The sequence below is a fragment of the Streptomyces sp. NPDC004435 genome, from assembly GCF_042873895.1.
Lineage (GTDB): Bacteria > Actinomycetota > Actinomycetes > Streptomycetales > Streptomycetaceae > Streptomyces.
Window position 1 is genome coordinate 1 of record NZ_JBIAMB010000006.1, and the last position, 115,343, is coordinate 115,343.

The following is a 115,343-nucleotide window of genomic DNA, read 5'->3' on the forward strand; positions in this document are numbered from 1 at the left end:
ACGCCCGGTTACATTCCGAACCCGGAAGCTAAGCCTTTCAGCGCCGATGGTACTGCAGGGGGGACCCTGTGGGAGAGTAGGACGCCGCCGAACAACCCGCCCTTTTAGCTCAGTCGGTAGAGCGTCTCCATGGTAAGGAGAAGGTCAACGGTTCGATTCCGTTAAAGGGCTCAGAGAAAGAAGGCCCCCGCCTTGTGGCGGGGGCCTTCTTGCGTTTCCGTGGATCGAAAGGAAAGGAGGGAGGGCCGGCGCCTCCTCGCGGAGGCGCCGGCCCGTCCGGTGTCAGCTCGGGTCCGGCTCCCGCAGGCGCATCGTCAGGATGGCCATGTCGTCGGAGGCGGGGGCGTGGGCGAAGCGCTCCACGGCACGCAGGATACGGCCGCCGACAGCACCGGCCGTCAGGCCCGTACAGGTCCCGAGAGCGTCGGCGAGGCCGTCGTCGCCCAGCATGCGGGTGCCCTCACGGCGCTCGGTGACACCGTCCGTGACGCACAGGAGGACATCACCCGGGTCGAGCGTGAAAGTCTCCTCGTACAGCTCCAGATCCTCCATGACGCCCAGCAGGGGCTGGGGTTCGGCGGCAGGGGTGACCGTGCCGTCGGGGCGGAGGCGGAGCGGGAGAGGATGGCCGGCGCAGACGACCTTCAGGAGCGCCGAGCCGTCCGGCTGCGGGCGGAGCTCGCCGTACAGGAGGGTCAGGAAGCGGCTGCGGGCGCCCTCGTCGAGGATGGCCGCGTTCAGGCGCTCCAGGACGGCAGGGCCGCCGAAGCCCTCGCGGGCCAGCAGGCGCAAGGCGTGGCGGGCCAGGCCCGTGACGGCCGCGGCCTCCGGGCCCGTACCGCAGACGTCGCCGATGGCGAAGCCGTACACGTCGTCCCGGATGGGGAAGACGTCGTAGAAGTCTCCTCCCACCTCGTTGCCCTCGCCGGCCGCGCGGTAGATGACGTCCACCTCGACGCCCGGGATCTTGGGGAGCTCGGGCGGGAGGAGGCTGCGCTGGAGGGACTGGCTGATGGCGTTGCGCTCCGAGTACAGGCGCGCGTTGTCCAGGGCCAGGGCGGCCCGGCGCGAGAGGTCCTCGGCGAGCTCCAGGATCTCCTGGCGGAAGTGGTCCTCGGCCGGGCGGCCCAAGGTGAGCATGCCGATCACCCGGTTGCGGGCGACCAGAGGCAGGACGACCGTCTCGCCGGCCACCGCGCCCGCCGTGGCGAGCGCCGTGTCGATGCCGGAGGAGAGCGGACTGCCCAAGTGCTCCAGCTCGCGGGCCGAGGCGGTCAGCGCGGCCCGGTGGGCCGCGTCGCCCGGGGCCGTCCAGAGCCGGGCGCCGGGGGCCGGCACCGGGTCGGGCGGGGCGATGGAGAGGAGCAGGGCCTTCAGACCGTCGATGCGGTCCTCGTCCTCGTGGAGCACGTACGACAGGTACGGGTCCGAGGTCGGGTCGGCGATCGTGTAGACCGCGCACCAGGTGGCCAGGGTCGGGACCGTCATCTGGGCCATCAGGGCCAGCGTCTGGTCGCGGTCGAGAGTGCCGGCCAGCAGGTCGGACGCCTCGACGAGGAAGCTGAGGGACCCGCGGCGGAGCCGCTCCAGCTCGCCGAGGCGGGCCGACTCGACGGCCAGGGCGATCCGGTCGGCGGCGAACTGGAGACGGAGGGCCTCTTCGTTCGAGTAGCGGTTCGACGCCTCCGCGGCGACGCCGAGGGAACCGGTGAGACGGCCCTCGACCTTCAGCGGGACGGTGACGACCGAGCGCATGCCGGTGCCTTCGAGGAGCGGCACGGCGCCGGGGACGGCGGCCAGGTCCTCGTGGACGGCGGGCATGCGGGCGGAGCCGTAGCGGCTGGCGCCGGTCTCCACCGGGACGCGGGCGAAGCGCTGGCGGGCCGCCGGGAGCCCGGTGGTCGCCCGGACCTCCAGCTCCGTCTCGTCGTCGGTGGCCAGCAGGAGGAAGGCGGAGTCGCCGTCGAGCATGTCCCGGGCCCGCTCGACCGTGCGCTGGAGCAGACCGTCCAGGTCGTCCGGGGCGGGGGACCCGATGAAGACCTCGAAGGGGTCCGTGGCGCGGCTCTCCGCACCGGGGTCGGCGGCCGGGCGCTGCGGGGTCTGGAGGACGGCGCGCTCGTCCTCCCGCACCAGGAGGCAGACCGTGGACGGCTCGCCGGAGGCGTCCCGGACCCGCAGGTGGGAGGCGTACACGGGGATGACGCGGCCGTCGGCGCGGCGGAGCCCGTAGCTGCCCTCCCAGCGGGAGTGACGGAGGGCCTCGGCGAGGCCGGTGCCGATGCCGGGGGTGTGGGGCCAGGCGGCGAGGTCGCCCAGCGGCTTGCCGATGACGTGCTCGGAGGCGTACCCGAAGAGCTCCTCGGCGTCCTCGTTCCACGAGGTGATCGAGCCGCCCTGGTCGATCTGGACGACGGCGACGCGGACGCGGCTGTCGGTGACCGGGAGGAGGGCGTCCGGGAGGACCGGGCCGGCCGAGCGGGTGCCGACGGGGCGCTGGGGGAGGTCGAGGTGGAACCAGACGTGCTTGCGGGTGGGGGAGTAGTCGACTCCCCAGCGGTCGGCGAGGGCGGCGCACAGGAGCAGGCCGCGGCCGTTCTCCCGGTCCGGGCTCGCGATGCCGCGGCCGCTCTGGACGGGGATCTCACGCTCCGGATAGCGGTCGGCGACCTCGATGCGGATGCTGTCCTCGGAGCGCAGGCACAGGACGTCGGCGGCCGTGCCGGCGTGCACCACGGCGTTGGTGACCAGCTCGCTGGTGAGGACGACGGCGTCGTCCACGAGCTCCGGGTGGCCCCAGCCCTGGAGGGTGTCCCGGACGAAGGCCCGGGCGGCGGCGACGGACCGTCCGACGGGGTCGAAGGTGGCAGTCGCCCGCGCGGTGATCACAGCACTCCTCGTACGCGTCTCGACGCCCGGCTCTGCCATGCTCGGTCTGCCCCTCCCGCTGCCCGGTGGTCGTACACGCTCCACACCGCCCCCGCCGGGCGGACAGGGGCGGCTGGACAGCCGGATGCCAGGTTACTTACCTTCGCCGTCCCCGCGGATGCCGGTCTCCGCTGTTTCCGCCCTCCGGGGGTGGGGACGCTGTGCGAAGCTGCCGAACTGTTATCGCCTGGTTCGGTCGCGGTGAAACACTGGACATGCTTCGGCGGGAGCCGGAGCGGAACGGTCGACCCCTTTCGGGAGGGACACGGTGGACTCTGGCACGGCGGCGCGACGCGGCGGCGGCAGCGGCACGCGCGCGAGGGGCGGGCGTTCCCGTGGGGGGACGGTACAGGTGGACGCGGCCGCGCTGGAGCGGTTGCTGTCCGCGCTCGTGTCCATGCGCGACGGCAATCTGCGGAGGCGGCTGACCGTCTCCGGCGACGGGGTGATGGCCGAGATCGCGGCCGTCTTCAACGAGGTCGCGGACCGGCAGATGCACGTGACCGGCGAGCTGTCGCGGGTGCGGCGGGTCGTCGGCCGCGAGGGCAAGCTCTCCGAGCGTCTTGAGGCGGGGGCGACCGAGGGCGCCTGGGCGGCGGCGATCGAGGCGGCCAACGCGCTCGTCGACGACCTCGCGCGGCCGGTGTCCGAGGTGAGCCGGGTGCTGACGGCCGTCGCCGAGGGCGACCTCGAACAGCGGATGGACTTGCGTTCGGAGGGTTCGGACGGGACGGTCCGGCCGCTGCGCGGAGAGTTCCTGAAGGTCGCGCGTACCGTCAACCACCTCGTCGACCAGCTGTCGGTGTTCGCCTCCGAGGTCACCCGGGTCGCCGTCGAGGTGGGCACCGAGGGCATCCTCGGCGGGCAGGCGCACGTGCGGGGCGTGTCCGGGTCGTGGAAGGACCTCACGGACTCCGTCAACACGATGGCGAACCAGCTGACGGCGCAGGTGCGGGACATCGCGCTGGTGACGACGGCGGTGGCCAACGGCGACCTGTCGCAGAAGGTCACGGCGAACGTGGCCGGCGAGATGCTGTCGCTGAAGAACACCGTGAACACGATGGTGGACCAGCTGTCGTCGTTCTCGTCCGAGGTGACCCGGGTGGCCCGTGAGGTGGGCACCGAGGGCGAACTCGGCGGGCAGGCCGAGGTCGCCGGGGTGGCCGGCGTGTGGAAGGACCTGACCGATTCCGTCAACACGATGGCGGGCAACCTCACCAGCCAGGTGCGGGGGATCGCGGAGGTGACGACGGCGGTCGCCAACGGCGACCTGTCGCAGAAGGTCACCGTGAGCGCGCGCGGTGAGATCGCCCAACTCGCCGACACCATCAACCAGATGACCGAGACCCTGCGGACCTTCGCCGACGAGGTGACCCGGGTGTCGGGCGAGGTCGGCGCGGAGGGACTGCTCGGCGGGCAGGCGCAGGTGCCGGGCGCGGCGGGCACCTGGAAGGACCTGACGGACTCGGTCAACACCGTCTTCCGGAACATCACCACGCAGGTGCGGGACATCGCGCAGGTGACGACGGCGGTGGCCAACGGCGACCTGTCGCAGAAGGTCACGGTCGATGTCGCCGGCGAGATGCTGGAGCTGAAGAACACCGTCAACACGATGGTGGACCAGCTGTCGGCGTTCGGTTCCGAGGTGACCCGGGTGGCCCGGGAGGTCGGCGTCGAGGGCCGGCTCGGCGGGCAGGCCCAGGTGCAGGGCGCGGCCGGCACGTGGAAGGACCTCACCGACTCGGTGAACACGGCCTTCCGCAACCTGACCGGTCAGGTGCGGGACATCGCGCAGGTGACGACGGCGGTGGCCAACGGCGACCTGTCGCAGAAGGTCACCGTGGATGTCGCCGGCGAGATGCTGGAGCTGAAGAACACCGTCAACACGATGGTGTCGCAGCTGTCGTCCTTCGCCGACCAGGTCACGCGGATGGCGCGGGACGTGGGCACCGAGGGCCGGCTGGGCGGTCAGGCGCGGGTGGACGGGGTCTCCGGACGCTGGCGCGAGCTGACCGACTCGGTGAACTTCATGGCCGGCAACCTGACCTCGCAGGTGCGCCAGATCGCGCAGGTGACGACGGCCGTGGCGCGCGGCGACCTGTCGCAGAAGATCGACGTCGACGCCCGGGGCGAGATCCTGGAGCTGAAGAACACCATCAACACGATGGTCGACCAGCTCTCGGCCTTCGCCGACCAGGTGACCCGGGTGGCCCGGGAGGTGGGCACCGACGGCCGGCTGGGCGGTCAGGCACAGGTGCCGGGCGTCGCCGGTGTGTGGCGTGACCTGACCGACTCGGTGAACGGCATGGCCGGGAACCTGACGGCCCAGGTGCGGAACATCGCGCAGGTCGCCACGGCGGTCGCCCGGGGTGACCTGTCGCAGACCATCGACGTGGACGCCCGGGGCGAGATCCTGGAGCTGAAGAACACCCTCAACACGATGGTGGACCAGCTGTCCTCCTTCGCCGACCAGGTGACCCGGGTCGCCCGCGAGGTGGGTACGGAGGGCATCCTGGGCGGCCAGGCCGAGGTGCAGGGGGTCTCCGGCACCTGGAAGGACCTGACCCAGTCGGTGAACTTCATGGCGAACAACCTGACCTTCCAGGTCCGGAACATCGCCGAGGTCACGACCGCCGTCGCCCGCGGCGACCTGTCGAAGAAGATCACCGTCGACGCCAAGGGCGAGATCCTGGAACTCGTCACCACCGTCAACACGATGGTGGACCAGCTGTCCAACTTCGCCGACGAGGTGACCCGGGTGGCCCGCGAGGTGGGCACCGAGGGCATCCTCGGCGGGCAGGCCCGGGTGCGCGGGGTGACCGGCATCTGGAAGGACCTGAGCGACAACGTCAACCTGATGGCCAACAACCTGACCAGCCAGGTGCGGAACATCGCGCGCGTCTCCTCGGCGGTCGCCAACGGCGATCTGACGAAGAAGGTCACCGTCGAGGCCCGCGGCGAGGTCGCCGAGCTCGCCGAGACCGTCAACACGATGGTGACGACGCTGTCCTCGTTCGCCGACGAGGTGACCCGGGTGGCCCGCGAGGTGGGCACCGAGGGCATCCTCGGCGGGCAGGCGCGGGTGCCGGGCGGCTCGGGCACCTGGAAGGACCTCACCGACTCGGTGAACAGCATGGCCGACAACCTCACCGGCCAGGTGCGGCAGATCGCCGCGGTCACCACCGCCATCGCCAAGGGCGACCTCACCAAGAAGATCGACATCGAGGCCCGGGGCGAGATCCAGGAGCTGAAGAACACCATCAACACGATGGTCGACCAGCTGTCGAACTTCGCCGAGGAGGTCACCCGCGTCGCCCGCGAGGTGGGCACCGACGGGCAGCTCGGTGGTCAGGCCCGGGTCCGGGACGTCGAGGGCACCTGGAGCGACCTCACGCTCTCCGTGAACGAGATGGCGGGGAACCTCACCCGGCAGGTGCGGGCCATCGCGGCCGTCGCCACCGCGGTGACCCGCGGCGACCTCAACGTCAAGATCGACGGTGTGGACGCGGCCGGTGAGATCCAGGCGCTCCAGGAGAACATCAACACGATGATCGCCAACCTGCGCGACACCACCCTCGCCAACGACGAGCAGGACTGGCTCAAGTCCAACCTGGCCCGCATCTCCGGACTGATGCAGGGCCGCCGTGACCTCGACGACGTCGCCTCGCTCATCATGAGCGAGCTGACGCCGGTGGTCTCCGCACAGCACGGCGCCTTCTTCGTGGCGACCCCGATCGGCTCCGCCAACCACGACACCGAACTCGTCGGCGAGGGCGGAGGCTCGTACGAGCTGCGCATGCGCGGGAGCTACGGATACTCCGCCGGCTCCATGCCGACCTCCTTCCGCCCCGGCGAGACCCTCATCGGGACGGCGGCGGAGGAGAAGCGGACCATCCAGGTCAACGTGCCGCCGGGCTATCTCAAGATCTCGTCCGGGCTCGGCGAGGCATCGCCCGCGCACGTGATCGTGCTGCCGGTGCTCTTCGAGGGGAAGGTCCTCGGCGTCATCGAGCTGGCCTCCTTCCAGCCGTTCGCGCAGATCCAGCGGGACTTCCTCAACCAGATCGCCGAACTGATCGCGACCACGGTCAACACCATCAGCGTCAACACCAAGACCGAGGTGCTGCTCCAGCAGTCGCAGGAGCTGACCGAGCAGCTGAAGGAGCGGTCGGCGGAGCTGGAGCACCGGCAGAAGGAGCTCCAGAACTCCAACGCCGAGCTGGAGGACAAGGCCGAGCTGCTGGCCCGCCAGAACCGGGACATCGAGGTCAAGAACACCGAGATCGAGGAGGCCCGGCAGGTCCTGGAGGAGCGCGCCGAACAGCTCGCGGTCTCCATGCGCTACAAGTCGGAGTTCCTCGCCAACATGTCGCACGAGCTGCGCACCCCGCTCAACTCGCTGCTCATCCTGGCCAAGCTGCTCGCGGACAACGCGGAGACCAACCTCACCCCGAAGCAGGTCGAGTTCGCCGAGACCATCCACGGCGCCGGCTCCGACCTGCTCCAGCTGATCAACGACATCCTCGACCTGTCGAAGGTCGAGGCGGGCAAGATGGACGTCTCCCCGACCAGGATCGCCCTCGTCCAGCTCGTCGACTACGTGGAGGCGACCTTCCGGCCGCTCACCGCGGAGAAGGGACTGGACTTCTCGGTCCGCGTCTCGCCCGAACTGCCCGCCACGCTCCACACCGACGAGCAGCGGCTCCTCCAGGTGCTGCGCAACCTGCTGTCGAACGCGGTGAAGTTCACCGACTCCGGCGCGGTCGAGCTGGTGATCCGGCCGGCCGGGGCGGACGTGCCGCAGTCCATCCGGGAGCAGCTCCTGGAGGCCGGTTCGCTGCGGGACGCCGACGCAGATCTGATCGCCTTCTCGGTCACCGACACCGGCATCGGCATCGCGGCCAGCAAGATGCGGGTCATCTTCGAGGCGTTCAAGCAGGCCGACGGCACCACCAGCCGCAAGTACGGCGGTACGGGCCTCGGGCTGTCCATCAGCCGGGAGATCGCCCGCCTGCTCGGCGGCGAGATCTTCGCGGTGAGCGAGCCGGGCCGGGGCTCCACCTTCACCCTGTACCTGCCGCTGAACCCGACCGAGGTGCCGCCGCACGGGTACGGACAGGGCGAGACGGACACCCCGGGGCAGGAGGCCGACGCGGGGCCGGAGGGGTACGCCTTCCCGCACTTCCCGCCCGCTCCCGTACGGGGTGACGCGCGGTCGGGGGCCGGGGCGCTCTTCCGGCACCGGCGCAAGGCAGGGCCCGCGGCGGAGGCCCCGGACCAGGCGGGTGCGGCAGGTGCCCGGGGCGCCGTGCCCGGGCAGCCGGGTCCGCAGGGAGAGCCGGACACCCTCGCGGTGACCGCCGGCGCGGAGGCGGAGGAGGCCCCGGCGCCCCGCCGCACCTACTCCTTCTCCGGCGAGAAGGTCCTCATCGTCGACGACGACATCCGCAACGTCTTCGCGCTCACCAGCGTGCTGGAGCAGCACGGTCTCGCGGTGCTGTACGCGGAGAACGGGCGGGAGGGGATCGAGGTCCTGGAGCAGAACGACGATGTGACGGTCGTTCTGATGGACATCATGATGCCGGAGATGGACGGGTACGCGACGACGACCGCGATCCGGCGGATGCCGCAGTTCGCGGGGCTGCCGATCATCGCGCTCACCGCGAAGGCGATGAAGGGCGACCGGGAGAAGGCGATCGAGTCGGGCGCCTCCGACTACGTCACCAAGCCGGTCGACCCGGACTACCTGCTCTCCGTCATGGAGGAGTGGATGAGCGGCGCGTGACGGCCCGCCGTCCGGTGCCGGATCCCGCTCGGGTCGGGCACCGGACGGCGTACAGTCGCCGTCCGGGTGTGAGACCCGCCGCAACCGGGAACCTTCTGGACCCGCGCCCCGTTTCCGAACTGTGCACAGTGACATCACGGTGACAGGGTGTGGCGACGTGCGGGGTGCGGCTACGATGACCGGCACAAGGACGGACGGCGCCAGGAAGCCGTCCTCCGGGGCGGCGCCCGGTGCATCCCCCGGTTCCGGCAGCGGTTCCGGGATCCAGGGCGAGCCGTTGCCGGGGCGAGGAGGACGGGGCATGGTGCAGAAGGCCAAGATCCTCCTGGTCGATGACCGGCCGGAGAATCTGCTGGCGCTGGAGGCCATTCTCTCCGCGCTCGATCAGACGCTGGTGCGGGCATCGTCCGGGGAGGAAGCGCTCAAGGCGCTGCTGACGGACGACTTCGCGGTCATCCTGCTCGACGTCCAGATGCCCGGCATGGACGGCTTCGAGACCGCCGCGCACATCAAGCGCCGCGAGCGGACCCGGGACATCCCGATCATCTTCCTGACCGCGATCAACCACGGGCCGCACCACACCTTCCGCGGGTACGCGGCGGGCGCGGTCGACTACATCTCCAAGCCGTTCGACCCGTGGGTGCTGCGGGCGAAGGTCTCGGTCTTCGTCGAGCTCTACATGAAGAACTGCAAGCTGCGTGAGCAGGCGTCCCTGCTGCGGCTGCAGTTGGAGGGCGGCGGCGAGAGCGGCCAGGGCAAGGAGGCCGCGGGGCTGCTCGCGGAGCTGTCCGCCCGGCTCGCCGCCGTCGAGGAGCAGGCCGAGGCGCTGTCCAAGCAGCTCGACGACGAGTCCGCCGACGCGGCCGCCGTCGCGACCGCCGCCCACCTGGAGCGCAAGCTCACCGGGCTGCGCAGGGCGCTCGACGCGCTGGAGCCGGGTACCGGCGGAGCGCCCTCGCTGCCCGCGCAGGGCTGAGCAGCGCGAGCCGTCGCGGCGAGCTGCCGGGGCTGGGGTCCACGGGCCTTGCCGTAGGCGATCGGGATTGGGCTCCACGGGCCTTGCCGTCGGCGATCGGGGCTGCGCTTCACGCGCCTCGCCGCGGGTGGCCGGAGCGGGTGACCGGCCGTCAGCTCCGTGCCGGGGCAAGGGCGACACGTTCGGGTGAGGCGGACAGCCCGGCCGCTCACCGGTAACCTCAGCACCATGGCTTCACGTACGTCCGGCAAGGGTACTCAGGGCACCGCACCATCGCGCGCCGGCCGGACGACGGGCGCCGCGAAGAAGGCGGCGGCCAAGTCCACGGCGAAGTCCCCGGGCAAGCCGCCCGCGAAGAAGGCGGCGGCCAGGAAGACCGCGCCCGCCAAGCGGGCGCCCGCGAAGAAGACCGCGGCGAAGCGGCCCGCGCCCAAGCCGGCGCCGTCCCCGACCGGCGGCGTCTACAAGGTGGCGCGCGGCGCCGCGCACGGCGTCGGCGCGATGTTCCGGGGGATAGGACGCGGCGCCAAGGGGCTCGACCCCGCCCACCGCAAGGACGGGCTCGCCCTGCTGCTGCTCGCCGCCTCGCTGATCGTCGCGGCCGGCACCTGGTCCCACCTGGAGAACCCGGTCGGCGACCTCGTCGAGATGCTGGTCACCGGCGCGTTCGGCCGGCTCGACCTGCTGGTACCGCTGCTGCTCGGCGCCATCTCCTTCCGGCTCTTCTGCTATCCGGAGCGTCCCGAGGCCAACGGACGGATCGTCATCGGGCTCTCCGCCCTCGTCATCGGCGTCCTCGGCCAGGTCCACATCGCCTGCGGTTCGCCCGGCCGGGACGCCGGCTCCGCGGCGATGCAGGACGCGGGCGGCCTGATCGGCTGGGCCTCGTCCCAGCCTCTGGTCTTCATGACGGGGGAGGCACTGGCCGTCCCCCTCCTCGTGCTGCTCACCCTCTTCGGACTGCTCGTCGTCACCGCCACCCCCGTCAACGCGATCCCGCAGCGGCTGCGCGCCCTCGGCATCCGGCTCGGTCTCGTCGAACCCGTGGCGGAGGAGACTGCCGAGGAGTACGAGGACCGGGAGGCGTACGAGGACGACTGGCAGGAGGCGCCGCCGCGCGCCGCCCGCCCGGTCAGGCGCCGTACCGGCGGCCCGGCCGACCCGTACGACGTGGACCGGGCCGAAGCGGAGGCGCTAGAGCGGCGCGGGCGCGCCGCCCGGCCCCGAACGGCGGCGGCCGGCCAGGACCACGGCATGGACCCGGTCGACGTGGCCGCCGCGGCGGCCGCCGCGCTGGACGGCGCGGTGCTGAACGGCATGCCGCCGTCGCCGCTGGTCGCCGACCTGACCCGGGACGTGGCCGCCGAGCGGGCCGCGGCACTCGGCGAGGGGGCCGGCGGGGCGGCGGACGAGGCGAGCGGGCCCGTACCGCCCATGCCGAAGTCGCCGCCGAACGTGCCGACGGCGCGGGGCGGGGAGAAGCGTGCGGCGGGCGGGTCCGTACCGGATCTGACCAAGCCCGCGCCGGAGCCGACGGACCTGCCGCCCCGGGCCGAGCAGCTCCAGCTCGCCGGAGACATCACCTACTCGCTGCCGGCCCTGGACCTCCTGGAGCGGGGCGGGCCGGGCAAGACCCGGTCGGCCGCGAACGACGCCGTGGTCGACGCGCTGTCGAACGTCTTCACCGAGTTCAAGGTGGACGCCGCCGTCACCGGATTCACCCGGGGACCGACGGTCACCCGGTACGAGGTCGAGCTCGGGCCGGCCGTGAAGGTCGAGAAGATCACCGCGCTGACGAAGAACATCGCCTACGCGGTGGCCTCGCCGGACGTGCGGATCATCTCGCCGATCCCCGGCAAGTCCGCCGTCGGCATCGAGATCCCGAACAGCGACCGGGAGATGGTCAACCTCGGGGACGTGCTGCGGCTCGCGGACGCGGCCGGGGACGAGCACCCGATGCTGGTGGCGCTCGGCAAGGACGTCGAGGGCGGCTACGTGATGGCCAACCTGGCGAAGATGCCGCACGTGCTGGTGGCCGGCGCGACCGGCTCCGGCAAGTCGTCCTGCATCAACTGCCTGATCACCTCCGTGATGATAAGGGCGACCCCGGAGGACGTCCGGATGGTGCTCGTCGACCCCAAGCGGGTCGAGCTCACCGCCTACGAGGGCATTCCGCACCTGATCACCCCGATCATCACCAACCCCAAGCGGGCCGCGGAGGCCCTCCAGTGGGTGGTCCGCGAGATGGACCTGCGGTACGACGACCTGGCCGCCTTCGGCTTCCGGCACATCGACGACTTCAACCAGGCCATCCGCGACGGCAAGGTGCAGCTGCCGCCCGGCAGCGAGCGCGAGCTCAAGACCTACCCGTACCTCCTGGTGATCGTCGACGAGCTCGCGGACCTGATGATGGTCGCCCCCCGGGACGTCGAGGACGCCATCGTCCGCATCACCCAGCTGGCCCGCGCGGCCGGCATCCACCTGGTGCTCGCCACCCAGCGCCCGTCGGTGGACGTCGTCACCGGTCTGATCAAGGCGAACGTGCCGTCCCGGCTCGCCTTCGCGACCTCCTCGCTCGCCGACAGCCGGGTCATCCTCGACCAGCCCGGCGCCGAGAAGCTCATCGGCAAGGGCGACGGCCTGTTCCTGCCGATGGGCGCGAACAAGCCGACCCGCATGCAGGGCGCCTTCGTCACCGAGGCCGAGGTCGCGGCCGTCGTGCAGCACTGCAAGGACCAGATGACGCCGGTCTTCCGCGACGACGTCACCGTCGGCACCAAGCAGAAGAAGGAGATCGACGAGGAGATCGGCGACGACCTCGACCTGCTGTGCCAGGCGGCCGAGCTGGTCGTCTCGACGCAGTTCGGCTCGACCTCGATGCTCCAGCGGAAGCTGCGGGTGGGCTTCGCGAAGGCCGGGCGGCTGATGGACCTGATGGAGTCGCGGAACATCGTGGGCCCGAGCGAGGGGTCCAAGGCGAGGGACGTGCTCGTCAAGCCCGACGAGCTGGACGGGGTGCTCGCGGTGATCCGCGGCGAGTCGGAGGAGTGACCGGGCGGGAGGAGTGACCGGGCCGGAGGAGTGGAGCGGGCCGGAGGAGTGGAGCGGCCGGGGCGGGGTATCCGATCGAGACCTGGCCGAGACTCACTCGTAAGGGAACCGGGGGCAACCGTTTCCCCTGGCCGTACGTCAAGTTGGACGGAGGGACAGAAGGATGTCCCATCCTCGCGAAGTACAACCTCATGGCGTACAAACCGCACCCGCCCGGTTGCCCCACCCTTTCGTACCACCCATAGACTGAACGTCCAGCAGGTGGTTACACGCTCGAAAGGCGCTCTCGTGTCCATCGGCAACTCCCCCGAAGACGACCGGACGTTCCCGTCAGACGACCCGGAACCGATCGGTCGTACCCTCCAGCAGGCCCGCATCGCCGCCGGCCTCAGCGTCGAAGAGGTCAGCGCCTCCACCCGTGTCCGGATCCCGATCGTGCACGGCATCGAGGAGGACGACTTCTCCCGCTGCGGTGGCGACGTCTACGCGCGCGGTCACATCCGCACGCTCGCGCGTGCCGTCGGGCTCGATCCGGCGCCGCTGATCGAGCAGTACGACGCCGAGCACGGTGGCCGTCCCTCGCCCACCCCCGCCGCCCCGCTCTTCGAGGCGGAACGTATCCGCCCCGAGCCCCGGCGGCCCAACTGGACCGCGGCCATGGTCGCCGCGATCGTCGCCGTCGTCGGCTTCGTCGGCTTCACGATGTTCAACGGAGCCGAGGAGCCGAAGGGGACCACGGCCGCGGAGGGCGGTCCCGCGCCCGCCCCGGAGAAGGCGTCCTCCCCGGCCAAGCCCAAGCCGGTGAAGCCCGCCCCGAAGCCGACCGAGAGCGCCATCGCGGCGGTCCCGGCGGACAAGGTCACCATCCGGCTCAGCGCCGACGGCAAGAGCTGGATCTCGGCCAAGGCGTCCGACGGCAAGATGCTCTTCGACGGTTTCCTCCAGGAGGGCGACACGAAGACCTTCCAGGACGACGAGCAGGTCGACCTCGTCCTCGGCAACGCCGGCGCGATCGAGCTGTACGTGAACGGCAAGAAGGTCTCCGAGAAGTTCGAGGACGGCCAGGTGGAGCGGCTCAGCTACACCAAGGGCGACCCCACCGCCGGCTGAGACCGGTGTGACGGGCGCGTCCGCTGTGACCTCACGGTCACCGGCGCGTCCGGTGTGACCTCCGTCGCGCAGGTGAACCCTGGGCGACGGGGTCACGTCCGGGACGAAGTAGTCTTGAGCCCATGCCCGAACGCCGTACCGTCGCCCTTGTCACTCTCGGCTGCGCCCGTAACGAGGTGGACTCGGAGGAGCTCGCAGGCCGCTTGGCAGCGGACGGCTGGGAGCTCGTCGAGAACGCCGAGGAAGCGGACGTCGCCGTCGTCAACACCTGCGGCTTCGTCGAAGCCGCCAAGAAGGACTCCGTCGACGCCCTCCTCGAAGCCAATGATCTGAAGGACCACGGCCGCACCCAGGCCGTCGTCGCCGTCGGCTGTATGGCCGAGCGCTACGGCAAGGAGCTGGCCGAGGCCCTCCCCGAGGCCGACGGCGTACTCGGCTTCGACGACTACGCCGACATCTCCAACCGCCTCCAGACCATCCTCAACGGAGGCAGTGTCGAGGCGCACACCCCGCGTGACCGGCGCAAGCTGCTCCCGCTCTCCCCGGTCGACCGCCAGCAGGCCGCCGCAGAGGTCGCCCTCCCGGGCCACGGAGCCGCCGAGGAGCCGCAGAACGTCCCGGGCGACCTGCCCGAGGGCCTGGCCCCCGCCTCCGGCCCGCGCGCCCCGCTCCGCCGCCGTCTCGACCGCAGCCCCGTCGCCTCCGTGAAGCTGGCCTCCGGCTGCGACCGCCGCTGCTCCTTCTGCGCCATCCCGTCCTTCCGCGGCAGCTTCGTCTCCCGCCGGCCCTCGGACGTGCTCAACGAGACCCGCTGGCTCGCCGAGCAGGGCGTCAAGGAGATCATGCTGGTCTCCGAGAACAACACCTCGTACGGCAAGGACCTCGGCGACATCCGCCTCCTGGAGGGCCTGCTCCCCGAGCTCGCCGCCGTCGACGGCATCGAGCGCGTCCGGGTCAGCTACCTCCAGCCGGCCGAGATGCGCCCCGGCCTGATCGACGTGCTCACCTCCACCGACAAGGTCGTGCCCTACTTCGACCTGTCCTTCCAGCACAGCGCCCCGGACGTGCTGCGCGCCATGCGCCGCTTCGGCGACACCGACCGCTTCCTCGACCTGCTCGCCACCATCCGCGAGAAGGCTCCGACGGCCGGCGCCCGCTCCAACTTCATCGTCGGCTTCCCCGGCGAGACCGAGGCCGACTTCGCCGAGCTGGAACGCTTCATCACCCACGCCCGCCTCGACGCCATCGGCGTCTTCGGCTACTCCGACGAGGACGGCACCGAGGCCGCCACGTACGAGCACAAGCTCGACCAGGAGGTCGTGGACGCGCGGCTCGCCCACCTCTCCCGGCTCGCCGAGGAGCTCACCGCCCAGCGCGCGGAGGAGCGGATCGGCGAGATGCTGGAGGTACTGGTGGAGACCGAGGACGAGGAGGACGGCTGGATCGGCCGCGCCGCGCACCAGGCCCCGGAGACGGACGGGCAGGTCTACCTCGTCGACGGTGGTGGCGTGGGCCTCGACCTGGCCCCGGGCCGTATGGTCAGGGCGAAGGTCGTGAGCACCGAGGGCGTCGACCTCGTGGCGGAGTGCGCCGAGCTGCTGGGGGGCGACCCCCAGCCCCCCGTTGTCGAGGAGGTGGGCAGATGACCGGAGTCCCGGCATCCGCGACGGGCGGGACCGGAAGGCCCGCGCCCCGCGGCAAGCTGGGCGCGGCGGCCGTGAACCCCGTCAGCGTGTGGAACATCGCCAACATCCTCACCATGATCCGGCTCGTCCTCGTGCCGGCCTTCGTGGTGCTCCTGCTCCAGGACGGCGGGCACGACCCGGTCTGGCGGGCCTGGGCGTGGGCGGCGTTCGCCGTCGCCATGATCACGGACGTCTTCGACGGACATCTGGCCCGCACGTACAACCTGGTCACCGACTTCGGGAAGATCGCCGACCCCATCGCCGACAAGGCGATCATGGCGGCCGGCCTGATCTCCCTGTCGGCGCTGGGCGACCTGCCCTGGTGGGTGACGGCGGTGATCCTGGCGCGTGAGCTGGGGATCACGCTGATGCGCTTCTGGGTGATCCGGCACGGGGTCATCCCGGCCAGCCGCGGCGGCAAGATGAAGACGCTCGCCCAGGGCACGGCAGTCGGCATGTACGTGCTGATGCTCACCGGCCCGCTGGCGACGCTCCGCTTCTGGGTGATGACGGTGGCGGTCGTGCTGACCGTCGTCACCGGCCTGGATTATGTGCGACAGGCCGTCGTCCTGAGACGGCAGGGGCTCGCCGCCGAGCGAGCGGCCGCCCGCGCGGAGGCGTCGGCGCGATGAGCGCGGCGGCCGCCCGGGTCCTCGGTCTGCTCGCGGAGCGGGGCCAGACGCTGGCCGCCGCCGAGTCGCTGACCGGGGGACTCGTGGCCGCGGAGCTGACCGGGGTGCCGGGGGCGTCCCGCAGTTTCCTCGGCTCGGTGACGGCGTACGCGACGCCCCTCAAGCACGAGCTGCTGGGGGTGGAGGCCGGCCTGCTGAGGGAGCGCGGGGCGGTGGATCCCGAGGTCGCGGTGCAGATGGCACGGGGTGTACGGGACCGGCTGGGCGCCGACTGGGGAATGGCGACGACCGGGGTCGCGGGGCCCGACGCGCAGGACGGGCAGCCCGTCGGGACCGTCTACGTGGCGGTCGCGGGACCCTCCACGACAGGCGCCGCGGCGGGGAAAGTGGTGTCGTTGAGATTGAACGGCGACCGCGCGGACATTCGTAGAGAGAGTGTGCGGAGCGTACTGGAACTGCTCCACGCGGAACTCTCGGGAAATGCGCGGGCACAGGATACGGAACAGAACGGGGGGAATTGATGTTTGCAGCCCTGAGTGAACACGACATCGCTCCCCGCACGGCCGCGGCGCGAGGCGGTACGGTGGGGCGTGAAGGATGCGGCTACGCGGTCCGAGGAGGGAGCCACCGATGATTCTGCTCCGTCGCCTGCTGGGTGACGTGCTGCGTCGGCAGCGCCAGCGCCAGGGCCGTACTCTGCGCGAAGTCTCCTCGTCCGCCCGAGTCTCGCTCGGCTATCTCTCCGAGGTGGAGCGGGGGCAGAAGGAGGCTTCCTCCGAGCTGCTCTCCGCGATCTGCGACGCGCTGGACGTACGGATGTCCGAGCTCATGCGCGAAGTGAGCGACGAGCTGTCACTGGCCGAACTGGCCGAGTCGGCGGCTTCGAGCGAACCGGTGCCGACGCCGGTCCGTCCGATGCTCAATTCGGTGTCGGTGACGTCGGTGGCCGGTGTGCCCACCGAGCGGGTGACCATCAAGGCGCCCGCGGAGGCCGTGGACGTCGTCGCCGCCTGATTCCGAACGGGTCGAAGCCCCGGTCGGTGCCCCCTGTGGGGCGCCGGTCGGGGCTTCGTCGTGTCGGCCGTTCCGCAGGTGCGGCCGTTTGTTTGAGATGTCGGATTTCGGACAGGCGTGCCATGGTGGGGGATACGTACGACTGGTTGGAGATTCCGCATGTCTGTCGTGAAGAGCCCGTTGTCCGACGCCGACCTCAAGACGGTCGGCAGCGCTCTCCAGGGAGCCCTCGTCGACCTCGTCGACCTGGCGCTCGTCGCCAAGCAGGTGCACTGGAACGTCGTCGGACCGCGCTTCCGCTCCGTCCATCTGCAGCTGGACGAGGTGGTGGACACCGCCCGGCTGCACTCCGACACGGTGGCCGAGCGGGCCTCGGCACTCGGGGTCAACCCGGACGGACGAGCCGCGACGGTGGCCGCCGACAGCGCGATCGGGACGGTACCGGAGGGATGGATCAAGGACACGGAGGCGGTGCAGATCCTGGTGGCCTCGCTCGGCGCGGTCATCACCCGGATGCGCGAGCGCGTGGACGCCACCGGCGAGCCCGACCCGGTCAGCCAGGACATCCTGATCTCCCTCACGGCCGACCTCGAGAAGCACAGCTGGATGTTCCAGGCCGAGAGCGCCTAGGCGGCCGGCATGGCGATACGCGAGGCCGGGGGCGAGAGGATCTGCGGGGTGCGCGGGGGCGGACCCGGGGACGGGCGGGGTTCCGCCCGCGGGGCCGGTTCCGAGGGTGCGCGGTCCTTCGCGCGCGGGGGCGGTCCCGAGGGTGCGCGGTGCTCCGCGCGCGGGGGCGTCCGCCGGATCGTGCGCGGAGTGCGCGCCGGGACTGACACCGGTGCGCCCTCCCGCAGGGTGATCCGGCCGGTCTAGCGTCGAGCGCAGGAGGCGGCCATGGTATGGCGACGGGTTCCGCTGGTGACGCTCACGCTGATCGCGGTCGGGCTGGTGGCCGGGGGGCTCTGGTGGTGGGCGGTGCTGCGCCTGCTGCTGGTTCCGGGCGAGTCCGGAGCGGTCGAGGGGGCGATCGCCGCGGGCGGCTGGGGGCTGAGCCTGTTGCCGGTGCACGTGGCCGCCTCCTCGCGCCCGCCCGCCCGGCTCACCAGGGCATGGCGACGCCACCGTTCGGGCGCAGGATCTGGCCCGTCGTGAACGAGGAGGCGTCGCAGGCGAGGTGGAGGACCGCGTGGGCGACGTCGTCCGGTTCGCCGACCCTCCGCAGCGGGGAATGACGGACCATCGCGGCCTCGGCCTGCTCCTGGGCGGCCGGCTCGTGGCGGGCCGTCATGGGGGTGCGCACCCAGCCGGGGGCGACCGCGTTCACCCGGATGCCGTGCGGGCCCGCCTCGACCGCGAGCGTCTTGGTGAGCTGTACGACGGCCGCCTTCGCGACGCTGTAGCAGAGCAGCCCGGGGCCGGCGGTGTCCATCGCGCCCGAGGCCATGGTGACGATCGATCCCCGGGTGCCCGAGGCGATCATCGAGCGGGCCGCCTCCTGGCAGGCGTGGAGGACGCCCTTGAAGTTCACGGCGAGGACGCGGTCGAGGTCCTCCTCGCGGGTCTCCAGGACCGAGCTGGTGTGCATGATCCCGGCGACCGCCGCCATCACGTGGAGGGGGCCGGCCGCGTCCACGGCGGCGGCGAGCGCGGTCCGGTCGGTCACGTCGAGCGGGTGGACGCGGGCCGCGCCGCCGTCGCGGGCGATCAGGGCGGCCGTCTCCTTGAGGCCCGGTTCGTCGAGGTCCGCCAGGTGCAGGGTCGCGCCCGCCCGGGCGAGGAGGACCGCGCTCGCGCGGCCGATGCCGCTCGCGGCGCCCGTCACGAACGCGGTGCGGCCGGTGAGGTCGTACGCCGGGAGGCTCATGAGGGGACCGTACGACCCGATCTGACGGACCGTCAATCGGGTGGGAGGTCCGGGAGGTGGCGATTCCGGGAATCGCCGGGGGCGCTCCGTCGATCGCCGGGGGTGCCTTGCTGATCGTCGGCGGGGTGCTGACGATCGTCGGGGGTGCTCCGCTGATCGTCGGCAGGTCCCGGGTGATCGGCGGTGGGGCCAGGGTGATGGGTGGTGGGTCCCGGGTGATCGGCGGTGGGGCCGTGCTGGCAGCCCGGGCACCAGTACGTGACCCGGTCGCCCAGCTCCGCCTTGCGGACGGCGGCGCCGCAGCGCAGACAGGGGCGGCCCGCGCGGCCGTAGACGTGCAGCGGTGTGCGGGGGCGGCGGGTCGTCGTGGTGCGCCGGTCCGGATGGTCCTTGTTCGCCTCCAGGAGACGGCGGGCGGTCGCCACCAGGCGGGGCGGGACGTCGGGCGCGAGCTCACCGACCGGCAGCCACGGGGTGACGGCCGCGAGAAACGCCAGCTCCGACTTGTACACGTTCCCGATGCCGGCGAGGTTGCGCTGGTCGAGCAGGGCCTCGCCGAGGGGACGGGCCGGGTCGGCGAGGAGGCGGCGCACCGCCTCCTCCGGGTCCCAGTCCGGGCCGAGGAGGTCGGGGCCGAGATGGCCCACCGCGCCGGCCTCCTCGGAGGTACGGATCAGCTCCAGGACCGGGAGGCGGTAGCCGTACGCGGTGTAGCGGTCGTTCCCGAGGATGGCGCGGATCTGGTGCTCGGGGCCGCCGCGCGGGCGCTCCCCGGTCGCGTACACCCGCCACGCGCCGTCCATCCGCAGATGCGAGTGGAGGGTGAGCCCGCCGTCGATGCGGGTCAGGAGGTGCTTGCCGCGCGGGGTGACCTCCAGCACCGCCCGGCCGGTCAGGTCGGCGGTCGCGAAGCGGGGCACCCGCAGATCCGCACGGGTCAGCACCCGCCCGGCCAGCGCCTCGTGCAGCCGGCGGGCGGCCTGCCAGATCGTGTCTCCCTCGGGCATCGGCGGTCCTCCGCGCGGGTCAGGCCCTGAGGCGGAGGCCTCGGGGGGTGGCCACGAAGCCCGCCGTCTCCAGGGGGCGGGACAGCGGGGAGGTCAGGGCCGTCGCGCCGTTGATCCGCTCCACCGTGACCGTCCCCAGCGCACCCGCCCGGGCCGCGTCGGCCAGGGCTCCGGCCGCCGCTGCCAGGGCCGGATCGTCCGGCTCGGCCGGCCAGGACAGCACCGACTTGCCGCCGCGCTCCACGTACAGCGTCAGCTCGCCGTCGACCAGGACCACCAGCGCGCCCGCCTTCCGGCCCGGCTTGTGACCGGCGCCGGTGGGAGGCTCCGGCCATGGCAGCGCCGCCCCGTACGCGCTCGCCGGGTCGGCGGCGGCCAGGACCACCGCGCGCGGGCCCGCTCCCGCATCGGCGCCCCGGTCCCGGGCGGTTGCCGCCGCCCGCAGCCGGTCCACGGCCCCGTCCATCGCGAACTGGGCCGCTCCCAGCCCCTCCACCACATAGCCCCGCCGGGCCTGGCCGCTGTCCTCGAAGGCGGACAGGATCCGGTACACGGCCGAGAAACCGCCTTCCACCCCCTCGGCGGCGACGGCACCGCGGGTCACCACGCCGTGCCGGTCCAGCAGGGTGCGGGCGAGCGCGTGCGCCCGGTGGGTCGGCTCCGGCTCGGAGGGCGGCAGCAGCGCCCAGCGGCCCGAGACCGTCGGCGGACCCGAGCGGGATGCCGGACGGGTGGCGCCCAGCGTCCCGAACCGGCCGCGCGGCACCGTGCGGCGAGCCCGGTGCGCGGTGGAGCCGGCCGTGCGGCCCGATCCGAGGAGGGAGCGCAGCGGCGCCAGGGTGTCGTTGGTGAGCCGGCCCGACCAGGCCAGGTCCCACAGGGCGTCGGCGAGCTGCGGATCGGTGGCGTCCGGGTGGGTGGTGATCCGGACCTGATCGGCGATCTGGCGGAAGAACAGTCCGTACCCGCCGGAGAGGGCCGTCAGGACCGACTCGTGGAGCGCGGTGAGCTCCAGCGGGTGCGGCGGGGGCAGCAGCAGCGGGGCCGCGTCCGCCAGGTAGAGCGAGACCCAGCCGTCCTTGCCGGGCAGCGAGCCCGCCCCGGCCCAGACGACCTCGCCGGTGGTGGTCAGCTCGTCGAGCATCGCCGGCGAGTAGTCCCGGACCCGCGACGGCAGGACCAGCTTCTCCAGCGCCGAGGCCGGCACGGGCGCGCCCTGGAGCTGTTCCACCGCCCGGGCCAGCCCGTCGATCCCGCGCAGACTGCTGCCGCCGAGGTGCTGCCACTGGGGCAGGAAGGTGGCCAGCGCCGCCGGGGGCACCGGCTCCAGCTCGTGGCGCAGGGCTGCCAGGGAGCGGCGGCGCAGTCGGCGCAGGACGGCCGCGTCGCACCACTCCTGCCCGATGCCCGAGGGGTGGAACTCGCCCTGCACGACCCGGCCGGCCGCGGCGAGGCGCTGGAGGGCGCCGTCGGTGACGGCCGCGCCCAGACCGAAGCGAGCGGCGGCCTGCGAGGAGGTGAAGGGGCCGTGGGTGCGGGCGAACCGGGCGAGGAGGTCGCCGAGGGGATCCTTGACCGGCTCGGTGAACGCCTCGGGGACGCCGACCGGCAGCGCGGTGCCGAGCGCGTCCCGCAGCCGGCCCGCGTCCTCGATCGCCGCCCAGTGGTCGGCGCCCCCGATCCGCACCGCGATCGCCCGGCGGGACCGGGCCAGCTCGCGCGCCCAGTCCTCCTCGGCGCCGCGCGCGGCCAGCTCCGCGTCGGTCAGCGGACCGAGGACCCGCAGCAGGTCGGCGACGCCCTCGTGGTCCTTGATCCGCCGGTCCTCGGTGAGCCACTGGAGCTCCCGCTCCAGCTCCGTCAGCACCTCCGGGTCGAGCAGCTCGCGCAGCTCCGCCTGGCCCAGCAGCTCCGCGAGGAGCCGGGAGTCCAGTGAGAGCGCGGCCGCCCGGCGCTCGGCGAGCGGGGAGTCCCCCTCGTACAGGAACTGGGCCACGTATCCGAAGAGCAGCGAGCGGGCGAAGGGCGAGGGCTCGGGGGTGGTGACCTCGACGAGGCGGACCCGGCGGGCCTCGATGTCCCCCATCAGTTCGGTCAGACCGGGGACGTCGAAGACGTCCTGGAGGCATTCGCGGACGGCCTCCAGGACGATCGGGAACGAGCCGAACTCGCTCGCCACCTGAAGCAGCTGCGCGGCCCGCTGGCGCTGCTGCCACAGGGGGGTCCGCTTCCCGGGGTTCCGCTTCGGCAGCAGGAGGGCCCGGGCCGCGCACTCGCGGAACCGGGAGGCGAACAGCGCCGAGCCGCCGACCTGGTCGGTGACGATCTGCGCGACCTCGCCCTTGTCGAAGAGCGTGTCCGCCGCGCCGACCGGCGCCTGGTCGGCGTCGTACACCGTGTCCTGGTGGCGGCCCGGGTCGACCGGCTCGTGGTCCAGCAGGTCCAGCCCCATGTCGAGGCCCATCAGGTCGGCGTCCGGCAGCCGCAGCACGATGCCGTCGTCCGCGTGCATCACCTGCGCGTCCATGCCGTACCGCTCGGCGAGCCGGGCGCCCAGCGCCAGCGCCCACGGCGCGTGCACCTGCGCCCCGAACGGGGAGTGGACGACGACCCGCCAGTCGCCCAGCTCGTCACGGAACCGCTCCACCAGGATCGTCCGGTCGTCCGGCACGTGCCCGCACGCCTCGCGCTGCTCCCGCAGATACGAGAGGACGTTGTCCGCCGCCCAGGCGTCCAGGCCGGCCGTGATCAGCCGCAGCCGGGCGTCCTCCTCGCCGAGCGCCCCCAGCTCGCGCAGGAACGCGCCCACCGCGCGGCCCAGTTCGAGCGGCCGGCCCAGCTGGTCGCCCTTCCAGAACGGCAGCCGGCCCGGCACCCCGGGCGCGGGCGAGACGAGGACCCGGTCGCGGGTGATGTCCTCGATCCGCCAGGACGTGGTGCCCAGCGTGAAGACGTCGCCGACCCGCGACTCGTACACCATCTCCTCGTCGAGCTCGCCGACCCGGCCGCCGCCCTTCTTCGGGTCCGCGCCGGCCAGGAACACCCCGAACAGGCCCCGGTCCGGGATGGTGCCGCCGGAGGTGACCGCGAGCCGCTGCGCGCCCGGGCGGCCGGTGACCGTGCCCGCGACCCGGTCCCACACCACGCGCGGGCGCAGCTCGGCGAACGCGTCCGAGGGGTAGCGGCCCGCGAGCATGTCCAGCACGCCCGTGAAGGCCGATTCCGGCAGGGAGGCGAAGGGGGCCGCCCGGCGGACCACCGTCAGCAGGTCGTCCACCTGCCAGGTGTCGAGGGCGACCATCGCGACGAGCTGCTGCGCCAGCACGTCCAGCGGATTGGCGGGGATCCGCATCGACTCGATCGAGCCCGACCGCATCCGCTCGGTCACCACGGCCGCCTGCACCAGGTCGCCCCGGTACTTGGGGAACACCACGCCCGTGGAGACCGCGCCGACCTGATGGCCCGCGCGGCCCACGCGCTGGAGCCCGGAGGCCACCGAGGGCGGCGACTCGACCTGGACGACCAGGTCCACCGCGCCCATGTCGATGCCGAGCTCCAGGCTGGAGGTGGCGACCACCGCGGGCAGCCGTCCCGCTTTCAGGTCCTCCTCGACCTGGGCCCGCTGCTCCTTGGAGACCGAGCCGTGGTGGGCGCGGGCGAGCAGCGGCGGCGCGCCCTGGGCCGCGCCCGACTGGGCCATGATCTCGGCGGGCGGGGCACCCTCGGGGGCCGGCTCCCCGGTCGCCCGCTCGTAGGCGATCTCGTTGAGCCGGTTGCAGAGCCGCTCGGCGAGGCGCCGGGAGTTGGCGAAGACGATGGTGGAGCGGTGGGCCTGGACGAGGTCGGCGATCCGCTCCTCGACCTGGGGCCAGATCGAGGGCTTGTCCCCGCCGTCCTTGCCCTCGGAGGCGGGGGATCCCCCCAGCTCGCCCATGTCCTCCACGGGCACGACGACGGAGAGGTGGAACTCCTTGCCCGACGGCGGCTGCACGATCTCCACCTGGCGGCCGGGCGAGAGGAAGCGGGCGACCTCGTCGACCGGGCGGACCGTGGCCGACAGGCCGATCCGGCGCGCGGGGCGGGGCAGCAGTTCGTCGAGCCGCTCCAGGGTGAGGGCCAGATGCGCGCCGCGCTTGGTGCCGGCGACCGCGTGGACCTCGTCCAGGATGACCGTCTCCACACCGGCCAGCGCCTCCCGGGTGGCCGAGGTCAGCATGAGGAAGAGGGACTCGGGGGTGGTGATCAGGATGTCCGGCGGCTTGGTGGCGAGCGCGCGGCGCTCGGCGGCCGGGGTGTCGCCGGAGCGGATGCCGACCCGTACGTCCGGCTCGGGCAGCCCGAGCCGGACGGACTCCTGGCGGATGCCGGTCAGGGGTGAGCGGAGGTTCCGCTCGACGTCCACCGCGAGCGCCTTCAGCGGGGAGATGTAGAGCACTCGGCAGCGCTTCTTCGGGTCGGCCGGGGCGGGGGCGGACGCCAGCCGGTCGAGGGAGGCGAGGAAGGCGGCCAGGGTCTTGCCCGAGCCGGTCGGAGCCACGACGAGCACGTCGGAGCCCGCGCCGATGGCCCGCCAGGCGCCCTCCTGGGCGGCGGTCGGCGCGGTGAAGGCCCCGGTGAACCACCCGCGGGTGGCCGGGGAGAAGTCTTCGAGTGCGGACGTGACCATGTCCCCCATCGTGCACCCCGGCACCGACAACCGCCCGGACCTGTGGAAAACCGCGTCCTGTCCCGGCGCCGCCCGGGTCCCGGCCTGGCGTCGACCGCGTCGTGGCCTGGCGTCGGCCCCGCGTCGGCCTGGCGTCGGCCCCGCGTCGGCCTGGCGTCGACCCCGCGTCGGCCTGGCATCGACCGTCTCCGGGCCTGGAGGCGACCGGGTCCTGGCTCGGTGTCGACCGCGCGCCGATCTGGTGTCGGCCGCCTCCCGGCCTGGTGTCGGCCGCGTGCCGGCCCGGTGCTCCGGCGGCCCCCAGGCCCGTCCCGCCCCGGTTCGGCGCCGGAGCCCGTACCGAACCCGCCCCAGAAACGCCGTACCGGACCCGTACCGGACCTGCCCCAGCCCCGTACCGGACCTGCCCCAGCCCCGTACCGGACCTGCCCCGGCCCCGGCCCCGGCCCCGCCACTTTCCCGGCCGTTTCCGTCCCGCACCCGTCCTGACCTGTGGACACCCAGGTCGTCGCCCCGGCCGGGGGCGGCGCAGAATGGAGGCATGGCGAGGGGCGAGCGGGCACGGTACTGGCAGTACGCCGAGCTGCCGGGGGTGGATCTGCTGCACGCCCACTACATCGAGAAGACGTTCTCCCGGCACACCCACGAGAGCTTCGTCTACGCCGCCATCACGGAGGGCGTCGAGGCGTTCCACTACAAGAACGACCTCGTCCAGGCAGGGCCGGGACAGATCGCCCTGGTGAACCCGGACACCCCGCACACCGGGTACGCCGGCATACCCGAGGGCTGGACCTACCGCACGATCTACCCGGACGCGGAGCTGATCCGGTCCATCGCCGCCGACGTCCTCGCCGTCCGCGGCCCGGTCGGCTTCACCCAGCCCGTCGTCGACGACCCCTACGCGGCCCAGCTCGTCATCGGCGTGCACCGGGCCGCGGAGGAGGGCAACGCGCTCGCCGCGGACAGCCTGCTGCGCCTGGTCACCGCGCGGATGCTGCGCAGCCACGGCGGCAGTCTGCGCCCGCTCACACCCCGCAGCGCGGGCGCCAGGGACGCGGCACGCGCGCGTGCCGTCCTGGAGGAGCGGATGGCGGAGCCGCCCACCCTGGAGCGGCTCGCGGCCGATCTCGGCACCAGCCCGTTCGCCCTGCTGCGTGCTTTCCGCGCCGAGTACGGCATGCCGCCGCACACCTGGCTCACCGACGCGCGCGTGCGGCGGGCCCGGCGGCTGCTGGACGCCGGGACGCCGCCTGCCGAGGCGGCCGTCGCCGTCGGCTTCACGGACCAGCCCCACCTGAACCGGCACTTCACCCGCAGCGTCGGCGTCCCGCCCGGGGCCTACCAGCGCGCCCGGGGACCGGCCCGCAAGAACGTACAAGACGGGCCGCCGCCCGCTCCGTAACGTCGGTGGCGTGGCAGAACAGACAGCACACCCCGCCACGCGGGACATACGTCAAGACCCGCCCGCCGGCGTGGCCGGGAGCGGCGGGACCGGAGTCGGCGGCGCCCGGAGCGCCGAGCCCCGGAAGGCCGACTCGGCCGTGGTCAGGGACGCGCTCGGCGTCGGTATCGCCGTCGGGCTCTCCGGCTTCGCCTTCGGCGTGACCTCGGCGGGCGCCGGGCTGACCCTCCTCCAGACCTGCGTGCTCAGCCTGCTCGTCTTCACGGGCGCCTCGCAGTTCGCCCTCGTCGGCGCCCTCGCCGGCGGAGGGAACCCGTTCACCGCGGCCGCGGGCGCCTTCTTCCTGGGCACCCGCAACGCCTTCTACGGGCTGCGCCTCTCCCAGCTCCTCGCCCTGCCGAGGGCCGTGAAGCCCTTCGCCGCGCAGTGGGTCATCGACGAGACCACGGCCGTCGCGCTCGCGCAGCCGGACCGCCGCTCCGCCCGGATCGGCTTCACGGTCACCGGGCTCACCCTGTACGTCCTGTGGAACCTCACCACGCTGCTCGGGGCGCTCGGAGCCGAGGCCATCGGGGACACCGCGGCCTGGGGCCTCGACGCCGCCGGTCCCGCCGTCTTCCTCGCCCTGCTCGCGCCGATGCTGAAGACCGCGACGGAGCGCGCCACCGCCGGGATCGCCGTCGTCCTCGGCCTGGGCCTGCTGCCCGTCCTCCCGGCAGGCGTCCCCGTCCTCGTCGCGGCGCTCGCGGCCCCGGCCGTCCTCTGGTTCCAGGGGCGCCGGGCCCAGGAGCGGGCCAAGGACAAGGACGCAGACAAGGACGCAGACAAGGAGGCCGCCCGATGAACGCGCTGAACACCACCCAGGTCTGGATCGCGATCGGCCTCACCGTCGTCGGCTGCTACCTCGTCAAGCTGATCGGCCTGCTCGTGCCCGCCCAGACGCTGGAGCGTCCGCTGGTCCAACGGCTCGCCGCCCTCCTTCCGGTCGCCCTGCTCGCGGCGCTCACCGCCCAGCAGACCTTCGGCACGGGCACCGTCCTCACGCTCGACGCCCGGGCCGCCGGTGTCGCCGCCGCCGCGCTCGCGCTCGTCCTGCGCGCGCCCTTCCTGGTCGTGGTGGGAGCCGCCGTCGCCGTGACCGCGGGCGTACGGGCCCTGGGCGGCTGAACCGCAGGGCCCAGCACCCCGAATCCCGGTCCACGCGCGCGCGTGGACCCGGATCAGTCGTCCAGCGGACGCCCGTACGCCCGCAGGGTGCGCAGGGCCTCGATGGTGACGATCGGCCGCCACTCCAGCTCCGGGCCCGGCGCCCAGGCACGCCACCGGACGGGCCAGCCGCCGTCCTCGGCCTGCTCGGCCGCGAGGAAGTCCAGCGAGCCGGCCAGCTCCTCGTCCGTGAACCAGCCGCGGGCGAGCGAGTCCGGCACGCGCGCGTAGTCGTGCGGGTAGTGGTGCTCGCCGGGCGCGTACCCGTCGGCCACCGGGAACTCCTCCGGCCGGTCCGGGTCCAGCACGGCGAGCCGCTGCTCGCGCACCAGCCGCCCGAGCCGGTCGGCCGCCGCCTGGGCCCGCGACCGGTCCGGCGCCGAGTCGAGGAAGGCCACCGCCGCCTGCACCTCGTAGGGATGCGACTTCTCCAGCGACTCCACCGCCGCCCAGCAGAACTCGGTGGCCCGGAACAGCCAGGCGTGCCAGACCTGGTTTCGGTGGAGCGTCCCGACGACCGGGCCGGTCGACAGCAGCTCCCCGGGCGGGTCGTCCACCACCGGGACGAAGGGCGCGGACGGGTAGCCGCGCTGCGAGGGATGGATCGCCGGCAGCGCCCCCTCGTGCGTGGAGACCGCCGTCAGATACCGGCAGATCCGCTCCACCCGCAGCCCGCCGCAGCGGCCGATCGAGTCCAGGATCCGCAGCGCGTGGGCGGTGTGCAGCGGCTGGCTGACCGGACCCCGCAGGTCCGGTTCGAGTCCGTGGCCGTAGCCGCCGTCCTCGTCGAGGTACGCGGTCAGGGCGGCCTCCACCGGGTCCGCGCCGGCGCGGAGGAAGTGGTAGGCGAAACGGCGCTGTTCGAGCACACGGGCCGTCAGCCAGACGAACCGCTCGGCGCGGGCCAGCGGAGATCCGGGGGCCGCCGGGGGAGCGGGCGGCGAGGAGAGGGGTTTTTCGGCCATGTTCCGACCGTAGGGCGGAACAGCGCGGTGACAAGCCCCGGCGGGCGGGCTGCACTCTTGGGAGCGGGATACTGGGGTCATGCGGTTGACGATTTTCTGGGAGCGGATGGCCGATCACTTCGGCTCCGGGTACGCGGACTCCTTCGCGCGCGACCACGTCCTGTCCGAGCTGGGCGGCCGGACCGTGCGCGAGGCGCTGGACGCCGGCTGGGAGGCGAAGGACGTGTGGCGGGTGGTCTGCGCCGCCATGGACGTGCCCGCGGAGAAGCGTTGAGCGAGTCCGGCGGCAAGCGTTGAGCGAGTCCGGCGGCAAGCGTTGAGCGAGTCCGGCGGCAAGCGTTGAGCGCGCTCCGGCGACGAACGCCGGGCGCGCTCCGGAGGCGATGCGCCGGGGCCCGGACGGATTGTCCGCCGGGTGCGCGAGACTGACGGGGTGGCCCCGACTGACGACACCGAGAAGACCACCCAGAAGACCACCCGGAAGACACCGGCACCGCCCGCCGCGCCGGCAGCGGCGCCCGTCACCGCCCGGAGCGCGGCGCCCGAGGCGAGCGCGTCGCCCGTGCCCGCCGCGGACCCCGGCGGGCAGCCACCCTCCGGGGGCGTCGCGCCCACGGCGGCGGCCGGGGCGCGGATGCCGCGCTGGCTGCCGCGCGCGATGGTTCTCGCGCTCGCCCTCTACTCCTGTTTCCTTCTGGGCGACTGGGCCTTCCACCAACTCGTCGGCCTGCTCGTCAACATCCTCCTCGCCTTCTTCCTCGCGCTCGCCATCGAACCGGCCGTCGGCCGCATGGCGGCGCGCGGAATGCGCCGGGGGATCGCCACCTTTCTGGTCTTCTTCGGCGTCCTGGCCGTCGGCATCGGCTTCGTCGTGCTGCTCGGCTCGATGCTCGCCGGGCAGATCGTCGACATGGTCGAGAACTTCCCCAAGTACCTCGACTCGCTCATCAACTGGATCAACGAGACCTTCCGCACCGAGCTCTCCCGGGTCGAGGTCCAGGACAACATCCTCAAGTCGGACTGGCTGCAGAAGTACGTGCAGAACAGCGCCACCGGGGTCCTGGACGTCTCGGCGACCGTCCTCGGCGGGCTCTTCCGGCTGTTGACGATCTTCCTCTTCGCCTTCTACTTCGCCGCGGACGGACCCCGGCTCCGCCGCGCGCTCTGCTCCGTCCTGCCGCCCGAGCGCCAGGCCGAGGTGCTGCGCGCGTGGGAGATCGCGGTCGACAAGACCGGCGGCTACCTCTACTCGCGCGGCCTGATGGCCCTCATCTCCGGCGTCGCCCACTTCGTGCTCCTGGAGATCCTGGACGTGCCCTACGCCCCCGCCCTCGCGGTCTGGGTCGGCCTGGTCTCGCAGTTCATCCCGACCATCGGCACCTACCTGGCCGGTGCGCTGCCGATGCTGATCGCCTTCACCGTGAACCCCTGGTACGCGCTGTGGGTGCTCTGCTTCGTCGTGGTCTACCAGCAGTTCGAGAACTACGTCCTCCAGCCGAAGCTCACCTCGAAGACGGTCGACATCCACCCGGCGGTGGCCTTCGGCTCGGTGATCGCGGGCACCGCCCTGCTGGGCGCGGTCGGTGCGCTGATCGCGATCCCCGCGGTGGCGACCCTCCAGGCGTTCCTCGGGGCGTACGTGAAGCGGTACGACGTGACGGACGATCCTCGGGTGCACGGCCACCGGCGGTACGGCGAGGCGGTCGTGGCACGGCTCCAGAAGGCCCTCCACCACAAGAAGGAGAACTCGGGGGAGTCCGGGGACGCCTGAACCGGAGGGGGTGCCCGCTGAGCCGCCCACGGGGCGAAGGGCAGGCCGGGCAGGTCCGGGGGAACGGGGCGGGTCCCGGGGCTGCCCCGTTCCCTCTATGCTAAAAAAATTGAATAGGTGGCGAGTGGAGTAGGGAGAGGTGGCGGACGGATGGACGCGGCGCGATATCGGCGGTACGTGGCTCTCGGGGACAGTCAGACCGAGGGCGTCGGTGACGGCGACGACCGGACCGGGCTGCGCGGCTGGGCCGACCGGCTCGCCGAGCACCTCGCCCGGGCGGAGCCCGGCGTCCGGTACGCCAACCTCGCCGTACGGGGCCGCCTGGCCCGCGCGGTGCGCGAGGAGCAGCTCCCCGCGGCCCTCGCGCTCCGGCCCGACCTCGCCACCGTCGTCGCCGGCGTGAACGACCTGCTCCGGCCGGGCTTCGACGCCGACGAGACCGCGGGGCACCTGGAAGCCGCCTTCGCGGCCCTGACCGCCCAGGGGGCCCGGGTGGCGACCGTCACCTTCCCCGACGTCGGACGCATCACCCCGCTGGCCCGCCCCCTCGCACCTCGCGTCCACGCCCTCAACGACCGGATCCGGGAGGCGGCCCGCAGACACGGCGTGACCGTCGCGGAGACCGCCCACCACGACGTGGTCACCGACCCCCGCCTGTGGAGCGCCGACCGGCTGCACGCCTCGCCGCTCGGGCACGCCCGCATCGCCGCGGCCGTCGCCGAGGCCCTGGCCCTGCCGGGCAGCGACGACGCCTGGACCCGGCCGCTGCCGCCCCGGCCGGTCCCGACGGGCCTGCGCGCCGCCGCGGGCGAGGTCGTCTGGGCCGGTTCCTTCCTCGGCCCGTGGATCGCGCGCCGTCTGCGCGGCCGGTCCTCCGGCGACGGGCGGGCCGCCAAGCGCCCGGACCTCCTGCCCGTGGGGTGAGCGGTCCGGCCCGTGGGGTGAGCGGTTCGGCGGGGCCGCGTCGCTCCGTTCGTCCCCGCGCGCTGCGGCGTGCTCCGGCGCGGTCGGCAAGTGCCTCGCCGGTCAACGCACCGGGTCGGGTTCAGTCGTCTGAAGGTCGTTTCCGGTGATCCGCCGGAAGCCGTCGGATCAGCCTCCTACCGTACGGACTGACCGCGCCGACGCGGTCCGACGAGGAGGAAGCCCGTGTCATCGTCCTGCGACCCCCGCTACGCCCCCGCCGGTGACGTGGACGGCGCGCTCATGGTGATCGACTCCCGGCTCAAGGCCGTCCACGACGGCAGGACCGGCACCGACCCCGAACAGCAGAAGCTGCTGGACCAGCTCACCGCGTCCCTGGACCTGAAGGGCGTCCACGACCTGCTCGACGGCGCCTGCACGCTCGTCTTCATGTTCATGAAGTGGCTGCGGGGGGTCCACGAGGACCACGACAAGGACGTCATCGAGTACGTCGTCCCCAGCCTCGTCGCCACGCTGCGCATGATGCCCCGCAGCGTCCGTCCCGAGGCGATCCCCACGATGACGGGCCTGGTGGTCGCGGCGGGCACCGGCCTGAGCCCCAGCCTCTGGCGGCGCCAGTACGGGGACTGGACGAAGGAGGAGATGACCGCGCTGGAGGCCACGGCCCTGCTGCTGGCCGAGCACATCAACCGGATCGCCGGCGACCGCGACTTCGCCACCCGCATGATCGGCGAGACGCTCTCCCGTGCCGAAGGGGAGGCGGAGGCCGGGCCGGGCGGAGGGTCGGGGTTCGACCCCGGCTGGGACGAGGACGGCGACTAGGGATTGTCCACAGGGAGCGCGTGGCGCGCTTGACACGAAAATCGAACATCCGTTCTGATGAAGGTTCCGGCCCTTGGAATCGCGGGCATCTCGGCGAGTTGTCCACAGGTCGGAGAGACGCGGGGGCCCATTGTCAGTGGCAGGGGTTAGCGTCTTTCACATGAAGCGATCGACTCAAGCACCCCGGGTGGAACCCATGGCAGGAACCGACCGCGAGAAGGCGCTCGACGCCGCGCTCGCACAGATTGAACGCCAATTCGGCAAGGGCGCCGTGATGCGCATGGGCGACCGTACCCAGGAGCCGATCGAGGTGATCCCCACCGGATCGACCGCCCTCGACGTCGCCCTCGGCGTCGGCGGTCTGCCGCGTGGCCGTGTCGTGGAGATCTACGGCCCGGAGTCCTCCGGCAAGACGACCCTGACCCTGCACGCCGTGGCCAACGCGCAGAAGGCCGGCGGACAGGTCGCCTTCGTCGACGCCGAGCACGCCCTCGACCCCGAGTACGCCCGCAAGCTGGGCGTCGACATCGACAACCTCATCCTGTCCCAGCCGGACAACGGCGAGCAGGCCCTCGAGATCGTCGACATGCTGGTCCGCTCCGGCGCCCTCGACCTCATCGTCATCGACTCCGTCGCCGCGCTCGTCCCGCGCGCGGAGATCGAGGGCGAGATGGGCGACTCCCACGTGGGTCTTCAGGCCCGACTGATGAGCCAGGCCCTCCGGAAGATCACCAGCGCCCTCAACCAGTCCAAGACCACCGCGATCTTCATCAACCAGCTCCGCGAGAAGATCGGTGTGATGTTCGGCTCGCCGGAGACCACGACCGGTGGCCGCGCGCTCAAGTTCTACGCCTCGGTGCGCATCGACATCCGCCGCATCGAGACCCTCAAGGACGGCACGGACGCGGTCGGCAACCGCACCCGCTGCAAGGTCGTGAAGAACAAGGTCGCCCCGCCGTTCAAGCAGGCCGAGTTCGACATCCTCTACGGCCAGGGCATCAGCCGCGAGGGCGGCCTGATCGACATGGGCGTGGAGCACGGCTTCGTCCGCAAGGCCGGCGCCTGGTACACGTACGAGGGCGACCAGCTCGGCCAGGGCAAGGAGAACGCCCGCAACTTCCTCAAGGACAACCCCGACCTCGCCAACGAGATCGAGAGGAAGATCAAGGAGAAGCTGGGCGTCGGCGTCCGTCCCGAGGCCGCCAAGGCCGAGCCGGAGACCGAGACGGCGTCCGCGGCGGACACGGCCGCCGCGGACGACGCCAAGGCCGCCCCGGCCGTGGCGGCCAAGACCGCCAAGGCGACCAAGGCGGCCACCGCGGCCAAGAGCTGAACCGGTGACCGGTCGCACCGAATGGCCGGGTGACAGCCCTGACTCGTCGAGGGCCGAGAAGGAGCTGTCACCCCAGGATCCGGCTGAGCGGGCGCGGGCGATCTGCCTGCGCCTGCTCACCGGAACCCCCCGCACGCGCAAGCAGCTGGCCGATGCCCTGCGCAAGCGGGAGATCCCCGACGACATCGCCGAGGAGGTCCTCGCCCGCTTCGAGGACGTCGGCCTCATCGACGACGCCGCCTTCGCGGACGCCTGGGTGGAGTCCCGCCACCACGGCAGGGGCCTCGCCCGCCGGGCGCTCGCCCGCGAGCTGCGCACCAAGGGCGTCGACCCCGGCCTCGTGCAGGAGGCCGTCGGACGGCTGGACTCCGAGCGGGAGGAGGACACCGCCCGAGAGCTGGTGGCGCGCAAGCTCCGTTCCACCCGCGGTCTCGACCGCGACCGCCGGCTCAGACGGCTCGCCGGCATGCTCGCCCGCAAGGGATACCCGGAGGGCATGGCGCTGCGGGTGGTCCGCCAGGCCCTGGAGGAGGAGGGCGAGTCCACGGACGGCCTGGAGGAGGGCTACTAGGCTCGCCCCTGGAAGCCGGGGGCGGACCTGTCTGCCCCCGAAGCCGGGAGCGGGGCTGCCCGACGGCCTGCCGGCCGACCTGACCCCGACGCCGGAGGAGGCCCGGCCCCGGGGTCCGGCGGGCTACTCGCCGACCTGCATCCGAGGCCGGAGCGGATCCGGCCCGGGGGTCCGGCGACCTCCCGCCGACCGGCACATCCGAGGCTGCAGCGGGCCCGGCCCCCTGGGGCCGGGAGCAAGCTTCCGAAGCCGGAGCGGACCCGGCCCGGGGGTCCGGCGGCCTGCCCGCCGACCTGCATCCCAGGCCGGAGCGGACTGGCCCGGGGCCCGGAGCAAGCCTCCGAGGCCAGGGAGGGGCCTGCCTCCGAGGCCCGGTGGCGCTCGCCACCCAGGACCCGGAGGGGACCCGACTCCGCTGCCGCCGGCGGCCTCGCGGGTGGTGTGCCGGGAGCCGGGCGTGGTGTCAGAGGGCCGTTCGGGCTCCACCGGTCCGGCCGGCGGGGAGAAGGACCGGGAGGCCCGCGGCCTTCCATGCCTGGAAGCCGCCGACGAGGTCCGTCGCCCGGCGCAGGCCCAGGCGGCGGAGCGACTCCGCGGCCAGCGAAGAGGCGTAGCCCTCGTTGCAGAAGACGATCACCCGAAGGTCGTGGCCGGTCGCCCGGGGGGACCGGTGGCTGCCCAGCGGATCGAGCCGCCACTCCAGCTCGTTCCGCTCCACGACCAGCGCGCCCGGGACCAGGCCGTCCCGTTCCCGCAGGGCCGCGTAGCGGGTGTCGACCAGGAGCGCCGCGCCCGTCTCGTACTCCTCGTACGCCGTGCGGGCGTCGACCCGGTCGAGGCCGGACCGCACCCGCTCCAGAAGTTCGTCGATGCCGACGTGGGTCTCGCTCACTGCCAGTCCTCCGGACGCTCGACGTGCTCCAGGCGGAGTACCGCGCCCGTCCGGCTGAAGCGCCGGATCAGCGGGAGCGGCGGGTAGTAGGCGTGCACCGAGATCGCGTGGGCGTCGGGGGACGGGTTCAGCACCTCGTGGAGGTGGTCGCGGCCGAAGGCCCGGCCGTCGCCCGCGTCGAGCCGGCGGGAGCGGTCCAGCCCCTCGGCCAGCTCCAGGGTCTTCCAGCCGCCCGCGGGGAGGCGGACGGCGAGCGCGTGCTCGGTGAGGCTGCCACGGGCGGTGGCGAAGGCGCCGAAGGACTCGGCGTGGTCGTGCCAGCCGGTGCCGGTGCCGGGCGGCCAGCCGATGAGCCACGCCTCACTGCCGCCGGGGCCGTCCAGCCGTACCCAGGTGCGGCCCTCCGGGTCGAGCGGAAGGGAGTCGACGAGGGCCTGGTCGGCGGCGGTTCGGCGGACGAAATCGAGCAGTTCGGCGGCGGTCGGCGGACCGGAGGCCGCCCGGGTGGTGACGGGGGAGGGGGTGACAGAAGTCGCGGGCACGGGTGACCGTCCTGGAGTTCGCTGGGTGCGCGCCGCGCCGCAGGACCGGCCGGAGACCACCGGGAGACCGGCAGAAGGACCGGAGGGACGCCGAGGACAACCACGGCCGGGAACAGGAGTCCCGGGCGGGGTGGGGACGGCGAGGCGGGGCGCGCGGGGGAAGGGAAGCGAGTTCAGAAGGACGGGCGACACACGCAGCCCGCGTAGCGGATCAGGTCCATATGGACCCTCCGCCACAGGCGCACATCGGTGTCGGTCACGCTCCGGAGTACACCACGCGCGCCCGCGCGAATCAATGGACGTCCGCAGTCCGGTCGTGTCCGAGGGACGCCTCGGCCGGTGCCGGGACCTCGGCGGAGACCGCCGCGGGGGTCCGCTCGCCGCGGGCCGGCGCGGCCCGCTCCGGAGTGCCGGAGCGGCCGGACGGAGCGCCCTCCTCCGGCACGGCGGAGGTATCGGTGTCCTCAGGGGCGTTGCCCCGGGCGGCATCCGCGGCCGCGCGCAATTCCTCCGCGCGGACGCCGGCGAAGGCGGCGACCAGATGTCCGTCGGGGCGGATCAGCAGCACGGCGTGGGCGGGGGCCCCCGGGTAGGCGTCGGTCACCAGGACCTCCGACGCCACCGGCAGCGCCTCGGCCGCCTCCTCCAGACGGGGCATCAGGCCGGCGGTCCGCCAGTGCCGGCGCTCCCACACCCCGGAGCCCGGGGCGACGAGCAGGACGGGGAAGCGGGCCTGTCCGAGCCGGTCCCGGAGCCGTACCGTCGTGTCGTCGGGAGCCGTCACCCGGACGTCCTCGACAGGGGCGCCGATCGGCGTGCCCACCGGGATCATGCCTTCGCCGAACGGCGCGGCGAGCGGCGAGTGCGGATAGGCCGGGGAGGCGCCGAGCGGCCCCCGGCCCAGGTGGGCGTCGGTGAGCAGGGCGTCGTGGCCGCGCAGCACGCCCGGCAGGTAGGCGCGCAGCCCTCCGCCGCCGCGCAGCACCGGCAGGGCCTGGTCGGCCGCGCGCAGCCTGGCGGCGATCGCCGTGCGGCGCTCGCTCTGGTAGCTGTCGAGCAGCGCGTCCGGGGCGGCGCGGTGCCAGGTGAGGGCGAGCTTCCACGCCAGGTTGTCGACGTCCCGCAGGCCCTCGTCGAGGCTCTGGGTGCCGATCGCGCCCAGCAGATGGGCCGCGTCCCCGGCCAGCAGCACCCGGTCGACGCGCCAGCGGCGGGCGAGCCGGTGGTGCAGCGTGTGGACGCCGGTGTCGAGGAGCTCGTACGGGGGAGTCGTGCCCTCGCACCAGCCGGCCAGGGTCTCGCGGATGCGGGTCACGAGCGCGTCGGGGGTGACGAGTTCGCCGCGCGGCGGCAGCAGCCAGTCGATCCGCCAGACGCCGTCGGGCAGCGGACGGGCGGTGACCTCCTCGCCGACCCCGCGCCACGGCGGCTGACGGTGCGACAGGGCTTCGCCGGGCCACGGCAGTTCGGTGCGGAGGGCGGCGACCGCGTGCCGCTCGACGGCGGTGCGGCCGGGGAAGCGGACGCCGAGGAGCTTGCGGACGGTCGAGCGGGAGCCGTCGCACCCGACAAGGTGGCTGCCCCGCCACCAGGTGCCGTCCGGGCCGCGGGTGTGCGCGGTGACCCCCTTCCGGTCCTGCTCGACGGTGTCCAGGCGGGAGTCGGTGACGAGCCGGACCAGCGGCTCGCGGGCGACGGCGTCGCGCAGACCGCGGGCCAGCGCGTGCTGCGTGATGTGCAGGGGGGCGGCCGGCGCGGCGGGGGACGACGGGTCCTCGGACCACTCCTCCGTACCGCCCAGTCCCAGGTCGAAGGCGACCTGGCGGACCGGCCGGCGGCGCTGCATCCCGCGCCAGCCGACCCAGCGCAGGCCCTCGTCACGGATGGTCGCGCAGCCCAGCCGCTCGACCAGGCCGGCCGTGTCGGCGCGCAGCACGACGGTCCGCGCCGGTCGCGGTTCCTCCTGGCCGGAGGTCTCGTCGAGGACGACGCTGGGCACGCCCTGCGCGGCGAGCGCGAGGGAGAGCGCGAGGCCGACCGGCCCCGCGCCCACGATGATCACCGGGTCCACGGCGCGGCTCCAAAAGGCCGGAAAGTCATGGGGACAGCACAGTCGAGTGTGTCACGAGCCCGGTGCTTGATCACAGACCGTATGCAACCCAGTCAGGGTGTTTTGCGTCAAGTGACGCGATGGGCGTGGTGCGGCGGACCTCGGGCCGGAGCCCTTTCCGGCCGCTCGGAGCGACCTCCGGCGTCCCTTCCCGCCCCAGAAGGACCTCCGGCCCCGTCGCTCTTCCCGGAAGCGGACGGTCCGGGGGAGAACGACGGGGCCGGAAGTGGACGGGCACGGAACTTCGGGGGAACCGTGCCCGTCGGGTGGCGGTCGGGGGACGGGAGGGCGTCGGTCAGGCGCCCGCGCCGGCCCCGCCGGTCTCGACGTTCACGACCGGAGCCACGTCCTTCACCGCGCCCGCCTTGCGGCCCTGGCGCAGGCGGCGCTCCAGGCGGGCGGCGAGGTGGGTGATGACCGCGTTGAGCACGATGAAGATCAGCGCGATGACGGTGAAGGTGGCGATCGTGTTGGCGCCGTAGTTCGCGGTGATCTGCCGGTTCTGGCTGAGCAGTTCGCCGAAGCCGAGCATGGCGCCGCCGAGCGCGGTGTCCTTCACGATGACGACGAGCTGGCTGACCAGGGCCGGCAGCATGACCGTGACGGCCTGGGGCAGCAGCACGTACAGCATGGTCTGGCCCTTGCGCATGCCGAGCGCCACGGCCGCGTCGCCCTGCCCCCGGGGGAGCGAGAGGACACCGGCACGGACGACCTCGGCGATCACGGAGGCGTTGTAGAGCACCAGGCCGGTGACGACCGCGTACAGGGGGCGGAAGTCGGAGCTGACCGGGGTGTACGCCGCGTAGATCGCGCTGGCGAACATCATCAGGAGCAGCACCGGGATGGCCCGGAAGAACTCCACCACCGCGCCGACGGGCACACGCACCCACCGGTGGTCGGAGAGCCGGCCGATGCCGAGCACCGCGCCGAGCGGCAGGGCGATCAGGATGGAGAGGGCGGCGGCCTTCAGAGTCTCCATCAGGCCGGGGATCAGGTACGTCGTCCAGACCTGCGAGTCCGTGACGAACGGGCTCCACTTCTCGGCGGTCAGCTGGTCCTTGTCCGCCATGGCGGAGAGCACCCAGTAGGCCACCAGGCCCATGACCACGAGGAAGACGATCGTGTAGAGGACGTTGCGCCGCCTGGCCTTGGGGCCGGGGACGTCGTAGAGGACGGAGCTCATCGCTTCACCGCCAGTCGCTTGGCCGCCCAGCCGAGGATCAGGCCGGTGGGAAGGGTGAGGACTATGAAGCCGAACGCGAAGACCGCGAAGACCGCGAAGAGGGCGTCGGCTTCGTTCTCGATCATCGCCTTCATCAGGAGCGCCGCCTCGGCGGCACTGATCGCCGACGCGACCGTGGTGTTCTTGGTGAGGGCGATGAGGACGTTGGCGAGCGGGGTGATCGCGGCGCGGAAGGCCTGCGGCAGCACGACCACCGTCAGGACCTGCGTGAAGCTCATGCCGAGGGCGCGTGCCGCCTCCGCCTGGCCCGGCGGGACGGTGTTGATGCCCGAACGCAGCGCCTCGCAGACGAACGTGCCGGTGTAGGCGACCAGACCGAGAATGGCCAGGCGGAATCCGATGGAATCCGATGCCTCGGCCCCGAGCGTGATGCCCAGGGTCTGATCGAGAGCCAGGGAGCACGCGACGATCACGACGGTCAGCGGCGTGTTCCGCACGAGGTTGACGTACGCGGTGCCGAAAGACCGCATGAGCGGGACCGGACTGACACGCATGGCGGCCAGGGCGGTGCCCCAGACGAGCGAACCGATCGCCGAGAAGAAGGTGAGTTGCGCCGTCACCCAGAAGGCGCCGAGCAGGTCGTACTGCCCGGAATCAAGAAAGTCGAACACGATGCCCCGCGCTCTCCCTGGTGGTCGGTGGGTCGGACGGCCGGCCGTCGCGCGGGCGGCGGCCGGCGGGCGGACGGCCGCCACCGTACGGAGGCGGGGCGGCCGTCACGGCCGGGTCGCGAGCGTGGTGGGTTGGGGCTCCACCGGTGTGCTCGCGCGGGATGGTTCAGTTCTGGATCTTCGGCGCGGGCTCGCTCTTGTAACCCGACGGGCCGAAGTGCTCCTTCACGAGCTTGTCCCAGGTGCCGTCGGACACCATCTTCTCCAGGGCCTTGTTGATCTTGCCCTTGAGCTCGGTGTCGCCCTTCTTGAGGCCGATGCCGTAGTTCTCGTCGCTCATCGAGAGGCCCGCGAGCTTGAACTTGCCCTGGTGCTCCTTCTGGGCCGCGTAGCCGGCGAGGATGGAGGCATCGGTGGTCAGGGCGTCCACGCGCTTGTTCTCCAGGCCCGTCAGGCACTCGGAGTAGCCACCGAGCTGACGGAGGTCGGCCTTCGGCGCCAGCTTCTCCTTGACGTTCTGCGCGGAGGTCGAGCCGGTGACCGAGCAGAGCTTCTTGGAGTTCAGGTCCTCGACCTTGGTGATCGAGGAGTCGTCGGCGCGGACCAGCAGGTCCTGGTGGGTCAGGAAGTACGGACCCGCGAAGTCGACCTCCTTCAGGCGCTTCTCGTTGATCGAGTAGCTCGCCACGACGAACTTCACGTCGCCGTTCTTGATGAGGTTCTCGCGCTCGGCCGACGGGGCCTGCTTCCAGGTGATCTTGTCGTCGGCGAAGCCCAGCTCCTTGGCGACGTAGCGGGCGACGTCGACGTCGAAGCCGGCGTACGAGCCGTCCGGGGTCTTCAGGCCGAGACCCGGCTGGTCGAACTTGATGCCGATGGTGATCTTGTCGCCGTTGCTGCCGGAGTCCGAGCCGGTGCCGCAGGCGGTGGCGGTCAGTGCGAGGACGACGGCGGCCGCGGCGGCCGCGGAGGCGTTGCGAAGCTTCATGGGTGAACGTCCCTTGGGTAGCGTTGAGTTGCGAAGACTAGGTCGTCGACTCGCTCAGTGGTGCAGGATTTTGGAGAGGAAGTCCTTCGCCCGGTCGCTGCGCGGGTTGCTGAAGAACTCCTCGGGGGTGGCCTGTTCGACGATCCTGCCGTCGGCCATGAAGACGACCCGGTCGGCGGCGGAGCGGGCGAAGCCCATCTCGTGCGTCACGACCACCATCGTCATGCCCTCCCGGGCCAGCTGCTGCATGACCTCGAGGACCTCGTTGATCATCTCGGGGTCCAGGGCGGAGGTGGGCTCGTCGAAGAGCATCACCTTCGGGTCCATGGCGAGCGCGCGGGCGATCGCCACGCGCTGCTGCTGGCCGCCGGAGAGCTGCGCCGGGTACTTCTCGGCCTGCGCGGCCACGCCCACCCGGTCCAGCAGGGTGCGGGCCTTGGCCTCCGCCGCCTTCTTCTCCGTGCCGCGGACCTTGATCTGACCCAGCATCACGTTCTCGAGCACGGTCTTGTGCGCGAAGAGATTGAAGGACTGGAAGACCATGCCGACGTCCGACCGCAGCCGGGCCAGCTCCTTGCCCTCCGCGGGCAGCGGCTTCCCGTCGATCGTGATCGTGCCCGCGTCGATCGTCTCCAGGCGGTTGATCGTGCGGCACAGCGTCGACTTGCCGGAACCCGACGGCCCGATGACGACGACGACTTCACCGCGGCCGATCGTGAGGTCGATGTCCTGCAGCACGTGCAGCGCGCCGAAGTGCTTGTTCACTCCGGACAGGACGACCAGATCCTCCTGCGGCCCGGGGGAGACCTCGTTGTCCTTGGACACTGCCACTCCGCTCATCGGCCTCTTGCTCCGTCCTCCTCGGTTGGGAGGACACTAGAGACACGTTCGGATGACCGTCATCACATCTGAGCGGAAATTGAGGATAACGATAAGGCCACGGGTGGACACCCTGTGTGAAGGTGATCCGCGGAGCCGTACCGGGTGGATAACGGAAGCGGGCGGTCCGCGGGGGGACACTTGACTGCGACGTCGCCCATCGGCGTTCATGAACGTTCATGCCCCGATCCGGGGCGCCCCCGGCGAACGAGAGGAGAAGACCATGCGACTGCTGCTCGTCGAGGACGACGACCACGTGGCCGCGGCCCTCTCCGCGATCCTCGCCAAGCACGGCTTCGCCGTCACTCACGCCCGCAACGGCGAGGAGGCCCTCCAGGCCGTCCTCCCGACCGCGCAGGGCGAGCGGCCCTCGTACGGCGTGATCCTGCTCGACCTGGGCCTTCCCGACCAGGACGGCTACCAGGTCTGCGCCCGGATCCGGAAGCTCACCGCCACCCCGGTGATCATGGTGACCGCCCGCGGCGACGTCCGCTCCCGGATCCACGGCCTCAATCTCGGCGCCGACGACTACGTCGTCAAGCCCTACGACACCGGCGAACTGCTCGCCCGCATCCACGCCGTCTCCCGCCGCCGCGCCGCCGCGCCCGCCCCGGCCGACGAGGGCGCGAGCGGTACGGGCTCCGCCGCCGAGGCCGCCGTGCTGCACCTCGGCGCCGTCGCCGTGGAGCTGCCCACCCGGCGCGTCAGCGTCGACGGCGAGCCCGTCGCCCTGACCCGCAAGGAGTTCGACCTGCTCGCCCTCCTCGCCCGGCGCCCCGGAGTCGTCTTCCGCCGCGAGCAGATCATCTCCGATGTCTGGCAGACCAGTTGGGAGGGGACCGGCCGCACCCTGGAGGTGCACGTCGCCTCGCTCCGCTCCAAGCTGCGGATGCCCGCCCTGATCGAGACCGTGCGGGGCGTCGGCTACCGCCTGGTCGTCCCGGCCGCGTAACCCCCGGCCGCCCCACCCGTGCGCACCCGACTCCTCCCCCTGCTCATCGTCCTGATGGCGGGGGTCCTGCTCGCCCTCGGCTTCCCGCTCGCCGCCGCCCTCGCCGCCGCCCAGCAGCAGCGGGTCGTCGTCGACCGCCTCGACGACGCCGCCCGCTTCGCCGCCCTCGCCCAGTTCGTCGGCGACCCCACGGACGGCGGCGACGAACGCCGCACCACCCTCGGCGGCGAGCTCGACAGCTACCACGACGTGTACGACATCCGGGCCGGCGTCTTCTACCGCGACAACCGCGTCATGGCCGCCGCCCCCAACGGCTTCATCGTCCCCTACGAGGGGGAGGGCCGCCGCGCCTTCAAGGAGGCCCTGCTCGGCCGCCGCAGCCACGACCCGCCGCAGGTCTGGCCCTGGCAGCCACACGCCCGCCTGATCATGGCCTCCCCCGTCGTCCGCGACGGGGACGTCGTCGCCGTCGTCGTCACCGACTCGCCGACCGGCGAGCTCCGCGCCAGGATCCTCCGCGGCTGGCTCGTGATCTTCGCCGGAGAGGCCGCCGCCATGCTCCTCGCCGTCGGCGCCGCCGTACGCCTCACCGGCTGGGTCCTGCGCCCCGTCCGCGTCCTGGACGGCGTCACCCACGACATCGCCACCGGCCGGATGAACTCCCGGGTCGCCGAGGCCGGCGGACCACCCGAACTGCGCCGCCTCGCCCGCTCGTTCAACGAGATGGCCGACCACGTCGAGGAATCCCTCGAACAGCAGCGGGCGTTCGTCGCCGACGCCTCCCACCAGCTGCGCAACCCGCTCGCCGCGCTGCTCCTCCGTATCGAGCTGCTCGCCCTCGAACTCCCCGAGGGGAACGAGGAGATCGCCTCCGTACGCACCGAGGGCAAGCGGCTCGCGCGGGTCCTCGACGACCTCCTCGACCTGGCCCTCGCCGAGCACGCCGCCGCCGACCTGCGGCTCACCGACGTCGGCGCCCTCACCGCCGAGCGGATCGCCTCCTGGCGGCCGGTCGCCGACGACAAGGGCGTCCGGCTGGTCGGGGAGTGCGGGGCGGCCACCGGCTGGGCCGACCCGATCGCCCTCTCCAGCGCCCTCGACGCGGTCGTCGACAACGCGCTGAAGTTCACGCCGGAGGGCGAGCGGGTCACCGTACGGGTCCTGCCCGGGAAGGACACGGTGGAGGTCGTCGTCACCGACCTCGGCCCCGGCCTCACCGAGGAGGAGCTGAGCCGGGTCGGCGACCGCTTCTGGCGCGCCGGACGCCACCAGAACGTCAAGGGCTCCGGACTCGGCCTCTCCATCGCCCGGGTGCTGCTCACCGCCGCCGGCGGCGGAATCTCCTTCGCCCCGAACGAGCCGCACGGGCTGCGGGTGACGGTCACCGTGCCGCGGTACGCGCCCACCGAGTGACGATGCGGGGACGGGGCCGGGGCCGGGGGTGGAAGCGCGACCGGGGGCCGGCGGTGGCGGAGCGCGTACGGCTCAGGGCTTGACCGAGCGGTAGTAGCGGCGGGCGCCTTCGTGGAGGGTGAGGGGCTCCGTGTAGATGGCCGTCCGCAGGTCCACCAGCTGGGCCGGGTGCACCTGGCGGCCGATGCCGTCCCGGCTGTCGATCACCGAGCGGGTGAACCCCTCCACCAGGTCCGCGTCGGCCTCGGCCGTCGTCACCATCAGGTTCGCCACCGCCAGCGTCTCCACCCGCCGCCCGTCCGGGGCGGCCGTGTACGAGTCGGGCGGTATCACCGCCGAGCGGTAGTGGCGGGTGGACGCGCCCGCGTCCCGCAGCGCCTCCACGAGCGGGGCGTCCATCGGGACGAGCCGGATCGAGATCCGCTCCGACAGCGACTGCACGGCCTGGGTCGGCAGCCCGCCGGACCAGAAGAAGGCGTCGAGCTCGCCGTTCTCCAGCATGCTCGGCATCGAGTCGATGCCGACCGGCACCGCCGTCACGTTCCGGGACGGGGCGAGCCCGGCCGCGGCCAGGACCCGGTCCGCGATCAGCCTCACTCCGGAGCCGTCCTGGCCGACGCCGACCCGCAGCCCGCGCAGGTCGGAGACGCTCCGGACGGGCGAGCCCGTGCGGACGACCAGCTGGACGTAGTCGTCGTAGAGCCGGGCGCAGCCGCGCAGCCGCTCGAAGCCGGGCCGGCGGTCCCGGATGTACTGCGCCACGGCGTCGGCGGTCGCGACGGTGAAGTCGGCCTCGCCGGAGGCGACCCGGGCCAGGTTCTGCTGGGAGCCCTCGCTGTCCTTGAGGGTGATCGAGACCTCGGGGAGGTCCTTGGCCATGACCTGCTTGAGCAGCGCGCCGTACCGCTGGTAGACGCCGGTGGGGACACCGGTGCTGAAGGTGATCGAGCCGCTGGGCTCAGAGGGCCCGAAGGGGGCCAGCCACCACAGCAGCCCCACGCACACCGCGAGCAGCGCGGCCGCGAGCGCGAGGACGCGGCGGCGGGCGGCGCGGGTGAGCGAGGCGAACATGCCTGCGATCCTGCCAGGTGGCCCGCGGCCCTGGCCAGGGTGACCGGGCGGGTGCGGCTGTGATGTGCGCTGCGCCGCGGGCGTACCGGTGGCGGCGGGAGAGCCGACCGTGAGGGACGGCCACTCCCGGTGGCGGCAGCGGCGCCGACCGCGACGGGAGGTGGCTCCCGGTGGCGGCGAGGCCACCGGGAGGCACCGGAACGTCACCGCTCGGCGGGCGAATCAGTAGGCGAGCCAGAAGGCGGATCAGTAGGCGAAGCCGGACTTGCCGATCGTCGTGGCGGCGACCCGGGTGATGCCGCTCCCGGGCGGGAGCGCCGTGGTCGTGGCCGGCGGGGCGGTGGTGCTGCCGTCGCCGAGCTGGGCGGCCGCGTTGGCGCCCCAGCCGACCACCGAGCCGTCGTCTAGCGCGGCCAGGCCGAAGTCGGCCCCGCCGGCGATGTCCTGCACGCCCCTGAGGGCGTCGAGGACGACCGGGGTGGTGCGGTTGGCCTTGGTGCCGTCGCCGAGCTGCCCGTCGGTGTTCTTGCCCCAGCCGGCCACCGCGCCGTCGTCGAGGACGGCGAAGCCGGAGGCCGGGGTGGCGAAGATCCTGGCCACGGAGTCCAGGTAGGCCACGTCGACCGGCTTGTTGCTGTCGGCGACGGCGTCGTTGCCGAGCTGGCCCTCGGCACCCTTGCCCCACGCCTTGACCGTGCCGTCGGCGGTGAGCGCGAGGACGTGCTCGCAGCCGACGGCGATGTCGGCGACGTCGGTCAGGTCGGGAACCCTCTGCGGGGTCTCGCGGGTGGTGTTGTTGCCGGTGCCGAGCCGGCCGTTGTCGCCCTTGCCCCAGGTCCAGACGGTGCCGTCCTGGCGCAGGGCGACGCTGAAGTCGCAGCCCGCGCCGACGTCCTGGACCTTGTCGAGGCTCTGGACGACGACCGGGGTGCGGTACGGATTGGTGGAGTCCTGGCCGGTGCCGAGCTGCTTGGTGGCGTTGGAGCCCCAGGCGAGGACCCGGCCGCCCCTGACGGCGAGGACGTGGTTGAGCCCGGCGGAGACCGCGCTCACCCCGGACAGGCCGGTGACGGTGGCGGGGAAGCTCTGCGCGGTGGTGGTGCCGTTGCCGAGCTGGCCGGTGGTGTTGGCGCCCCAGGACTTCACCGTGCCGTCCTTGAGGAGGGCGACGGCGAACGGGTTGGCGGTGGCGCCGGTGCCGCCTCCGCCGCCGGACAGCTCGCGCACGTCGTCCCGGGCGAGACCGAGGACGGCGGCGGGCGTCTGCTGGGCGAGGACGGAGCCGTTGCCGAGCTGCCCCTGGGCGTTCTCGCCCCAGGCGCGGACCCAGGGGTCGGTGCCGGCGGAGGCGGGGAGGGCGGAGGAGGTGAGGGCCGCGAGGGACAGCGCGGCGAGCAGGGTGAGACGCAGGGGTGGGGTCATCTGCGTGCCTTTCGCGTGAGGGGTGTCGTGAGGCGGCGGGGCGGGCCGGTACGCGAGGTGGCGCCGTCACGTGGGAGTGGCGTCGTCACGTGGGGTGGGGATCAGTACGCGTAGCTGGACCGGCCCACCACGGGGGTGGAGACCCGTGTCGCGCCGCTGCCCTCCGGCAGGGCGGTGACCGGGACGGTGGAGTCGGTGGTGGTGGCGTCGCCGAGCTGGCCGATGGTGTTCTCGCCCCAGGCGAGGACGGATCCGTCGGCGCGGACCGCGACCGTGTGGGCGTAGCCGCCTGCCAGGCCGGTGATGCCGTCGAGGCCGGGGACCGGCACGGGGGTGGTACGGGAGACGGTGCCGCCGTCGCCGAGCTGGCCCTTGCCGTTCCAGCCCCAGGCCCGTACCGAACCGTCGTCCAGCACGGCGAAGGAGTGGTAGCCGCAGGCGAAGAGCCCCGCCACCCCTTCCAGGTGGTGCACGGTGACCGGGGACGACGAGGCCGTGGTGGTGTCGTCGCCGAGCTGCCCGTCGGTGTTGTAGCCCCAGGCGCGGACGGTGCCGTCGGCGAGCCGGGCGAGGGTGTGGTGGCAGCCCGTGGAAACCTCCACGACCCCGGCCAGGCCGGGGACCCGCCGGGGAGTGCTCCGGTTGTCGGTGCCGCCGTTGCCGAGCTGGCCGTGGTCGCCCTTGCCCCAGGTCCAGACGGTGCCGTCCTCCCGGAGGGCGACGGCGTGGTGGCAGCCCGCGGCGATCTCCTTCACCCCGGACAGGCTCTGGACCCGGACCGGCCGGCCCGCGGAGGCCGTGGTGCCGTCGCCGAGCTGCCCGGACTGGTTGGAGCCCCAGGCGAGGACCCGCCCGTCGCGGAGGGCGTAGCCGGACTCGAAGCCGGCGGCGACCTCAGTGACGCCGTCGAGTCCGGCCACGGCGGCCGGGAACGGCCGGGAGACGGTGGTGCCGTCGCCGAGCTGTCCGGCCGTGTTGCCGCCCCAGGTCCGGACCGTGCCGTCGGTGAGGAGCGCGACGCCGAAGGCGGTGGCGTTGGTGCCCCCGCCGCCGGACAGCTCCCGGACGGCGTCGCGGGCGAGGCCCTGGACGGCGGCCGGGACCTGCCGGTCGGCGGTGGTCCCGTCGCCGAGCTGGCCGCCCGCGTTGGCCCCCCAGGCCCGTACCCATGGATCACGGGGCTCGGCGTGTGCCTGGCCCGCGGCGAGGAGGGCGAGCGCGGCGGCGGCCGCGCGGACGAGGACGTACCTCATGGGGAGCACGCTCCCGCTCAGTACGCGTACGTCGTGTTGCCGCCCAGCGAGACCGCCACGTCCTTGACCGCCGAGCCCTCGTCGAGGATCTTCACGGACTCGAAGCGGGAGACGGTGGTGCCGTTGCCGAGCTGGCCCTCGCCGTTGTGGCCCCAGGCGAAGACCTCGTCCGCGGTGACCGCCACACCGTGCCGGGCGCCGGCCGCGAGGTGCTGGACGCCCTCCAGGCGCGGGATCTCGACGGGGGCGGTGCGATTGGTGCGGGAGACGTTGTCGCCGAATGCCTCGTCGCCCTCCAGGAGCTGGCCGTACTGGTTGTTCCCCCAGCCCCAGACGTGGCTGTCGCTGGTCTTGACGTAGTTGTGGAAGGCGCCGGCCTCGATGTCGGAGACGTCTTCCAGCCAGTCGACGTCGACCGGCACGGTGGAGGACTTGGTGGAGGAGTTCCCGAGCTGCCCGTAGAGGTTGTAGCCCCAGGACTTCACGGTGTTGTCGGCGGTCAGCGCCAGGGCGTGGTGGCAGCCCGCGTCGATCGAGACGACGTCGGCGAGGCCGGTGACCTGCCGGGGGACCGAGCTGGTGGCGCGGTTGCCGGTGCCGAGCTGGCCGTGGATGCCGCGGCCCCAGGCGTACACCTTGCCGTTCTCCAGGAGGGCGAGGCTGAAGTCGCAGCCGGCCGAGATCTGCTTCACCTTGGGCATGCCCTGGACCCGGTCGGGGACGGTGCGGCTGTCGCCGGTGCGGTTGTTGCCGAGCTGTCCGTAGGCGTTGTCGCCCCAGGAGTAGACCTGGCCGGAGGTGTCGAGGGCGAGCGCGTGCCTCCCGCCGGCGGCGACGTCCTTGACGTTCGTCAGCCGGGGGACGGTGGTGGGCACCGTCTGGTTGGTGTTGCCGCCGTTGCCCAGCTGGCCGGAGGAGTTGTGGCCCCAGGACTTCACGGTCTTGTCGGTGCGGGCGAGCGTGAACGAGTCGGCCGAGGAGGTTCCGCCCGCGGAGACCTGGTCGACGTCGCCGCGGAAGAGGCTGGTGACGGAGGACGGGCTGAGGCTGTCGGCGAGGGTGCCGTTGCCGAGCTGGCCGGTGCGGCCCGCGCCCCAGCTCAGCACGGTCGGATTGCCCTCGTTGGCCGTCGCGGACGGAGCGAGGGCGAGGGGTACGGCTCCGAGGGCGGCGACCGCCGTCAGCGCGGCGGCCCGGTACGCACGGGTACGGCCGCCGGATCGGGTTCGGGACATGGCTCTGCTCTCCTTCGTGGGGGACAGGGGGGAGCGCGGGCGCCGGTGTCGCGACCCCGCCCGGGACGGCGGGGCCACGGACGACCGGCGTCCGGACGTCATGTGGGGTGTCGTGCGCGGCCCTTGGGCATGGCGGGCCCACGGCCGGTGCGACGGCCGGGAACGAGCCGTCGGGCACAGGAGCAGCCTGTCCGAAAACGATCACCGCAGCGAGCCGGAATCGCCGAAACACCCTTCCGACGGACGGCCGTTCGGGGAGCCGGGAGAGGGGGCGCGCACGCCTTCCGCAGTGAACGCGCCGCCCGCGCGGAACCCGGGCCGGCCCGCGCCCGGGCGCCCGCCGAACGGTGCCGCCCGCCCGCCGATCGGCGTCGTCCACCCGGGTGAGACCCCCGTCGGGGCCGGGCGGCCCCCTTCACCCCCGTACGCCGGGATGCATCCGGACGGGTGCCGCCGCCGGGCGGCGCGGCCGACCCGCCGCCGGAGCGGCCGAGGCCCCCTCCGGCCGGTTCCGAACGCGCTCCGCCGAAGTGGTGAGCGGCCTTCCGGAGGGGCGCCGCGCCGTGTGTCCTGTCGTGGCGGCGGGGTCCGTCCGGTTAGCGTCGGAAAGCGCTCGGTGATCTTGAGGGCAGTTCCCCCTGCCCGCCCCTGGCCCCCGGCCGAGCCGCCAACTCACCCCTGTCCCAAGGGAGTTTCCGCATGCCCGTGTCCACGGCACCCGTGTGCCGCCGTACCGGCGCCACCGTCCTCACCGCCTTCGTCCTCGCCCTCGGACCGGGCCTCCCGGCCGCCCTCGGCGGGCCCGCCGCCGCCCCGGCGTACGCCGCCGAGTGCAAGCCCGAGGACCAGGCGTGCCTCGACAAGGAGGCCAACGAGAAGGAGGCCAAGGAGATCGAGGAGCAGCAGAAGAAGACCCAGGAGGCCGCCGGGAAGGCCGACAAGGACATCCAGGCGGCCGGCGACAAGCTCAAGGAGTGCCCGCCGGAGTCGTCCTCCTGCATGGGCAAGCTGACCGGCGGCAAGGGCGCCGCCGAGGAGAAGGGCATCGAGGAGATGACCGCGACCATCTCCACGAACCGCCCCGAGCCGGCCGACAACGCGGCCCAGGCCGTGACCTCGACCTGCGACTCCTTCCCCGCCTCGCTGCCGAAGGGCTCCACCGACCCGGGCGGGTCCCCCTTCCCGGTCGACCAACTCTGCTCGCTGCTCGGCCCGTAGAGCCTGCTCGGCCTGTAGAGCCCGCTCAGCCCGTAGAGCCTGCTCGGCCTGTAGAGCCCGCTCAGCCCGTGGGGTCCGCTCAGCCCGTAGAGCCTGCTCGGCCCTCCTCCTTCCCCTCCCTCGTCTGCTCCCCCCTCCAGCCCCCGTCCTCTCGTCCCTCCCCTCCCTCCCCTCCCTCCCGTCCCGAAGGGATCCTCCGTCATGCACTCGCGCCGCCGTCCCCGCGCGCCCCGCACCGCCGCCGGCCGCACCGCGCTGCCCGTCCTCGCCGCCGTCCTCGGCCTGGCCGCCTCCCTCACGCCCACCGCCCTCGCCTCCCCGGCCCCCGTCGAGGAGGGCCCGGGCGAGATCCCCGTCCCGCGGGCGCTCACCGCCGACGGGCGGCCCGCGAAGGTCGCCGACGTCCTGGAGTACTGCGGCACCGGGCGATCCGCCTGCACCTTCGCGATCGACCCGAAACAGGACCGCGAGTACGCCACCGCCGTGAAGTCCCTCGGCAACGCCGTGGTCAACTGCACCACCAGCGACATGAGCGTCGACCGGACCGTCGCCCTGCGCACCGGCAGCACCGACAACATCGGTGGCGAGATCTCCGGAAAGGTCACCGCCGAGGGCACGGTCAGCGCTTCGGGCGAGGTCACCACCAACCTCTCCAACGACATCACCAGCGAGAACAAGACCCCCAACCTCAAGGACGGCCCCACCTCCACCAACGGCACCAAGACCACCGTCGCGGGCGGCGCCAAGGTGGCCGGCTCGATGAGCGCCAAGCTCGCCTTCGAGGCCGCCTTCAAGGCCACGTACTCCAAGTCCTGGACCATCGAGAACACCGAGACCACCACCTACAAGACCACCGTGAAGCCCTACGACATGCTGGTCTTCGGCGCCAGCGCCGCCATGCGCCGGGTGGTCGGCAGCCTCGTCGCGGACACCGGTCAGCGGATCATCGGCATCCGCGTGGACAGCCCGTCCATGGTCAACACCAGCAGCTTCGTCGCCCAGACGTACGCCGTCCCCGACAAGCTCTGCGGCCGCAAGCGCCCCGCCCAGGACACCGCCCCCGACGGCGACAACACCACCCCGGCCCCGCCCGGCGGCCTGCGCCACGCCCCGGCGGCCGAGGTCCCCGCGGCCGAGGTCCCGGCGGCCCGCGCGGTACCCGCGGGCGCCGAGCCGAAGCGCGAAGTCGTCCTCCCGGCCGCCCCCGCCGACCGGCCCTGACCAGAGAGGAGAGACCCATCCATGTCACGCCCCACCCTCCTCCGCGCCGGCCTCGCCGTCCTCGGCTCCGCCGGCGTCCTGCTGCCCCTGGCGGCCCCCGCAGCGGCCGTCCCCGTCGCCCCCGCCGCGCAGCCCGTCCCCGTGCTCAACGGCGACTTCGCCGACCCGGTCATCAAGGGCGACGGCCCCACCACCGTCGGCATCGACTCCTGGACCGGCTCCAACCAGCGCTACTCGCCCACCGCTTCGGGTCGCACGGACGGCTCCCACGGAGTCGCCCTCCAGAAGGACGGCAACACCCTCCAGCAGCGGCTGCGCGGAGTGCGGGCCGGAGCGGAGGTCACCGTCGCGTACGAGGACAGCCCGGCCGTCTCCAAGGAGTGCACCGGCGATCAGGTCGCCGGCGGGCAGCCGTACACCGTCCAGGGCTCTGGCGGCACGCTCCGCGAGACCACCACCGCCGGCGAGCCGGGCCGCTCCAAGGGCACCCCGGGCAAGGGCGTCTGGACCGCCCGGTCCTACACCTTCACCGCCGGGGAGAACGAACCCCTGCTCACCTTCACCTCGCGGGTCACCGACACCAAGACCCACGTCACCTGCACCCCGATGATCGCCCGGATCCGCGCGACCGAGGTGCCGAACGCCGTCGACAAGACCGTCGGCAAGACGGTCCTCGGCACCTCGGAGGCGTACAAGGGCAACGACCGCGAGTCCACCCTCCACAACGCCGCCGCGGCCTGCAACGGCGAGAACGCCTGCGTCTTCCGCCCCGACACCCGCGCCTCCTTCCGCTACTACGACCGGGCCAGGGTCGTCGGCGAAGCCTTCGTCAACTGCACCCGCAACGCACTGGAACACACCCGGCTCGTCTCCTTCGCCGAGCGCAGCCACGACAGCGTCGCCCAGACCTACGCCGACGCCGGGCTCGCCCTGAACGAAGTCGCCCGACTGCCCACGACCGGCGTCCGCGACGAGGACGAGAAGCGGCTCAAGGAGCGCCCCATGGCCACCCAGTTCGGCCTCGCATACGAGAAGACCTGGCAGCGCCCCTGGCAGTGGTTCAGCAGCGACCAGCGGACGGTCGTGGAACGCGTCCAGCCCGGCGAGGTCAGCTGGATCGAGCTCCAGCCGAGCCGGGAGCGCGTCGAGGGCTGGTTCCTCAGCAAGAAGGACGACTACCGGCTGCACGCCGTGATCGACGGCCCCTCCCGCGCGGTCCCCGACCGGCTGCTCCAGCGCACCGGCCCCATGTCCGAGGCGGAGAAGCAGCGTTGTGCCTCCAGCCGTCCGATGACCACCACCCCGGTCGGCGCGGACGCCCCCGCGAGCAGCAGCGACAAGGGGCTGGTGAAGACACCGGCGCCGACCGCACCGGGAGCGCGGGCGGTGAGCAGGACGCATCTGCTGGACTGATCTGTCGGAGCGGTCCACTGGACCGATCCGCTGGACTGAACGGATCACGACGGGTGAGGGTGGACCGACGGCGTACGCCGTCCCCGTCCGTACGACCCGAGGAAGCCGCCGATGCGTCCCACCCCGTCCGTCGCCCCGCCCCGCGTGGCCGTCCTCGCCGACGACCTGACCAGCGCGGGGGACGGGGCGGCGCCCTTCCGCCGGGCCGGGCACCCGGCCCGGGTCCTGCTCTCCGGCAGCCCCCTCGCGGGCCACGGGCAGGAGGACGGGGTCCTCGCCGTGGACCTGGGCAGCAGGCTCCTCGACGAGACCGCGGCCGGGGACCGCACCCGGGAGGCGGCCCGCGCCCTGGCCGGCGCGGGGCTGCTCCTCAAGACCGTCGACTCGACCCTCCGCGGACACCTGGCCGCGGAGATCCGCGCCGCGCGGGAGGGCTCGGGCCGGCCGGCGGTGGTGATCGCCCCGGCCTTCCCGGCCGAGGGCCGCACCACCCGCGACGGCGTCCAGTACGTGCGCGGCGTGCGCGTCGACGAGAGCGAGTTCGCCCGCGACCCCGCCCACCCCGTCAGGACCGCCGACCTCGCCAGGATCCTCCCCGAAGCGGTCCTCGTCGGCCCCGACCGGACCGACGGACTCCCCGAACTCCTCACTGAGGGAGGCCTTTTCGTCTGCTCCGCCGAGACGGACGCCGACCTCGACCGGCTCGTCGCCGCCGTCCCCGACCACCGGGCCGTCCTGTGGGTCGGTTCCCCGGGCCTGGCCGCCGCCCTCGCCCGCCACCACGCCCTCCCGGCCCTCGCCGCCTCAGGTGAACTCCCGCCCGCCGTACGTCCGCTGGTCGCCGTCGGCAGTGCCAACCCCGCCACCCGGAGGCAGCTCGCCCTGCTCGCCGCCGAGCCGGGCGCGGTCAGCGCCGACGCCCCCGAGGGACTGCGGACGGCCGACACCCTCGTACGCATCCTCCACACGCCCCACGAACGGCGGGCGGATCCGGCCGAGTTGACCCGGAGCCTCGCCGCCTCCGTGGCGGCGCTGGCCGGTCACGCCCCCTTCGACGGGCTCGTGCTCACCGGCGGCGAGACCGCCGAGGCCGTCCTGCGCGCCCTCGGAGCCCACGGCATCGACCTCCACGACGAGCCCGAACCCGGCATCGCCCGCGGCACCCTCACGGGGCCCGGGGCCGTCCCCCGCATCCCCGTCGTCATCAAGGCGGGCGGCTTCGGCGACGACCGCGCCCTCCTCCGCCTCCACGCCCTCCTCACGGCGAACCCCGCCTGACGGTCACGCCTCCAGATACCGCAGCACGGCGAGGATCCGGGGGCTGTGACCCTCGGTCCCGCGCAGCTCCAGCTTGTCGAAGACGGCGTTGAGGTGCTTCTCCACCGCGCTCAGCGACAGGTGCAGCCGCCGCGCGATCGCCGTGTTCGTGTACCCCTCCGCGAGCACCTGGAGCACCTCGCGCTCGCGCGGGGTCAGCCGGGCCAGCGGATCGGCGTGTGCGCTGCGGACGACGAGCTGCCGTACGACCTCCGGGTCGATCGCCGCGCCGCCCGCGTGGACCCGCTCCAGCGCGTCGAGGAACTCCTCGACCTGTGCCACCCGGTCCTTCAGCAGATAGCCGACCCGCTCGGCGCCGGACGCGAGCAGCCGGGCCGCGTAGCTCCGTTCGACGTGCTGCGAGAGGACCAGGACGCCCGTCCCCGGCAGCCGTTCGCGGATCTCGACGGCGGCCCGAAGCCCCTCGTCGGTGTGGGTCGGCGGCATCCGGATGTCGACGACGACCACGTCGGGGCGGCGCGCCTCCGTCTCGGCGACCAGCGTCACCGCGTCCCCGAACGCCCCGACGACCTCGTGCCCCTCCTCCGCGAGCAGACGGGCGAGACCCTCCCGCAGCAGCGTCGAGTCCTCGGCCAGGATCACACGCACGGCAGCTCCGCGACGATGGTGGTGGGTCCCCCGAGGGGGCTGTCGACGCGCAGGACGCCGTCGAGCGCCGCGACCCGCCCGCGCAGCCCGGTCAGGCCGCTGCCCGCCGGATCGGCGCCGCCCCGGCCGTCGTCCTCGACGCGCACGGTCAGCGGAGCGCCGGGCGCCCCCGCGACCCGCACCGAGACGGCCGAGGCGGCGGAGTGCTTGGCCGCGTTGGTGACCGCCTCGGAGACGACGAAGTACGCGGCCGTCTCGACCGGGCGGGGGAGCGGTCCCGTCACCTCGTACGCGATACGCAGCGGCAGCGCGCACCGCTGGGCCACCCCGCCGAGCGCCTCCTCCAGGCCGAGGCTGTCCAGTGCCGACGGGTACACCCGCCAGGCCACCTCGCGCAGTTCGGCCAGCACCTCCCGTGCCTCCCGGTGCGCCTGCTCCAGCAACCCGGCCGCCCGCTCCGGATCCCGGGCGCCGCCCCGGCGCGCCCGGCCGATGAGCATCGCCAGAGCCACCAGCCGCTGCTGCACCCCGTCGTGGAGGTCCCGCTCGATCCGCCGCCGCTCCACGTCCACCGCGCGCACCACGGCCGCCCGGCTCACCGAGAGCTCGTCGATCCGGCGCCGCAGCAGCTCCCGCTCCGACGGCCCGAAGCGCTCCCTGGCCAGCCGGGCGTCGAGCGAGGTCAGCGCGGAGAGACCCTGGAGTCCGAGGAACAGCAGGACGCCCCCGAGGACGAGTTGGGTCAGCAGCTCCGCCGCCCCGATGCTCCCGCGCGCCACACCGCCGGCCAGCATCCCCGCGAGCACCAGGCCGAAGCCGAGCAGCGCCAGGACGACCCCGGACACCAGCCCCGACCACGACCGCACCGCCAGGTACCGGACCGCGCCCGCGTCGCCGCGCCCTCCCTCGTACGCCTCGGGGAAGCGGTCGCCGAAGAAGCCGGTCCGCCGCCTCCGCTCCAGCTCCCCGAGCCGGCGGGCGCCGGAGCCGAGGAGCCGGAGGGCGTACGACCGTGTGCGCGGCCACAGCAGGAAGGCACCGAGCGGAGCACCCGCGAGCAGCAGGTACGCCAGGCCGACCGGCGCCGTCAGACACCCGGCGAGCACCCCCGCGGCCCGCCGGACCCCCTCCCGCGCCCTCACGCCCTCGCCCCTGTGCACGCCCTCGCCCCCGTTCACGGCGTCCACCCTAGGGGCGCCGGTGGCGGGCCGCCCCGCGGGCCCGGAGCCGTACCGTCAGCCAGGTCGCGCCGGCCGCGAGGACCAGGACGAGGACGGCCTTGGAGGCCACGCCCACGTACGACTCGACCAACTCCCAGCGATCGCCGAGGGCGTAGCCGGCGAGCACGAGGACGGTGTTCCAGACGAGGCTGCCCACGGTCGTGAGCAGGAGGAACAGGGGGACGGGCATCCGCTCCACCCCGGCGGGCACCGAGATCAGGCTGCGGAAGATCGGCACCATCCGGCCCAGGAGCACCGCCTTCGTGCCGTGCCGCCGGAACCACGCCTCGGTCCGTTCCAGGTCCGTCACCTTCACCAGCGGCAGCCGCGCCCACAGCGCGTGCATCCGCTCCCGGCCGAAGAGCGCTCCGATCGCGTACAGGGCCAGCGCGCCCACCACCGAGCCGAGCGTCGTCCAGAACAGGGCGGAGGCGAGGCTCAGCACGCCCTGCCCGGCGGCGAAGCCGGTGAGCGGCAGGATCACCTCGCTCGGCAGCGGCGGGAAGAGGTTCTCCAGGGCGATGGCGAGCCCCGCGCCCGGCCCGCCGAGCGTGTCGACGAGACCGGCCGCCCAGCCGGCGATGCCACCGGCCGGCTCCTGGGCGAGAGCGGTCGGGTACGGCGTCATGAGCCCTCCAGGGTTCGGGAAGCCCGCCCGGCGGACCCGCCGGACGACTCCTCCCACCCTAGAAACCTCAGGTCACGGCCGGTATGCGCGTTCCCGCCCACTGCCCCTGCGGAAAACCGCGGGGGTGGTGGGCGGCGGAACGAGCCCTCAGGCGGGCAGGTCGGCGGCCGTCGGTACGACCACGGCGAAGACGTCCGTCAGGCCGGTCAGCGCGGCCCGCTTCAGTTCGGCGGCGGGCACGACCGTGCCGTCCGGCGCGGTGAGTGCCCGGGTGGCGGTGGCCTCGGCGACCACGGTCGGCCGGTAGCCCAGGTTGAACGCGGCCTGGGCCGTGTAGTTCACGCACATGTGGGTCATGAACCCGGCCAGCACCAGGTCCTTCCCGCTGCCGGCCGCGAAGCCGAGGCCCGTGAGGACCTTCTCCAGGTCGGTGGCGTGGAAGGCGTTGGGGTAGTTCTTCACCACGACGTGCTCGCCCTCGACGGGGGCCACCTCGTCGCTGATGGCGCCGATCGGCGCGGTGATGTCGTACGGGGAGCCCTCACCGCTGTCGTGCTGGACGTGCACGACCGGGGTGCCGGCCGCCCGGGCCCGGGCGAGGAGCCGCGCCGCTTCGGCGACGGCCTCCTCGGCGCCCTCCAGGGCCATGACGCCGGACCGGTAGGTGTTCTGGAGGTCGATGAGGACCAGGGCCGCCCCGGAGAGCCGGGCCGGCTCCTCGGACTGCCCGGAGAGGGAACGCAGGGGAGTGGAGGGGGTGACGCTCATGACAGGACCTTTCGTGATGAATCGATCAGGAGGAGGGCGCGGCGAAGCAGCCCGCCCCGCGGAGACGAGGTGGGGAGAGAAAAAGGGGGGAAACAGGGGGAAGCAGGGGCCGGAGTCAGTCCGCCCCCGTGCGGAACCGCCGGCGATAGGCCGCGGGCGTGGTCGCGAGCTGCCGGCGGAACGCCCGGTGCAGGGTCTCCACCGAGCCGAGCCCCGCCCGCGCCGCCACCTCGGCGAGCGGCGCGTCCGAGGTCTCCAGAAGGCGCCGGGCCACCTCGATCCGGGCGGCCTCCACATAGGCGGCGGGACTCGACCCCGTCTCCTGCGCGAAGACCCGGGCGAAGTGCCGCTCGCTCAGACACATCCGGCCCGCGAGCCGTTCCGCGGACAGGTCCTCGTCGAGGTGGTCCGCGATCCAGAGCCGCAGCTCGTCGATGTCCCGCCGGCCGGCCGCCGGACGGCTCAGCGGCACCGAGAACTGGCTCTGGCCGCCCTGCCGCTTCAGGTACATCACGAGCTGCCTGGCCACCGCGAGCGCGGTGTCCTCGCCCAGGTCCTCCGCCACCAGGGCGAGGGACAGGTCGAGGCAGGCGCTGATCCCGGCCCCGGTCCACAGCCGCCCGCGGTCCGTCCGTACGAAGATCGGATCGGGGTCGACGGCGATCGCCGGGTGGTCGGCCGCCAGCTGCGCGGCCGTCGACCAGTGCGTCGTCGCGGTCTTCCCGTCGAGGAGACCGGCCGCGGCCAGGACGTGCGCGCCGACGCAGACCGACGCCACCCGGCGGGCGTGCGGCGCGGTCTCGCGCACCCACCGCACGACCTCCGGGTCGAGCCGGGCGGTCACCCCGCCGCCCGGCGCCGGGTCCACCGCCCCCGGCACCAGCAGGGTGTCCACGTCCGCGCGGACCTCGTCGAAGCCGAGGTCCGCGACCAGCCGCACCCCCGCCGAGGTCCGTACCTCCCCGGCGCCGCCGGGCGCGGCGAGGCGCACCCGGTAGCGGGCACGGCCGCCCGCCTCCCGGTTGGCCAGCGCGAAGACCTCGGCCGGCCCGGTGACGTCGAGGAGGTCCACGTCGGGGAAGACCGCGACGACGACCCGGTGGACGGGGGGCTCCCCGCCCGGGCCCCCGGCCGCCGCGTCGGTACGTGTCTCGGACATGACCCCACCTTCGCCCGGCCCGCCCCATGACGGCAATGACGATTCCCTGTCACATCCGGACATCGGGGCGCCGCCGGGCACGAGCTCCGGAGCCCGGCCGGGAGCCCACCGGGGACCGCCTACTCTTGGATGCATGACCAGCAGCAGCGACCGGAGTCTCACAGTGGGCATCGAAGGACCGAAGACCTACGACATTCGCACCTACGGGTGCCAGATGAACGTCCACGACTCCGAGCGGCTCTCCGGTCTGCTGGAGGAGGCGGGTTACGTCCGCGCCCCCAAGGAGGCCGACGGCGCCGACGTCGTCGTCTTCAACACCTGCGCGGTCCGCGAGAACGCCGACAACAAGCTGTACGGCAACCTCGGCCACCTCGCCCCCATGAAGACCGCGCGCCCCGGCATGCAGATCGCCGTCGGCGGCTGCCTCGCCCAGAAGGACCGCGACACCATCGTCCAGCGGGCTCCCTGGGTCGACGTGGTCTTCGGCACGCACAACATCGGCAAGCTGCCCGTCCTCCTGGAGCGTGCCCGCGTCCAGCAGGAGGCGCAGGTCGAGATCGCCGAGTCCCTGGAGGCCTTCCCCTCCACCCTGCCGACCCGCCGGGAGTCGGCGTACGCGGCCTGGGTCTCGATCTCTGTCGGCTGCAACAACACCTGCACCTTCTGCATCGTCCCCGCCCTGCGCGGCAAGGAGGAGGACCGCCGCCCCGGCGACATCCTCGCCGAGATCGAGGCACTGGTCGCCGAGGGCGTCTCCGAGATCACCCTGCTCGGGCAGAACGTGAACGCGTACGGCTCCGACCTCGGCGACCGCGAGGCGTTCAGCAAGCTGCTCCGCGCCTGCGGCTCGATCGAGGGCCTGGAGCGGGTCCGCTTCACCTCCCCGCACCCGCGCGACTTCACCGACGACGTCATCGCCGCCATGGCCGAGACGCCGAACGTGATGCCGCAGCTGCACATGCCGCTCCAGTCCGGCTCGGACCCGATCCTGAAGGCCATGCGCCGCTCCTACCGCCAGGAGCGCTTCCTCGGGATCATCGAGAAGGTGCGCGCCGCGATCCCGCACGCCGCCATCTCCACCGACATCATCGTGGGCTTCCCCGGCGAGACCGAGGAGGACTTCGAGCAGACCATGCACGTGGTCCGCGAGGCCCGCTTCGCCAACGCCTTCACCTTCCAGTACTCCAAGCGTCCCGGGACCCCGGCCGCCGAGATGGACGGCCAGATCCCCAAGGCGGTCGTGCAGGCCCGCTACGAGCGCCTGGTCGCCCTCCAGGAGGAGATCTCCTGGGACGAGAACAAGAAGCAGGTCGGCCGCACCCTCGACGTCATGGTCGCCGAGGGCGAGGGCCGCAAGGACGGCGCCACCCACCGCCTCTCCGGCCGCGCGCCCGACAACCGGCTGGTCCACTTCACCAAGCCCGACGAGGACGTCCGCCCCGGCGACGTGGTGACCGTCGAGATCACCTACGCCGCCCCGCACCACCTCCTCGCCGAGGGCCCGACCACCGCCGTCCGCCGCACCCGCGCGGGCGACGCCTGGGAGAAGCGCACCGCCGCGGCCGCCGCCAAGCCGGCCGGGGTCCTCCTCGGCCTCCCCAGGATCGGCGTCCCGGAGCCCCTCCCGGCCGCCGAGATCCCGGCCTGCGGGGCGGCCCACTGAGAACGGCGGGAGGCCCGGGGGCGCCGGCGGCGGGCGACAGGCGTGTCCACCGGCTCCGCCCGGGCCGTCGGTTCGCTCGCGTCCACCGGGTCAGCCCCGGCCACCGGGCCCATCGCTTCCGCTGGTTCCGTCGCGTCCACCGGTTCGCCCCGTTCGCTGGTTCCGCCGCGTCCACCGCGTTCTCGGCACCGGCCGTGCGCCGCTGAGCGGCAGGTCCGGGGGCGTCCCGGGGCAGTAGGCTGCGGATCATGCTTGTCGCCGCAGCCGTGTGTCCCTGCCCGCCGCTCCTCGTGCCCGAGGTCGCGAGCGGCGCCGCTCCGGAGCTGGAGGCCGTGCGGACGCACTGCGCGGACGCCCTCGGGGTGCTCGCCGCCTCCCGGCCCGACCGGCTCCTCGTCGTCGGGCCGGCGCCGGCGGGCGCCCACGGCAGCTTCCCGGCCGGCTCCACGGGCTCCTTCGCCGGATTCGGCGTGGACCTCTCCGTGCGGCTCGGAGAGGGGGCCGGGGGCCGCCCGCTGCCGGCCTCGCTCGCCGTCGGCGCCTGGCTCCTCTCCCGTACCGAACGGGCCGACCGTACCGAACAGGCCGACCGCACCGACCGCACCGACCGGGCCGGCCTGGCCGACGTGCTCGTCGAGGGGCTCGGGATCGACGAGCGGGCCACGACCGAGGAGTGCGCCGAGACCGGCCGCCGCCTGGCCGCCTCCGGCGAGCGGGTCGCCCTGCTCGTCCTGGGCGACGGCAGCGCCTGCCGGACCGTGAAGGCCCCCGGCTACCTCGACGAGCGCGCCGCCGGCTTCGACGCGGAGGCCGCGCGTGCCCTGGGCTCCGCCGACGTGCCCGGCGTGCTCGCGCTCGACGCCGGCCTCGCGTACGAACTGAAGGCCGCCGGCCGCGCCCCCTGGCAGGTCCTCGCGGGCGCCGCCGAGAACGCCGGACTGGGCGGCCGGCTGCTCCACGAGGACGCCCCGTACGGCGTCGAGTACCTGGTCGCCGTCTGGTCGTAGCCCAAGGGCTGCCGGAAACGCCGGACGGGCGGTGGCCGAGGAGGATGTCCTCCTCGGCCACCGCCCGTCCGTGCGTGACCTCAGGCGGTCGGCGGCGGGGGAGTGCCCGGAGTCGGCGGCGCCGGCGGCGGGGGAGTGCCGTCGGCGGACGTGCCCTCGCCCGCGGGCTTGCCGTCCTCCTTGTGCCCGATCCGGTCGAGGGCCTCCTTGGCCTTGCCGGTACCGGACTGGATCTTGTCGCTGTACTTGCCCTTGGTCTTCTCGTCGACCACCTTCGCGGCCTTGTCCAGGCCGTGGTCGATCTTGTCCCCGTGCTGCTGGGCGAGGTCGGAGACCTTGTCCTTGGCCGGGCCCAGCTTGGCCTTCAGTGAATCCAGGAGACCCATGGGGCACCTCTCCGTGTCCGTGTCCTGCCTACCTGCGGGCGGCTTCGCCGGTCTCGCTGTCCGCGGCGGAGTCCGCGGCGGTGCCGGCCGACTGCTGCCGCGGAATCTCCACGGCCTCCGCGACCTCCACGGCCTCCGCGACGTCCCCGGCCGCCTCCGGCGAGGACTCGGGGGCGGACTCGGGAACGGTCAGCCCAGCGACGGGCACCCGCGTCACCGGACCGTCCGCCTCACCGGCCTCCGCCGCCTCACCGGACTCCCCGGCCTCACCGGACTCCCCGGCCACGCCGGACTCCTCCGCCTCACCGGACCGCTCCGTCGCACCCGTCTCCGCCGTCGCGTCGGCCTCCGCCGCCGAAGGCTCCGTGGAGACCTCGGCCACATCCTCCGCCGTTCCCTTCCTCTTCCGGCGAAACATTGCGAAAACGCCCATATTCACTCCATAGCGTACTCGTCAGGGGGTGCCGCGCGGGGAACCGACGGCGCCGACTCGGCCGGAACACCCGGGGAACTCGGCCGGAACCACGCTCGGGCAACGAACCCTCCACCCGCTTGTCACGTCGCTCGTTCGGGGACGCCCCCCGAGGTTTGCGAGACTGGGGCGGTGAGAAGTGCAGCTCCCGCACCGCGGGTCATCGCCGTCGTCGGCCCCACGGCGGCCGGAAAGTCCGATCTGGGTGTGTTCCTGGCCCAGCAGCTCGGCGGCGAGGTCGTCAACGCCGACTCGATGCAGCTCTACCGCGGGATGGACATCGGCACGGCCAAACTGACGTGGGAGGAGCGCGGCGGCGTCCCGCACCACCTCCTCGACATCTGGGACGTCACCGAGGCCGCCAGCGTCGCCGAGTACCAGCGCCTCGCCCGCGCCGAGATCGACCGGCTGCTCGCCGAGGGCCGCACCCCCGTCCTCGTCGGCGGCTCCGGCCTGTACGTGCGCGGCGCCGTGGACGCCCTGGAGTTCCCCGGCACCGACCCCGAGGTCAGGGCCCGTCTGGAGGCCGAGCTCGACGAGCACGGCCCCGGGGTCCTGCACGCCCGGCTCGCCGCCGCCGACCCCGAGGCGGCCCGCGCGATCCTGCCCGGCAACGGGCGCCGCATCGTCCGCGCCCTGGAGGTCATCGAGATCACCGGGAAGCCCTTCACCGCCAACCTCCCCGGGCACGAGTCGGTCTACGACACGGTCCAGATCGGCGTCGACGTGGCCCGCCCCGAACTCGACGAGCGGATCACCACGCGCGTGGACCGCATGTGGGAGGCCGGACTCGTCGACGAGGTCCGCGCCCTGGAGGCGCTCGGCCTGCGCGAGGGGCGTACGGCCTCCCGCGCGCTCGGCTACCAGCAGGTGCTCACGGCGCTCGCCGGGGAGTGCACCGAGGACGAGGCGCGCGCCGAGACCGTGCGCGCCACCAAGCGCTTCGCCCGCCGCCAGGACTCGTGGTTCCGCCGCGACCCGCGCGTCCACTGGCTGAGCGGGGCCGCCGATCACCGCGGGGAACTCCCGCGGGAGGCGCTGTCGTTGGTCGAACGAGCGGTTACAGCCTGATCACGTGATGGCATCGGGACGCACTGCCCGTCATTTCGGCGGTCGTGAGCGTGCCATCATCGAGCATCGATCGACCAAGTGGAGTCCGAGTTGGGAGGGCGCGTGGCGATGGAGGCCGGCCCTCGCGACAGAGAACAGCACGAGTCGGTCCCCGGGGGTGCCCCGGGGCTGACGCCCGACGGGCCCGACGACGCCGAGGGCTCCGCGGTCGAGGTCGACGCGGCCGAGGTCGAGGTCGAGCTGCGCCCCCGGCGCCTGCTGAGGTTCTGGCAGCTCGCCCCGATCCTGGGGCTCGCCGCCGTCGGCTCCCTGATGTTCGCCTTCCCGCTGGCCTTCGGCTCGGGCGACGGCGGCGCGGTCGTCGCGATGCTCGGACTGCTCATCAGCTTCTGCGCCGCCGGCTGGGGCATGATGGCCGCCCGCAAGGTCGGCCACACCTGGCCGGGGCTGCCGCAGCGCGGCTCCGGAGAGCGGCCGGACTGGCGGGTCCTCGCCCTGTACGTGACCACCATCGCCGCCCTCGTCGCGCTCGCGGTCTGGCGCGTCGCCCGCCTTCGCTGAGCCCCCCCCGCCGGGCCCGGCGGGGCCGCCGCCGGCCCGCCCCGTGGACAAGCGGAACGGGCGTCCGGGCGGCACCGTACAGTTGATCTCGTGACCAGCACGCAGACCACCCCGCTCCGCTATCTCAAGGGCCACGGCACCGAGAACGACTTCGTGATCGTCCCCGACGCGGAGAACGACATCGACCTGCCCCCCGCCCTCGTCGCCCGGCTCTGCGACCGCCGCGCCGGTCTCGGCGGCGACGGCGTGCTGCACGTCGTGCGCAGCGCCGCCCACCCCGAGGCCCGCGCCATGGCCGGCGAGGCCGAGTGGTTCATGGACTACCGCAACGCCGACGGCACGGTCGCCGAGATGTGCGGCAACGGGGTCCGGGTCTTCGCCCGCTACCTGGAGCACGCCGGGCACGTCACCGCCGGCGAGGTCGCCGTCGCCACCCGCGGCGGGGTCAAGCGCGTCCACCTCGACAAGGACGGCTCCGTCACCGTCTCCATGGGCCGCGCCGTCCTCCCCGAGGAAGGCGTCACGGTCGCCGTCGACGGCCGCAGCTGGCCCGCGCGGAACGTGAACATGGGCAATCCCCACGCGGTCGCCTTCGTCGAGGACCTCGCCCACGCGGGCACCCTGTACGACGAGCCGCCGTATGAGCCCGCCACCGTCTACCCCGACGGGGTCAACATCGAGTTCGTCGTGGACCGGGGCCCCCGCCACGTCGCCATGCGCGTGCACGAGCGCGGCGCCGCCGAGACCCGCTCCTGCGGCACCGGTGCCTGCGCGGTCGCCGTCGCCGCCGCCCGCCGCGACGGCGCGGACCCGGCCGAGACCGGCGCCCCCGCCACGTACACCGTCGACGTCCTCGGCGGCACCCTCGTCATCACCGAGCACCCCGACGGCGAGATCGAGATGACCGGACCGGCCGTCATCGTCGCCGAGGGCACCCTGGAGCCCTCCTGGCTCGCCCAGCACTGAGCGCCGACCGACCGCCCGGCCCCTGAAGGCCGGTGCGGTCCGGCCCCGGCCCCTGAGGTCGGTACGGTCCGGCCCCGGCCCCTGAAGGCCGGTGCGGTCCGGCCCCGGCCCCCGAGGCCGGTACGGTCCTGCCCCGAGCTCAGGGCAGGACCGTACCGGAATCGAAACAGTCAACGACTGTCGTGTCGCTCGAATGGGTGATCCGATTCACGCTGGGCGAGAGCGTGACTTCGCCGCGTGGTGGGGTCGGTAGCATCAAGCACCGGCCCCCCGGGCTCTCCCCGCCCGTCCACCGCCGGTCGACGTCGCCGGAGGTGCCCCATGAGCGCAGAGGCCACGAACCCCGTGAGCGCGGTTGACGCCGCGGCCACCGACACGGGCGTCCGCAGGCGCGGACGCGCCAGGCTCGATCTGCGGAGGCTCGGCCGGGCCGCCCTGCTCGGCGCCACCGCGGGCCCCGCCCCGCGCGACCGGCTGCCCGACGCCATCAGCCACGTCGCCGAGGCACACCGGGCCCACCACCCCGAGGCCGACCTCTCCGTGCTGCGCCGTGCGTACGTGCTCGCGGAGTCCTCGCACCGGGGGCAGTTCCGCAAGAGCGGCGAGCCGTACATCACCCACCCGCTCGCCGTCACCCTGATCCTCGCGGAACTCGGCGCCGAGACCACCACCCTGACCGCCTCCCTCCTCCACGACACCGTCGAGGACACCGAGGTGACGCTCGATCAGGTACGCCGGGAGTTCGGCGACGAGGTCGCGTACCTCGTCGACGGCGTCACCAAGGTGGAGAAGATCGACTACGGCGCCGCGGCCGAGCCCGAGACCTTCCGCAAGATGCTCGTCGCCACCGGCGACGACGTCCGGGTCATGTCGATCAAACTCGCCGACCGGCTCCACAACATGCGCACCCTCGGCGTGATGCGCCCCGAGAAACAGGCCCGCATCGCCAAGGTCACCCGGGACGTCCTCATCCCGCTCGCCGAACGGCTCGGAGTCCAGGCCCTCAAGACCGAACTGGAGGACCTCGTCTTCGCGATCCTCCATCCCGAGGAGTACGAGACCACCCGCGCGCTCATCGCCGACGCCACCGGCTCCGGCTCCCCCGACGCGCTCGCCGCCGTCGCCGAACGGGTCGGCGCCGTCCTGCGCGAGGCGGACATCGCCGCCGAAGTCCTCGTCCGCCCCCGCCACTTCGTCTCCGTCCACCGCGTCCGCCTCAAGCGCGGGGAACTACGCGGCTGCGACTTCGGGCGGCTGCTCGTCCTCGTCGCCGAGGACGCCGACTGCTACGCGGTCCTCGGCGAGCTGCACACCTGCTTCACCCCGCTGATCTCGGAGTTCAAGGACTTCATCGCGGCCCCCAAGTTCAACCTCTACCAGTCCCTGCACACCGCGATCGCCGCGCCCGACGGCGGCGTCGCCGAGGTCCTCATCCGCACCCACCGCATGCACAAGGTCGCCGAGGCCGGCGTCGTCGCCCTCGGCAGCCCGTACGGCACCGCGGACCCCGCCGAGGGCGACACGGCGGCCGAGGACGGTGAGCGCGCCGACCCCACCCGGCCCGGCTGGCTCGCCCGGCTCCTCGACTGGCAGCAGTCCACCCCCGACCCCGACACCTTCTGGAGCTCGCTCCACGCCGACCTCGCCGAGGACCACGAGCTCACCGTCTTCCGGGCCGACGGCGGAACCCTGGGCCTGCCCGCCGGCGCCACCTGCGTCGACGCCGCCTACGCCCAGCACGGCTACGCCGCCCACGCCTGCCTCGGCGCCCGCGTCAACGGCCGGCTCGCCCCGCTGAGCACCGTCCTCTCCGACGGCGACACCGTGCAGCTGCTCCTCGCCCAGGACACCGGCTCCGGACCCTCCCCGGCCTGGCTGGACCACGCCCGCACCCCCGCCGCGCGGATCGCCATCACCGCCTGGCTCCAGGCGCACCCGGAAGCAGCCGCCCAGCCCGCCGCCGCCCCGCGCCCGCCGCTCAGCGTGGCCGCCGACCGCCGCTCCCGCGCGGAGCTCCACGCCGACCTCGGCGGCGGCCCGCCACCCCCGGTACGCCCGGCCGGCTGCTGCACGCCCGTGCCCCCCGACACGATCACCGGCTTCCGGGTCCGCGGCGGCGCCGTCACCGCCCACCGCACCGGCTGTCCCGCCGTCGCCGTCATGCACCGCCTCGGCCGGCCCGCCGTCCCCGTCCGCTGGGGCGACGCCGCCCACTGCCGGGTCACCCTCGTCGCCGAATCCTTCGGCCGGCCCGGCCTGCTCGCCGACCTCACCGAAGCCATCGCCACCGCCGGCGCGGAGGTCGTCTCCGCCACCGTCGAGCCGCCCAGCGAGCAACGCGTCCGCCACACGTACACCCTGCAACTGGCCGACGCCGCCGAACTCCCCCAGCTCATGCGCGCCATGCGCGCCGTCCCCGGTGTCTACGACGTCGACCGGACCCACCGCCTCTGACCCGGGCACCCGGCACCCCGGCACCCCGGCACCCCGGCACCCCGACACACGACCGGGCCGCCGGCCTTCCGGACCGAGGCCACATCCCCCACGTCCCGGACCGGCGCCGTGAAGGCCCGCCGGTGACCCCTTCGGGTGGCGGGTGCGCGCGTCGGCCGGGGCAGGGGGCGGGGTGCTGGTAGCCCTGTGGGCCATGGCGCACACATCCCCGCCCCTCCCGCAGGCCCCCACCGCCCCCGGCGGAACCGCGCGCCGGCGGCCGGCCCGCCGGCCCTGGCTCCGGTCCGCCGTCCTCGTCGCCGCCTCCGTCGGCCTGGTCGCCGCCGCGCTGCCCGCCCCGGCGCCGCTCGGCATCGGCGACCCGCTCTTCCCGCACCTCGGCAACCCCGGCTACGACGTCCGCGCGTACGACATCGCCCTCACCTACTCCGGAGTGAACACCGAGCCGCTCGCCGCCGTCACCCGGGTCGACGCCCTCGCCACCGCCGACCTCGACCGGCTCCACCTCGACTTCGCCCACGGCACGGTCTCCGCCGTCACCGTCGACGGCCTCCCCGCCGCGTACGAGACCAGCGGCGAGGACCTGGTCGTCACCCCCGCCGTCCCGATCGACGCCGGCGAACCCGTCACCGTCACCGTCCGCCACACCAGCGACCCGCGCGGTCCCGCCGCGAGCGGCGGCTGGGTCCGCACCTCCGACGGACTCGCCATGGCCAACCAGGCCGACGCCGCCCACCGGGTCTTCCCCTCCAACGACCACCCCTCCGACAAGGCCGACTTCACCTTCCGCATCACCGCCCCGCGCGAGCTCACCGCCGTCGCCAACGGCCTCCCCGCCGGTCGCGCCGACCACGGCGCCACCACCACCTGGACCTACCGCACCCGCCACCCCATGGCCACCGAGCTCGCCCAGGTCTCCATCGGCCGCTCCACCGTCCTGCACCGCACCGGCCCCCGCTCCCTCCCGATCCGGGACGTCGTCCGCACCGAGGACCGGGACCTGATGGAGCCCTGGCTGCGCAAGACCCCCGGCCACCTGGAATGGATGGAGGACAAGGTCGGCCCGTACCCCTTCGAGACGTACGGCGTGCTCGTCGCCGACGCCACCACCGGCTTCGAGCTGGAGACCCAGACCCTCTCCCTCTTCGAGCGGCGCCTCTTCACCGACCCCCGCTTCCCCGAGTGGTACGTGGACGCCGTCATGGTCCACGAACTGGCCCACCACTGGTTCGGCGACAGCGTCACCCCCCGCATGTGGTCCGACCTGTGGCTGAGCGAGGGACACGCCAGCTGGTACGAGGCGCTGTACGCCGACGAGAAGGCCGGCCGGTCCATGGAGCAGCGGATGAAGGCCGCGTACACCGCCTCCGACGGCTGGCGCGCGAACGGCGGGCCGCCGGCCGAGCCCCTCCCGCCCACGCCCGGCGCCAAGATCAGCCTCTTCCGGCCCGTCGTCTACGACGGCAGCGCCCTCGTCCTCTACGCCCTCCGGCACGAGATCGGCACCGACGCCTTCGACCGCCTGCAACGCCGCTGGGTCGCCTCCCACCGCGACGGCACCGCCTCCACCGCCGACTTCACGGCCCTGGCCGAACAGGTCTCGGGCCGCGAGCTCGACGCCTTCTTCGCGGGCTGGCTGTACGGCGAGAAGACCCCGCCCATGCCCGGCCACCCGGACTGGCGCAGCCTCCCGCCCGCCGACGCGAAACGCTGAGGAAACCCGGGTGACGGGCGCCGGGCGGCCGTGTCACCATTTTCACGTCGGCGACGCGGCCGGCCGCCGGACCCGCGAGGGACCCCAGGGGGGTCTCCGGGGGAATCATCCGGGGCCGCCGCACGTTGTACCGACATCATCGTTCCGACCGACGTAAGGATCCAATGACCTCCTCTTCTTCCCCTTCCCAGGACGAGCAGAGCTTCGCGGAGTCGCGCCGCACCGAGAGCCTTCGGGCCGATGCCCTGATGGAAGAGGACGTCGCCTGGAGCCACGAGATCGACGGAGAGCGGGACGGCGAGCAGTTCGACCGCTCCGAGCGCGCCGCGCTGCGCCGCGTCGCCGGCCTCTCCACCGAGCTCGAGGACGTCACCGAGGTCGAGTACCGGCAGCTGCGCCTGGAGCGCGTCGTGCTCGTCGGCGTCTGGACCTCGGGGACCGTGCAGGACGCCGAGAACTCCCTCGCGGAGCTCGCCGCCCTCGCCGAGACGGCGGGCGCCCTCGTCCTCGACGGCGTCATCCAGCGCCGCGACAAGCCCGACCCGGCCACCTTCATCGGTTCCGGCAAGGCCAGGGAGCTCCGGGACATCGTCGTCGAGACCGGTGCCGACACCGTCGTCTGCGACGGCGAGCTCAGCCCCGGCCAGCTCATCGCCCTCGAAGACGTCGTCAAGGTCAAGGTGGTCGACCGGACCGCCCTGATCCTCGACATCTTCGCCCAGCACGCCAAGTCCCGAGAGGGCAAGGCGCAGGTCGCCCTCGCGCAGATGCAGTACATGCTGCCGCGACTGCGCGGCTGGGGTCAGTCGCTGTCCCGGCAGATGGGTGGCGGCGGCGGTGGCGGCATGGCCACCCGTGGTCCCGGTGAGACCAAGATCGAGACCGACCGGCGCCGCATCCGCGAGAAGATGGCGAAGATGCGCCGGGAGATCGCGGAGATGAAGACCGGCCGCGACATCAAGCGGCAGGAAAGGCGCCGCAACAAGGTTCCCTCGGTCGCCATCGCCGGCTACACCAACGCCGGCAAGTCCTCGCTGCTCAACCGCCTCACGGGCGCCGGCGTCCTGGTGGAGAACGCGCTGTTCGCCACCCTCGACCCGACCGTCCGCCGGGCCGAGACGCCGTCCGGCCGGGTCTACACCCTGGCCGACACCGTCGGCTTCGTCCGGCACCTGCCGCACCACCTGGTCGAGGCGTTCCGCTCCACCATGGAGGAGGTCGCCGACGCCGACCTCATCCTGCACGTGGTGGACGGCTCGCACCCCGCCCCGGAGGAGCAGCTGGCCGCCGTGCGCGAGGTCTTCCGGGACGTCGGCGCGGTGAACGTGCCGGAGATCGTGATCGTCAACAAGGCCGACGCGGCCGACCCGCTGGTCCTCCAGCGTCTGCTCCGCGTCGAGAAGCACTCCATGGCCGTCTCCGCCCGCTCGGGCGCGGGCATCGAGGAGCTGCTCGCCCTGATCGACCGCGAGCTGCCCCGCCCGGAGGTGGAGATCGAGGTCCTCCTGCCCTACACGCAGGGCGGTCTCGTCTCCCGCGTCCACGCCGAGGGCGAGATGCTCTCCGAGGAGCACACCTCCGAGGGCACCCTGGTCAAGGCCCGGGTGCACGAGGAGCTGGCGGCGGCGCTCGCGCCGTACGTCCCCGCCGCGCACTGAGCACGGACCGCCGTACGAAGACGTCGGCCCCCTCCCCGATCAAGGGGAGGGGGCCGACGCCTTTCTCCGTCCCGCTGGCCGGTCCGCCGGCCGTCCCGCAGGCCGTCCCGCGGGTCGGTCCGCCGGCTGTCCCGCCGGCCGGTCCGCCGCCCGGGATCGGATCAGCGGGCGAACTTCTTGCTGACCATGTCGTACGCGTCCTTGGCACCCCGGCCGAGCTGCGGACCGGCCAGCCAGCCGTTGCCCCGCGCCGGGCCGATCGAGGTGTTCGACACCAGCGCCGTCTTCCCGCCCGGCAGCGCGCGGAACCAGCCGCCGCCCGACGAACCGGCCGTCATCGTGCAGCCGATCCGGTACATCACCGGCGTCGCGGGCGCCACCGTGAGCCGCGAGGCCCCGGTCAGGCACTTGTGCATGATCACGCCGTTGTACGGGGCTGCCTGCGGGTAGCCCCAGGCCCCCACGGTCCCGGCCCGGGACGGAGCCGGGGCGGAGAAGTCGACCGGCAGCGCCGCGCCGACGGTCTCCTCCAGCGACTTGCCGCCGCGCTGCGGCTGCACGTGCAGGACGGCGTAGTCGTACGCCCACGCCTGATTCGTGCCACCGCGCTGGATCCACTCGCCGGAGGTCACCGCCCAGTCCGCCCAGTACTGGCCGTACGGGTAGACCTCGTGCGACCGCGCGTCGCGCAGCGCGGCCGGCGACTTGCCCAGGTCGTTGAAGGCGGGGACGAAGGTGATGTTGCGGTACCAGCCGCCGCGCTCCCCGGCGTGCACGCAGTGCCCGGCCGTCCAGACCAGGTTCGACCTGCCGGGCCGGCGCGGGTCCTTCACGATCGTGCCCGAGCAGACCATCGACCCCTCAGGGGAGTCGAAGAAGATCTTGCCGACCGGGGCGGCGTTGCGGTGGTAGGGCGTCTTCTCCCGCTGTGCCGTCACCGGCCGCGGCACCGGATCGGAGCCGGAGGTCCCGGCCTGCGCGGTGATCGTCGGGTCCGGGCTCTTGGCCGACTGCATGCGCGCCGGGTCCCACAGGTCCTCGATGACCGGGTTGACGAAGTCCTCGGCCTCACGCAGCCAGGTGGAGGTGTCCCAGTCCTTCCACCCGCCCTTCTTCCAGGCGTCGACGTCGACGCCGTGCTCCTTGAGCTTGTCGGCGAGCTCGCCGGCGAGGTCGCCCGCGTCGGTACCGGTGCCGCCGTCGCCGCCCTCGGCCGGCGCGGGCGCGGAGCTGCTCGCCCCGGCCGGCTTGTCCGAAGCCTGGGTCCCGCCGGGCCCGCAGGCCGTGACGGTCAGCGCGAGCACCGTCGTCACGCCGAGGGCCGCGGGTATGAGTCGTACAGAGCGCATGTGGTGGTGTCCCCCTGAAACCTGAAAGGTGTCCTGAGCGAGCGGAGGGAGGCGGGACCGCACCGGTCCCGCCTCCCTCCGCTCACACGCCGTGGCTCACCGGCTCACTGGCCGGCGTACTTCTTGCTGACCTCGTCGAAGATCGCCTTGGCCTCGGGGCCGAGACGCGGGCCTGCCAGCCAGCCGGCCGTCGACGGGCCGATCGAGGTGTTCGACACCAGCGCGGGCTGGCCGTCCTTGCCCGTGGCGACCCAGCCGCCACCGGACGAACCGGCCGTCATCGTGCAGCCGATGCGGTACATGGTGGGCTGCTCCGCCTTCAGCGACAGCCGGCCCGGCTTGTCCGCGCACTGGAACATCTTCTGGCCGTCGAAGGGCGGCGCCGCCGGGTAGCCGGTCGCGGTCATGTCCGCGATCTTCGGCACCGCGGGGGCGTTGAAGTCGACCGGCAGGGCCGTGCCGACCGTCTCCTCCAGCGACTTGCCGGACGAGCCCTTCTCCGGGGTCACCTGGATGACCGCGAAGTCGTACGGGGCGCCCGCGCCGCCGGTGGACGCGCCCTGCGCGATCCACTCGTCGGAGGTCTTCACCCAGTCCGCCCACCACACGCCGTAGGGGGCGATCTGCTCGCGCGAGGCCTTCTCCAGAGCGGAGGTCTCCAGCGCGGCGTCGTTGTAGGAGGGGACGAAGGCGATGTTGCGGTACCAGCCGCCCTCTTTGCCCTTGTGGACGCAGTGGCCGGCGGTCCACACGAGGTTGGACTTGCCCGGGTGGGCCGGGTCCTTGATCACGGTCGCGGAGCAGACCATGGAACCGTCGGGGCCGTCGAAGAACACCTTGCCGGACGCGGGCGCGTTGCCGTGGTACTTCGCCGGGACCGCCTTGGCCTTCACCGGGTCGGGCGTCGGGTCGGTGACCCCCTCGTCGCCCGAGATGTCCTCCTCCTCGACCGGCCGCTCGGGACGCTCGGCGTCCCTCATCCGGTCCGGGTCCCAGAGGTCCTCGATGATCGGGTTGACGAAGTCCTTGGCCTCACGGAGCCACTTGTCCTTGTCCCAGTTCCTCCACTCGCCGTCGCGCCACTTGTCGACGTCGATCCCGTGGTCCTTCAGCCGCTGCTTCAGGTCCTCCGGAATCTTGATCTTGTCGACCGGGTTCTCGTTCACCGGCGCGCTGGGCTTGTCTCCCGCGTTCTCCTCGCTCGGGCCGCAGGCCGTCGCGGTGAGCGTCAGCGCCGCGACGGCGGATGCCGCCATCAGCAGCGGACGAATCGATCGCATCTCGTGATCCCCCTGGGACTACGTCAACTGGTGCATGTCTGAGCATCGGTCGTACTCGTGTCCGGACGGACACGGGACCGACGGCCCCCACTATGCCGGTGCCGGAGGGGACGGTACGCGCCCCGCCCGCGGTTCCGGAGCCGGTACGGCCGTTGCCATGCCGTGATCCACGCCACGCCAAGGAACTTGCCTCCGGCCCGTGTTCCCCGGCAGTTCCCGTCGTTGGTACGTACGGGGGACACAACGACACCGCCCGGCACGGCCTTTGGGCGCGGTCCGGCGGCCCACCGATGTGCAACGCAACTGTTATCGCGGGAGGACACCGAGCCGTGGCCGTGACCGAATCAGCGCCAGCCACCGCCCCCACCCGCCCCCCGGCACCCACGACCCCACCCTCACCCCCACCCCCAGCCCGTGCTCCGAGCCCGACGCCGCCCCCGCACCCGACGGACGCGTCCCCGAGCGATGCGCCCACGCCGGGGGCGGCGCCCGCCGTGACTCCCGCCCCGACCCCGGAGGCGACGTCCGACCCGGCCTCGGACCCGGAGACGCCTTCCGTCGCCCCGGCGCCCTCGGTCCCGGAAGCGACCTCCGTCGCCCCGGCCGCCCCGGACGTGACCCCCACCGGCGGCCCGGCGCCGGTGAGCGAGGCCACGAGGAAGCCCGCCGCCTCGACCCGGCGCGGCTACGGCACGGTGGCGGGCGGGGGATACGAGGCCATCCTGCGGCGGCAGGCCCAGCGCGAGTCCAGCGCCCGCACCTACGCCCGCTCGCTGCCGATCGTCCCGGTCCGCGCCCGCGGCCTGACCATCGAGGGCGCCGACGGCCGCCGCTACCTCGACTGCCTCTCCGGCGCCGGCACCCTCGCGCTCGGCCACAACCACCCCGTCGTCCTGGAAGCCATCCACCGGGTCCTCGACTCCGGAGCCCCCCTCCACGTCCTCGACCTCGCGACCCCGGTCAAGGACGCCTTCACCTCCGAACTCTTCGCCACCCTCCCTCCGGAGCTCGCCGCCGACGCCCGCATCCAGTTCTGCGGCCCCGCCGGCACCGACGCCGTCGAAGCCGCCCTCACCCTGGTCCGCACCGCCACCGGCCGCAGCGGCCTCTTCGCCTTCACGGGCGCCTACCACGGCATGACCACCGGCGCCCTCGCCGCCTCCGGCGGCGCCGAGGACGTCCGCGTCACCCGCCTCCCGTACCCGCAGTCCTACCGCTGCCCCTACGGTGTCGGCGGCGAGCGCGGAGCCGAACTCTCCGCCCGCTGGACCGAGACCCTCCTCGACGACCCCAAGAGCGGCGTCACCACCCCCGCCGGGATGATCGTCGAGGCGGTCCAGGGCGAGGGCGGCGTCCTCCCCGCCCCCGACGCCTGGATGCGCCGCATGCGGGCGATCACCGCCCGGCACTCCATCCCCCTCGTCGTCGACGAGGTCCAGACCGGCGTCGGCCGTACCGGCGCCTTCTGGGCCGTCGAGCACAGCGGTGTCGTCCCCGACGTGATGGTCCTCTCCAAGGCCATCGGCGGCTCCCTCCCGCTCGCCGTCGTCGTGTACCGCTCCGGACTCGACGCCTGGGGGCCCGGAGCCCACGCCGGCACCTTCCGCGGCAACCAGCTCGCCATGGCCGCCGGCACCGCCACCCTCGCGTACGTCCGCGAGAACCGGCTCGCCGACCGGGCCGCCACCCTCGGGGCCCGGATGCTCGGCCGACTCCAGGGCCTCCAGGCCGCCCACCCCTGCGTCGGCGACGTGCGCGGCCGCGGTCTCATGATCGGCGTCGAGCTCGTCGATCCCGGGGCCGCCGGACCCGACGACCTCGCCCCGCCCGCCGCCCCGGCCCTCGCCCGCGCCGTCCGGCGCGAATGCCTCACCCGCGGACTCATCGTCGAACTCGGCGGCCGGCACTCCGCCGTCGTCCGCCTCCTCCCCCCGCTCACCCTCACCGACGAGCAGGCCACCGCCGTCCTGGACCGTTTCGCCGACGCCCTCGCCGCCGCCGAGCGGGCCCATGCCCCCCGGCCGCCCGCCCCCCACCGGCCCGTCCCCGGCCCGTCCCACTGACCCGGACCGCCCCCGGCCCCCTCTCCAAGGAAACCCGCGTGAACGCCACCCCCACCTCTCAGGTGCCCGAGACCGAGACCCGCCCCGACGCCGAGGAGCGCACGGTCCCGCGCCAGCACACCGGCCCCGCCCCCCTCCGGCCGCCCCGCCCCGCAGGCGCCCCCGCCGCAGGCCCGCACCGGACCACCGCCACGACCGCGGACCCGCTCGACGACCCCGACCCCCAGCGGGCCGCCGACACCGCGGCCGTCGAGAACCTCCTCCGCTGCTGGGTCCGGGAGAAGAACCTCCCCACCCCCGACACGGCCACCCTCCGCATTCCTCTCGACGCCAGCGGCACCGCCCTCCTCGTCCCCGTCCGCTACTGGTCGCCCACCGGCTGGCACCGCTTCGGCACCCCCGCCCTGGAGAACCTCCCCTCCAGCGCCCCGGCCGTCGACGCCGTCACCCTCGCCGCCCTCCTCAGCCGCGAGACCGGCCGCCCGGAGGCCACCGAACTCGTCGGTCGCGTCGCCGACTCCGCCCGCCGCACCGCCGACTTCCTCGCCGCCCGCCGCGGCGACCCCCGGCCCCACCCCGACGCCGACCTCTTCCTCGCCGCCGAACAGTCCCTCCTCCTCGGCCACCCGCTCCACCCCACCCCCAAGAGCCGCGAAGGACTCTCCGAGGCAGAGGCCCGCCTCTACTCGCCCGAACTCCACGGCTCCTTCCCCCTCCACTGGTTCGCCGTCGACCACTCACTCCTCGTCTCCGATTCCGCCTGGACCGAGCAGGGCCGCCCCGTCACAGCCGAACAGCTCGCCGCCGGCCTCGCCGAGGGCCTCGCCCACCCCACCGGCACCGCCCCGCTGCCCCTGCACCCGTGGCAGGCCCGCGAACTCCTCCACCGCCCCGACATCCGCGCCCTCCTCGACCAGGGCCTCCTCCACGACCTCGGCCCGCACGGCAGCGACTGGCACCCCACCTCCTCCGTCCGCACCGTCCACCGCCCCGGCGCCCGCGCCATGCTCAAGCTCTCCCTCGGCCTGCGCATCACCAACTCCCGCCGCGAGAACCTCCGCAAGGAGCTCCACCGCGGCGTGGAGGTCCACCGCCTGCTGCGCACCGGCCTCGTCGACGACTGGCAGGCCGCCCACCCGGGCTTCGACATCGTCCGCGACCCCGCCTGGCTCGCCGTCGACGCGCCCGACGGCACCCCCGTGCCCGGACTCGACCTGATGATCCGGCACAACCCCTTCGGCCCCGGCGACGACGCCGTCTGCCTCGCGGCCCTCACTTCCCCCCGCCCCCGGGCCGGAGCCACCGCCATGAGCTCCCGCCTCGCCGACCTCGTCGGCGGCCTCTCCGCCCGCACCGGTCGCCCCGTCACGGCCGTCTCCGCCGAGTGGTTCCTCCGCTACCTCGACCAGGTGGTCCGCCCCGTCCTCTGGCTCGACGGCCACGCCGGCATCGCCCTGGAAGCCCACCAGCAGAACACCCTCGTCCTCCTGGACGCCGACGGCTGGCCCATCGGCGGCCGCTACCGGGACAACCAGGGCTACTACTTCCGCGAGTCCCACCGGGCCGAGCTGGAGAGCCGCCTCCCCGGCATCGGCACCCACAGCGACACCTTCGTCTCCGACCAGGTCACCGACGAGCGCTTCGCCTACTACCTCGGCATCAACAACGTCCTGGGCCTGATCGGCGCCTTCGGCGCCCAGCACCTCGCCGACGAGCGGGTCCTGCTCGCCGCTCTCCGCTCCTTCCTCTCCTCCGCCACAGGGCTCGGTTCACCCCTCCCGCACCGTCTCCTCGAAGCGGCCACCCTCCGCAGCAAGGCCAACCTCCTCACCCGCCTCCACGGCCTCGACGAACTCGTCGGCCCCGTCGACACCCAGTCCGTCTACGTCACCATCACCAACCCCCTCCGCGCCTGAGCCCCCGGCGGCCCGCCATCCGCCGCCCACCGCCGTCTGTCCCGTCCACCGGCCCACTCCCGTCCACCCACAGCGGGGAAGCCCTCGAACCATGGAAGACCCACCCCATGTCCATACATCCGGACCACAGACCCGACCTCGGCACCACACCCGCCGACCACCCATCGGCCGAACCGGCAGGCGACGACACCCTCGACCTGCGCGTCGACGACCTCGTCGCCCTCCTCACGGGAGGCCGACCCGACACCGCTCCCGACACCGTCCCCGGCACAGACCTCGGCACTGACCTCGGGAACGATGCCGGGACCGGCCGGAGCGCGGGCCCCGACACCGATACCGCCGTCGACGGCCGTCTCGACGGCGACCTGCTCGACTCCGTCGCCTCCTGGGCACCGGCAGACACCCGCTTCGGCAGCTTCCGCCTCGTCCCCGTCCGCCCGGGACGCGACCTGCCCCTGCTCACCCGGTGGATGAACGACCCCGCCGTCGCCGCCTTCTGGGAACTCGCCGGACCCGAGACGGTCACCGCCGACCACGTCCGCGCCCAGCACGAAGGCGACGGCCGCAGCGTCCCCTGCCTCGGAGTGCTCGACTCCACCCCGATGAGCTACTTCGAGATCTACCGCGCCGACCTCGACCCGCTCGCCCGCGCCTACCCGGCCCGCCCGCACGACACGGGTATCCATCTCCTCCTCGGAGGCGTCGCGGACCGGGGCCGGGGAGTCGGCACCGCACTCCTGCGGGCCGTCGCCGATCTCGTCCTCGACCACCGTCCCCGCTGCACCCGCGTCGTCGCCGAACCCGACATCCGCAACACCCCCTCCGTCTCGGCCTTCCTCAGCGCCGGCTTCCGCTACGCCGCGGAGATCGACCTGCCCGACAAACGAGCCGCGCTCATGATCCGTGACCGGGCCCTCCGTCACGTTCTGTGAACACCCTCTGCCTCTGATACACCGCTCGACCCACACCGGTTCCCACTTCGAGGAGTCTTTGTGACGCCGTCCCCAGCACCCCACGACTCCGCACGACCCGCGGCGGCCCCCGCCGCCGAGCTGCTCGCGCCCCCCGAGCTCAACCCCACCGCCTGGACCCGCGCCTCCGCCCGTACCCTCGCCAAGGCCCTCGGCGAGTTCGCCTACGAGGAGATCCTCGAACCCGTCCCCGTCGGCGGCGACGCCCCCGACCGCTACGCCCTCACCCTCGACGACGGCACCACCCTCGCCTTCACCGCCCGCCGCGGCGCCTACGGCGGCTGGCGCGTCGCACCCGACACGATCACCCACGACGGCCGGCCGCTCACCGACCCCCTGGCCCTCCTCGTCGGCGCCCGCCGGCTCCTCGACCTCGACGGCGCGACCCTCGGCCACCTCATCCGCGAGCTCTCCACCACCCTCGCCGCCGAGGCGCGCCTCGACCACACGGCCCTCACCGCCGACCGCCTCGCCGACCTGCCGTACGCAGAACTCGAAGGCCACCAGACCGGACACCCCTGGCTCGTCCTCAACAAGGGCCGGATCGGGTTCTCCGCGGGCGACGCCGCCCACTGGGCCCCCGAAGCCCGCCGAGCCACCCGCCTCCCGTGGATCGCCGTCAGCAACCGCCTCGCCGCCTATCGCGGTGTGACGGGGCTCGACACCCCCGACCACCTCTACGCCCGCGAACTCGACCCGTCCGTCAGGGAGGCGTTCCGCGCCGAGCTCACCGCCCGTGGCCTCGACCCCGACGTCTATCTGCTGCTCCCCGTCCACCCCTGGCAGTGGGACGAGATCCTGCTCCCGCTCTACGCCCCCGCCATCGCCTCCGGAGCCATCGTCCCGCTCCCGTCCGACGGCGACCTCCGCCTGCCGCAGCAGTCCATCCGCACCTTCCTCAACACCAGCCGCCCCGACCGGCACACCGTCAAACTCCCGCTCTCCGTCCTCAACACCCTCGTCTGGCGCGGCCTCCCCACCGAGCGCACCCTCGCCGCCCCCGCCGTCACGGCCTGGGTCCACAGCCTGCGCGACGCCGACCCCTTCCTCCGCGAGGAGTGCGGGGTGATCCTCCTCGGCGAGGTCGCCTCCGTCACCGTCGAGCACCCCCTGTACGACCGACTGCCCGAAGTTCCCTACCAGTACAAGGAACTCCTCGGCGCGATCTGGCGCGAACCGCTCCGCCTGCCGCCCGGCGAGCGGGCCCGCACCCTCGCCGCCCTCCTCCACACCGACCCCGACGGCCGCGCCTTCGTCGCGGCCCTCGTCGAGCGCTCCGGGCTGGCTCCCGACGTCTGGCTCCGTCACCTCTTCGCCGCCCTGCTGCCGCCCCTGCTCCACTTCCTCTACCGCTACGGCACGGTCTTCTCCCCGCACGGCGAGAACGCGATCGTCGTCTACGACGAGGAGGACGTCCCCGTCCGCCTGGCGATCAAGGACTTCGTGGACGACGTCAACATCAGCGCCCGCCCGCTCCCCGAGCACGACGCGATGCCCGACGACGTCCGCGCCGTCCTCCTCGCCGAGGAGCCCGGCTTCCTCACCCAGTTCATCCATTCGGGGCTCTTCGTGGGCGTCTTCCGCTACCTCGCCCCGCTGTGCGAGGAACAACTCGACGTGCCCGAGGCGCACTTCTGGGCCCTCGTCCGCGCCGAGATCCTCCGCCACCAGGAGCGCTTCCCCGAGCTGAAGGACCGGTTCGAGCTCTTCGACCTGCTCACCCCGCGGATCGAACGGCTCTGCCTCAACCGCAACCGGCTGCACATGGACGGCTACCGGGACCGCTCCGACCGTCCGCACGCCGCCGTCCACGGCACCGTCCCCAACCCGCTCGCGTGATCGGTGGGAGTGACTCCGCTGTCAGTGCCGCACCGTAGGCTGGGAACGCTATGACGAAGCCATCCCTCCCCGACCTCCTCCACGCCGCCGTCGCCGCTGTCGGCGGTACGGAGCGGCCCGGCCAGGTCACCATGGCCGAGGCCGTGGCCGAGGCCATCGACGACAATTCCCACCTGCTCGTGCAGGCGGGCACCGGCACCGGAAAGTCGCTCGGCTATCTCGTGCCGGCCCTCGCACACGGGGAGAGGGTGGTGGTCGCCACGGCCACCCTGGCGCTCCAGCGCCAGCTCGTCGAGCGCGACCTGCCGCGGACGGTCGACGCGCTGCACCCGCAGCTGCGCCGCCGCCCCCAGTTCGCCATGCTCAAGGGCCGCTCGAACTACCTCTGCCTGCACCGCCTCCACGAAGGAGTCCCGCAGGACGAGGAGGACGGCCTCTTCGACGCCTTCGAGGCGGCAGCCCCCACCAGCAAGCTCGGCCAGGACCTGCTCCGGCTGCGCGACTGGGCGGACGAGACCGAGACCGGCGACCGGGACGACCTGACGCCCGGCGTCTCCGACCGGGCCTGGGCCCAGATCTCGGTCTCCTCCCGGGAATGCCTCGGCGCGAGCAAGTGCGCGTACGGGGCGGAGTGCTTCGCCGAGTCCGCCAGGGAGCGGGCCAAGCTCGCCGACGTCGTGGTCACCAACCACGCCCTGCTCGCGATCGACGCGATCGAAGGCGCCCCCGTGCTGCCCCAGCACGAGGTGCTGATCGTCGACGAGGCCCACGAGCTGGTCTCCCGCGTCACCGGTGTGGCCACCGGCGAGCTCACCCCGGGCCAGGTGAACCGGGCGGTGCGCCGGTCCGCCAAGCTCGTGGACGAGAAGGTCGCCGACCAGCTCCAGACCGCTGCGGAGGGCTTCGAGCGGGTGATGGAGCTGGCGCTCCCGGGCCGCCTGGAAGAGATCCCGGAGGACCTGGCGTACGCGCTGATGGCCTTGCGCGACGCGGCGCGCGCCGTGATCACGGCGCTGGGGAACACCCGGGACCGCTCGGTCCAGGACGAGGACGCCGTGCGCAAGCAGGCGATGGCCTCGGTCGAGACCGTGCACGGAGTCGCGGAGCGGATCACCCAGGGCTCCGAGTGGGACGTCGTCTGGTACGAGCGGCACGACCGCTTCGGCGCGTCGTTGCGGGTCGCGCCGCTCTCCGTCTCGGGACTGCTCAGGGAGAAGCTGTTCAACGACCGCTCCGTCGTCCTCGCCTCGGCCACGCTCAAGCTCGGGGGCGACTTCAACGGGGTGGGTGCCTCTCTGGGCCTCGCTCCCGAGGGCATCGCCGGGGACGACCTGCCCGTATGGAAGGGCATCGACGTCGGCTCCCCGTTCGACTACCCCAAGCAGGGCATCATGTACGTGGCCAAGCACCTGGCCAAGCCGGCCAGGGACGGCGACCGCGGCGACATGCTCGACGAACTCACCGAGCTGATCCAGGCGGCCGGCGGCCGGACCCTGGGCCTCTTCTCCTCGATGCGGGCGGCTCAGCTGGCGGCGGAGGAGCTGCGGACCCGGATCCCCGAGTTCCCGATCCTGCTCCAGGGCGAGGACACCCTGGGTGAGCTGATCAAGAACTTCTCCGCGGACCCGCGGACCTGTCTCTTCGGCACGCTGTCGCTCTGGCAGGGCGTGGACGTGCCGGGGGCCAGTTGTCAGCTGGTCGTCATGGACAAGATCCCCTTCCCGCGCCCCGACGATCCGCTGATGAGCGCACGCCAGAAGGCGGTCGAGGAGGCAGGGGGGAACGGCTTCATGGCGGTGGCGGCGACGCACGCGGCACTGCTGATGGCCCAGGGTGCCGGCCGTCTGGTCCGGGCGACGGGCGACCGGGGCGTCGTGGCGGTACTGGACCAGCGGCTCGCCACCGCGCGGTACGGCAGCTACCTGAAGGCGTCCATGCCCGATTTCTGGTACACGACCGACCGCAATCAGGTGCGCAAGTCGCTGGCGGCGATCGACGCGGCCGCGAAGGCGGACGGCGCCTGAGGCCAGGGACGTGGACGCACGTCGGCCCCCGGCGGATGCCGGGGGCCGACGTGCGCCAGGAGCGCGGACGTACAGCGGGCCCCGGGACCGGCGCAGTGGGTCCCGGGGCCCGGTCGGAGCCGGCGGGGTGAGGTCACACCCGCCGCAGTACGGCGACCACCTTGCCGAGGATGGTGGCCTCGTCACCGGGGATGGGCTGGTAGGCGGCGTTGTGCGGGAGCAGCCAGACGTGGCCGTCCTCGCGCTTGAAGCGCTTCACCGTCGCCTCGCCGTCGAGCATGGCGGCGACGATGTCCCCGTTCTCCGCGACGGGCTGGCGGCGGACCGTGACCCAGTCGCCGTCACAGATGGCGGCCTCGATCATGGAGTCGCCGACGACCTTGAGGACGAAGAGCTCTCCGTCGCCGACCAGCTGCCGGGGGAGGGGGAAGACGTCCTCGACGGACTCCTCGGCCAGGATGGGGCCGCCGGCCGCGATCCGGCCGACCAGCGGCACGTACGACGCGGCGGGCTTGCCGGTGGTGTCGGTCGGCTGGGTGCTGGGCTGGTCCGAGCCGCGGACCTCGTACGCCCGGGGGCGGTGCGGGTCGCGGCGGAGGAAGCCCTTGCGCTCCAGGGCCATCAGCTGGTGCGCCACCGACGACGTGCTGGAAAGGCCCACCGCCTGACCGATCTCGCGCATCGACGGCGGGTAGCCGCGCCGCTGGACCGAGTCGCGGATGACTTCGATGACCCGGCGCTGGCGGTCGGTGAGACCGGAGCTGTCGGCCCTGATGCCTGGCGGCCTCCCGGGAAGGGCTCGGGCGGGGCGCCCGGGCTCCTCGCCGTTCATGGCTGTGTCGTTCATGGCGTGCACCGGCTCGAGTCGGCCCTGGGAGCGGTCCTGGGCGGTGATGGTGGCGCTGTCTGCGGTGGTGGTCACGTCGTCGGCCCCTCTCGAATGGTCTCCCTGGCTGGCACAACGGTAGTAGCTTTCGAAAGGTTGCGCCAAACACACGTTCGAGTGAAAATCCGCAGATTGCCTTACGCGTGTGCGAGTGGGGGTGTATGGGGGTGGGTGCCCGGAGTCCGGTGCCGCCCCTACGGTAGCCTTCGCCGCTGGGTTCTCCGGCTCCGGCGCGCCCTCCCAGTCTCCCATTCGAGGAGCGTGGACGCGGCTCCGGGGGCCTCGCGACACGCGGGGGTGTCGCAACGGGCCCAACCCAAGATCTAGTGGTTGGATGGCATCGGCCACCCAGGGATAGTGGTCCCCGGTCTGCCGAGCCACTGTCCATCGCCTATGCTGGTGGTCGCTTCGAGGGCCTTGACGGGCCACGCGAGGCTGTTCAGTCGTGCCGTGAGGAAGAGGGTCGTAACCAATGCACTGCCCCTTCTGCAGGCACCCCGACAGCCGGGTCGTGGACAGCCGCACCACCGATGACGGCACGTCGATCCGACGTCGCCGGCAGTGCACGGACTGCGCCCGCCGTTTCACCACGGTGGAGACCTGTTCGCTGATGGTGGTCAAGCGCTCCGGCGTCACCGAGCCCTTCAGCCGCACCAAGGTCATCTCCGGCGTCCGCAAGGCGTGCCAGGGCCGGCCGGTCACCGAGGACGCCCTGGCCAAGCTCGGCCAGCGGGTCGAGGAGGCGGTGCGCGCCACCGGCAGTGCCGAGCTGACCACCCATGACGTGGGTCTGGCCATCCTCGGGCCGCTGCAGGAGCTCGACCTCGTCGCGTACCTGCGCTTCGCCTCCGTCTACAAGGCGTTCGAGGGGCTCGAAGACTTCGAGGCCGCCATCGCGGAACTCCGCGTGCGGCCTCCCGCTGAGGACGGCGGGACCGGTACCCCTGAGGTGCCCGTTCCCGCCGGCGCCGCCGACTGACGGCGCCCCGGGCCCGCGTGGCCCGGCGACCGGCCGCCGTGCGGCCGTGAAGACCTGCCCCGGGCGACTTCGTGCTGCCCGTGGGTCAAGCAGTACAGAACGTAGTACAGAAGCGGCGCTCTGGGATTATCTGGGCGTCAAAGGGTGTTTTGCCCGTATATGGGAGGCGGCATGACAGAGACGGCGAGCGGCCCGGCACGTGGTTCCCGCACCAAGGGAGCCAAGGCGGCGAGCAAGGGTCTGCGGATCGAGCGCATCCACACCACCCCCGGCGTGCATCCGTACGACGAGGTGAACTGGGAGCGCCGTGACGTCGTCATGACCAACTGGCGCGACGGCTCGGTCAACTTCGAGCAGCGCGGCGTCGAGTTCCCCGACTTCTGGTCGGTGAACGCGGTCAACATCGTCACCAGCAAGTACTTCCGCGGGGCTGTCGGCACCCCGCAGCGCGAGACCGGTCTGAAGCAGCTCATCGACCGCATCGTGAAGACCTACACGAAGGCCGGCGAGGACTACGGCTACTTCGTCTCGCCCGCCGACGCGGAGATCTTCGAGCACGAGCTCACCTACGCCCTCCTGCACCAGATCTTCAGCTTCAACTCGCCGGTCTGGTTCAACGTCGGCACGCCGCAGCCCCAGCAGGTCTCCGCCTGCTTCATCCTGTCCGTCGACGACTCCATGGAGTCGATCCTCGACTGGTACAAGGAAGAGGGCATGATCTTCAAGGGCGGTTCCGGCGCCGGCCTGAACCTGTCCCGCATCCGCTCCTCCAAGGAGCTGCTCTCCTCCGGCGGCAACGCCTCCGGCCCGGTCTCCTTCATGCGCGGTGCCGACGCCTCCGCGGGAACGATCAAGTCCGGTGGCGCCACCCGCCGCGCCGCCAAGATGGTCATCCTCGACGTCGACCACCCCGACATCGAGAACTTCATCGAGACCAAGGTCAAGGAGGAGGAGAAGATCCGCGCCCTCCGCGACGCGGGCTTCGACATGGACCTGGGCGGCGACGACATCACGTCCGTCCAGTACCAGAACGCCAACAACTCCGTCCGTGTGAACGACGAGTTCATGAAGGCCGTGGAGACCGGCGGTACGTTCGGTCTGCGCGCCCGCATGACCGGCGAGGTCATCGAGAAGGTCGACGCCAAGTCGCTCTTCCGCAAGATGGCCGAGGCCGCGTGGGCCTGCGCCGACCCGGGCATCCAGTACGACGACACGATCAACCGCTGGCACACCTGCCCCGAGTCCGGCCGCATCAACGGCTCGAACCCGTGCAGCGAGTACATGCACCTGGACAACACGTCCTGCAATCTCGCCTCGCTGAACCTCATGAAGTTCCTCAAGGACGACGGCAAGGGCAACCAGTCCTTCGAGGTCGAGCGCTTCGCCAAGGTCGTCGAGCTCGTCATCACCGCGATGGACATCTCCATCTGCTTCGCCGACTTCCCGACGCAGAAGATCGGCGAGAACACCCGCGCCTTCCGCCAGCTCGGCATCGGCTACGCCAACCTCGGCGCCCTGCTGATGGCGACCGGCCACGCGTACGACTCCGACGGCGGCCGCGCCCTCGCCGGCGCCATCTCCTCCCTGATGACCGGCACCTCGTACAAGCGCTCCGCCGAGCTTGCCGCGGTCGTCGGCGCCTACGACGGCTACGCCCGCAACGCGGAGCCGCACCAGCGCGTCATGAAGCAGCACGCCGACGCCAACGACGTGGCCGTCCGCGTGGACGACCTCGACTCGCCGATCTGGGCCGCCGCCACGGAGGCGTGGCAGGACGTGATCCGCCTCGGCGCCAAGAACGGCTTCCGCAACGCCCAGGCCTCGGTCATCGCCCCGACCGGCACCATCGGTCTCGCGATGTCCTGCGACACCACCGGCCTCGAGCCCGACCTCGCCCTGGTCAAGTTCAAGAAGCTCGTCGGCGGCGGTTCGATGCAGATCGTCAACGGCACCGTCCCGCAGGCCCTGCGCCGCCTGGGCTACCAGGAGGAGCAGATCGAGGCGATCGTCGCCCACATCGCCGAGCACGGCAATGTGATCGACGCCCCCGGTCTCAAGACCGAGCACTACGAGGTCTTCGACTGCGCCATGGGCGAGCGCTCCATCTCCGCGATGGGCCACGTCCGCATGATGGCCGCCATCCAGCCCTGGATCTCCGGCGCCCTCTCCAAGACCGTGAACCTGCCGGAGACGGCGACGGTCGAGGACGTCGAGGAGGTCTACTTCGAGGCGTGGAAGATGGGCGTCAAGGCGCTCGCGATCTACCGCGACAACTGCAAGGTCGGCCAGCCGCTCTCCGCCAAGAAGAAGGAGGACGAGAAGGCCGAGGTGACCGCGAAGACCGAGGCGACGATCCGCGAGGCCGTCGAGAAGGTCGTCGAGTACCGCCCGGTCCGCAAGCGCCTCCCCAAGGGCCGTCCGGGGATCACCACCTCCTTCACCGTCGGTGGCGCCGAGGGCTACATGACCGCCAACTCCTACCCGGACGACGGTCTCGGCGAGGTCTTCCTGAAGATGTCGAAGCAGGGCTCGACCCTCGCCGGCATGATGGACGCCTTCTCCATCGCGGTCTCCGTGGGTCTGCAGTACGGCGTCCCGCTGGAGACGTACGTCTCGAAGTTCACCAACATGCGCTTCGAGCCGGCCGGCATGACCGACGACCCGGACGTGCGGATGGCGCAGTCGATCGTCGACTACATCTTCCGCCGCCTGGCGCTGGACTTCCTGCCCTTCGAGACCCGCTCCGCCCTCGGCATCCACTCCGCCGAGGAGCGCCAGCGTCACCTGGAGACGGGCTCGTACGAGCAGTCCGTCGACGATGTCGACCTGGACGTCGAGGGCCTGGCCCAGTCCGCTCCGCGCACCCAGGAGCTGAAGGCCGTCGCCGCTCCCGCGGTGAAGGTCGAGGTCCCGGCTCCGAAGCAGGCGCACACCTCCGCCGAGCTCGTGGAGATGCAGCTCGGCATCAGCGCCGACGCCCCGCTCTGCTTCTCCTGCGGTACGAAGATGCAGCGGGCCGGCTCCTGCTACATCTGCGAGGGCTGCGGCTCCACCAGCGGCTGCAGCTGATCATGGGCTGAGGCGAAGGGGATCGACCGTCATGGTCGGTCCCCTTCGTCGTGCGCCCCCGCTCGTGGTGCGTCAGGCGGCGGGGGAGCCCATGAGGGCGCCGAAGGTCGCGGGGTCCGCGTCGAAGGCCCGCCGCAGGGGGCGGAGGGTCCAGCCCGAGGCGTCGCGGACGAACTCGACGACGGTCGCCGCCGTGGCGTCCGCCGCGTCGGTGAAGTCGTCCGTGAGGAGTTCCGTGTAGCCCTGGCTGACGCGGACGGATGTCTGGGGGATTCGGCCGAAGACCACGCGGCCGCCGCCCTGCTGTATCGCCACACCGACCACCACGCGCACGTACCGCTCGGCCAGCCGGTCCAGTTCGAGCGTCATCGCCTCGTCGTAGCCGAAGCCTTGTCCCGTACGGCTGTCGCGGTGGAGGGTGATCGTCCCGTCGGGGGAGCGGCTGCCGAAGTGGACGAGCTGGGCGGGGGTGCCGTGGAGGTCGTCGGCGGTGAAGACGGCGGCGACGATGTCGAGGTCGTGCGCCGGCTCGCCTGTCGGCGCCGGATCCCACTTGAGCGCCACCTCGACCTTGCCGACGCCCTTGTTGAGTCCGCTCACGGTGTCTCCCCTTTCCCCGTCTCCCCACGGGGACCCGTCGCCCCGGGCCCCACTTCATGGTGTCACGCACGTACGACAGTTGGGCGCCGGCCGCCCGCCGAGTGCGGTGCCGGGGCGAGGTCGTGCCGGATCTCGACTCCTGACTGGCGCGAATGGAACGGGTGTCTGACGGGATCTCATGTCGGTGTCCCGGCTGCGGTGACGGTCTGCCGGGGCGCTCTCCGGGCCCGTACGATGGCGCGGTGCTGGTCAAGTGGATTCGCTGTGCCGTCGTGGACCGTCGAGGGTTCGAGCGGGGGCAGCGGAAGTGGGCAGGGCTGCTCGGGGAGCCGGGTTTCCGGGGGCAGGGCGGCGGTTGGAGCCGGGCCCGTCCGGAGGTCGCGCACGTCTTCTCGTTCTGGGAGAGCCGCGCCTTCTACGACTCCTTCATGGCGCGGTCGCACGACCGGCTGGCCGCCGCGCAGTCCGGCACGTACAAGGACGCGCAGGTCAAGCTCTTCGATCACCGCTTTGATGTGAAGACCGGTTTCGAGCCGAAGTTCTCCGACGCGGACGTGGCGCGGGTGGCGCACTGTCGTGTCCACGAGGAGCGGGTGGAGCACTTCGCGCTGATGCAGGAGAAGGTGTGGAATCCGGCGATGGCCGGTTCCCCGGGCATGCTGCGCGGGCTGTTCGGCGAGGCGCAGGGCCACGAGTTCCTGGTGCTGTCCCTCTGGAACTCCGCCGCGGAGCACGGCAAGTACCGCGAGGAGCGGGTGGAGCGCCTCGGCCTGCGGGCGCAGACCGAGGCGGACGTGGCCGCGCTCTCGGGTGACGTGGTGCGGCTCGAACCCACCTGGACCGTCTGAAGCCTCAGTCCGCGGCCGGGACCGCTTCGGAGGGACGGTCGGGCGGCGCCGGTGCTCTCCGGCTGAAGATCCCTGCCTCCACGGCTGCCAGGGCCGCGTCCGCAGCCTGGTCGGCCAGCTCCCCGTCGACGGGTTCGCGAGTGATGAACAGGCGGAGGAAGAGGGGGGCCGAGACCGCGCGGACCACCGCGCCGGCGTCCGTCGAGGCGGGTGCCTCGCCCCGGTCGACCGCGCGGGCCACGACCTCCTCGCAGCGACGGAACCGCTCCGCGTAGAAGGAGTGCAGGGCGTCGGCGGCGCGCGGCGACTGGAATGCCGCGCCGACGAAGGCGGTGGGCGCGGCGGCCCTTGCCGGGTCCCCGAATCCCTCGACGACCTCGCGTGCCAGGGCGCGCAGGTCGTCGGCGAGGCGGCCGGTGTCCGGCGGGGCCCAGGCGTCCTCGCCGGCGAGGGCGAGCGCGTCGGCCACCATGCCCTCCACGCCGCCCCAGCGCCGGTACAGCGTCGTCTTGTGCACGCCGGAGTGCTCCGCCACGTACTCCACCGTCAGGGACGGGTACCCCTGCTCGGCCAGGCCGGTCAGGACGGCGTCGCGCACGGCGGCCCGGGTGCGGGCGGTGCGGCCGCCGGGGCGCCGGCTGCCGGGGGCGGGTGCGCCGGGATCCTCGGTCGAATCATTCAATTGCTACTCCCGTTGCGTTAGTGACTCCGAGTGTGCCACACTCGAAATTAATGCAACAAGAGTTGTGTTTGATGTCGTCGCCTGGAGGTGCCATGCCCGCACAGATCTCGCTCCATGACGTGACCGTCTCCCGAGGGGAGCGGATACTCCTCGACCGCGTCTCCCTCTCCGTCCGCCCCGGCGAGCGGGTCGGAATCGTGGGCGAGAACGGCGCGGGCAAGTCCACGCTCCTCCATCTCCTGGCCGGTGCGATCGCACCGGACGAAGGCCGGGTCGCCACCCGGACCGAGGACGGCATGCGACTCCTCCGCCAGACCCCCGAGCTGCCTCCCGACAGCACGGTCGCCGACGCCGTCGACACGGCCCTGGCCGACTTCCGGGCCATGGAGGAACGGCTGCGCACGCTCGAAGCCCGCCTGGACGGCGGAGCCGCCGACGACCTCGCCGAGTACGGGGAGCTGCTCACCGCGTACGAACTCCGTGGCGGGTACGAGGCCGACGCACGTGTCGACAAGGCGTTCCACGCCCTGGGGATCGGACAGATCCCCAGGGACCGCCGGCTCGACACCCTCTCCGGAGGGGAGCAGGCCCGCCTCGGGATCGCCGCCGCCGTCGCCGCCGCCCCCGAGGTGCTCCTGCTCGACGAACCCACCAATCACCTCGACTCCTCCGCGCTCGACTGGCTGGAGGAGTCCCTCCGCGGCCACCGGGGAACGGTCGTCGCCGTCTCCCACGACCGCGTCTTCCTGGAGGGCTTCACCACCGCCCTCGTCGAGCTCGACACCGACCGCAGGGATCTCGTGCGCCACGGCGACGGCTACGCGGGCTTCCGTACCGCCAGGGAAACCGCACGCCGACGGCGGCAGCAGGAGTTCGAGGAGTGGCAGGCCGAGACGGAGCGCCTGGAGGCGTACGCGGAGGGCACGGCCCACGCCGTGGCGGTCGGCCGGGACAGGAAGGACAACAACAAGATGGCCTACGACCGGGCCGGCGGCCGAGTCCAGTCATCGGTCTCCGGCCGGGTCCGCAACGCGCGGGAGAGACTGCGACGGCTCCGGGAGGAGCCGGTGAGCGAGCCGGCCCCGCCGCTCGCCTTCGCCGCCCGGCCCGACGCCGGTGCCGTCGAGGGCGAACTGATCGCCCTCGACGGGGTACGGATCGGGAACCGCCTCGCCGTCGACGCCCTCGCACTCACGGCGGGCGACCGGCTTCTCGTCAACGGGGGCAACGGCGCGGGCAAGTCCACGCTGCTCCGCGTCATGGCGGGCGACCTGGAACCCGACCGAGGCGAGGTGAGGCGGCGGGGCCGGACCGGTTTCCTGGCCCAGGAGGTCACCGTGCGCAGGCCGGCCGAGCCGCTGCTCGCGGCCTTCGGCCACGGACTGGGGCTCGGGCTCGACGAGGACGGGCTGGCTGAACGGCTCCTGTCGTACGGCCTGTTCCGGCCGGCCGACCTCACCGTGCCCGTCGGTGGCCTCTCGGCCGGACAGCTCCGCCGGCTCGCGCTCGCCCGGATGCTCGCCCGCCCCGCCGACCTGCTGCTTCTCGATGAACCCGCCAACCACCTCGCCCTCGGCCTCGTCGAGGAGCTGGAACAGGCCCTGGAGGACTGGCCGGGCGCGCTGGTGATCGTCTCGCACGACCGTGCGCTGAGGCGCAGGTTCACCGGACGAATACGCCGGATGGACTCCGGCCGCCTTCTCGACTGAGCCGAACGGGGCGGCTCCCTCTAAGGTCGGAGCATGGCACGACCGCGGCGCATCGTTCTCGTACGGCACGGAGAGTCCGAAGGCAATGTCGACGACACCGTCTACGAACGGGAGCCCGACCACGCCCTCCGGCTCACCGGCGCCGGCCGGCGCCAGGCGGAGGAGACGGGGGAGCGGCTCAGGGAACTCTTCGGGGACGAGTCCGTCAGCGTGTACGTCTCCCCCTACCGCCGCACCCACGAGACCCTGCAGGCCTTCCGGCTGCCGCCCGGACAGCTCAGGATCCGGGAGGAGCCCCGACTGCGAGAGCAGGACTGGGGCAACTGGCAGGACCGAGAGGACGTCCGCCTCCAGAAGGTCTACCGCGACGCGTACGGACACTTCTTCTACCGCTTCGCGCAGGGGGAGTCGGGAGCCGACGTGTACGACCGCGTCGGAGCGTTCCTGGAGAGTCTCCACCGCAGCTTCGAAGCCCCCGACCACCCACCGAACGTCCTGCTGGTCACGCACGGTCTGACGATGCGGCTCTTCTGCATGAGGTGGTTCCACTGGAGCGTGGCCGAATTCGAATCGCTGTCGAACCCGGGCAACGCCGAGACCCGGGTCCTGCTGCTCGCCGACGACGGACGCTATCGCCTGGACCGCCCGTTCGAACGCTGGTGTACCCCGGAACCGTACGGTCCCACCGGATAGAGTGGCGCACCGATGACCGCTGACTCCTCATTCGACCGGCGCTTCGACCGCGCCCTCGCCAGTCTGCGCGGACTGGCCGTGGGGGACGCACTGGGATCCCAGTTCTTCGTCCCCGCGCACTACCCCCTCCTGAAGCGGCGCGAACTGCCGCCCGGCTCCTGGCAGTGGACCGACGACACGGAGATGGCGTGCTCCGTTCTCGCCGTCCTCGCCCGACACGACCGCATCGACCAGGACGCCCTGGCCACGTCCTTCGCCGAACACCACGACTTCGACCGGGGCTACGGCCCCGCCGTCAACCGGATGCTCCGGCTGATCCGGGAGGGCGGCGACTGGCGCGAGCTGTCCGCCGCGCTCTTCAACGGCCAGGGCTCCTGGGGCAACGGCGCCGCCATGCGCATCGCCCCGCTCGGCGCCTGGTACGCCGACGACCCTGAGCAGGCCACCCACCAGGCCGAGATCTCCGCCTACCCCACCCACCAGCACCGCGAGGCCGTCGTCGGGGCCATGGCCGTCGCCGCGGCCGCCGCCCTCGCCGCCGCCCCGGCGGGCCCGCCCACCCCCGAGGCGCTCCTCGACGGGGTCATCGCGCTGGTCCCGCGCAGCGCGGTCGGCGCGGGGCTGCGCCGGGCCCGCGACATGCTGGACTACGGCGACGCCGGCACCGTCGCGGCGGTGCTCGGCAGCGGCCGGCGGACCAGCGCCCACGACACGGTCCCGTTCGCCCTCTGGTCGGCGGCCCGCGGCCTGGGCGACTTCGAGACGACGTTCTGGACAACCGCCCAGGTCGGCGGGGACGTCGACACGACCTGCGCCATCGCCGGCGGCGTCGTGGCCTCCTCGGCCGCGGGCACGCCCCCGGCCGACTGGCTGGACCGGACCGAGACCCTGCCCGCCTGGGTGGCGCAGGACTCGCCCACCGGCTGAACAGGCGGTTGCCCGGCCCCGCCGGAGCCGGGCAACCACACTGTGCCGCCGACGCCCGGGCCGGAAATCAACGTTCCGGCGAGGCATCTCGAACCCGGCGGCAATCGTGACGAGCTGTGCGGGCTCCGCGTCCGCGTCCGCGACCTGATGTCCTCACCCTTCGGCCCAGCGCAGAGTTCCGCTGCTTCACGAGTGCGACGGAGAAGCCCCCGGAGGCTGTCCCCGCCCTGATCGATGCGAGTGCCGCCCGGTACTCCGGAGGGGCTCTTCGGGGCCCTGGTAGGCGCGAGGAGAAGCGGGGGAGAGTCGCGCCCCTGAGCCCCCTCGACGACCTCGTCCTCGACTTCCTTCCGGCGGTCACGACCTACCGCCACGGAGTGTGCGAGAGCGAAGGGGACGAACCCGATCCGGCCGATGACACCGGCCGGATCACGATGCCGCCGGCATGCCCGGGAACGGTCCGGACCGGCTCGCGGCGCGGGAGTGAAGCGCCTGACGGGAATCCGGGTACCGCACGCGGTACCCGGCGGCGTAACCTGTCAGGCGCCATGCCGTACGAACCCCCTACTCACACCGTCGAGCGGTCACTCCGAGCCACCACCGGCGCCAAGATCGTTGCCGGGGTCGACGAGGTCGGACGCGGGGCATGGGCCGGGCCCGTCACCGTGTGTGCGGCCGTCACCGGCCTGCGCCGTCCCCCCGAGGGACTGACCGACTCCAAGCTGATCACCCCGAAGCGGCGCACCGCGCTCGCCGCCGAGCTGGAGCGCTGGGTCACCGCCTACGCGCTCGGCGAGTCGTCCCCGCAGGAGATCGACGAGCTCGGGATGACCGCGGCCCTGCGCCTCGCGGCCGTCCGGGCTCTCGACGGGCTCCCGGTCCGCCCGGACGCGGTGATCCTCGACGGCAAGCACGACTACCTGGGCAGCCCCTGGCGGGTGCGCACGGTGATCAAGGGCGACCAGTCCTGCATCGCCGTCGCCGCGGCCTCCGTGATCGCGAAAGTGCGGCGGGACGCGATGATGGCCGAGCTGGAGACCGGACCCGACTGCTCCGGCTTCGGCTTCGCGGCCAACGCGGGCTACCCTTCGCCCGTCCACAAGGCCGCCCTCGAAGAGCTGGGGCCCACCCCGTACCACCGGCTCTCCTGGTCCTACCTGGACGCCATGCCCCGATGGCGTCATCTCAAGAAGGTCCGCCTCTCCGCCGAGGCGGCCGCTCTGGAGAGCGGGGGCCAACTCGGCTTCGACTTCTGATCTTCCGGCCGCGGGACCTCACCGACGAGGCCCCGCCGGACCGGGGGCACACCCGTGTGCCCACCCGACGGTGCCGTCCGAAACGGCATTTGATAGACATCCACCCATGCCTCTCCCTCCCGAGGAGCCTCAGATTCACGAGAGCGCCCAGGGTCCCAGCGCGACCGCGGCCGCCGGCCGCCCCGCGTCGACCCCTCGTCCCGTACCCGGTCCGCGTTCGGCGGCCTCCCCGCGACCCGGACGTCCGGGTCCCGGTCCGGCCCGCCCCGGCCCGTCGGCCCAGCGGCCCGTTCCCGGTCCGCCCGCGCCCGAGAGCCGTCCGGAGAATCGTTCCGGCGACGGCAACCCCCAGCTCCAGTTCATCCCGGCCCCCGCCGACGGCGCGCTCGACGCCGCCGAGGAGGCCCTCGACCTGCTCCTGGACAGCGGTCGTGCTCCCGGTGAGGTCCTGGTGCTCACCACCGGCGACCGCCACCCGTGGGCCACGCACGAGCTGTCCTTCGGCGAAGCCGCCTACTGGGCCCAGCAGGACACCGCCGAGGACGTGTTCTTCGCGGACGCCTCCTCGGTGGACCGCGTCGCCGACCGACCCGTGGTGATCGTCGCCGTCAACGGCGGGGACGACGAGGTCGCCGCGCGCGCCCTCCCGGTCGCGCTGTCCCGCGCGGGCACCCTGCTCGTGGTCTGTGGCGACCCGCAGCGCGCCGGCGCGCTGCTCGGCGCCGGGGTCTGACCGGTCGTGTCTCCGTCGGACCGGCCACGGCCCGACGGAGCGGCCGGACGGTTCAGCGTGCCGCGGCCCTGCGCAGGGGCTCGGCCGCCCCGCCCGCCGTCCTCGGGGCGAGGTGGCCGATCTCGCCGGTCGGCTCGCCGAGCGCCAGCGGCGTGGAGTCCGAGCTCGGCCGGCGGCCGCCCCGGCCCTCGCCGAAGACCTGCCAGCCGGCCTTGGTCAGGGTGATGTAGGCGCCGCATCGCAGGCCGTGCAGCGTGCAGGCGTCGCGGAGTCCCCACATCCAGGCCCCGTCGTCCTCGGTCCAGCGCTCGTCGCCGTCGCGGCAGTACACGAGTACCGCGGTCCGGACGGGGGCGCGGCGCCGCAGGTCGTGCGGAACCACACGCCGCAGATGGGCGAGGAGCGCGTTCCGGAACTCCCATCCATCGGCGGGGCCCGGGCGGCGCACGAACGAGGCGCTCGCGGTGAGCCGTTCCTCGTGGTCGAGCACCGCCACGACCGCGGTCGTGGGCAGCGGACGATGGCGGGAGTGCAGCCCGCTCACGACCTCACGCGGACTGCGCAGCAAGGGAATTCCGGCCGCGGCCCAGTCGGCGGGCTCCAGCATCCGGGCGAGCCGGCTCGCTGAGGCGGTGTTCGAGCCGAGCGAGGCGGTGGACGGAGCGAATCCGAGGGTCACGGTCCTCCCTTCGGATACGCGCCCGCAAGGCGGGCAAGGTCGGGTGAGGGCGCAGCACGGCACAGTCCTTCCGGACCGCTTCGAGCCGTGTGGGGCGGTTCCCCAATTCTGGCGTGGCCCGAGCGGGGGCGGCAACGAGCAATTGAGGCGGCTGACGGTAATGAACCGTTATGCCACTGATATCCCTGCCCAGTTACCCAGTATTCACTCGCCGTTTCCCAGCCAGTCTCAACCTTGGACGGCGAGCACCAGCGGAAAGACTCCTTCCGCCCCGGAGCGGCGCAGCAGCCGCGCGGCCACGGACAGGGTCCAGCCCGTGTCGGACAGGTCGTCCACCAGGAGCACCGGACCGCCCGCCGAGGCCACCCGCTCCGCGAGCCCGGGCGGAACCTCCAGGGCCCGGTGCAGCCCGATCACGCGCTGCGCGCTGTTGGTACGGGACAGGTGCACCTCCTCGGCCTCGGGCACGTACTCCACCGATCCGAGGAGCGGCATCCGGCCGATCTCGGCGATCCGCGCGCCGAGCGAGCCGACCAGGGCCGGCCGTCGCCGCGAGGCCACGGTGACCACGCCGGCCGGACGGGGTGGGGCGTCGGGAGCGCCGGACGCCCAACCACCGGGCCCCTTCGCCCAGTCGGCGAGGACCTGGACCACCGCCTGCACCACGTCGTCCGGCACCGGTCCGTCCGGCGCCGCGTCGGCCAGCAGGGGGCGGAGCCGGTTGCCCCAGCCGATGTCCGAGAGCCGTCCTAGGGCGCGGCCGGCGAAGGCCTGCTCACCGGCAGGGATCCGGCCCTTCAGGTCGACGCCGGCGGCGGCGAGACCGGTCGGCCACATCCGGCGGGGCTCCACCTCTACACCCGGACGACCCAGCTCGCCACGGGCCGCGTCCAGGGCCGCCTCCGTCACCTTCGGGTCGAAGCGAGGGCCCGCGCAGTTGTCGCAGCGACCGCAGGGAGCGGCCTCCTCGTCGTCCAGCCGGCGCCGCAGGAACTCCATCCGGCATCCGGTCGTGGTGGCGTACTCGCGCATCGCCTGCTGCTCGGCCGACCGCTGCCGGGCCACCCAGGCGTACCGCTCGGTGTCGTACACCCACGCCTGTCCGGTGCTCTCCCAGCCGCCCTTGACCCGTCGCACGGCCCCGTCCACGTCGAGAACCTTGAGCATCGTCTCCAGCCGGGTCCGGCGGAGCTCGACCAGCGGCTCCAGCGCGGGCAGCGACATCGGCCTGCCCGCACCGGCGAGCACGTCGAGTGTCCGGCGCACCTGCTCCTCCGGAGGGAAGGCGACGGAGGCGAAGTAGCGCCAGATCGCCTCGTCCTCCTTGCCCGGCAGCAGCAGCACCTCGGCGTGCTCCACCCCGCGCCCGGCGCGGCCGACCTGCTGGTAGTAGGCGATGGGGGAGGACGGCGAGCCGAGGTGCACGACGAAGCCGAGATCCGGCTTGTCGAAGCCCATGCCGAGCGCCGAGGTCGCCACCAGCGCCTTCACCCGGTTCGCGAGCAGGTCGTCCTCGGCCTGCTGTCGGTCCGCGTTCTCCGTGCGTCCCGTGTACGAGGCGACCGCGTGACCGCACTGGCGGAGGTAGGCGGTGACCTCCTCGGCGGCCGCGACGGTCAGCGTGTAGACGATGCCGGAGCCGGGCAGCTCGTGGAGGTGGTCGGCGAGCCACGCCAGGCGGTGGGCGGCGTCGGGCAGCGTGACCACACCGAGGCTGAGGGACTCGCGGTCCAGCGGGCCGCGCAGGACCAGGGCGTCGGTGCCCGCGCCGGTGCCGAGCTGCTCGGCGACGTCCGCGGTCACCCGGGCGTTGGCCGTCGCGGTGGTGGCGAGCACCGGGACTCCGGCCGGCAGGTCGGCCAGCATGGTCCGCAGCCGTCGGTAGTCCGGCCGGAAGTCGTGTCCCCAGTCGGAGATGCAGTGCGCTTCGTCGACCACGAGCAGCCCCGTGGCGGCCGCGAGCCGCGGCAGGACCTGATCGCGGAAGTCCGGATTGTTCAGCCGCTCCGGGGAGACGAGCAGGACGTCGACCTCGCCGGCGGCGACCTCCTCGTGAACGCTCTCCCACTCCTCCGAGTTCGACGAGTTGATCGTGCGCGCCCGGATGCCCGCCCGCGCCGCCGCGTCGACCTGGTTGCGCATGAGCGCGAGCAGCGGCGACACGATCACCGTCGGCCCGCTGCCGCGCTCGCGGAGCAGGGAGGTCGCCACGAAGTACACGGCGGACTTGCCCCAGCCGGTCCGCTGGACCACGAGTGCCCGGCGGTGGTCGGCGACCAGGGCCTCGATGGCGCGCCACTGGTCCTCGCGCAGTCTCGCCGTACCGGTCGGATCTCCGACGAGTCGGGCGAGTACGGCGTCGGCGGTGGTGCGGAGCGCGGCCCGGTCTTCCGGACGGTCTGCGTGGGTCATGCGTCCATGCAACCCGATGCCTCGGACATTCGGCGAACCGGACGGAGATCTGTGGACAGTGCAAATCAGATCATCACACCACATCTCTCAAGTTATCCACAGGGGTTGTAGGAAATCGGAGATCACGGGAACGTCCTCGTCATGAACGCGAATCACCACGAGACCAGCGCATCCACCCACGGCCGGCAGATCACCCTGCGCAGCCCGGCCGAGCTCGCCGACGCCCTGCCGTTCGTGCTCGGCTTCCACCCGACCGACTCGGTCGTGCTCGTCGCCCTGCACGGGGCCAACGGACGCTTCGGGGGCCGGATCAGGGTCGGGATTCCCCGCGCGCCCGGAGAGTGGGACTCCACCGCGGACCACCTCGCCGAATGCCTCGTCGAGACGTCCGCCCGGCACAGCTCGCCACCCGACGGCATCGTCGGCTTCCTCTGCCAGGACCCCCGCCCGGGCGAGACCGCGGGCCAGGTCTACGAGCGGCTGCGGCCTTTCGCCCAGCGGCTCAGGACCGCCTGCGGCGCCCTCGACATCCCCGTCTACGAGGTGCTGTGCATCTCCGACGGCCGCCACTTCTCGTACTGCTGCCCCGACGAGCGCTGCTGCCCGCCCGACGGCACCCCCCTCGCCCTCAGCGGCACCTCGGTGATGGCCGCGGCCGCGGCCTACGCCGGAATCCAGGTCCGGGGATCGCTCCGAGACCTCGAAGCCGGATTCAAGCCCACCGGAGCACCGGGCGAGGCGGTGCAGCGCTCCGCCCTCGACGCCGCCGCGGCCGAGATCGTTCCCCGCGTCGTGGAAGGAGCGGAGGAGCAGGGCCGGGCGCGGGTGCGCGAGACCACCCTGGCCCTCGCGGGCCGACTCCTGCGCAGGTTCGCCGAGCCACCGCGCCGGACCGGGGCGGACGGAGCCCGCCGGGGGCAGGCCGCGGTCGACGCCGACGACGACGCCCGGGTCGAATCCGTCGAGGCGGCGGCCGTGATCCTGGGCCTCCAGGACCGCCTCACCCGAGACCGCCTCGCCGAATGGATGGAGGGAAGCGAAGGCGCCGCCGCCCTACGGCTCTGGCGGGTCCTCGCCCGGCGCTGCGTCGCCCCCTACCAGGAGTACGCCGCCGCCCCGCTGTCCCTGGCCGGCTGGGCCGCCTGGTCCACCGGCGACGAACCGACCGCCCGCGTCGCCCTCAACCTCGCCCTCCAGGCGGATCCCGAGTACGTCTTCGCCCGGCTGCTCCACCAGGCGTGCAACGAGGGTCTGGACCCCGAAGCACTGCGCTCCTGCCTGCGCGGGGAGCGCGAGAACAGGGAGGCGGCCGAGCGCGCCACCGCCCCGCACACCCGCCGCACCCGCACCCGGACACGGAACCGGACCCGGGTCGCCCGTCACGGCGGACCGCGACCGGCTCTCCCGAGGACGGGACCCGCCGCCCGGCTGGGTCGGGGGGCTCCGGGCGCACGGCCCGCCGGACGGGCCTCCACCCGGCCCGGCGGCTCCGCCCCGCGGCACGCCGGCGGGCGCGGCACGAGGAGCGGGCGATGACGACCGTGACCCCGCACACCGCACGACCGTTCACCTCTGTGGCGGAGCCGGGCGAGCCGTGCCGCCGACGTCCTGCCGGCCGTCCGGATCGCACAGAGAGCACGCCGCACCCCTCATGGTCCTCAGCCCTGTCCCGGCCCCCGGACACCCGACGGAACAGCCCACCAGGCAACCGCTCCCGGGCGGCGGCGCCCCCACCGCCCCCACCGCCCCCGGGACCCGCCCCGGGGAACTCCCCCCGGTCCACGACGCCCTCCTGTGCGTGGCCCTGCCCGCCTTCGCCGTCTCTCCCCGGCACGGCCAGCTCACCGGGCACGGACCCGAAGGCGTGTACGCGTCGGGACGCCGCCTCCTCTCCCGCTGCGTCCTGCGGGTGGCCGGGCGCGAGCCCGTCCCCCTCCAGGGACGGCTCGCCGCCGCCGACCGTGCCGTGTTCGTCGGCGCCCTCCGCGCCCCCGGGGACACCGGACCCGACCCGGGCGTCACCGTCGAGCGCTCCCGCGGCGCCGACGGCACCGAGCGGATCACCCTCCGCAGCGCCGCCCCCCGTCCCCTCCGCCTCCCGGTGGAGGTCGTGCTGGGCACGGATCTCGCGGAGCTGGGCGCGATCGCGTCCGGCCGCGCCCGCTCCGACCTCAGGGCCAGCGTCCACGGCACCGGCCTCCGCTGGACCGCCCCCGACGGACGGTCCGTCGCCGTCACGGCCGACCCGGCGCCCATGGACGCCCTGGCGGCGGCCGGGGTCCTCCGCTGGGAGGTCGACCTCGCCCCCGGCGCCGCCCTCACCTTCCACCTCCGCGTCCACGCCGGGGGCGCTCCCGGCGCCACCCCGCCCGGCGGGACCGGCCGTCCCGGCGGCCACCTGCTCCCCGACGCCGAGGCGGAGGGCGACGACCCCCGGCCGGGCGCCCTGCTCCGCGCCTCCGTCGACGACCTCCGAGCCCTCCTCCAGCGCGATCCCGCGCACCCCGCCGCCGTCCATCTCGCGGCCGGCGTCCCGTGGCGCTGCGGCCCCGCCACCGCGGAGGCCCTCTGGGCGGCCCGCATGGCCCTGCCGCTCGGCACCCGGCTCGCCGTCACCACGCTCCGCGCCCTCGGTCACACCCAGCTCACCGGCGGAGCCGAGGCCGGACGGCTTCCCGGCCCGCTGCGGGACGCCGGCTCGCACCTCCCACCCCGCTGCACCGGCGTCGAGGCCACCCTCGCCTACCCCGTCGTCCTCGCCGAGGCCCGGCGGTGGGGTCTCCCCGCGGCCGACCTCGACGAGCTCCTTCCGGTGGCGGAGCGCTGCCTCGGCTGGCTGCGCCGCGTCCTCGACCAGGGCGGCCTCCTGCCGGACCCGGCTCCCGGCGGCCCCTGGCGGGCCGAGACCCAGGCCCACGCCCACCGGGCCGCACTCCTCGGGGCAGACCTCCTCGACGCCTGCGGGCGGCCCGGCGGCGCGGACCTCAGGGCCGCGGCCCGCACGCTGCGCGAGCGGTTCCGGAGCACCTTCTGGCTCGACGACCCGTCCGGCGGCCGACCCGCCGCCGCCCGGGCGCCGGAAGGCCGCTCCTGGTCCCAGCTCGGAGGGTGGGCCGCCCACCTTCTTGACACCGGGCTCCTCGGCGGCGGGTACGCCCCCGGGCTGCTCGACCGAGCGGAGACCGAACAGGTCGCGCGCCTGCTCGGCACCCCGGCGCTCGACTCCGGCTGGGGACTGCGCGGCCTCGGCGCCAAGGAACCCGGACACAATCCGTTCGGACACCGGGCCGGTGCCGTCCGCGTCCACGAGACGGCCGTCGCCGTCGCAGGACTGGCGGCCGCCGGATACGAGAAGGCGGCGGCGGCCCTGCTGCGGGGCCTCCTGGACGCCGCCGATCACTTCGACCACCGGCTCCCCGAGATGTACGCGGGCGAGCAGCGCACCGCGGGCGCGCGCCCCGTGCCCCACCCGGCCGCCTGCCGGCCCGCCGCCGTCGCGGCCGCCGGAGCGGTCCACGCGCTCGCCGCCCTGGCCGGGATCCGCCCCGACGCCCCGGGCCGGAGCGTGGCCGTCCACCCGATGCCCTCCGCGCCGCTGGGGGCGATCCGGTTCTCGGGACTCGTGGTCGCCGGCGAACCCTTCGCCGTACGGGTGAGCCGTCTCGGACTCGGTATGGTCGAGGAGGCCGCCGAGGGTCTGCAGCTGGGGGTATGACGGATGCCGGGCACGGAGACGACGAAGCCCTCGCGACCGGGGGAGGAGGCGGAGGACGGCGAGCACGCGGGTCGTGTTTATCGTCAGGGAGACGACTATGATCGCCCCATGCCTCGCTACGACCCGTCGGCCTTCCCGCCCTTCGCTGTCACCGTCGACCTGGTCGTCCTCACCGTGCGGAGTCACGCGCTGTGCACCCTGGTCGTCCGCAGGGGGGAAGCACCCTTCCAGGGCCGGTGGGCGCTGCCCGGAGGCTTCGTCCGCGCCGACGAGGACCTCGGCGCCGCCGCCGCGCGCGAGCTGGCCGAGGAGACGGGGCTGCGCGCCCACGACCCCTCGGAGCCCCCGCCGGTGCCGGACAACGGCGCGCATCTGGAGCAGCTCGCCACGTACGGAGCGCCCGAGCGCGACCCGCGGATGCGGGTGGTGAGCGTCGCGCACCTCGCGCTCGCCCCCGACCTGCCCGCGCCCCGGCCGGGCGGCGACGCCAACAGCGCGCGCTGGGCACCCGTGGAGGAACTCCTCGACCAGGCCAGGGCTGCCGGGAACGACTCCCCGGACGCCCTCGCCTTCGACCACGCCCAGATCCTCTCCGACGGGGTGGAGCGGGCCCGCTCCAAGATCGAGTACTCCTCGCTCGCCACCGCGTTCTGTCCCCCCGAGTTCACCGTCGGCGAGCTGCGCAGGGTCTACGAAGCCGTCTGGGGCGTCTCCCTCGATCCACGCAACTTCCACCGCAAGGTCACCGGCACGCCCGGCTTCCTCGTGCCGACCGGCGGGACCACCACCCGTCAGGGAGGCCGCCCCGCCCAGTTGTTCAGGGCCGGAGGCGCCACCCTGCTCAACCCGCCGATGCTCCGCCCCGAGGTCTGACGGGCGCCTCGATCCGCCGCCCCGGGGCGGCAGCCCTGCACTGAAAGTCCGAAATCTGGCGTTATCTTGCTGCGATAGCGCCGCCCTGCCCGCGGAGCGGTGACATCTACCGCGAGAGAAGCGATGCTCCAGGCCATCGGACTGACCAGCACCCCCCTCCGTGATCGCCCGCCCGCCGTGGACGATCTGACCTTCGAAGCCCCGCCGGGGGCCGTGACCGCCCTCGTCGGCCCTGCGGGCTCCGGCAAGACCGCCGCCCTGCGCCTCCTGCTCGAACTCGACCCGGGGCGGGGACTCGCCTACTTCAGGGGACGGGTGCTGCGCCGGATCGCGCAGCCCGCGCGCGAGGTCGGCGTGGTCCTCGGCGACGTGCCCGGGCATCCCTCCCGCACCGTGCGGGGACAGCTGCGGATGCTCGCCGCGGGTGCGGGAGTCCCGGTCGGCCGGGCCGACGAGGTGATCCGTGCCGTGGGGCTCACCGGCCTGGAGGGCCGGCGGATCGGCACCCTGCCGCGCGGAGCCGACCGCCGACTCGCCCTGGCCGCCGCCCTGTTGGGCGCCCCGCACGCGCTGCTCCTGGACGACCCGGGCGCGGGGCTGTCCCCGGCGGAGCGGGGCCGGCTGCACGAGCTGCTGCGCGCGCACGCGGAGGCCGGCGGCACCGTCCTGTACACCACCAGAGACCCCAAGGACGCGGCCCGCAACGCGGACCACGTCGTCACCCTCGACGCCGGCCGCCTGGTCGCAGCCCAGGGCGTCGGTGACTTCGCACGCACCCGGCTGCGGCCGAGGGTCGCCGTCCGCACCCCGCACGCCGCCCGGCTCGCCGCCGCCGTGGCCCAGGAGGCCAGGGCGGAACGCCGCCCGGTCGAGGTCGTCACGGAGGACGGCACCCTCCTCCTGGTGTACGGCGGCGACTGCGCCCAGGTGGGGGACACCGCCTTCCGGCACGGCGTCCCCGTCCACCGGCTCGCGGAGGAGGTCGGCGACACGCGCCCCGGCCCCGCGCGTGCGGAGGAGGGGAGGGCGCACGGCCCGGGGGGACCGGCCGGGGCCCCCGGCCCGACCGTGAGGGCGCGCCGGCCGATCCGCTCGCCGCTGCGGCCGCTCCGGTACGAGCTGCGCCGGATCGCCGGCGTACCGTCCACCGGGCTGGTGGCGGCGGGCGTCGTGGCGGTGTCGGCCGTGCTCGCCGTGCTGCTCGGGCGGGGCGGGGGCACCCCGCTCCCGGCGGTGCTGGCCGCCTGGCCCGATCTTCTGCCGCTGCCGCCCGCCGCGCTCGGCGCCGGCCTGCTCGGCGCCCTCTCCTTCGGCGAGGAGTACCGCTACCCCGCGCTCGCCGCGGGACGCGGGGCCGTCCCCCGCCGACTCGCGCTGCTGCTCGCCAAGCTCGCCGTCGCCGCGGTCCTCGCGCTGCTCCTCGGCGCGCTGGTGGCGGCGGTCGACCTGGCCGCCCTCCGCCTCCTCTACGGCGCCGAGTTGATCTCCGTGCCGGAGAACTGGGGTGCCATGGGCGTGAGTTGGCTGGCACTGACGGTCGGCTGCGCGTGGGCGGGAGTGCTGGGGGCCGGGGTGTTCCGCGCCGCGGCGGCGGGGGTGGCCGCGGTCCTCTTCGTCCCGGTCGCCCTCGTCCCGCTGCTGGGGGAGGTGATGACCGGTCCCGCCGTCCGGTCCGTGGCCGGACTCCCGGCGCGACTCGGCGAGTTCGCCGGGCCACGGTGGGCGCCCTCGCTCGACCGCTGGTTCGAGGTGGCGCTGGAGGTCGTGGCGCAGCCCGCCGGTGTGGCCCTCGCGCTCACGTTGACGGTTCTGCTCTGCGCCTATCTGCTCACCGGCGTTCGCCGGCAGGCCCGTTGGTGATCACTTCCGGATCGGTCTCTTCCGGTTAGCTCGCAACTCCCTTAAGGAATGCCGGTTATGTCCGAATAATCGTCAATTGTGTAGGGGGTGCCGATCACCCTTTCGTGTGCTTTTCACCAAAGACCTCAAGGGTCGCGGAGGCCACGCCGACAAAGGATGCGTGAGTACCCTTGCGCACACGATGATGACCGCCGCCCGTTCCGTCGACTCCGGCCTCGGCGCCCCGGGCGATCTCGACCGCTACCCCTACGCGGAGGCCCCTGCCGCCGACCGCGTGAGCCCGCCCGCCTGGGAGGGCGTGGAGACGGACCTCGGCCGGGTCGGCCGCCGCACCGCCGGCAGCCGGGGCCGCGGCCTGCACGGCCAGCTCGTCCAGCAGCTCGGCCAGATGATCGTCTCCGGCGACCTCGGCGCGGACCGCCCCCTCGTCCCCGAGGAGATCGGCCAGCGCTTCGAGGTCTCGCGCACCGTGGTGCGCGAGTCGCTCCGCGTCCTGGAGGCCAAGGGCCTCGTGAGTGCCCGGCCCAACGTCGGCACCAGGGTCCGCCCGGTCAGCGACTGGAACCTGCTCGACCCCGACATCATCGAGTGGCGCGCCTTCGGCCCGCAGCGCGACGACCAGCGGCGCGAGCTCAACGAGCTGCGCTGGACCATCGAGCCGCTGGCGGCCCGGCTCGCCGCCGGTCACGGTCGCGAGGACGTGCAGCAGCGCCTCTCCGACATGGTCGAGATCATGGGGCACGCGTACGCGCAGGGTGACGGCATCACCTTCTCCCGAGCCGACACCGAGTTCCACTCCCTGCTCATCCAGCTCGCCGGCAACCGCATGCTGGAGCACCTCTCCGGCATCGTCGCCTCCGCCCTCCAGGTCTCCGGAGGCCCCGTCACCGGCTGTGACCGGCCCGGGGAGAGCTGCTTGACCCACCACGCCCGGATCGTCGACGCCCTCGCCGCGGGGGACGCCCTCGGGGCCGAGACCGCCATGCGCCAACTGCTCACGGTCCACCCCGAGGTGGAGCCCCGCGTGGTCCCCGCCCCCCGAGAGCACTGATCCGCGGGCCGTGGCCGGCAGCGCATGGGCGCGTACACGGGGAGGGCCGCCGGATCCGAGCGCGGTCCGGGGAGCCCGGCAGGGTTCCCCGGACGCGCCAGGGTGTCGGCGGCGCCGAATGTACGCTTGACACCACTACGTCTGGTTCGTCGCGGATGCGGTGTGACTCGGGACACGAAGATTGGGCGTAACACTCCTCCGAGCCGTGCGATGACCTAAGAGGTGACAGCCGAGGAAGGAATACAGCAGCCGGTGCAGGCGCTGTGCAGTTCCCCGGTCCAGCCCGCGCCGTCGGCACATTCCCCGTCGACGGTCGTCGGCTCCGGCCCGATCCCGGGCGGGGCCGGAAGCCGTTTCCATCGTTCCGAGAGGTTGTTCGTGTCGGCCAGCACATCCCGTACGCTCCCGCCGGAGATCGCCGAGTCCGAGTCTGTGATGGCGCTCATCGAGCGGGGAAAGGCTGATGGGCAGATCGCCGGCGATGACGTGCGTCGGGCCTTCGAGGCTGACCAGATTCCGCCAACCCAGTGGAAGAATGTTCTGCGCAGCCTCAATCAGATCCTCGAGGAAGAGGGTGTGACGCTGATGGTCAGTGCAGCGGAGTCGCCGAAGCGCGCCCGCAAGAGCGCAGCAGCGAAGAGCCCCGTCAAGCGCACCGCCGCCAAGACCACCGTCACCGCCAGGGCGGCGACGGTGACGAGGACCACCGTCGCGACCGGCTCCACGGCCCCCGCGGCCGAGAGCGCGGACCCGGCGGACGAGGCCGCGTCGCCCGCGAAGAAGGCGGCCGCGAAGAAGACCGCCGTCAAGAAGACCGCCGCCAAGAAGACGGTCGCCAAGAAGACGGCGGCCAAGAAGACCGCGTCCAAGAAGTCCGACGACGAGATGATCGAGGGCGAGGAGCTGCTCGAGGACGTCGCGCCGGGCAAGGAGGAGGAGGAGACCGAGGGCGAGACCAAGGGCTTCGTGCTGTCCGACGAGGACGAGGACGACGCTCCCGCCCAGCAGGTCGCCGTCGCCGGTGCCACCGCCGACCCGGTCAAGGACTACCTGAAGCAGATCGGCAAGGTCCCCCTGCTCAACGCCGAGCAGGAGGTCGAGCTCGCCAAGCGCATCGAGGCCGGTCTCTTCGCCGAGGACAAGCTCGCCAACTCGGACAAGATCGCGCCCAAGCTCAAGCGTGAGCTGGAGATCATCGCCGAGGACGGCCGCCGGGCCAAGAACCACCTCCTGGAGGCCAACCTCCGTCTGGTGGTCTCGCTGGCCAAGCGCTACACCGGCCGCGGCATGCTCTTCCTGGACCTGATCCAGGAGGGCAACCTGGGTCTGATCCGCGCGGTCGAGAAGTTCGACTACACCAAGGGCTACAAGTTCTCCACGTACGCCACCTGGTGGATCCGTCAGGCGATCACCCGCGCCATGGCCGACCAGGCCCGCACCATCCGTATCCCGGTGCACATGGTCGAGGTCATCAACAAGCTCGCGCGCGTCCAGCGCCAGATGCTCCAGGACCTGGGCCGTGAGCCCACCCCGGAGGAGCTGGCCAAGGAGCTCGACATGACCCCCGAGAAGGTCATCGAGGTCCAGAAGTACGGCCGTGAGCCGATCTCCCTCCACACCCCCCTGGGTGAGGACGGCGACAGCGAGTTCGGTGACCTCATCGAGGACTCCGAGGCGGTCGTGCCGGCCGACGCGGTCAGCTTCACGCTCCTCCAGGAGCAGCTGCACTCGGTCCTCGACACGCTCTCCGAGCGTGAGGCGGGCGTGGTCTCCATGCGCTTCGGCCTCACCGACGGCCAGCCGAAGACGCTCGACGAGATCGGCAAGGTCTACGGCGTGACCCGTGAGCGGATCCGCCAGATCGAGTCGAAGACGATGTCGAAGCTGCGCCACCCGTCGCGCTCGCAGGTCCTGCGCGACTACCTCGACTGATCCTCGGATCCGTCCGGTCCGTCTGCTCCGCACGACGTACACGGCAGTGGACGAAGGGCCCGGTTCCCCGCTCGGGGGCCGGGCCCTTCGGCTTTTCGCGGGTGCAGGCGAGCCGTCCTTGACGGACGCTGGGTGAACGGATATCAGCGGAGAGTCAGGAGGCTCCATGCGTGGTCCCTTCACCCGAGTGTTGACGGGTGCCCTGGGTCTGATCACGGCGGTGGCCGGACAGGTGGCCGGTGCCGCCCCGGCCGCCGCGGACAGGGTCGTGGTGGGCGGCAGCCCGGCCGCGACCGCCGACGCGCCGTGGGTGGTCGCGCTGTCCAGCCGTGACCGGTTCGGAGGTACGCGTGCGGGCCAGTTCTGCGGCGGGGTCGTCGTGGCGCCCACCAAGGTGCTCACCGCGGCGCACTGCCTGGGCCGCGAGGTCCTCGGCGGGGCGCCCTGGCAGCTGCGGGACTTCTCGGTGATCGCGGGGCGGGCCGAGCTGCTCGGGCAGGGCGGGCAGGAGGTGCGGATCGCGGGCACCTGGGTGAACCCCGACTACGACCCGACGAGCAACTCGGGCGACCTCGCGGTGCTCACCCTCGCCGAGCCCCTGCCCCAGTCCTACGTGATCAGGACGGCGGTGCCGGGGGACGCGGCGGAGGCCCCGGGGACGCCGGCCCGCGTGTACGGCTGGGGCGACACCACGGGGAACGGCGGCTACGCCTCCTCGCTCCGCTCGGCGCCCGTGCAGGTCCTGCCGGACGCGGCCTGCGAGCGGGCGTACCCGGTCGGCTTCGGGGGCGGCGTCTCGTACCGCCGGACGACCATGCTGTGCGCCGGCGACCCCGCGGGCGGCCGGGACGCCTGCCAGGGCGACAGCGGCGGCCCGCTGGTGGCGCGGGGGGTGCTGGTGGGCCTGGTGTCCTGGGGCAGCGGCTGCGGGCAGGCCGAGAACCCCGGGGTCTACACACGGGTGTCCGAGGTGCTGCCCGAGCGGCTCTGAAGGGCCGCGGGGTCCGGTCGTCCCGGGCCCCGCGGGCACGAGAACGGGCGGTCATCCCCTGGTCGAGGGGATGACCGCCCGTCGTCCGGCCGTCAGCGACCGGCCCTGAGCTCGTCGTGGTTGCGCGGCGTCAGTGCTCGTCGCCCACCGTGCGGGCCGGCACATCGGTCAGCCGGTCCGTCTCATCCTGTATCTCAACGGCGATCTTCTTGAGTTCCGGCTCGAACTTGCGACCGTGGTGGGCGCAGAAGAGCAAGTCACCTCCGCTGGCCAGGACGACACGCAGGTAAGCCTGGGCGCCGCAGCGGTCGCAGCGGTCAGCGGCCGTCAGGGGGCTCGCGGGGGTCAGAACAGTAGTCACGTCGCCTCTTCTCTAGCTCGACGAGCTGTCGTACCAGGGTCAACATCCAACCAGGCCGGAAACGTTCCCGCTCGTGGCTTTTCCTTGAAACTTTTTCCCAAGGTGGCTGTCTGCTGCCGGTTGGCGGCGAATGAGCCGTATTGCGTCGCTCTACGGGTTTCGCATTGCTGTGGTGTGTGTCGGTCGTCCTCCCGGCGGGGTTGCCGGTTGTTCATGAGGACGTGCCCGGAGCCTAGATGGTTCATGCCTGGAAGGGAACGTGATGTTCGCGTCACCCCTTCGAGGGATCGAACATCCATACGACTCTGGACTAGCATGAGGAAACCGGGAGGGTGGCGTTTCAGCGGCCCTACCAGGCATCGGTACCCTCTGAGCGGTGAGCGACGCCGGTACTCACCCCATCGGGCAAGATTTCAAATTCAGCGAGGAGCGAACCGCGTGACCGCCGAAACGTCCGTGCCGTCCAGTGCGCTGCTGACCGCAGACCGTGACGGTTCCAACTACACCGCGCGGCACCTGCTCGTCCTCGAAGGGCTCGAAGCGGTCCGCAAGCGCCCCGGAATGTACATCGGGTCCACGGACAGCCGTGGCCTGATGCACTGCCTCTGGGAGATCATCGACAACTCGGTCGACGAGGCCCTGGGGGGCTACTGCGACCACATCGACGTCATCCTGCACGACGACGGCTCCGTCGAGGTGCGGGACAACGGCCGCGGCATCCCGGTCGACGTCGAGCCCAAGACCGGTCTGTCCGGCGTCGAGGTCGTCATGACCAAGCTGCACGCCGGCGGAAAGTTCGGCGGCGGCTCGTACGCCGCCTCCGGCGGTCTGCACGGCGTCGGCGCCTCCGTGGTCAACGCGCTCTCGGCCCGTCTCGACGTCGAGGTCGACCGGAACGGCGCCACGCACGCCATCAGCTTCCGGCGCGGTGTCCCCGGGATCTTCACCGAGCAGGGACCGGACAGCCCCTTCGACCCGTCGAGCGGGCTGGTCAAGGCCAAGCGGGTGCCCAAGACCCGCACCGGCACCCGTGTGCGCTACTGGGCCGACCGCCAGATCTTCCTCAAGGACGCCAAGCTCGCCCTGGAGACGCTGCACCAGCGCGCCCGCCAGACCGCCTTCCTCGTGCCCGGCCTCACCATCGTCGTCCGCGACCAGCGGGACCTGGAGGGGATCGGCAAGAGCGAGGAGGTCTTCCGCTTCGACGGCGGCATCAGCGAGTTCTGCGAGTACCTCGCGCAGGACAAGGCCGTCTGCGACGTGCTGCGCCTCACCGGGCAGGGCACCTTCAAGGAGACCGTGCCGGTCCTCGACGACCGCGGCCACATGACCCCCACCGAGGTCACCCGCGAGCTCGGCGTGGACGTCGCCCTGCGCTGGGGCACCGGGTACGACGCCACCGTCCGGTCCTTCGTGAACATCATCGCCACCCCCAAGGGCGGCACCCACGTCTCCGGCTTCGAGCAGGCCATCACGAAGACCGTGAACGAGGTGCTGCGCTCGGCCAAGATGCTGCGCGTCGCCGAGGACGACATCGTCAAGGACGACGCCCTGGAGGGCCTGACGGCCGTCGTCACGGTCCGCCTCGCCGAGCCGCAGTTCGAGGGCCAGACCAAGGAGGTCCTGGGCACCTCGGCCGCGCGCCGCATCGTGGCCACCGTGGTCGCCCGCGAGCTCAAGGCGTTCCTGACCTCCACCAAGCGGGACGCCAAGGCCCAGGCCCGCGCCGTTCTGGAGAAGGCCGTCGCCGCGGCCCGTACCCGGATCGCCGCCCGCCAGCACAAGGACGCGCAGCGCCGGAAGACCGCGCTGGAGTCCTCCTCGCTGCCGGCCAAGCTGGCCGACTGCCGCAGCGACGACGTCGAGCGCAGCGAGCTCTTCATCGTCGAGGGAGACTCCGCGCTCGGCACCGCCAAGCTCGCGCGGAACAGCGAGTTCCAGGCGCTGCTGCCGATCCGCGGCAAGATCCTCAACGTCCAGAAGTCGTCCGTCTCGGACATGCTCAAGAACGCCGAGTGCGGCGCGATCATCCAGGTCATAGGAGCGGGCTCGGGCCGCACCTTCGACATCGACGCGGCCCGCTACGGCAAGGTCATCATGATGACCGACGCCGATGTCGACGGCTCCCACATCCGGACGCTGCTGCTGACCCTCTTCCAGCGGTACATGCGCCCGATGGTCGAGGCCGGCCGGGTCTTCGCCGCGGTGCCCCCGCTGCACCGGATCGAGCTGGTCCAGCCCAAGAAGGGCCAGGACAAGTACGTGTACACGTACTCCGACAACGAGCTGCGGCAGACGCTCCTGGAGTTCCAGCGCAAGGGCGTCCGCCACAAGGACGCCATCCAGCGCTACAAGGGCCTCGGCGAGATGGACGCCGACCAGCTCGCGGAGACCACGATGGACCCGCGCCACCGCACCCTGCGCCGGATCAACATCGGCGACCTGGACGCGGCCGAGCAGGTCTTCGACCTGCTGATGGGCAACGACGTGGCGCCGCGCAAGGAGTTCATCACCAGCTCGGCGGCGACGCTCGACCGCTCGCGCATCGACGCCTGAGCCCCGGCACCGCTCCGTTCCGGACGGCCCGGTCCCCGCACCGCGGGGGCCGGGCCGTCCGGCGTTCCCGCGGCCGCCGGCGTCCCTACGCATATCGGCCCGGCCCGGTCGGTCGCCCGGCCGGGGAGTCACCTGATGGGGTGAAGACCGGAGGGAGAAGAGTCCGGGAACTGCCCGCTCTGTCCATCCTTGGGCACGCGGCCGAAACGGTTCGCTGACAAGGAGAGTTGACCGGTGGATCAGCTGGACGAGCAGGAGCGCGCGCGGGCGTGGGACGACGGGCCGGGCGGGAACCCGTCGGGGCTACCGCGGCAGCGGTACGACGAGGCCGCGAACCCGCTGCCCGGGGCGGCCGCGGTCTACCTGGAGGTCCAGCGCAGCCCCGCCTTCCAGGAGGTACGGCGCCGGTACCGCCGTTTCGTCCTCCCCGCGACCCTCGCCTTCCTCGCCTGGTACCTCGCCTACGTCGTCGCCGCCACCGCCGCCCCCGGGCTGATGGCCCGCCCGGTGGCCGGTTCGGTCAACGTCGCGATGCTCGCCGGCCTCGGCCAGTTCCTCACCACCTTCCTGCTCACCTGGGCCTACGCCCGGCACGCGCGGCTGCGCCGCGACCGGGCCGCGCTCGAACTGCGCTGGGACACCCAGGAGATGACGAGGGGAGCCGAACGGTGACCGGAGACCACCAGACCCTCGCCCTGCTGCTCTTCAGCGCCTTTGTCGCCGTGACCCTGGGCATCACCACGTGGGTGAGCCGCAACCGGCGCGGTTCGGCCGAGGAGTTCTACGCCGGCGGCAGACTCTTCTCGCCGATGGAGAACGGATTCGCCATCGCCGGCGACTACATGTCCGCCGCCTCCTTCCTCGGCATCTCGGGCCTGATCGCGCTCTACGGCTACGACGGCATGCTCTACTCGGTCGGCTTCCTGGTCGCCTGGCTCGTGGTGCTCTTCCTGGTCGCCGAACTCGTCCGCAACTGCGGCCGGTTCACCCTCGCCGACGTCATCGCCGCGCGGATGGCGGAACGGCCCGTGCGCATCGCCGCCGGCACCTCCTCGGTCGCCGTCTCCGTCCTGTACCTGATTGCCCAGATGGTGGGCGCCGGCAGCCTGGTGGCCCTCCTGCTCGGCGGCACCGGCGAGGCGGCACGCACCTGGACGGTCGTCGGCGTCGGCGCGCTGATGGTGGTCTACGTGTCGCTCGGCGGGATGCGGGCCACCACCTGGATCCAGATCGTCAAGGCCGTGCTGCTGATGGCGGGCACGGTCACGCTCACCGTGCTCGTCCTGGTCCGCTTCCACGGCGATGTGAACGGTCTGCTCGCCACCGCCGCCGAGCGCAGCGGCCACGGCACCGCCTTCCTCGGCCCCGGACTGCGCTACGGCGGCGACTGGACCGCCCGGCTGGACTTCATCAGCCTCGGCCTCGCGCTCGTCCTCGGCACCGCGGGACTGCCCCACATCCTGTCCCGGTTCTACACGGTGCCCACCGCACGGGCCGCCCGCCGCTCGGTCGTCTGGGCGATCGGCCTGATCGGCGGCTTCTACCTGATGACGATCGTCCTCGGCTTCGGCGCCGCCGCGATCATCGGCTCCTCCGAGGTCCGCGCCTCCAACGCCTCCGGGAACACCGCCGTCCCGCTGCTGGCCCTCGACCTCGGCGGGGGAGCGGGCTCCACCGGCGGCACGGTGCTCTTCGCGATCGTCGCGGCCGTCGCCTTCGCGACCATCCTCGCCGTCGTCGCGGGGATCACCCTGGCCTCCTCCGCCTCCGTCGCCCACGACCTCTACGCCTCGCTGCGCCGGCCCGGCGGGAAGCCGTACAGCGAGGTGGCGGTGGCGCGGACGGCCGCCGCCGTGATCGGCGCCGCCGCGATCGGGCTCGGACTGCTCGCCCGCGACCTCAACGTGGCCTTCCTCGTCGGCCTCGCCTTCGCCGTCGCCGCCTCGGCCAACCTGCCGGTGCTGCTCTACTCGCTCTTCTGGCGCCGCTTCACCACCCGGGGCGCGGTCTGGTCCGTGTACGGCGGGCTCGTCCCCGCGGTGCTGCTGGTGCTGTTCTCGCCGGTCGTCTCCGGCAGCCCGGACGCGCTCTTCCCCGGCGTCGACTTCCACGTCTTCCCGCTCCAGAACCCGGGGGTGGTCTCCATCCCGCTCGGCTTCCTGGCCGGCTGGCTGGGGACGGTGACCTCGCCCGAGCCGCCCGACGAGGCGCGGCACGCGGAGACCGAGGTGCGGTCGCTCACGGGCGCGGGGGCCGCCTGACGCGAGCGTCACCGCGACGGGGCCTCAGGGCGAGGAGACCCAGGTGTAGCGGTGCTCGGGGCGGCCGGTCTCGCCGTACCGGAGGGAGAGCCGTACCCGCCCGGTGCGTTCGAGGAGCTTGAGGTAGCGCTGGGCGGTCTGGCGGCTGACACCGGTCCGCTCGGCCAGCTCCTGGGTGGAGAGCGGCCCGCCGGCGGCCAGCAGCGCCTGGCGCACCAGTTCGGCCGTCGTCGGGGAGTGCCCCTTGGGCAGATCGGGGGCGACGGCGCCGGCCGCCAGGGTTCCGAAGATCCGGTCGACCTCGGCCTGTTCCGCCTCGCCGCCGCTCTCCAGGGCGCGGCGGAGCGTCGCGTACGCCTCCAGTTTCGAGCGCAGCCCGGCGAAGTTGAACGGCTTCACCAGGTACTGGAGGGCGCCGTGCCGCATGGCCGCCTGGACGGTCGCCACGTCCCGGGCCGCGGTCACCATGATCACGTCGCACTGGTGGCCGCGGGCGCGCAGCTCGCGGATGGCGGCGAGACCGTTCTCGTCGGGGAGGTAGTGGTCGAGGAGGACGAGGTCCACCGGCCGGCCGTCGAGGACGGCCAGGGCCTCCGCGGTCGAGTGGGCGGTGGCCGCGACCCGGAAGCCGGGCAGCTTGGTCACGTAGGCGGCGTTCACCCGCGCCACGCGGATGTCGTCGTCGACGACGAGCACGTCGATCATCGGGACCGCTCCTCGGCCGTGGTCGGGTCCGCCGGGTCGCGCGGGGTGGCGGGCGCGGGCAGGGCGGCCGGTGCGGCGGGCGGGGGCGCTTCCGCCAGGACGTCCGGGAGGACGACCGTGAACTCCGCGCCGCCGGCCGGTCCCGTCGTCACGCGCGCGGTGCCGCCGCGCCGCTCGGCGAGACGCCGGACCAGCGCCAGCCCGAGGCCCCGCTTGCCGTGGGAGGGCGCTTCCTTCGTCGTCCACCCCTCGGTGAAGATCAGCTCCCGGCGCTCCTCGGGGACGCCGGGACCGCTGTCGGCGACCCCCAGGACCACCGTCCGGCCCTCGGCGCGCAGCGCGACCTCGACCCGGGCGTCCGGGGTGCCCGCGGCGGCGTCGAGGGCGTTGTCGACGAGATTGCCGACGACGGTGACCAGTTCGCGCGGGTCCACCAGCCGGTCCGGGAGCAGCGAGTCGGGGGAGAGGCGCAGCGAGACGCCGCGCTCGGCGGCGACGGTCGCCTTGCCGACCAGGAGGGCGGCGAGCAGCGGGTCGTGGACCTTCTCGGTCACCTGCTCGGCGGTGGCCCGGTGCACCCCGACGACCTCGGTGACGAAGTCGGCCGCCTCGTCGTACAGCTCCAGCTCCAGGAGGCCGAGCAGGGTGTGGAGGCGGTTGGCGTGCTCGTGGTCCTGGGCGCGCAGGGCGTCGATCAGGCCCCGGGTGGAGTCCAGCTCGCGGCCGAGCCGCTCCAGCTCGGTCCGGTCCCGCAGGGTCGCCACGGCGCCCCCGTCGTCCGTCGGCATCCGGTTGGCGATCAGCACCCGGTGTCCCTGGACGGTCACCAGATCGGCTCCGCTCACCCGGCCGGTCAGCACGTCGGCGGTGCGCCCGGGGCCGAGGAGCGCGTCGAGCGGGCGTCCGGCGGCCTCGGGGCCGAGGCCGAGCAGGCGCTGCGCCTCGTCGTTGAGGAGCCGTACGGAACCCTTGCGGTCCAGGGCCACCACGCCCTCGCGGATGCCGTGCAGCATCGCCTCGCGCTCGGCCAGCAGCGCAGAGATGTCGGAGAAGGCCAGGTCGCGGGTCTGCCGCTGGATCCGCCGGGAGATCAGGTACGCCGCGAGGGCGCCGGCCGCGAGCGCGCCGCCCGCGTAGGCCAGGAGACCGGGGATCGCGGAGAGGAGGCGGTCGCGGACGCTGTCGTACTCGATGCCGACGGAGACCGCGCCGACGATCCCGCCGTCGGCGTTCCGCAGCGGCGCCTTGCCGCGCGCCGAGCGGCCGAGGGTGCCGCTGTCGATCTCCATCACCTCGCGGCCCGCCAAGGCCTCGCTCGGGTCGGTGGAGACGGTCCGGCCGATCTGGACGGGGTCGGGGTGCGACCAGCGCACTCCGCGCGTGTCCATGACGACCACGTACTCGGCGCCGGTCGCCGTCCGGACCCGTTCCGCCTCGCGCTGCACCGGTCCCGTCGCCGACGGCGGCCCTCCGGCCAGGTCCGCGGCCGTACGCGTGGAGGCCATGGTCTCCGCGATGGCCAGCGCCCGCCGCATGGCCTGGTCGTCGAGCTGGGAGCTCAGCGGGGCCAGGAAGAACCCGGTGGCCAGCACGGTGACCCCCGTGGCGACGGCCAGCTGCATCAGCAGGACCTGCGAGAACACCCGCCGAGGCCACCCCAGCCGACGCCGCCGGCGCCCGTCCGGCCGCGCGGAGGGTGTCGATCCGGGGCTGCTCATGCCCGAAACGGTACGGGGACGGCGCGTGCGACCGGAAACGCGGCGACTGCACGCGCGCGCGTGGGGCAGGTGTGGTGGCGCGGGCTGCCTATCCTGGTGGGCGGTCCGGGCGGACCGTCGGACGGGTCGCGGTGCGGGAGGCCGGGTCCGCTTCCGGGCCCGCCGTCCGTCGCCGGACCGGCGATCCGTGGTCGTACCAGCGAAAGGCCTGCTTCTTGAGCGCGCAGCAGATCCCCGTCGTCGTCCTCGCCGGGTTTCTCGGGGCGGGGAAGACGACGCTCCTCAACCACCTGCTGCGCAGTGCCCGGGGTACCCGGATCGGGGTCATGGTCAACGACTTCGGGGACATCGGGATCGACGCGATGACCGTCGCCGGCCAGGTCGGTTCGACGGTCTCCCTCGGCAACGGGTGCCTGTGCTGCGCCGTGGACGTGAGCGAGCTGGACGAGTACCTGGACGTCCTGACCCGGCCCGAGCTGTGCCTCGACGTGATCGTGATCGAGGCCAGCGGTCTCGCCGAGCCGCAGGAGCTGGTCCGTATGGTGCTCGCCAGCGGGAACCGGCGGATCGTCTA

At 73.1% G+C, this 115,343-nt stretch carries 90 protein-coding genes, 1 tRNA gene, 1 rRNA gene and 1 pseudogene (1 of these 93 running past the window's edge); 59 read left to right on the top strand and 34 right to left on the bottom strand.

The features are described from left to right. A 5S ribosomal RNA gene (gene rrf / locus ACFYT9_RS12220) occupies window positions 1-93 on the top strand; the annotation flags it as partial. A 5-nt stretch (window positions 94-98) separates the two neighbouring features. Further along, window positions 99-171, top strand: a tRNA-Thr gene (locus ACFYT9_RS12225). A gap of 111 nt (window positions 172-282) precedes the next feature. Here ACFYT9_RS12225 and ACFYT9_RS12230 read toward each other — a convergent pair. Further along, window positions 283-2,928, bottom strand: a complete 2,646-nt coding sequence (locus ACFYT9_RS12230; protein ID WP_376598763.1) for a SpoIIE family protein phosphatase — start codon at window positions 2,926-2,928, stop codon at window positions 283-285. Between the two features lie 268 nt (window positions 2,929-3,196). Here ACFYT9_RS12230 and ACFYT9_RS12235 point away from each other — a divergent pair, with 268 nt between their 5' ends. The 10 genes from ACFYT9_RS12235 to ACFYT9_RS12280 all read left to right on the top strand — a co-directional run bounded on the left by ACFYT9_RS12235 (window position 3,197) and on the right by ACFYT9_RS12280 (window position 18,336). After that, window positions 3,197-8,713, top strand: coding sequence for a HAMP domain-containing protein (locus tag ACFYT9_RS12235; protein WP_389162728.1), 5,517 nt, complete (start codon window positions 3,197-3,199; stop codon window positions 8,711-8,713). Window positions 8,714-9,014: 301 nt separating this feature from the next. Beyond that, on the top strand, window positions 9,015-9,689 hold the full coding sequence (locus ACFYT9_RS12240; RefSeq protein ID WP_376598759.1) for a two-component system response regulator: 675 nt from the start codon (window positions 9,015-9,017) through the stop codon (window positions 9,687-9,689). A 228-nt stretch (window positions 9,690-9,917) separates the two neighbouring features. Continuing rightward, window positions 9,918-12,740 (top strand): DNA translocase FtsK, encoded by a 2,823-nt coding sequence (locus ACFYT9_RS12245; protein WP_389162731.1) that lies wholly within the window; start codon window positions 9,918-9,920, stop codon window positions 12,738-12,740. Window positions 12,741-13,028: 288 nt separating this feature from the next. Then, window positions 13,029-13,850: a helix-turn-helix domain-containing protein gene (locus tag ACFYT9_RS12250; RefSeq protein ID WP_376598757.1), complete on the top strand. Its 822-nt coding sequence runs from the start codon at window positions 13,029-13,031 to the stop codon at window positions 13,848-13,850. A gap of 122 nt (window positions 13,851-13,972) precedes the next feature. Then, a complete protein-coding gene (rimO, locus tag ACFYT9_RS12255) occupies window positions 13,973-15,496 on the top strand; it encodes a 30S ribosomal protein S12 methylthiotransferase RimO (protein ID WP_389162734.1) in 1,524 nt (507 codons plus the stop codon). Next, a complete protein-coding gene (gene pgsA / locus ACFYT9_RS12260) occupies window positions 15,493-16,167 on the top strand; it encodes a CDP-diacylglycerol--glycerol-3-phosphate 3-phosphatidyltransferase (RefSeq protein ID WP_376598753.1) in 675 nt (224 codons plus the stop codon). Before rimO ends, pgsA begins: the two co-directional genes overlap by 4 nt. Then, window positions 16,164-16,688: a CinA family protein gene (locus ACFYT9_RS12265; RefSeq protein WP_376598751.1), complete on the top strand. Its 525-nt coding sequence runs from the start codon at window positions 16,164-16,166 to the stop codon at window positions 16,686-16,688. The genes pgsA and ACFYT9_RS12265 overlap by 4 nt, the downstream gene beginning before the upstream one ends. Before the next feature lie 109 nt (window positions 16,689-16,797). Continuing rightward, window positions 16,798-17,181, top strand: a complete 384-nt coding sequence (locus ACFYT9_RS12270; RefSeq protein WP_093873780.1) for a helix-turn-helix domain-containing protein — start codon at window positions 16,798-16,800, stop codon at window positions 17,179-17,181. 159 nt (window positions 17,182-17,340) lie between these two features. Further along, window positions 17,341-17,811 (top strand): Dps family protein, encoded by a 471-nt coding sequence (locus ACFYT9_RS12275; protein ID WP_389162738.1) that lies wholly within the window; start codon window positions 17,341-17,343, stop codon window positions 17,809-17,811. Between the two features lie 267 nt (window positions 17,812-18,078). Then, the gene (locus tag ACFYT9_RS12280; RefSeq protein ID WP_389162741.1) at window positions 18,079-18,336 is read left to right on the top strand and encodes a hypothetical protein; all 258 of its coding nucleotides are present in this window, start codon (window positions 18,079-18,081) and stop codon (window positions 18,334-18,336) included. Here ACFYT9_RS12280 and ACFYT9_RS12285 read toward each other — a convergent pair. The 3 genes and pseudogenes from ACFYT9_RS12285 to ACFYT9_RS12295 all read right to left on the bottom strand — a co-directional run bounded on the left by ACFYT9_RS12285 (window position 18,284) and on the right by ACFYT9_RS12295 (window position 24,721). Further along, window positions 18,284-19,048, bottom strand: coding sequence for an SDR family NAD(P)-dependent oxidoreductase (locus ACFYT9_RS12285; protein ID WP_389162744.1), 765 nt, complete (start codon window positions 19,046-19,048; stop codon window positions 18,284-18,286). The genes ACFYT9_RS12280 and ACFYT9_RS12285 overlap by 53 nt on opposite strands. A 224-nt stretch (window positions 19,049-19,272) precedes the next feature. Then, a pseudogene (locus ACFYT9_RS12290) lies at window positions 19,273-20,055 on the bottom strand (Fpg/Nei family DNA glycosylase); the annotation flags it as partial. A gap of 19 nt (window positions 20,056-20,074) precedes the next feature. Further along, complete coding sequence (locus ACFYT9_RS12295) at window positions 20,075-24,721, bottom strand: DEAD/DEAH box helicase (protein WP_389162747.1); 4,647 nt, start codon at window positions 24,719-24,721, stop codon at window positions 20,075-20,077. 541 nt (window positions 24,722-25,262) lie between these two features. Here ACFYT9_RS12295 and ACFYT9_RS12300 point away from each other — a divergent pair. Genes ACFYT9_RS12300 through ACFYT9_RS12310 form a run of 3 tightly spaced genes read left to right on the top strand, consistent with a single transcriptional unit; the run spans window position 25,263 to window position 27,290 of the window. Next, window positions 25,263-26,123 carry an AraC family transcriptional regulator gene (locus ACFYT9_RS12300; protein ID WP_389162750.1) on the top strand — a complete coding sequence of 287 codons (861 nt, stop codon included), beginning with the start codon at window positions 25,263-25,265 and terminating at the stop codon, window positions 26,121-26,123. A 10-nt stretch (window positions 26,124-26,133) separates the two neighbouring features. Continuing rightward, a complete protein-coding gene (locus tag ACFYT9_RS12305; protein WP_389162753.1) occupies window positions 26,134-26,967 on the top strand; it encodes an AzlC family ABC transporter permease in 834 nt (277 codons plus the stop codon). Then, window positions 26,964-27,290: an AzlD domain-containing protein gene (locus tag ACFYT9_RS12310; RefSeq protein ID WP_389162755.1), complete on the top strand. Its 327-nt coding sequence runs from the start codon at window positions 26,964-26,966 to the stop codon at window positions 27,288-27,290. The genes ACFYT9_RS12305 and ACFYT9_RS12310 overlap by 4 nt, the downstream gene beginning before the upstream one ends. Window positions 27,291-27,343: 53 nt before the next feature. On the opposite strand, the gene ACFYT9_RS12315 is transcribed toward ACFYT9_RS12310, so the two are convergent. Then, window positions 27,344-28,294, bottom strand: coding sequence for a hypothetical protein (locus ACFYT9_RS12315; protein ID WP_389162758.1), 951 nt, complete (start codon window positions 28,292-28,294; stop codon window positions 27,344-27,346). A 79-nt stretch (window positions 28,295-28,373) separates the two neighbouring features. On the opposite strand from ACFYT9_RS12315, the gene ACFYT9_RS12320 reads away from it, so the two are divergent. The 6 genes from ACFYT9_RS12320 to recX all read left to right on the top strand — a co-directional run bounded on the left by ACFYT9_RS12320 (window position 28,374) and on the right by recX (window position 33,715). Continuing rightward, a complete protein-coding gene (locus ACFYT9_RS12320) occupies window positions 28,374-28,568 on the top strand; it encodes a DUF3046 domain-containing protein (RefSeq protein ID WP_376606151.1) in 195 nt (64 codons plus the stop codon). Window positions 28,569-28,928: 360 nt separating this feature from the next. Then, window positions 28,929-30,065 carry an AI-2E family transporter gene (locus ACFYT9_RS12325; RefSeq protein ID WP_387276135.1) on the top strand — a complete coding sequence of 379 codons (1,137 nt, stop codon included), beginning with the start codon at window positions 28,929-28,931 and terminating at the stop codon, window positions 30,063-30,065. 150 nt (window positions 30,066-30,215) lie between these two features. Continuing rightward, on the top strand, window positions 30,216-30,989 hold the full coding sequence (locus ACFYT9_RS12330; protein WP_389162761.1) for an SGNH/GDSL hydrolase family protein: 774 nt from the start codon (window positions 30,216-30,218) through the stop codon (window positions 30,987-30,989). 225 nt (window positions 30,990-31,214) lie between these two features. After that, a complete protein-coding gene (locus tag ACFYT9_RS12335) occupies window positions 31,215-31,811 on the top strand; it encodes a hypothetical protein (RefSeq protein WP_376604915.1) in 597 nt (198 codons plus the stop codon). A gap of 196 nt (window positions 31,812-32,007) precedes the next feature. Further along, on the top strand, window positions 32,008-33,144 hold the full coding sequence (gene recA, locus ACFYT9_RS12340; protein WP_389162764.1) for a recombinase RecA: 1,137 nt from the start codon (window positions 32,008-32,010) through the stop codon (window positions 33,142-33,144). Window positions 33,145-33,148: 4 nt separating this feature from the next. Further along, the gene (gene recX, locus ACFYT9_RS12345) at window positions 33,149-33,715 is read left to right on the top strand and encodes a recombination regulator RecX (RefSeq protein WP_387276106.1); all 567 of its coding nucleotides are present in this window, start codon (window positions 33,149-33,151) and stop codon (window positions 33,713-33,715) included. 463 nt (window positions 33,716-34,178) lie between these two features. Here recX and ACFYT9_RS12350 read toward each other — a convergent pair whose 3' ends face one another. The 8 genes from ACFYT9_RS12350 to ACFYT9_RS12385 all read right to left on the bottom strand — a co-directional run bounded on the left by ACFYT9_RS12350 (window position 34,179) and on the right by ACFYT9_RS12385 (window position 40,941). Next, a complete protein-coding gene (locus ACFYT9_RS12350; protein ID WP_389162767.1) occupies window positions 34,179-34,607 on the bottom strand; it encodes a rhodanese-like domain-containing protein in 429 nt (142 codons plus the stop codon). Continuing rightward, window positions 34,604-35,149, bottom strand: a complete 546-nt coding sequence (locus ACFYT9_RS12355) for a cysteine dioxygenase (RefSeq protein WP_376601700.1) — start codon at window positions 35,147-35,149, stop codon at window positions 34,604-34,606. Before ACFYT9_RS12355 ends, ACFYT9_RS12350 begins: the two co-directional genes overlap by 4 nt. Before the next feature lie 173 nt (window positions 35,150-35,322). Next, complete coding sequence (locus ACFYT9_RS12360) at window positions 35,323-35,409, bottom strand: putative leader peptide (protein ID WP_346768519.1); 87 nt, start codon at window positions 35,407-35,409, stop codon at window positions 35,323-35,325. Window positions 35,410-35,441: 32 nt separating this feature from the next. Further along, window positions 35,442-37,220 carry an FAD-dependent monooxygenase gene (locus ACFYT9_RS12365; protein ID WP_389162770.1) on the bottom strand — a complete coding sequence of 593 codons (1,779 nt, stop codon included), beginning with the start codon at window positions 37,218-37,220 and terminating at the stop codon, window positions 35,442-35,444. 334 nt (window positions 37,221-37,554) lie between these two features. Beyond that, window positions 37,555-38,442 (bottom strand): amino acid ABC transporter permease, encoded by an 888-nt coding sequence (locus tag ACFYT9_RS12370; RefSeq protein ID WP_389162772.1) that lies wholly within the window; start codon window positions 38,440-38,442, stop codon window positions 37,555-37,557. Continuing rightward, a complete protein-coding gene (locus ACFYT9_RS12375) occupies window positions 38,439-39,113 on the bottom strand; it encodes an amino acid ABC transporter permease (RefSeq protein ID WP_389162775.1) in 675 nt (224 codons plus the stop codon). The genes ACFYT9_RS12370 and ACFYT9_RS12375 overlap by 4 nt, the downstream gene beginning before the upstream one ends. Before the next feature lie 166 nt (window positions 39,114-39,279). Beyond that, complete coding sequence (locus ACFYT9_RS12380) at window positions 39,280-40,101, bottom strand: glutamate ABC transporter substrate-binding protein (RefSeq protein ID WP_389162777.1); 822 nt, start codon at window positions 40,099-40,101, stop codon at window positions 39,280-39,282. A 54-nt stretch (window positions 40,102-40,155) separates the two neighbouring features. Next, on the bottom strand, window positions 40,156-40,941 hold the full coding sequence (locus ACFYT9_RS12385) for an amino acid ABC transporter ATP-binding protein (protein WP_376601693.1): 786 nt from the start codon (window positions 40,939-40,941) through the stop codon (window positions 40,156-40,158). 262 nt (window positions 40,942-41,203) lie between these two features. Here ACFYT9_RS12385 and ACFYT9_RS12390 point away from each other — a divergent pair, with 262 nt between their 5' ends. After that, a complete protein-coding gene (locus tag ACFYT9_RS12390; RefSeq protein WP_387276097.1) occupies window positions 41,204-41,932 on the top strand; it encodes a response regulator transcription factor in 729 nt (242 codons plus the stop codon). Window positions 41,933-41,950: 18 nt separating this feature from the next. Continuing rightward, on the top strand, window positions 41,951-43,345 hold the full coding sequence (locus ACFYT9_RS12395) for an ATP-binding protein (protein WP_376601689.1): 1,395 nt from the start codon (window positions 41,951-41,953) through the stop codon (window positions 43,343-43,345). A gap of 72 nt (window positions 43,346-43,417) precedes the next feature. Here ACFYT9_RS12395 and ACFYT9_RS12400 read toward each other — a convergent pair whose 3' ends face one another. From ACFYT9_RS12400 to ACFYT9_RS12415, 4 genes are all read right to left on the bottom strand, one after another. Next, window positions 43,418-44,416: a TAXI family TRAP transporter solute-binding subunit gene (locus ACFYT9_RS12400; RefSeq protein WP_389162780.1), complete on the bottom strand. Its 999-nt coding sequence runs from the start codon at window positions 44,414-44,416 to the stop codon at window positions 43,418-43,420. A 246-nt stretch (window positions 44,417-44,662) separates the two neighbouring features. After that, window positions 44,663-45,838 (bottom strand): RCC1 domain-containing protein, encoded by a 1,176-nt coding sequence (locus tag ACFYT9_RS12405; RefSeq protein WP_389162782.1) that lies wholly within the window; start codon window positions 45,836-45,838, stop codon window positions 44,663-44,665. A 101-nt stretch (window positions 45,839-45,939) separates the two neighbouring features. Then, the gene (locus ACFYT9_RS12410; RefSeq protein WP_389162785.1) at window positions 45,940-47,091 is read right to left on the bottom strand and encodes an RCC1 domain-containing protein; all 1,152 of its coding nucleotides are present in this window, start codon (window positions 47,089-47,091) and stop codon (window positions 45,940-45,942) included. Between the two features lie 17 nt (window positions 47,092-47,108). Continuing rightward, window positions 47,109-48,326, bottom strand: coding sequence for an RCC1-like domain-containing protein (locus ACFYT9_RS12415; protein ID WP_389162788.1), 1,218 nt, complete (start codon window positions 48,324-48,326; stop codon window positions 47,109-47,111). A gap of 699 nt (window positions 48,327-49,025) precedes the next feature. Between ACFYT9_RS12415 and ACFYT9_RS12420 the strand changes: the two genes are divergently transcribed. From ACFYT9_RS12420 to ACFYT9_RS12435, 4 genes are all read left to right on the top strand, one after another. Next, window positions 49,026-49,544 carry a hypothetical protein gene (locus tag ACFYT9_RS12420; protein ID WP_389162791.1) on the top strand — a complete coding sequence of 173 codons (519 nt, stop codon included), beginning with the start codon at window positions 49,026-49,028 and terminating at the stop codon, window positions 49,542-49,544. Between the two features lie 201 nt (window positions 49,545-49,745). Further along, window positions 49,746-50,765, top strand: coding sequence for a hypothetical protein (locus tag ACFYT9_RS12425; RefSeq protein ID WP_389162793.1), 1,020 nt, complete (start codon window positions 49,746-49,748; stop codon window positions 50,763-50,765). Between the two features lie 21 nt (window positions 50,766-50,786). Continuing rightward, on the top strand, window positions 50,787-52,178 hold the full coding sequence (locus tag ACFYT9_RS12430; RefSeq protein WP_389162796.1) for a hypothetical protein: 1,392 nt from the start codon (window positions 50,787-50,789) through the stop codon (window positions 52,176-52,178). 111 nt (window positions 52,179-52,289) lie between these two features. Then, on the top strand, window positions 52,290-53,456 hold the full coding sequence (locus ACFYT9_RS12435) for a four-carbon acid sugar kinase family protein (RefSeq protein WP_389162799.1): 1,167 nt from the start codon (window positions 52,290-52,292) through the stop codon (window positions 53,454-53,456). A 3-nt stretch (window positions 53,457-53,459) separates the two neighbouring features. On the opposite strand, the gene ACFYT9_RS12440 is transcribed toward ACFYT9_RS12435, so the two are convergent. The 5 genes from ACFYT9_RS12440 to ACFYT9_RS12460 all read right to left on the bottom strand — a co-directional run bounded on the left by ACFYT9_RS12440 (window position 53,460) and on the right by ACFYT9_RS12460 (window position 57,879). After that, window positions 53,460-54,104, bottom strand: coding sequence for a response regulator (locus ACFYT9_RS12440; protein WP_376600975.1), 645 nt, complete (start codon window positions 54,102-54,104; stop codon window positions 53,460-53,462). Continuing rightward, entirely contained in the window at window positions 54,095-55,282 is a 1,188-nt protein-coding gene (locus tag ACFYT9_RS12445; protein WP_389162801.1) for a sensor histidine kinase, read from the bottom strand. Before ACFYT9_RS12445 ends, ACFYT9_RS12440 begins: the two co-directional genes overlap by 10 nt. A gap of 10 nt (window positions 55,283-55,292) precedes the next feature. After that, the gene (locus tag ACFYT9_RS12450; protein ID WP_376600971.1) at window positions 55,293-55,952 is read right to left on the bottom strand and encodes a DedA family protein; all 660 of its coding nucleotides are present in this window, start codon (window positions 55,950-55,952) and stop codon (window positions 55,293-55,295) included. Window positions 55,953-56,099: 147 nt separating this feature from the next. Continuing rightward, window positions 56,100-56,720, bottom strand: a complete 621-nt coding sequence (locus ACFYT9_RS12455; protein ID WP_389162804.1) for a cysteine hydrolase family protein — start codon at window positions 56,718-56,720, stop codon at window positions 56,100-56,102. Window positions 56,721-56,835: 115 nt separating this feature from the next. Beyond that, complete coding sequence (locus ACFYT9_RS12460) at window positions 56,836-57,879, bottom strand: GlxA family transcriptional regulator (protein WP_389162807.1); 1,044 nt, start codon at window positions 57,877-57,879, stop codon at window positions 56,836-56,838. A gap of 133 nt (window positions 57,880-58,012) precedes the next feature. Between ACFYT9_RS12460 and miaB the strand changes: the two genes are divergently transcribed. Both miaB and ACFYT9_RS12470 read left to right on the top strand, forming a co-directional pair. Beyond that, a complete protein-coding gene (gene miaB, locus ACFYT9_RS12465) occupies window positions 58,013-59,542 on the top strand; it encodes a tRNA (N6-isopentenyl adenosine(37)-C2)-methylthiotransferase MiaB (protein ID WP_389162809.1) in 1,530 nt (509 codons plus the stop codon). Window positions 59,543-59,790: 248 nt separating this feature from the next. Beyond that, the gene (locus tag ACFYT9_RS12470; RefSeq protein ID WP_389162812.1) at window positions 59,791-60,549 is read left to right on the top strand and encodes a class III extradiol dioxygenase subunit B-like domain-containing protein; all 759 of its coding nucleotides are present in this window, start codon (window positions 59,791-59,793) and stop codon (window positions 60,547-60,549) included. Window positions 60,550-60,629: 80 nt separating this feature from the next. Here ACFYT9_RS12470 and ACFYT9_RS12475 read toward each other — a convergent pair whose 3' ends face one another. Then, a complete protein-coding gene (locus tag ACFYT9_RS12475; RefSeq protein WP_387280318.1) occupies window positions 60,630-60,935 on the bottom strand; it encodes an antitoxin in 306 nt (101 codons plus the stop codon). A gap of 28 nt (window positions 60,936-60,963) precedes the next feature. Beyond that, window positions 60,964-61,317: a hypothetical protein gene (locus ACFYT9_RS12480; RefSeq protein WP_389162814.1), complete on the bottom strand. Its 354-nt coding sequence runs from the start codon at window positions 61,315-61,317 to the stop codon at window positions 60,964-60,966. 222 nt (window positions 61,318-61,539) lie between these two features. Between ACFYT9_RS12480 and miaA the strand changes: the two genes are divergently transcribed. The 6 genes from miaA (at window position 61,540) to hflX (ending at window position 69,831) form a co-directional block, all read left to right on the top strand. Further along, window positions 61,540-62,478 (top strand): tRNA (adenosine(37)-N6)-dimethylallyltransferase MiaA, encoded by a 939-nt coding sequence (gene miaA / locus ACFYT9_RS12485; protein WP_389162816.1) that lies wholly within the window; start codon window positions 61,540-61,542, stop codon window positions 62,476-62,478. Between the two features lie 108 nt (window positions 62,479-62,586). Beyond that, on the top strand, window positions 62,587-63,039 hold the full coding sequence (locus ACFYT9_RS12490; RefSeq protein ID WP_376602473.1) for a hypothetical protein: 453 nt from the start codon (window positions 62,587-62,589) through the stop codon (window positions 63,037-63,039). 90 nt (window positions 63,040-63,129) lie between these two features. After that, on the top strand, window positions 63,130-64,005 hold the full coding sequence (gene dapF, locus ACFYT9_RS12495) for a diaminopimelate epimerase (RefSeq protein ID WP_389162819.1): 876 nt from the start codon (window positions 63,130-63,132) through the stop codon (window positions 64,003-64,005). 321 nt (window positions 64,006-64,326) lie between these two features. Continuing rightward, a complete protein-coding gene (locus ACFYT9_RS12500) occupies window positions 64,327-66,459 on the top strand; it encodes a RelA/SpoT family protein (protein ID WP_389162821.1) in 2,133 nt (710 codons plus the stop codon). A gap of 193 nt (window positions 66,460-66,652) precedes the next feature. After that, window positions 66,653-68,173, top strand: coding sequence for a M1 family metallopeptidase (locus ACFYT9_RS12505; RefSeq protein WP_389162824.1), 1,521 nt, complete (start codon window positions 66,653-66,655; stop codon window positions 68,171-68,173). Between the two features lie 164 nt (window positions 68,174-68,337). After that, entirely contained in the window at window positions 68,338-69,831 is a 1,494-nt protein-coding gene (gene hflX, locus ACFYT9_RS12510; protein WP_376602472.1) for a GTPase HflX, read from the top strand. A 161-nt stretch (window positions 69,832-69,992) separates the two neighbouring features. On the opposite strand, the gene ACFYT9_RS12515 is transcribed toward hflX, so the two are convergent. Together ACFYT9_RS12515 and ACFYT9_RS12520 are read right to left on the bottom strand one after the other, a co-directional pair. Then, on the bottom strand, window positions 69,993-71,180 hold the full coding sequence (locus ACFYT9_RS12515) for a trypsin-like serine peptidase (protein ID WP_389162826.1): 1,188 nt from the start codon (window positions 71,178-71,180) through the stop codon (window positions 69,993-69,995). Window positions 71,181-71,284: 104 nt separating this feature from the next. Then, the gene (locus ACFYT9_RS12520; protein ID WP_389162828.1) at window positions 71,285-72,460 is read right to left on the bottom strand and encodes a trypsin-like serine peptidase; all 1,176 of its coding nucleotides are present in this window, start codon (window positions 72,458-72,460) and stop codon (window positions 71,285-71,287) included. A 695-nt stretch (window positions 72,461-73,155) separates the two neighbouring features. Between ACFYT9_RS12520 and ACFYT9_RS12525 the strand changes: the two genes are divergently transcribed. The 5 genes from ACFYT9_RS12525 (at window position 73,156) to ACFYT9_RS12545 (ending at window position 81,273) form a co-directional block, all read left to right on the top strand. Further along, window positions 73,156-74,523 carry a diaminobutyrate--2-oxoglutarate transaminase family protein gene (locus ACFYT9_RS12525; protein ID WP_389163343.1) on the top strand — a complete coding sequence of 456 codons (1,368 nt, stop codon included), beginning with the start codon at window positions 73,156-73,158 and terminating at the stop codon, window positions 74,521-74,523. A gap of 38 nt (window positions 74,524-74,561) precedes the next feature. Further along, the gene (locus tag ACFYT9_RS12530) at window positions 74,562-76,439 is read left to right on the top strand and encodes an IucA/IucC family protein (protein WP_387280278.1); all 1,878 of its coding nucleotides are present in this window, start codon (window positions 74,562-74,564) and stop codon (window positions 76,437-76,439) included. Between the two features lie 107 nt (window positions 76,440-76,546). After that, complete coding sequence (locus tag ACFYT9_RS12535; protein WP_389162831.1) at window positions 76,547-77,371, top strand: GNAT family N-acetyltransferase; 825 nt, start codon at window positions 76,547-76,549, stop codon at window positions 77,369-77,371. 60 nt (window positions 77,372-77,431) lie between these two features. Further along, a complete protein-coding gene (locus tag ACFYT9_RS12540) occupies window positions 77,432-79,249 on the top strand; it encodes an IucA/IucC family protein (RefSeq protein WP_389162834.1) in 1,818 nt (605 codons plus the stop codon). 50 nt (window positions 79,250-79,299) lie between these two features. Further along, complete coding sequence (locus tag ACFYT9_RS12545) at window positions 79,300-81,273, top strand: ATP-dependent DNA helicase (RefSeq protein ID WP_376602214.1); 1,974 nt, start codon at window positions 79,300-79,302, stop codon at window positions 81,271-81,273. Window positions 81,274-81,406: 133 nt separating this feature from the next. Here the strand turns inward: ACFYT9_RS12545 and lexA are convergent, their stop codons facing one another. Continuing rightward, a complete protein-coding gene (lexA, locus tag ACFYT9_RS12550) occupies window positions 81,407-82,195 on the bottom strand; it encodes a transcriptional repressor LexA (RefSeq protein WP_031010805.1) in 789 nt (262 codons plus the stop codon). Between the two features lie 436 nt (window positions 82,196-82,631). On the opposite strand from lexA, the gene nrdR reads away from it, so the two are divergent. Together nrdR and ACFYT9_RS12560 are read left to right on the top strand one after the other, a co-directional pair. Further along, window positions 82,632-83,138, top strand: a complete 507-nt coding sequence (gene nrdR, locus ACFYT9_RS12555) for a transcriptional regulator NrdR (protein WP_387275071.1) — start codon at window positions 82,632-82,634, stop codon at window positions 83,136-83,138. Between the two features lie 171 nt (window positions 83,139-83,309). After that, a complete protein-coding gene (locus ACFYT9_RS12560; protein ID WP_387275069.1) occupies window positions 83,310-86,207 on the top strand; it encodes a vitamin B12-dependent ribonucleotide reductase in 2,898 nt (965 codons plus the stop codon). A 72-nt stretch (window positions 86,208-86,279) separates the two neighbouring features. Here the strand turns inward: ACFYT9_RS12560 and ACFYT9_RS12565 are convergent, their stop codons facing one another. Then, the gene (locus tag ACFYT9_RS12565) at window positions 86,280-86,807 is read right to left on the bottom strand and encodes a TerD family protein (RefSeq protein ID WP_389162839.1); all 528 of its coding nucleotides are present in this window, start codon (window positions 86,805-86,807) and stop codon (window positions 86,280-86,282) included. Between the two features lie 242 nt (window positions 86,808-87,049). Here ACFYT9_RS12565 and ACFYT9_RS12570 point away from each other — a divergent pair, with 242 nt between their 5' ends. Next, the gene (locus ACFYT9_RS12570; RefSeq protein WP_376602120.1) at window positions 87,050-87,655 is read left to right on the top strand and encodes a YdbC family protein; all 606 of its coding nucleotides are present in this window, start codon (window positions 87,050-87,052) and stop codon (window positions 87,653-87,655) included. A 4-nt stretch (window positions 87,656-87,659) separates the two neighbouring features. On the opposite strand, the gene ACFYT9_RS12575 is transcribed toward ACFYT9_RS12570, so the two are convergent. Further along, window positions 87,660-88,337 carry a TetR/AcrR family transcriptional regulator C-terminal ligand-binding domain-containing protein gene (locus tag ACFYT9_RS12575; protein ID WP_389162841.1) on the bottom strand — a complete coding sequence of 226 codons (678 nt, stop codon included), beginning with the start codon at window positions 88,335-88,337 and terminating at the stop codon, window positions 87,660-87,662. Between the two features lie 92 nt (window positions 88,338-88,429). Here ACFYT9_RS12575 and ACFYT9_RS12580 point away from each other — a divergent pair, with 92 nt between their 5' ends. The 5 genes from ACFYT9_RS12580 to ACFYT9_RS12600 all read left to right on the top strand — a co-directional run bounded on the left by ACFYT9_RS12580 (window position 88,430) and on the right by ACFYT9_RS12600 (window position 93,655). Continuing rightward, a complete protein-coding gene (locus tag ACFYT9_RS12580) occupies window positions 88,430-90,046 on the top strand; it encodes an ABC-F family ATP-binding cassette domain-containing protein (RefSeq protein ID WP_389162844.1) in 1,617 nt (538 codons plus the stop codon). A gap of 33 nt (window positions 90,047-90,079) precedes the next feature. Continuing rightward, window positions 90,080-90,739, top strand: a complete 660-nt coding sequence (locus ACFYT9_RS12585; protein ID WP_389162847.1) for a histidine phosphatase family protein — start codon at window positions 90,080-90,082, stop codon at window positions 90,737-90,739. Window positions 90,740-90,751: 12 nt separating this feature from the next. Beyond that, entirely contained in the window at window positions 90,752-91,666 is a 915-nt protein-coding gene (locus ACFYT9_RS12590; RefSeq protein ID WP_389162850.1) for an ADP-ribosylglycohydrolase family protein, read from the top strand. A 548-nt stretch (window positions 91,667-92,214) separates the two neighbouring features. After that, window positions 92,215-92,922: a ribonuclease HII gene (locus tag ACFYT9_RS12595; protein WP_387275057.1), complete on the top strand. Its 708-nt coding sequence runs from the start codon at window positions 92,215-92,217 to the stop codon at window positions 92,920-92,922. A gap of 106 nt (window positions 92,923-93,028) precedes the next feature. Further along, window positions 93,029-93,655, top strand: a complete 627-nt coding sequence (locus tag ACFYT9_RS12600; protein ID WP_389162852.1) for a hypothetical protein — start codon at window positions 93,029-93,031, stop codon at window positions 93,653-93,655. Between the two features lie 52 nt (window positions 93,656-93,707). Here ACFYT9_RS12600 and ACFYT9_RS12605 read toward each other — a convergent pair whose 3' ends face one another. Next, complete coding sequence (locus ACFYT9_RS12605) at window positions 93,708-94,334, bottom strand: hypothetical protein (RefSeq protein ID WP_376599732.1); 627 nt, start codon at window positions 94,332-94,334, stop codon at window positions 93,708-93,710. Between the two features lie 228 nt (window positions 94,335-94,562). Then, a complete protein-coding gene (locus ACFYT9_RS12610) occupies window positions 94,563-96,746 on the bottom strand; it encodes a RecQ family ATP-dependent DNA helicase (RefSeq protein ID WP_376599734.1) in 2,184 nt (727 codons plus the stop codon). A gap of 141 nt (window positions 96,747-96,887) precedes the next feature. Between ACFYT9_RS12610 and ACFYT9_RS12615 the strand changes: the two genes are divergently transcribed. The 7 genes from ACFYT9_RS12615 (at window position 96,888) to ACFYT9_RS12645 (ending at window position 107,168) form a co-directional block, all read left to right on the top strand. After that, entirely contained in the window at window positions 96,888-98,282 is a 1,395-nt protein-coding gene (locus ACFYT9_RS12615) for a DUF4192 domain-containing protein (RefSeq protein ID WP_389162854.1), read from the top strand. Window positions 98,283-98,397: 115 nt separating this feature from the next. Further along, complete coding sequence (locus ACFYT9_RS12620; RefSeq protein ID WP_389162856.1) at window positions 98,398-100,461, top strand: glycogen debranching N-terminal domain-containing protein; 2,064 nt, start codon at window positions 98,398-98,400, stop codon at window positions 100,459-100,461. A 108-nt stretch (window positions 100,462-100,569) separates the two neighbouring features. Further along, window positions 100,570-101,334, top strand: a complete 765-nt coding sequence (locus ACFYT9_RS12625; protein WP_376599740.1) for an NUDIX domain-containing protein — start codon at window positions 100,570-100,572, stop codon at window positions 101,332-101,334. 123 nt (window positions 101,335-101,457) lie between these two features. Further along, window positions 101,458-103,194 carry an ATP-binding cassette domain-containing protein gene (locus ACFYT9_RS12630; protein WP_389162859.1) on the top strand — a complete coding sequence of 579 codons (1,737 nt, stop codon included), beginning with the start codon at window positions 101,458-101,460 and terminating at the stop codon, window positions 103,192-103,194. 160 nt (window positions 103,195-103,354) lie between these two features. Further along, the gene (locus ACFYT9_RS12635; RefSeq protein ID WP_376599744.1) at window positions 103,355-104,245 is read left to right on the top strand and encodes a FadR/GntR family transcriptional regulator; all 891 of its coding nucleotides are present in this window, start codon (window positions 103,355-103,357) and stop codon (window positions 104,243-104,245) included. 378 nt (window positions 104,246-104,623) lie between these two features. Beyond that, on the top strand, window positions 104,624-106,177 hold the full coding sequence (locus ACFYT9_RS12640) for an RNA polymerase sigma factor (RefSeq protein ID WP_376599746.1): 1,554 nt from the start codon (window positions 104,624-104,626) through the stop codon (window positions 106,175-106,177). A gap of 166 nt (window positions 106,178-106,343) precedes the next feature. Continuing rightward, window positions 106,344-107,168 carry a serine protease gene (locus ACFYT9_RS12645; protein ID WP_389162860.1) on the top strand — a complete coding sequence of 275 codons (825 nt, stop codon included), beginning with the start codon at window positions 106,344-106,346 and terminating at the stop codon, window positions 107,166-107,168. 130 nt (window positions 107,169-107,298) lie between these two features. On the opposite strand, the gene ACFYT9_RS12650 is transcribed toward ACFYT9_RS12645, so the two are convergent. Then, entirely contained in the window at window positions 107,299-107,529 is a 231-nt protein-coding gene (locus tag ACFYT9_RS12650) for a hypothetical protein (protein ID WP_030495106.1), read from the bottom strand. Between the two features lie 438 nt (window positions 107,530-107,967). Between ACFYT9_RS12650 and ACFYT9_RS12655 the strand changes: the two genes are divergently transcribed. The 3 genes from ACFYT9_RS12655 (at window position 107,968) to ACFYT9_RS12665 (ending at window position 112,346) form a co-directional block, all read left to right on the top strand. Further along, on the top strand, window positions 107,968-110,085 hold the full coding sequence (locus ACFYT9_RS12655) for a type IIA DNA topoisomerase subunit B (protein ID WP_376605547.1): 2,118 nt from the start codon (window positions 107,968-107,970) through the stop codon (window positions 110,083-110,085). Window positions 110,086-110,319: 234 nt separating this feature from the next. Next, window positions 110,320-110,757, top strand: a complete 438-nt coding sequence (locus ACFYT9_RS12660) for a DUF485 domain-containing protein (RefSeq protein ID WP_376600094.1) — start codon at window positions 110,320-110,322, stop codon at window positions 110,755-110,757. Next, entirely contained in the window at window positions 110,754-112,346 is a 1,593-nt protein-coding gene (locus ACFYT9_RS12665) for a cation acetate symporter (RefSeq protein WP_389162864.1), read from the top strand. Before ACFYT9_RS12660 ends, ACFYT9_RS12665 begins: the two co-directional genes overlap by 4 nt. A gap of 24 nt (window positions 112,347-112,370) precedes the next feature. Here the strand turns inward: ACFYT9_RS12665 and ACFYT9_RS12670 are convergent, their stop codons facing one another. Continuing rightward, window positions 112,371-113,051 carry a response regulator gene (locus ACFYT9_RS12670; RefSeq protein WP_376600090.1) on the bottom strand — a complete coding sequence of 227 codons (681 nt, stop codon included), beginning with the start codon at window positions 113,049-113,051 and terminating at the stop codon, window positions 112,371-112,373. Next, window positions 113,048-114,769 (bottom strand): ATP-binding protein, encoded by a 1,722-nt coding sequence (locus ACFYT9_RS12675; protein WP_389162868.1) that lies wholly within the window; start codon window positions 114,767-114,769, stop codon window positions 113,048-113,050. Before ACFYT9_RS12675 ends, ACFYT9_RS12670 begins: the two co-directional genes overlap by 4 nt. Window positions 114,770-114,984: 215 nt before the next feature. Here ACFYT9_RS12675 and ACFYT9_RS12680 point away from each other — a divergent pair, with 215 nt between their 5' ends. Next, window positions 114,985-115,343: the 5' portion of a CobW family GTP-binding protein gene (locus ACFYT9_RS12680; RefSeq protein ID WP_389162871.1), read on the top strand. The gene runs 691 nt beyond the window's last position; only the first 359 of its 1,050 coding nucleotides appear in the window; its start codon is at window positions 114,985-114,987; its stop codon lies beyond the right edge, outside the window.

Coding starts and splice junctions, on each gene's coding strand:
- ACFYT9_RS12270 (WP_093873780.1), top strand. CDS start 16,798: ATGATTCTGCTCCGTCGCCTGCTGGGTGACGTGCTGCGTCGGCAGCGC.
- ACFYT9_RS12600 (WP_389162852.1), top strand. CDS start 93,029: ATGCCTCTCCCTCCCGAGGAGCCTCAGATTCACGAGAGCGCCCAGGGT.
- ACFYT9_RS12625 (WP_376599740.1), top strand. CDS start 100,570: ATGCCTCGCTACGACCCGTCGGCCTTCCCGCCCTTCGCTGTCACCGTC.
- ACFYT9_RS12545 (WP_376602214.1), top strand. CDS start 79,300: ATGACGAAGCCATCCCTCCCCGACCTCCTCCACGCCGCCGTCGCCGCT.
- ACFYT9_RS12615 (WP_389162854.1), top strand. CDS start 96,888: ATGAACGCGAATCACCACGAGACCAGCGCATCCACCCACGGCCGGCAG.
- ACFYT9_RS12295 (WP_389162747.1), bottom strand. CDS start 24,721: ATGGTCACGTCCGCACTCGAAGACTTCTCCCCGGCCACCCGCGGGTGG.
- ACFYT9_RS12620 (WP_389162856.1), top strand. CDS start 98,398: ATGGTCCTCAGCCCTGTCCCGGCCCCCGGACACCCGACGGAACAGCCC.
- ACFYT9_RS12320 (WP_376606151.1), top strand. CDS start 28,374: ATGCGGTTGACGATTTTCTGGGAGCGGATGGCCGATCACTTCGGCTCC.
- rimO (WP_389162734.1), top strand. CDS start 13,973: ATGCCCGAACGCCGTACCGTCGCCCTTGTCACTCTCGGCTGCGCCCGT.
- ACFYT9_RS12380 (WP_389162777.1), bottom strand. CDS start 40,101: ATGAAGCTTCGCAACGCCTCCGCGGCCGCCGCGGCCGCCGTCGTCCTC.
- ACFYT9_RS12500 (WP_389162821.1), top strand. CDS start 64,327: ATGAGCGCAGAGGCCACGAACCCCGTGAGCGCGGTTGACGCCGCGGCC.
- ACFYT9_RS12405 (WP_389162782.1), bottom strand. CDS start 45,838: ATGACCCCACCCCTGCGTCTCACCCTGCTCGCCGCGCTGTCCCTCGCG.
- ACFYT9_RS12390 (WP_387276097.1), top strand. CDS start 41,204: ATGCGACTGCTGCTCGTCGAGGACGACGACCACGTGGCCGCGGCCCTC.
- ACFYT9_RS12630 (WP_389162859.1), top strand. CDS start 101,458: ATGCTCCAGGCCATCGGACTGACCAGCACCCCCCTCCGTGATCGCCCG.
- ACFYT9_RS12415 (WP_389162788.1), bottom strand. CDS start 48,326: ATGTCCCGAACCCGATCCGGCGGCCGTACCCGTGCGTACCGGGCCGCC.
- pgsA (WP_376598753.1), top strand. CDS start 15,493: ATGACCGGAGTCCCGGCATCCGCGACGGGCGGGACCGGAAGGCCCGCG.
- ACFYT9_RS12245 (WP_389162731.1), top strand. CDS start 9,918: ATGGCTTCACGTACGTCCGGCAAGGGTACTCAGGGCACCGCACCATCG.
- ACFYT9_RS12230 (WP_376598763.1), bottom strand. CDS start 2,928: ATGGCAGAGCCGGGCGTCGAGACGCGTACGAGGAGTGCTGTGATCACC.
- ACFYT9_RS12675 (WP_389162868.1), bottom strand. CDS start 114,769: ATGAGCAGCCCCGGATCGACACCCTCCGCGCGGCCGGACGGGCGCCGG.
- ACFYT9_RS12400 (WP_389162780.1), bottom strand. CDS start 44,416: ATGTTCGCCTCGCTCACCCGCGCCGCCCGCCGCCGCGTCCTCGCGCTC.
- ACFYT9_RS12410 (WP_389162785.1), bottom strand. CDS start 47,091: ATGAGGTACGTCCTCGTCCGCGCGGCCGCCGCCGCGCTCGCCCTCCTC.
- ACFYT9_RS12580 (WP_389162844.1), top strand. CDS start 88,430: ATGCCCGCACAGATCTCGCTCCATGACGTGACCGTCTCCCGAGGGGAG.
- ACFYT9_RS12330 (WP_389162761.1), top strand. CDS start 30,216: ATGGACGCGGCGCGATATCGGCGGTACGTGGCTCTCGGGGACAGTCAG.
- ACFYT9_RS12315 (WP_389162758.1), bottom strand. CDS start 28,294: ATGGCCGAAAAACCCCTCTCCTCGCCGCCCGCTCCCCCGGCGGCCCCC.
- nrdR (WP_387275071.1), top strand. CDS start 82,632: ATGCACTGCCCCTTCTGCAGGCACCCCGACAGCCGGGTCGTGGACAGC.
- ACFYT9_RS12280 (WP_389162741.1), top strand. CDS start 18,079: ATGGTATGGCGACGGGTTCCGCTGGTGACGCTCACGCTGATCGCGGTC.
- ACFYT9_RS12595 (WP_387275057.1), top strand. CDS start 92,215: ATGCCGTACGAACCCCCTACTCACACCGTCGAGCGGTCACTCCGAGCC.
- ACFYT9_RS12515 (WP_389162826.1), bottom strand. CDS start 71,180: ATGCGCTCTGTACGACTCATACCCGCGGCCCTCGGCGTGACGACGGTG.
- ACFYT9_RS12370 (WP_389162772.1), bottom strand. CDS start 38,442: ATGAGCTCCGTCCTCTACGACGTCCCCGGCCCCAAGGCCAGGCGGCGC.
- ACFYT9_RS12520 (WP_389162828.1), bottom strand. CDS start 72,460: ATGCGATCGATTCGTCCGCTGCTGATGGCGGCATCCGCCGTCGCGGCG.
- ACFYT9_RS12475 (WP_387280318.1), bottom strand. CDS start 60,935: ATGGGTCTCCTGGATTCACTGAAGGCCAAGCTGGGCCCGGCCAAGGAC.
- ACFYT9_RS12470 (WP_389162812.1), top strand. CDS start 59,791: ATGCTTGTCGCCGCAGCCGTGTGTCCCTGCCCGCCGCTCCTCGTGCCC.
- ACFYT9_RS12430 (WP_389162796.1), top strand. CDS start 50,787: ATGTCACGCCCCACCCTCCTCCGCGCCGGCCTCGCCGTCCTCGGCTCC.
- ACFYT9_RS12265 (WP_376598751.1), top strand. CDS start 16,164: ATGAGCGCGGCGGCCGCCCGGGTCCTCGGTCTGCTCGCGGAGCGGGGC.
- ACFYT9_RS12560 (WP_387275069.1), top strand. CDS start 83,310: ATGACAGAGACGGCGAGCGGCCCGGCACGTGGTTCCCGCACCAAGGGA.
- ACFYT9_RS12385 (WP_376601693.1), bottom strand. CDS start 40,941: ATGAGCGGAGTGGCAGTGTCCAAGGACAACGAGGTCTCCCCCGGGCCG.
- ACFYT9_RS12450 (WP_376600971.1), bottom strand. CDS start 55,952: ATGACGCCGTACCCGACCGCTCTCGCCCAGGAGCCGGCCGGTGGCATC.
- ACFYT9_RS12310 (WP_389162755.1), top strand. CDS start 26,964: ATGAACGCGCTGAACACCACCCAGGTCTGGATCGCGATCGGCCTCACC.
- ACFYT9_RS12425 (WP_389162793.1), top strand. CDS start 49,746: ATGCACTCGCGCCGCCGTCCCCGCGCGCCCCGCACCGCCGCCGGCCGC.
- ACFYT9_RS12300 (WP_389162750.1), top strand. CDS start 25,263: ATGGCGAGGGGCGAGCGGGCACGGTACTGGCAGTACGCCGAGCTGCCG.
- ACFYT9_RS12455 (WP_389162804.1), bottom strand. CDS start 56,720: ATGAGCGTCACCCCCTCCACTCCCCTGCGTTCCCTCTCCGGGCAGTCC.
- ACFYT9_RS12585 (WP_389162847.1), top strand. CDS start 90,080: ATGGCACGACCGCGGCGCATCGTTCTCGTACGGCACGGAGAGTCCGAA.
- ACFYT9_RS12460 (WP_389162807.1), bottom strand. CDS start 57,879: ATGTCCGAGACACGTACCGACGCGGCGGCCGGGGGCCCGGGCGGGGAG.
- ACFYT9_RS12435 (WP_389162799.1), top strand. CDS start 52,290: ATGCGTCCCACCCCGTCCGTCGCCCCGCCCCGCGTGGCCGTCCTCGCC.
- ACFYT9_RS12645 (WP_389162860.1), top strand. CDS start 106,344: ATGCGTGGTCCCTTCACCCGAGTGTTGACGGGTGCCCTGGGTCTGATC.
- ACFYT9_RS12240 (WP_376598759.1), top strand. CDS start 9,015: ATGGTGCAGAAGGCCAAGATCCTCCTGGTCGATGACCGGCCGGAGAAT.
- ACFYT9_RS12670 (WP_376600090.1), bottom strand. CDS start 113,051: ATGATCGACGTGCTCGTCGTCGACGACGACATCCGCGTGGCGCGGGTG.
- ACFYT9_RS12535 (WP_389162831.1), top strand. CDS start 76,547: ATGTCCATACATCCGGACCACAGACCCGACCTCGGCACCACACCCGCC.
- ACFYT9_RS12590 (WP_389162850.1), top strand. CDS start 90,752: ATGACCGCTGACTCCTCATTCGACCGGCGCTTCGACCGCGCCCTCGCC.
- ACFYT9_RS12505 (WP_389162824.1), top strand. CDS start 66,653: ATGGCGCACACATCCCCGCCCCTCCCGCAGGCCCCCACCGCCCCCGGC.
- ACFYT9_RS12490 (WP_376602473.1), top strand. CDS start 62,587: ATGGAGGCCGGCCCTCGCGACAGAGAACAGCACGAGTCGGTCCCCGGG.
- ACFYT9_RS12275 (WP_389162738.1), top strand. CDS start 17,341: ATGTCTGTCGTGAAGAGCCCGTTGTCCGACGCCGACCTCAAGACGGTC.
- ACFYT9_RS12610 (WP_376599734.1), bottom strand. CDS start 96,746: ATGACCCACGCAGACCGTCCGGAAGACCGGGCCGCGCTCCGCACCACC.
- recA (WP_389162764.1), top strand. CDS start 32,008: ATGGCAGGAACCGACCGCGAGAAGGCGCTCGACGCCGCGCTCGCACAG.
- ACFYT9_RS12420 (WP_389162791.1), top strand. CDS start 49,026: ATGCCCGTGTCCACGGCACCCGTGTGCCGCCGTACCGGCGCCACCGTC.
- miaB (WP_389162809.1), top strand. CDS start 58,013: ATGACCAGCAGCAGCGACCGGAGTCTCACAGTGGGCATCGAAGGACCG.
- ACFYT9_RS12285 (WP_389162744.1), bottom strand. CDS start 19,048: ATGAGCCTCCCGGCGTACGACCTCACCGGCCGCACCGCGTTCGTGACG.
- hflX (WP_376602472.1), top strand. CDS start 68,338: ATGACCTCCTCTTCTTCCCCTTCCCAGGACGAGCAGAGCTTCGCGGAG.
- ACFYT9_RS12325 (WP_387276135.1), top strand. CDS start 28,929: ATGCCGCGCTGGCTGCCGCGCGCGATGGTTCTCGCGCTCGCCCTCTAC.